Here is a 114802-nt window from a genome sequence, read left to right on the forward strand (position 1 = left end):
GACTACGGCCTTCGCGCGGCGGGGCGAGAAATCGCCCCCGACCAGGGACCGGCCCATCGCCAACGCTGCCTGGAGGCATTGGCGCTGTGCTGAGCACCCCGCTCCTCGCGCTGCGGTCGCCGACGGCATTGCCGCGCGACGCCCGCGACACGCTGTTCCTGCTGGCGGTCATTGCCTGGGTGGTGGCACTGCAGGCGGCACACATCCCGGTGTGGACCACCGCGCTCACCGCCGGCGTGCTGCTGTGGCGGGCCTGGCTGGCATTGAAGGCGAGCCCCCTGCCCGGCTGGCCCTGGCGCGCCGCGGTGCTGGCCCTCGCGCTGGTGGCCACCTGGGTCAGCCATGGCACGCTGGTGGGGCAGGACGCGGGCGTCACGCTGGTGGTGGTGCTGCTCGCGCTCAAGACGCTGGAGCTGCGCGCCCGCCGCGACGCCTTCGTGGTGTTCTTTCTGGGCTTCTTCACGCTGCTCACGCACTTCTTCTATTCGCAGTCGCTGGTCACGGCGGCGGGCATTCTCGTGGCGCTGCTCGGCCTGTTGACCGCCGTGGTCAACGCCCACATGCCGGTGGGTCGGCCACCGCTGGCGCAGGCCGCGCGCATCGCCGGTGGCATGGCCTTGCTGGGCGCGCCCATCATGCTGGTGCTGTTCCTGTTGTTCCCGCGGCTGTCGCCGTTGTGGGGCGTGCCCAACAACAACCCCAGCGGCACCAGCGGCCTGTCCGAAGAGATGCGGGTGGGCGACATCGCCTCGCTCGCGCTGGACGACAGCATCGCCTTTCGCGTGCGCTTCGATGGTCCGCCGCCACCCGCCGGCCTGAGCTACTTCCGTGGCCCGGTGCTCAGCCGCTTCGACGGTCGCCAGTGGCAGCCCCTGGCATCCGACTTCCCTTCGCGCCTGCAGCTGGCGGCCGACCTGCGACCGCAGGGCGAAGCCATCAGCTACGAGGTCACGCTGGAGCCACACCGCCGCCGCTGGCTGTTTGTATTGGAGGCCGCCACCCAGGCGCCCGTGCTGCCCAACAACCGCGTGCGCATGACGCCCGAGCTGCAATGGATCGCTCAGCGTCCCATCGCCTCGCTGGTGCGCTACCGGGCGCAGAGCCACCTCAGCTTCGAGCACGGGCCGCTGAACACCAGCCTGGGCCTGCAGGACTACCTGCAGCTGCCGCCAGGCTTCAACCCGCGCACCCTGCAACTTGCCCACGACCTGCGCAAGCAGTTCGGCCCGGGCCCGCAGAATGCGCCGGCCCTGGTCGACGCCGCACTGCAGCGGCTGCGCACCGGCGGCTACAGCTACACACTGGAGCCCGGCGTGTACGGCCAACACACGGCCGATGAGTTCTGGTTCGACCGCAAGGCGGGTTTCTGCGAGCACATTGCCAGCGCATTTGCCGTGCTCATGCGCGCCATGGACATTCCGGCGCGTGTGGTCACCGGCTACCAGGGCGGCGAGCTCAACGGCGTCGACGGCTACTGGGTGGTGCGCCAGCGCGACGCCCACGCCTGGACCGAGGTCTGGCTGCAGGGCCGCGGCTGGGTGCGCGTGGACCCCACCGGCTCGGTCTTCCCGGGCCGCGTGGGTTCGGTGCAGCGCCTGCGCGCACCCACCGGCGCGTTGGCCGGCGCCATCGAGGCCGCCATCAGCCCCAACCTCATCGCCCTGCTGCGCGCCAACTGGGAAGCGCTCAACAACAGCTGGAACCAGTGGGTGCTCAACTACACGCAAGACAGCCAGTTCGAGCTGCTGCGCTCGCTGGGCGTGGACGCGCCCACCTGGGAAGACCTGGCTTACCTGTTGCTGGCCTTGGTGGTCGTGGCCAGCTCGGCCGGCGCCCTTTGGACCCAATGGGAGCGCCACCGACAGGACCCCTGGTTGCGCCTGCTCGGCGATGCACGGCGCCAGCTGACCAAGCGGGGTGTGAGTTCGACTGACGCCACCCCCGCGCGCGAACTGGCCCAACGCGCCCGCGCCCAATGGGGCGACGAGCCGGCCCGGGCGGTGAGCGAATGGCTGCTTCGGCTGGAGGCCTTGCGCTACGCGCCACAGTCCACCGATTCGCTGGGCGAGCTGCGCCGTCAATGGCGCCAGATGACGTGGCCCGCCCGCGCGTCGTCGTGATGAAATCGGGGCCATGAATCGCCGCGATCTGTTTGCCGCCCTGCTCAGCGCACCCGCCCTGTCAGCCGCCCCGGTCTGGTCACAGACCGACATCCCCGCCAAACGCCGCGCCGGTGCACCTGTGGCCGACGCCGGCCCGCTGTACCGCGATGTCCCTGCGGCCATGGCCTTCGCCGATGACCTTGCCCAGCGCCGCGGCCTGGACGCCACCTGGGTGCGCGAGCAGATCGGCCGCGCCCGCAAGCTCGATGCCGCCATCCGCGGCGTCACCCCGCCGCCCACCGGCGTGCCCAAGAACTGGGCCGCCTACCGCGCGCGCTTCATCGAACCCATCCGCCTCGCCGCCGGCCAGCGCTTCTGGCAAGACAACCGCGACACCCTGGCGCGCGCCGAAGCCCAGTTCGGCGTGCCCGCCTCGCTCGTGGTGGGCGTGATCGGTGTCGAAACGCTCTATGGCCGCCACACCGGCACCCACAAGGTGATGGACGCCATCACCACCCTGGCGTTCGACTTCCCGAGCGTGCACCCGCGCGCGGCCACGCGCAGCGCCTTCTTTCGCGACGAGCTGGAGCAACTGCTGGCTCTGTGCCAGCGCAGCGACATCGACCCGCACAGCCTGCTCGGCAGTTTTGCCGGCGCCATGGGCTGGCCGCAGTTCATGCCCAGCAGCTGGGCCAACTACGCCATCGACTTCGACGGCGATGGCAAGGTCGACCTGTTCAACAGCCAGGCCGACGTGATCGGCTCTGTGGCCAACTACTTCAAGACCTTCGGCTGGCAAACCGGCATGCCCACGCACTACCCGGTGCGCTTCGACGACAACAAGCTCGACCTCGAAACCCTGCTGGCCCCCGACATCCTGCCCAGCTTCAGCGTCGAGGCCTTCACCGCCAAAGGCGCCGTGCTCGACGGCCCCGCCCTGCAACACCCCGGCAAGCTGGCGTTGGTGGAGCTGCAAAACGCCGACGCACCGCCCAGCTACGTGGCCGGCACCGACAACTTCTATGTGGTGACGCGCTACAACTGGAGCAGTTATTACGCGATGGCGGTGATTGAGTTGGGGGAGGCGGTGAAGGCGGGGGCCGGCCGCTGACGGCGCCCGAGCGGGCGTTCAAACCTTGAACGCAAACGGTGCGGCGTCGCTTTCTACGGTCACTTCACCGGGAACACCCATGACCACTTGCCGCCATGCCTGGACCATGGATCTGAAGCCAGTCAACACGCTGAGCAATGTCTGCGTCGTCAGGCCCGTCGCAGGCAACTCGACCATCAATGCCAGATCGCCATCGGCATCGACCATGGCGATGCGCGCGTTGCCTTGATGCCGCCATGATCCGTTGAAGGCAAGAGCGGCCCGGTATGCCGCCAACTGGGCGTGCTCGGGCGGATTGCCCAGCAAGGCCTGCACCATCAGGCAATCAAGATCGGCATCCCATTCGAGCAGCAAGGCGTCGTCGTCGAACGCCAGCGTCCAAGCGGTGGCCTCGGGGTCGAATGACACACGCACCAAGTCATCCATTGCCGGCCCCAAAGCCTCGAGCAGGCTGTTCATTTCCTTCGATGGCTCACTCATGGTGTATTCCGCAAAACGTGCTACCGGAGACATTCGTTGGTATCGACTCAGTGACCTGCCCGTGTCAGCAGTTCGTTTCTGAGATCGGATTCGTTGGCCTGCAAGCCCTGAAAGATTTCCAGTTGGGCCAGCTGCTCTGCCGAGGCGCGCTGCGCGGGGTCGGGGCACAAAGTCATATTGAAGAAGTTCTGCCATTCCTTGGGAATTTCGACGTCGGTGTCCTGTTTATACCAATCCGAGAACGTGAGATTCAGATCCGAATTGGCATACGAAATCACCCTGTCAACGTAATGCGCCGTGTGGACCGTACTAGACCAAATCTCGGGAGGACCTTCAAATGGCAGTCTTCCACCGGTCAAGTGCCGAAAGACTGCCACGCCCAGCGAAAACACATCAGCTTTGTGCCCGACCTCGTAGTAGCCGGATCCTTGCTTGCTCTCGCTGACCAACCACTCGGGGGCCTTTTGCCAATCATTGCCATTGCCGGTCGCGTATGGAGTAATTTCTTCCGCCGCCGAGTAAAACCGCGAGTTCTCAGCACCTGCCACCCCGAAATCGGTGAGTTGCCACACGCCTTTTGAAGATAGCAGGTAGTTCTCTGGCTTGATGTCTCGATGAGCAATACCCGCCAAATGAATCTGGCGCAAACCATTGGTCCAATCAAGCACACTCAGCTTGGAGGTGGGGTCTGCACAGTGTGCGGCAAACACGTCAAAGCCTGGCTTTACACCGGCTTCCTTGATTCTTCGCCTACCTGCTTCGTCCAAGACATCCTCACCCCGCTGAACCAAGGACGCGTTGGTCCTATTTATCTCGCTGTTCAGCGCAGCCATTTTGTCTTTATTGATGCCCATATCTCCACTCGCCAGACCTAAACTCATTACTTGGTATGTGTCGCCAGTAGGAACATAATTGACCAGCCCTTGGGTGTCGACAACATAGGAGACTTCGCATCCAGGTATACGAGTTCTGGCGGCAATTTGGTGAGCAACCACCTCTCGGCGCTGGACTTCAAGACGCTTCTCTTTTAAACCAGGGGCGTCACATTTATTTTCCAACACCTCCTTCAACGCGTAGGTTTGGCCATCATTGTGAAACCGTGCACGCTTAACCCGGCCAGCCCCCCCCTTACCAATGACATCTCCTATCTCAATCACCCGGTTATCGGAAAGCTGCGTGAATCTGTCCAACGCCTTGGAAATGTGATCGGCCTTGAGGTCACCTTTGCCAGATTCGACCCGAGCCCATGCGTCTTTACCCAAGCCGTCTTTCATGGCAGCGTCGAAGTTCACACCCTGTCGGGCGCAGATTGACTGCATCGCCGTCAACAAGACCTGCCGCTTGGTGGTCGTCAAACCCACCAAGGATTCGACCGCACGATTCACCAGGTTCCCGCTGCGATGCGGGCGCACATACAACTCGTTATTCTTGAGGCGGATTCGTCCCGCCTTCATGGCAAGAGATTGCAGATCGCCTACCGTGGCGGAGTAGATGTTGATGCGTTGCATGACGGTCTGTACCAGAGACAAAGCAGCCTGAACGCTGCGAACAGCCGTGCATGGCGACGGCTTCGGGTACGACCTGTGTGGCAGGTGCTTGTTGATGGTTCCCTGATGGGCGAGCGAAAGCGCACATTCGCGGGCCAACCTGGCCGGACCCGCTTGCCTGCGAGATGACCTACCCCGCCGGCACCAGAAAGTCCTGGCTGATGCGCCAGCCCAGCTCGTTCACGCGGTCGAGGAACTGGGTGAGGAAGGCGTGCAGGCCGGTGGCCAGGATTTCGTCGATGCGGCCGTATTGCAACTCGGCCTTGAGCTTGCCGGCGCGGCGCAGGGTTTCGTTGCTGTGGTCGTTGGCCACCACGGCCAGGTTGTTGACCACCTCGTTCAAGCTGGCGGCCAGGCTGCGCGGCATGTCGGCGCGCAGGATCATGAGCTCGGCCACGCGCTCGGGCGTGATGACGTCGCGGTAAACCTTGCGGTAGACCTCGAAGCCGCTGACGCTGCGCAGGATGGCGCTCCAGTGGTAGAAGTCGTACTCCTGATCGAGCTCGCTGGCCGCGCCGAAGAAGTCGCTGTGGATGGCGTGGAACTTCACGTCGAGCAATCGCGCGGTGTTGTCGGAGCGCTCCAGGAAGGTGCCCATGCGGTAGAAGTGGAAGGCCTCGTCCTGCAGCATGGTGCCAATGGCCACGCCGCGCGAGAGGTGCGAGCGGAACTTCACCCATTCAAAGAACTGGCCCGGGTCGCGCTCGAAGGTCTTGCCGTGCAGCTGGCGCGTGAGTTCAAGCCAGGTCTGGTTCTGCATCTCCCACAGCTCGGTGGTCAGCGCACCGCGCACCGCCCGGGCGTTTTCGCGCGCCGCGCGCAGGCAGGCCACGATGCTGGACGGGTTGTTCTCGTCGCGCACCATGAAGTCGAGCACGTTGCGCGGGGTGATGGCGTTGTCGCCGTACTTGGCGCGAAACGCCGGCATCAGCTCGCTGATGGTGAGCAGGCCTTCCCAGCCCACTTGCGCCACAGCGGCCGACTGCGGCAGCAGCGAGGTCTGGTAGTTGACGTCGAGCATGCGTGCGGTGTTTTCCGCGCGCTCGATGTAGCGCGACATCCAGAACAGGTGATCGGCGGTGCGAGACAGCATGTATTTCTCCCGTTCAGTCTTCCAGCACCCAGGTGTCCTTGGTGCCACCGCCTTGCGACGAGTTCACCACCAGTGACCCTTCCTTGAGCGCCACGCGCGTGAGGCCGCCGGGCACCATCTGCACCTCCTTGCCCGACAGCACGAACGGCCGCAGGTCGATGTGACGCGGCGCGACACCGCTTTGCACGAAGGTCGGGCAGGTCGACAGCGACAGCGTGGGCTGTGCGATGTAGCCGTCCGGCTTGGCGATCACCGCCTTCTTGAAGTCCTCGATCTCGGCCTTGGTGGAGGCCGGCCCCACCAGCATGCCGTAGCCGCCCGCGCCGTGCACCTCTTTGACCACCAGGTCCTTGATGTTGGCCAGGATGTACTTGAGGTCTTCGGGGTTGCGGCCCATGTAGGTGGGCACGTTGTTGAGGATGGGCTTTTGCCCCAGGTAGAACTCGATCATCTTGGGCACGTAGGCGTAGATCGACTTGTCGTCGGCCACGCCGGTGCCCACCGCGTTGCAGATGGCCACATTGCCCATGCGGTAGACGCCCAGCAGCCCGGCGCAACCCAGCGTGGAGGTGGGGCGGAACACCAGCGGGTCGAGGAAGTCGTCGTCCACGCGGCGGTAGATCACGTCCACCCGCTTGGGGCCACGCGTGGTGCGCATGTAGACGAAGTTGTCCTTGACGAACAGGTCCTGGCCTTCGACCAGTTCCACGCCCATCTGCTGTGCCAGGAAGGCGTGCTCGAAGTAGGCGCTGTTGTACATGCCGGGGGTGAGCACCACCACGGTCGGCTCGGCGGTGGTGGCCGGGCTCACGGCGCGCAACGTCTCGAGCAGCAAGTCGGGGTAATGCGCCACCGGGGCCACGCGGTTCTCGCCAAACAGCTCGGGGAACAGCCGCATCATCATCTTGCGGTTCTCGAGCATGTAGCTCACGCCGCTGGGCACACGCAGATTGTCTTCGAGCACGTAATACTCGCCCTCGCCCTGCGCGTTGGGTGCACGCACGATGTCGATGCCCGAGATGTGCGAATAGATCTGATGCGGCACGTCCACGCCCATCATCTCGGGGCGGAACTGTGCGTTCTGGAACACCTGGTCGGCCGGCACGACGCCCGCCTTGATGATTTCCTGCTCGTGGTAGACGTCGTGGATGAAGCGGTTGAGCGCCGTCACGCGCTGCACCAGCCCCTCCTCCATCGAGTGCCACTCGTGGGCCGGGATGATGCGCGGTATCAGGTCAAAGGGAATCAGGCGCTCGGTACCGGCGCCGTCTTCGTCCTTGGCGCCGTAGACCGCGAAGGTGATGCCCACACGGCGGAAGATCATCTCCGCCTCTTCGCGCTGGGCGGCCATCACATCGTCGGGTTGCTCGGCCAGCCATCGCGCGTATTGCATGTAGTGCTCACGCACTTCGGTCGGCGTGGCGTTCATTTCGTCGAACTTCGGGCGACTGCTCATGGCGGTTTTTCTCCTGCCCGGCAGGATAGCAAGCTCCGGGCCAGGCGTGGCTGATATTGGTCAATCCCGCCAATGCCAGTACCGCCGCCCCACCTCCCGCTCGCACCGCACACGGTCTGGTTGATCGCTGCGCCAGGTGGCCGCCCCGCACTGCGGCGTGGCCACCCAGTTGATGCCACGCGCCTCGTAGCGCGCCACCACCACCTCGGCCGGATGGCCAAAGCGGTTGCGGTAGCCGGACTGCACGATCACCTGCTGTGGCCGCAGGGTGTTGAGCAGCACCGGGCTGGACGAGCTGGCGCTGCCGTGGTGGGGCGCCAGCAGCAGCGTGGCGCGCCAGTCGGGGCGGGCCAGCGCCAGCGGCACCTCCTGCGCGGCGGGGATGTCGCCGGTGAGCCAGGCGCTGTGCTCGCCCGCCGTCACCCGCAGCACGCAGGACATGGCGTTGGTCGACATGCCAGGGCGTGCGTAGTCCGACGGGCTGGGGTGCAGCACGTCGAAGCGCACGCCGTCCCATGTCCATTGCTGGCCAGCCAGGCAGTGGTGCTCGGCATCGTCGTCGTAGGACGACCGCCACTGTGCCTCGGGGAAGGCGTCGCGCAAGGCCTGGGCGCCGCCGGCGTGGTCGCTGTCGCGGTGGCTGATCATGATCAGGTCCGGGCGCACACCCAGCGACCGCAGCAGGGGCAGCACGATGCGGTCTCCGGCGTCGGCCTCGGGGTTCCAGCGCGGGCCGGCGTCGAACACCAGGGCGTGGTGCGCGGTGCGCACCAGCACCGCACTGCCCTGCCCCACATCGAGCGCCATTACCTCGACCTGGCCAGGATCGGGCCGCCAGGGGGTCTGCACCAGCGCGGGCACCAGCAGCAGCGCGCCGGCAGCGCGCCACAACGGTGGCAGGCGCAACGCCAGCAAGGCGCCACCCACCACCGCTGCCAAGGCCAGGGGCATGGGCGCCACCGGGCGCGTCCACACGGCCCAGGGCCAGGACGCCAGCCACTGCAGGCCCGCGCCCAGAGCGTCCACCGCCCCCGCAGCCCAGTGCCAGACCCAGGGCACCACCACCCCACCAATTGCCAGCGGCGTCACCACCAGCGTGACCCAGGGAATGGCCACCAGGTTGGCCACCAGGCCCACCACTGACACCTGCCCGAATAGCACCAGGCTCAGCGGCGCCAGCGCCAGGGTCATGAGCCACTGCTCGCGCAGCAAACCCATCAGTGGCGCCAGCCAGCGGCGAAAGGCCGAGTACCTGCCCTCGCCTGCGGCCTGACCCGGATCGCCCGCAAACAGGATGGCGACCGCCACGAAGCTGAGCCAGAACCCTGCCGACAGCCACGCCCAGGGGTCCAGCGCCAGCACCACCGCCATCACCGTCAACCACAGGGCCGGCCAGGGCCAACGCCGCAAACCCAGGCGCAGGCCCACCACCAGCGCCAGCATCAGCACCGTGCGTTGGGCCGGCACGCCCCAGCCGGCCAGCACGGCGTAGGCCGCGGCCAGGCCGACGCCGCCCCAGGCTGTGGCGCGGCTGCGTGGCCAATGCCGCGCCAGCGCCGGCCAGCGCCGGGCCACCTGGCGCCACAACACACCCACCAATGCCGTGGCCAGCCAGGCAAAGCCGGTGATGTGCAGGCCGCTGATGGCCATCAGGTGGGCCACCCCGGTGGCGCGAAACAGGTCCCAGTCCGGCCGGTCGATGGCCGACTGGTCGCCCACCGCCAGCGCTGCGAGCACGCCGGCGGCCGGCCGCTCGCCCAGCTCGTGGTCGATGCGCTGCACGATGCGCTGGCGCCAGCGGTCCACCGTCCACCACGGCGCGCCCGACACACGCTCAGGCACCGGGTCGCGCACGCCGGCTCGCACGTAGCCGGTGGCGCCGATGCCGTGCTGCCACAACCAGGCCTCGCGATCGAAACCGTGGGGGTTGAGGCTGCCGTGTGGGCGCTTGAGACGCACGGTGAACGCCCACGTTTCCCCCGCCTGTACGCTCCCGCCATTGGTTGTCGGGGCCCCGTCTCCGCGTGCGTCATCGGCCGCACGCTCCTGGCGGTACCAGCTCAGCTGCAACCGGGCCGGCAAGGCACGTGGCGCGCCGTCCTGCGACGCCCGTTCCACCGCGAACTGAAACACCTCACCCAGTGGGCTGCGGCTCGGCAAGGACGCAATGCGCCCGACCACCGCAATGTCCACGCCTTCAAGCTGCGGGTCCAGCCGATCGGCCAGCCGGTGCTGGGCGCGCCAGCCGCACGTGCCCACAGCCAGGGCCAGCCCGGCCAGCAACCAGGCCAGGCGCACGCGCAGGCACAAACCCAGCAGCCCCACGGCGACGAGCGATGCGTACACCGCGAGGGGCCACACTTCGGGCTGCTGCAACTGCCAGGCCACGCCAGCCACCCAGCCCAGCATGGCCCAGCCGGATCGCCAGTGCGATGTCCGCTGGACCACGCTGTCATGGCGTTGTGGCGCAGCTCTTGCTAGCATGCCCGCCAGGCGCGCGCGGGCGCGCCCTACCGCCGATTGGCTCATTGTTGTCGTCCTCCCTGAAAGCCCTGTCGCATGGCCATCCACGTCGCCCTGAGCCACATCACCCACTACCAATACGACCGCCTCGTGCGACTGGGTCCGCAAGTGGTCCGCCTGCGCCCGGCGCCGCATTCGCGCACCAAGGTGCTGTCGTATTCGCAGCGCATCGAACCCGCCAACCACTTCATCAACTGGCAGCAGGATCCATTCGCCAACTACCAGGCGCGGCTGGTGTTTCCCGAGCCGACCACCGAGTTCAAGATCACCATCGATCTCGTGGTCGAGATGGCGGTCCACAACCCGTTCGACTTCTTCCTCGAGCCCAGCGCCGAGCAGGTGCCGTTCCAGTATGACAAGGCGCAGAAGGCCGAACTGGCACCGTATCTGGTGGCCGAGCCACCCACCCCGCTGGTCAAGGCCTTCCTCGACAGCGTCGACCGCACGCCCATGCGCACGATCGACTTCCTGGTGCAGCTCAACCAGCGCCTGCAGCGCGACATCGCCTACACCATCCGCATGGAGCCCGGCGTGCAGACGCCGGAGCAGACGCTGCAGCGCAAGCTCGGCTCCTGCCGCGACACCGGCTGGCTGCTGGTGCAGCTGCTGCGCCACCTCGGTCTGGCGGCGCGCTTTGTCTCGGGCTACCTGATTCAGCTCACACCCGACGTCAAGGCCATCGACGGCCCGAGCGGCCCCGAGGCCGACTTCACCGATCTGCACGCCTGGTGCGAGGTGTTCCTGCCGGGCGCCGGCTGGATCGGCCTGGACCCGACCTCGGGCCTGTTGGCCGGCGAAGGCCACATTCCGCTGGCCTGCACGCCGCAGCCCGGCAGCGCGGCGCCGGTGGAAGGCGGGGTGGACGAGTCGGAGGTCGACTTCCAGCACCACATGAAGGTCACGCGCATCTACGAATCGCCGCGCGTGACCAAGCCCTACACCGACGACCAGTGGGCCGCGGTGCTGGCCCTGGGCGAGCAGGTCGATGCCGACCTGGAGCGCCACGACGTGCGCCTGACGCAGGGTGGCGAGCCCACCTACGTGGCCACCAGCGACCGCGACGCGGCCGAATGGAACACCGACGCACTCGGCCCCACCAAGCGCGGCTACGCCACCGAACTGGTGGATCGCCTGCGCGAGCGCTATGGCGCTGGCGGCTTTGTGCACATGGGCCAGGGCAAGTGGTACCCGGGCGAGCAGTTGCCGCGCTGGGCGCTGTCGGTGTTCTGGCGCACCGACGGCCACACCTGCTGGCACAACCCCTCGCTGCTGGCCGACGAGCGCGACGAGGCCCACTACACCAGCGACGATGCGCGCCGTTTCACCCAGGCGCTGGCGCGCCGCCTCGGCCTCACCACCCGCTTCATCACGCCCGGCCACGAAGACACCTGGTACTACCTGTGGCGCGAACGCCGCCTGCCGGTCAACGTCGACCCTTTCGACAGCAAGCTCGACGACGAGCTGGAACGCGCGCGCTTGCGCCGTGTGTTCGGCCAGGGGCTGGAGGCGGTGGTGGGCTATGTGCTGCCGCTGCAGGCCAACGCCGGCAACCCGGGGCTGGCCGGCACCATCTGGTCGACCGGGCCCTGGTTCTTCCGCGACGAGCGCATGTACCTGGTGCCGGGCGACTCGCCCATGGGCTATCGCCTGCCGCTGGATTCGCTGCCCTGGGTGTCCTCGGGCGAGTACCCCTTCCACATCGAGCAGGACCCGTTCGCGCCACGCGAGCCCTTGCCCACCGGCAGCACGCTGCGCACCCAGATCGCCCCGCACACCATGGGCGGCGGCTTCGCCGAGGGCGGCACCGTGGCGCTGCAAGGCACCACGCTGGCCGGCAGCGGCGTGCCGGGTGGCGCGGGCACCGGCAAAAGCGGTGAAAGCGGCGACAGTGGCGGCAGTGGCGAGGGCGCGCTCGCCAGCGGCCCGCAGACCCTGTCATCGCGCTTTCCGCAGCGTGGCGAATCGGGTGGCTGGCTCACCCGCACCGCGCTGTGCATCGAGGCGCGCGACCCGCAGCGCGCCAACGGCCCCAAGGCCGAAAAGCTCAAGGGCGGCAAGAGCCAGCACCTCTATGTGTTCATGCCGCCGCTGTCGCGCCTGGACGACTACCTCGACCTGCTCGCCGCCATCGAAGACACCGCCGAGCGCCTGAACGTGCGGGTGGTGCTCGAGGGCTACCCGCCACCGCGCGATCCGCGTCTGAAGATGCTGCAGGTCACGCCCGACCCCGGCGTCATCGAGGTCAACATCCACCCGGCGCACAACTGGGGCGAGCTGGTCGAGCACACCGAGTTCCTGTACGAGGCCGCGCACCAGACGCGCCTGTGCGCCGAGAAGTTCATGACCGATGGCCGCCACACCGGCACCGGGGGTGGCAACCACTTCGTGCTGGGCGGCGCCACGCCGGCCGATTCGCCCTTCCTGCGCCGGCCCGACCTGCTCGGCAGCCTGATCGCCTTCTGGCACAACCACCCCTCGCTGTCGTACCTGTTCAGCGGCCTGTTCATCGGTCCGACCAGCCAGGCCCCGCGCGTGGACGAGGCGCGCAACGACCAGCTCTATGAACTCGAGATCGCCCTGTCGCAGATCGAGAACGCGCGCGCCGTCTACGGCAACAACGTGCCGCCCTGGTTCGTCGACCGCACGCTGCGCAACATCCTCATCGACGTCACCGGCAACACGCACCGCAGCGAGTTCTGCATCGACAAGCTGTACTCGCCCGACGGCCCGACCGGGCGCCTCGGCCTGCTGGAGCTGCGCGCCTTCGAGATGCCGCCGCATGCCCACATGAGCGTGGCGCAGCAACTGCTGCTGCGCGCCCTGGTGGCGCGCTTCTGGCAAGCGCCCTACAAGGTACCGCTGGCGCGCTGGGGCACCGAGCTGCACGACCGCTGGCTGCTGCCCACCTACCTGCGCATGGACTTCGAGGACGTGATCGACGAGCTGCGCCAGTTCGGCTACGGCTTCGACATGGCCTGGTTTGCGCCGCACTTCGAGTTCCGCTTCCCGCTGATCGGGCAGGTGTCCGCACGTGGCATCGAAGTCACGTTGCGCAGCGCCCTGGAGCCCTGGCACGTGATGGGCGAAGAAGGCGCCCCGGGCGGCACCGTGCGCTACGTCGACTCCTCGCTGGAGCGGCTGGAGGTGCACGTGCGCGGCTGGACCGACCGCCGCCACAGCATCACCTGCAACGGCCGCGTGCTGCCGCTGCACAACACCGGCGTGGCCGGCGAGTTCGTGGCCGGTGTGCGCTACAAGGCCTGGGCGCCACCGTCGGCCCTGCACCCTGGCATCGGCGTGCACGCACCGCTCACCTTCGACATCGTGGACACCTGGATGGAGCGCTCCCTGGGCGGCTGCCAGTACCACGTGTCGCACCCGGGCGGGCGCAACTACGACACCTTCCCCATCAACGCGTTCGAAGCCGAAAGCCGGCGTCTGGCGCGCTTTTTCCAGATGGGCCACACCCCCGGCCGCATGCAGGTCCGCGCCGAAGGCGTCAACCGTGAATTCCCATGCACGCTCGACCTTCGGGCGTGACATCACGATGACATCTCGCAGGCATACTGCGCGCCGTGAACACCGACCCCAGCGACTCCCTCTTTGGCGAACTCATCCCCGAACACCCGGGTGAGTGGGCCATGTCCATGGCTGTCCCGGCCGACCCGGGGCACCTGGACGAGTTGCGCGGCGACGGCCCCCATGGCCTGGCACCGGACTGGGCCGCCTTCTTCGACCACATCGGGCAGGAGGGCCTGGCCGATCTGAACCGTCGCGCCGACAACCTGCAACGCCAGGTGCGCGACAACGGGGTCACCTACAACGTCTATGCCGACGCCCGCGGTCTGCAGCGCCCCTGGGCGCTCGATCTGTTCCCCATGATCCTCAGTCCCCAGGACTGGGCACAGATCGAGGTCGGCGTGCTGCAGCGGGCGCGCTTGCTCAACGCCATGCTGGGCGACCTGTACGGCGAGCGCGAACTGCTCAAGCGCGCCCTGCTGCCGGCCGCACTCGTGCAGGGCCACCCCGGCTACCTGCGCGCCATGCAGGGTGTGCGCCCGCTGGGTGACACCTGGCTGCACATCATCGGCTTCGACCTGGCCCACGGGCCTGACGGGCGCTGGTGGGTGGTGGGCCAGCGCACGCAGGCGCCATCCGGTCTGGGCTACCTGCTCGAGAACCGCATCACCGTATCGCGCCAGTTCCCCAAGGCGTTCGCGGCCATGCGGGTGCAACGCCTGGCGGCCAGCTACCGCGCGCTGATGGAGGGCATCAAGGCCATGGCGCCCGAAGGCGCCAACGCCCGCATCGCGCTGCTCACGCCCGGCCCCTACAACGAAACCTACTTCGAGCACGCCTACCTGGCGCGCTACCTCGGCCTCACGCTGGTCGAGGGCAACGACCTCACCGTGCGCGATCAGCGCGTCTACCTCAAGACGCTGGGCGGCCTGGAGCCGGTGCACGCGCTCATCAAGCGCCTGGACGACGAGTGGCTCGACCCGCTGGAGCTGCGCACCGACTCCACCCTGGGCGTGCCTGGGCTGTTGCAGGCCATCCGCGCCGGCAACCTGTTGCTGGCCAACGCGCCCGGCTCGGCGCCGCTCGAATCGAGCGCGCTGCTGGGCTTCCTGCCCGCCATCAGCGAGCACCTGCTGGGCGAGTCGCTGGCGCTGCCATCGCTGGCCACCTGGTGGTGCGGCGAGGACGCGGCGCTGCGCAGCGTGCTGCCGCTGTTGCGCGAGAGCGTGATCCGCCCCACCTACCCGCGCTCCGGCCTGGACACCGCCATCGGCCAGAGCCTGAGCGCGCGCGAGCTGGACGAGTGGAGCGGGCGCATGGCGCGCCGCCCCGAAGACCACACGGTGCAGTCCTGGCTGCCCTTGTCGCAGACGCCCACCTGGTCGGACGAACGCATCCTGCCGCGCTCGACCATGCTGCGCGTGTTCGCACTGGCCGACGGCGCAGGGTCGTGGCGCGTGCTGCCCGGCGGCCTGGTGCGCCTGGCGCCGCGCGGCCAGATGGTGGCCGCCATGCAGCGCGGTGGCAGCAGCGCCGATTGCTGGGTGCTGACCGACGGCCCGGTGGACCACACCACCTTGCTGCACGCCCAGCACAGCTCACTGGCCATCGCACAGCAGAAGCACCCCGTCACCAGCCGCGCCGCCGAGAACCTGTTCTGGCTCGGCCGCTACACCGAACGCGCCGAAAACACCGTGCGGCTTGCGCAGATCGTGCTCGACCAGCTCGACGGCGAGGAAACGGGCACGCCCGCGCTGCTGGCCTGGTTGTCGGCGGTGGCACGTGAAAACGCCCTGGTGGTGGCCGACACACCCGAGGCAGGCCAGTCGTCGCGCGTGTTTGCGCGTTGCCTGATGGCCAACCTGGCGCCCGGCCCGCACAACGCCCAGACCGAGGCCTCCTTCAGCGTGGGCTTCAACCTGGGGTCCATCAAGGCCGCTGCCTCGCAGGTGCGTGAGCGCCTGTCGCGCGAGCACTGGAACCTGATCGAAATCACCCATGCGGGCTTCGTCAAGTCGGCGGCGCAACTGGCCGACGACGGCGAGTACGCCACTGGCGAAGCGCAATCCATGCTGCAGGAAGCCAGCGAAATGCTGGCCGCCATCACCGGCTCGCAGACCGATCGCATGGTGCGTGACGACGGGTGGCGCCTGCTGTCCATCGGGCGCCACATCGAACGCCTGGTCACGCTCTCGCGCGCACTGACCGTGGGCCTGGAGACCGGCAGCATCCACGAGCCCGGCGGTTTCGAGGCCATGGTGGCCTTGTTCGACTCCACCATCACCTTCCACGCCCAGTACCAGCAGCGCCGCGACATGGTGGCGCTGATCGATCTGCTGGTGCTCGACCGCGACAACCCGCGCTCGCTGGCCTGGGTGGTGCAGACCTTGCGCGCGCGGCTGGCCCGCCTGGGCACCAGCGTCGCGCCGCAGGACGCCGAGTTCGCACGCGAGCTGCCCGATCCGTCCCAATGGCAGCTCACCGAGCTAAGCAACTGGCAACGCGGCGCCGACGGGCGCCGCCACTGGGCAGCGCTGGAGCGTCTGCTCGACGACTGCGAGAATGCCGCGGTCCAGCTATCCAACGGCATCGCGCGGCTGCACTTCAGCCACGCCGACCGGCGCAGCCAGACCTTCGCCATCTGAGCGAGGTCACCCGATCGATACGGAGGCCCCATGGAGCTTCGCGTCCGCCACCGCACCACCTACCACTATCAAAGTCCGGTCGACATGGCGCAGCACATGCTGCACCTGTCACCGCGCGGCACCGACAGCCAGCAGGTGCTGACCCACCAGTTGCGCATCGAGCCCGAACCCGCAGCCATGCACCAGTCCGGTGACGCCTTTGGCAACCTGCGGACCTTCTTTGCCCAGCAAGCGCCGCACGAGGCCCTGAGCGTGCTGGCCGACAGCACCGTGCTCACGCAGGCGCCACAGCCCTTGCCCGAGGGTGCGCCCTGGAAGGCCATGACCTGGGAGCGCGTGCGCGAGCATTTCCGTTACCGCGTCAACGCCCCCTACGAGCCGACCGCCGAGTTCGTGTTCGCGTCGCCCCTGGTGCCGCGCGATGCGGCCTTCAGCGAATGGGCCCGCCCGGCCTTCGCGTCGGGCCGCCCGGTGCTGCAGGCCACGCGCGCGCTGATGGAGAAGATCCATGGCGAGCTGGTCTACGAAACCGACAGCACCGAAGTCACCACGCCGCCACTGGAGGCGCTGGCCCAAGGCAAAGGCGTGTGCCAGGACTTCGCCCACATCATGATCGGCTGCCTGCGCAGCCTGGGGCTGCCCGCCCGCTACGTCAGTGGCTACCTGCTCACGCAGCCGCCACCGGGCAAGCCGCGGCTCATCGGCGCCGATGCCTCGCATGCCTGGGTGTCGCTCTTCGTCCCTGGCGCCGACGGCCAGGACGGGCAGTGGTTCGACTTCGACCCTACCAACAACCGCTGCGGCTGGGGCAGCCCCGGCGAGGACTACGTGACCCTGGCCATCGGCCGCGACTTCAGCGACGTCTCACCCATGCGCGGCGTGATCCAGGGCGGCGCCCAGCACACGCTGGACGTGGCGGTGACGGTTGCACCGCCGGCGGAGCTGGAGGGGCGCGACCTCGATCTGCCGAGCAAAAAACCGTCGATAGAATGAGCCGCTCCCTGACGATCCAACGGAGCCATTCATGAGCGCCATCGCCAAGCTCAAACAACTGGGCATCACCCTGCCCCCCGTGTCCACCCCCGCCGCGGCCTATGTGCCCTTCGTGCAGACCGGCAACCTGGTCTTCATCAGCGGCCATATCGCGCGCAAGGACGGCAAGCCCTGGGTGGGCCAGCTGGGCCTGACCCTGGAGACCGCCGAAGGCAAGGAAGCGGCTCGCGCCATCGCCATCGACCTCATGGGCACGCTGCAGGCAGCCTGCGCCGCCGCAGGCAAGACGCTCGACGACGTGAAACGCATCGTCAAGCTCATGAGCCTGGTCAACAGCACGCCCACCTTTACCGAGCAGCACCTCGTCACCAACGGTTGCAGCGAACTGTTTGGCGAGGTGTTTGGTCCGGTGGGCGCGCACGCGCGCAGCGCGTTTGGTGTTGCGCAGATCCCGATGGGGGCCTGCGTCGAGATCGAGCTGATCGCTGAGCTGGGCTGAGCCTCAGCGCTGGCGCCTAGCGTTTTCGGCGCGCATTGGCGCGCCGCACCTGACGGCTTTGCGGCGCGTCGGCCTCCGCCTTGTGCTGCTGCTGGCGTTGCGCACGCCGTTGGGCGAAGTGCCTCGTCGCGAAACGGGACACGGCGAACGCCACCACTCCGACCACGACCACGATCACCACACCGGTGATGTCTGCCTGCTCCACGCTCACGCCTCCTCGGTGGCGCTCGCCGAGCGCCCATAACCGGCCAGAAAAGTCTCGAAGCGCGCCAGCGCTTCGTCCAGCCCGCGCCGAAACGCCGGGTCGCGCGGCGCGCGCCCGTCTACAAAACCCAGGTCGCGCCGCAAGCGACCGCGCTCCAGCCGCAGGTTGATCCAACCAGGCACCTGCTCGCCCCACAACACGGGCAAGGCGTAGTGCCCCATGGTGCGTTTGGGCGCCGGTACATAGGCCTCGAAGCGGTAGGCCCAGCCCCAGAGCATTTCAAAGCGCCGCCGGTCCCACACCACGGGGTCGAAGGGGGCCAGCAGCCGCACGCTGTCGTCCGGCCGGTATCGGCGCGAGGCGGGGTTTTCGTCCGCGGGCCAGAACCAGGTGGTGCCATCGACCACGGCATGGCCGTAGCGCGTGCGCGCGGCCTTCACCACCGCGCGGGTCTCCTCGCTCAGGTGCGGCGCCCCATAACGCAACAGCGTGACGAGGTAGCCCAGGCTGGGCGCAGGCAAGGGCGCGTACAGGTTGACGATGGCATCCACCAGCGCCTCGGCACGCCCGCGTCGGGCGCTGGGGCCATCGTCTTGGCGCTCATGCACCTTGGCTTCGTACACGCGCGTGCCACCCTCGCGCCGGCGCACGCGCAACCAGCCGTGGTAGTGCATGTGGTCGAGCAAACGCGTGCTGGCGTTGAGGTCGCCGCCCCAGTACCCGGCCACGCGGCCGTGGTGGGCAAAGGCCTCGCCCACCTCGCGCGGGTGTGCCACGCCACGCTCACTGACGAAAGCCAGCACATCGCGTGCGCGGCGCGTGGTGGCTGTGTCCCAGCCCTGGCGCGGGGTGCGCGGGTGCAGCAGGGCCAGCATGTCGCGCGGCACGAAGCCGTAGTTGACGAAGGCGTCTTCTTCCAGACCGAGGCGCTCGTAGCGGCGCTCCAGGTCGCCCGCGCGGTAGTCGCGCACCCGCTGGTGAAGGATGAGGTCTTGCGCGCGCGCCGGGGCGCGCATCGGGTCGGCCTGCACAAAGCCCAAGCGGCGCACCGCGGCCGGCAGGCTCAACGGCTTGAACAGGCTGCGTGCGATGGCGTGGCGGCGCAGCGCGTCGAGCGTGAGCGCGCTGGCGGCCATGCGCTTATTCAGCCCGCGCGTCGACCCGCGTGACGCGATTGGGCTTGAAGCCCAGGTCGGCCGCCTTGCCTTTGCGACCGCGCGCGGCGCGCGCGTTGTTCAGGCTGCGGATCTCCAGCGTCTCGTCGCGTTCCTTGCCACCGCGGCCGATGCCCTCGATCTTGACGCTGCGGGTGTAGGCGGCGGCGCCGGCCAGCGTGTCCTTGGCTTCGAGGTCGATCAGCATCAGACCGCGCCCGCCCTTGTCCATCTGCTTGAGCTCGCCGATCTCGAAGGTAAGGATGCGCCCGCCGGTGGAGGCGCAGCACACGTGCGTGGCCGGGGGCAACGCTTGCGCGCCCGACGAGAAGGCCGCGTGCGACGGTGCACACGGCGTCTCGCCTTCGCCCAGGCTGAGGAAGGTTTTGCCGCCTTTCTGGCGCGAGATCATCGACTCGACCGTGGCGATGAAGCCGTAGCCGCCGCTGCTGGAGAGCAGCAGCGCCGCGTTGGCCGGGCCAGCGAAGTAATGCAACGGCTGCGTGCCGCTTTCCAGGTCGATCAGCGTGGTGATGGGCTGGCCGTCGCCGCGCGCGCCCGGCAGGCTGGCCACGGGCACCGAGTACACGCGCCCGTTGCTGCCCATCACGATCAGGGTGTCCACCGTGCGGCATTCGAAGGTGCCATAGAGACCATCGCCGGCCTTGAAAGCAAAGCCCGAGGCCTCGTGCCCGTGGCCGCTGCGCGCGCGCACCCAACCCTTGCTGGACACCACCACGGTCACCGGCTCGTCCACCACCTTGATCTCGGCCACGGCCTTCTTCTCGGCCTGGATCAGCGTGCGGCGCGCATCGGCAAAGGTCTTGGCATCGCCTTCGATCTCTTTGACCATGAGGCGGCGCAGGCTGGCCGGGTTGGCCAGGATGTCTTCGAGCTTGCCCTGCTCCTCGCGCAGCTCCTTGAGTTCCTGCTCGATCTTGATGGCCTCGAGTCTGGCCAACTGGCGCAGGCGGATTTCAAGGATGTCCTCGGCCTGACGGTCGCTCAGGCGGAAGCGCTCGATCAGCGCGGCCTTGGGCTCGTCGCTGTGGCGGATGATGCGGATCACCTCGTCGATGTTGAGCAGCACCAGCTGCCGCCCCTCGAGGATGTGGATGCGATCCATCACCTTGTTCAGGCGGTGCTGTGAGCGCCGGGTGATGGTGGTCTGGCGGAACTCAATCCACTCGACCAGCATCTGCCGCAGCGACTTCTGCACCGGCCGGCCGTCGATGCCGATGACCGTGAGGTTGATCGGTGCGGACGTTTCCAGGCTGGTGTGGGCCAGCAACTGGGTGATGAGCTCGGACTGCTCGATGCGGCTGCTCTTGGGCTCGAACACCAGCCGCACCGGCGCGTCCTTGCTCGACTCGTCACGCACGCCGTCCAACACAGCCAGCACGCTGGCCTTGAGCTGGTTCTGCTCCTGCGTGAGCGCCTTCTTGCCGGTCTTGACCTTGGGGTTGGTGAGTTCTTCGATCTCTTCGAGCACCTTCTGCGAGCTGGTGCCGGGCGGCAGCTCGGTCACCACGAGTTGCCACTGGCCGCGCGCCAGGTCTTCGATCTTCCAGCGCGCACGCACCTTGAGGCTGCCGCGGCCGCTGCGGTAGGCATCGGCGATGTCACCGGCCGGGCTGATGATCTGCCCGCCGCCCGGGTAGTCGGGGCCGGGAACCAGCGCCAACAGCTCGTCGTCGCCCAGCCTGGGGTTCTTCACCAGCGCCACGCAGGCGTCGGCCACCTCGCGCAGGTTGTGGCTGGGCACCTCGGTGGCCAGACCCACCGCAATGCCGCTGGCGCCATTGAGCAGGTTGAAGGGCAGGCGCGCGGGCAACTGCCTGGGCTCCGTCGTCGAACCGTCGTAGTTGGGCACGAAGTCCACCGTGCCCTGGTCGATCTCGTCGAGCAGCAGCGTGCTGATCTTCGCCAGGCGCGCTTCGGTGTAGCGCATGGCCGCGGCACCGTCGCCATCGCGCGAGCCGAAGTTGCCCTGGCCGTCGATCAGCGGGTAGCGCTGCGAAAAGTCCTGCGCCATGCGCACCAGCGCGTCGTATGCGGCCTGATCGCCGTGCGGGTGAAAGCGGCCCAGCACGTCGCCCACCACGCGCGCGCTTTTGACCGGGCGCGCCGCTGTGTTGTTGTTGGGCCCGCCAAAGCTCAGGCCCATGCGGTCCATGCTGTAGAGGATGCGCCGCTGCACCGGCTTCTGGCCGTCGCACACATCGGGCAGCGCGCGGCCCTTCACGACGGACAGCGCGTATTCGAGGTAGGCGCGCTGGGCGTAGCTGGCAAGGCTGTCGTCGGGTTCGGCAACAGGCGGATCGCTGGGGGGAGAGAACAGATCAGAGCTCATGGATTCGCATCGAAAGTCGGGGCGTCGGGTGGGGCACGCAGACGGGTGATGGCGTCAGTTGCGCCAGGGCAGCAGCGCGTGGCCGTTGCCTTTGAGCACGGGTTGCGTGGCATTGAGCGATTCGCCGTCGAGCACGCGCTGGTATTGCTCGACATAGCCGCGCGCCATGCGCAGGTGGTTGAAGTGAAGGCGTGCGCGCTCCTGGCAGGCCTCGGCGGAGAAGCCACCTTGGCGCACCGCGTTGGCCAGCACGTGCGCGTCGGCGGCGAGCACGCCACACTCGGGCGACACCAGCTCCGGCAAGGCGCCATAGGGCGTGGCGAACACGGGGCAACCAAAGTACAGGCTTTCAATGACGGCCAGGCCGAACGGCTCGTGCCAACGCACCGGCAGGATCAGCCCGCGCGACTGGTTGAGCAAGCGGAACTTCGTCTCGCCGCCGACCATGCCGTGAAAGCGGATGGAGGGCCAGGGCGTGAAGCGCCAGGTGCGAGACAGGTTCAGCCGCCGCCCGCCGAGCACCGCCAGCGGTGTGCCTGCCAGGCGGGCTACGCGAATGGCCCCGCGCAGGTTCTTGACCGGCCAGGCGCCCTTGCCGAGAAAGTGGTGGTGCACGCGCGGCAGGTCCGGGTCGACCGGGCCGTAGGCGTCCCAGTCCAGGCCGTTGTGCACAAAGGTCTGCGCCCCGTAGCGCTGCGCGTGGTTGCGCGACAGAAACACGGTGTTCAGCGGAAACGGCGTTTCGCGCTTGGTGTTGCCGTGCTCGGTCACCACAAAGGGCATGTCGGGGGTTTCGTCGGGGCGGAACTGGAAATGCGCAATGTCGAACTCGCCGCGCGGCATTTGCGACAGCAGGGGTCGGTTGGCATCGACCTCGATCACGCGCGCGAACGGGCAGCTCGAGCCGGGCGACACCATCAGGGTCACCTCGTGTCCGAGCGCCACCAAGCCCTTGGCCAGGTCCCAGATCACGCGCTCGGTGCCGCCATAGGCGAACACCGGCACGCGCGTGGGATAAATCAGCAATACCCGCATGGTCCGCCCGATGTGGCGATCAGATGTCGACCTCCACGGCGTCGCCGTGCAGCTCCATCAGCTCGCGCCGCGCGGCCGCCTCGCCCTTGCCCATCAGCTGGGTGATGCGCGCCTCGGTGGTGGCGAAGTCGTGTGCGCCCAGCACCACCGGCAGCAGGCGCCGCGTGTCGGGGTTGAGGGTGGTGTCCCAGAGCTGCTCGGCGCTCATTTCGCCCAGGCCCTTGAAGCGGCTCACCTGACACTTCTCGGCGGCCACGCCTTCCTTGGCCGCCTTGTCGAGCGTGGCGTGCAGTTCGCCCTCGTCAAGCGCATAGACCTTGGCCGCGGGCTTTTTGCCGCGCGCCGGGATGTCCACCCGAAACAGCGGCGGACGGGCGACGTACACGTGGCCGGCCTCGATGAGCTTGGGAAAGTGGCGAAAGAACAGCGTGAGCAGCAGCACCTGGATGTGCGAGCCGTCGACGTCGGCGTCGGACAGGATGCAGACCTTGCCGTAGCGCAGGCCGCTGAGGTCGGGTGTGTCGTTGGGGCCATGTGGGTCAACACCGATGGCCACCGCGATGTCGTGGATCTCGTTGTTGGCAAACAGCCGGTCGCGCTCGACCTCCCAGGTGTTGAGCACCTTGCCGCGCAGTGGCAGGATGGCCTGGCACTCCTTGTCGCGGCCCATCTTGGCGCTGCCGCCAGCCGAGTCACCCTCGACCAGGAAGATCTCGTTGTGGCTCAGGTCGCGGCTCTCGCAGTCGGTGAGCTTGCCGGGCAACACGGCCACGCCGCTGCCCTTGCGCTTTTCGACCTTCTGGCCCGCGCGCTGGCGCGTCTGCGCGGCCTTGATGGCCAGCTCGGCGAGCTTCTTGCCGTAGTCGACGTGGTGGTTGAGCCAGAGCTCCAGCGCAGGGCGCACGTAGCTGGACACCAGCCGCACCGCGTCGCGCGAGTTCAGGCGCTCCTTGATCTGACCCTGGAACTGCGGATCGAGCACCTTGGCGCTGAGCACATACGAGGCGCGAGCGAACACATCCTCGGGCAGCAGCTTCACGCCCTTGGGCAACAAGGCATGCAATTCGATGAAGCTCTTGACAGCCTGGAACAGGCCGTCGCGCAGACCGCTGTCGTGTGTGCCACCAGCGCTGGTGGGAATGAGGTTGACGTAGCTCTCGCGCACCGGTGAGCCGTCTTCGGTGAAGGCCACGCACCAGCTGGCGCCCTCGCCTTCGGCGAAGCTGTCGTGGCCGACCTCGGCAAAGCCTTCGCCCTCGAACATGGGAATCACCGGGTCGGCGGTGAGGGTCTGCTGCAGGTAATCGCGCAGGCCGCCCTTGTACTGCCAGGTCTGGGTGTCTTTGGTCTTTTCGACCACGAGCTGCATGCTCACGCCGGGCATGAGCACAGCCTTGCTGCGCAGCAGATGCACCAGCTCGTTCATCGGCAGGGCCGAAGACTCGAAGTACTTGGCGTCGGGCCACGCGCGCACCGTGGTGCCCTGCTTGCGATCGCCCTCGCCGCGCGCTGCGACCACCAGCGGCTCGGTCACGTCGCCACCCGAGAACGCCAGGCGCGCCACCTGGCCGTCGCGGTGGCTGGTCACTTCGAGTCGCTTCGAGAGCGCGTTGGTCACGCTCACGCCCACACCGTGCAGGCCCCCCGAGAAGCTGTAGGCGCCACCCTTGCCCTTGTCGAACTTGCCGCCCGCGTGCAGCCGCGTGAACACCAGCTCGACCACGGGCGCGTTTTCTTCGGGATGCATGCCGAACGGAATGCCGCGGCCTTCGTCCTCCACGCTCACCGATCCGTCCGTGTGCAAGGTGACGCGGATCTTCTTGCCGAACCCCGCCAACGCCTCGTCGGCGGCGTTGTCCAGCACCTCCTGGATGATGTGCAGCGGGTTGTCGGTGCGGGTGTACATGCCCGGCCGCTGCTTGACAGGCTCCAGCCCCTTGAGGACGCGGATGGAGCCTTCGGAATACGAGGAAGGGTTGCTTGCCATGGGCGCGGATTGTAGGCGCGCGCAGGCCAAACCACTGGACAAAATCACAGCCATGGTGGCAATGCGCCGCGCGCAATAAAAACGGGCACAAATATCAAGGGTGCAATCCGCCCGGGCGACATCGCGCAGGCAGGCCCCCGGGCACAATCCGCGCATGACCACCCCGACCCCTGGCGCGCCGCGCCTGTCCGCCACGCAGGTGCTGCTCTGCGGCGCCCTGATCGTCACGCTCTCCATGGGCATTCGCCACGGCTTTGGCCTGTGGCTGCAGCCCATCACCCAGGCCCAGGGCTGGACGCGCGAGAACTTCGCATTCGCGCTGGCCATCCAGAACCTGGCCTGGGGCCTGTTCGGCATCTTTGCCGGCATGGCTGCCGACCGGTTCGGCGCATTCAAGGTGTTGATCGTGGGCGCCGTGCTGTACGGGCTGGGCTTGAGTGGCATGGCGCTGACCACCACGCCGTTCACATTTGCATTGACCACCGGTGTGCTCATTGGTGCGGCGCAGGCGGGCACGACCTACGCGGTCATTTACGGCGTCATCGGCCGCCAGATTCCGGCCGAGAAGCGATCCTGGGCCATGGGCGTGGCGGCGGCCGCCGGCTCGTTCGGGCAGTTCCTGATGGTGCCGGTCGAAGGCTGGCTGATCCAGGCGCTGGGCTGGCAATCGGCACTGCTGGTGGCGGCCGTGCTGGTACTGCTGATCGCACCACTGGCCATTGGCCTGCGTGAGCCCGGTTTTGGTGGCAGCGCCGCAGCGCATCGCGAGCAGACCATTGGGCAGGCACTGCGCGAGGCTTTCAAGTACCGCAGCTTCCAGCTGCTGATGGCGGGCTACTTCGTGTGCGGCTTCCAGGTGGTGTTCATCGGCGTGCACATGCCGAGCTACCTCAAGGACCATGGCCTCTCGCCCCAGGTGGCCAGCTACGCGCTGGCGCTCATCGGGCTGTTCAACGTGATCGGCACCTACGCCGCGGGCACGCTGGGCCAGCGCATGGCCAAGCGTCACATCCTGGCCTTCATCTACTTCGCGCGGGCGGTGGCCATTGCGATCTTTCTGTGGGCGCCGCTCACGCCGACCAGCGTGTACGTCTTCTCTGCCGTGATGGGGGTGCTGTGGCTGTCGACCGTGCCACCCACCAACGCCACCGTGGCGCAGATCTTTGGTGTGGCGCACCTGTCCATGCTGGGTGGCTTCGTGTTCTTCAGCCACCAGATCGGCAGCTTCATGGGCGTGTGGCTGGGCGGCCTGCTCTACGACCAGACCGGCAGCTACGACATCGTCTGGTACATCGCGATTGCCCTGGGCGTATTTGCCGGCCTGGTCAACCTTCCGGTGCGCGAAACGCCCATCGAACGCGGGCCGCAACGCGTGGTGGCGGCAGCATGACGACGCGCCGGCGTGCGCTGGTGTGGGCCGCCGTGACGGCGGGCCTGCTGGCCACGTTTGCCCTGTACCAGCGCCCCGCCTTTCTGGTGAACCTGGCCGATCAGCTCTGGAGCTGCTTCTGATGCACGGCACCGAAACCCCGTCGGCGTGGGTGATGCGCTGGTCGCACCTGGTGCCGGCGCAAGGCACGGTGCTGGACGTGGCCTGCGGCCACGGGCGGCACTTGAAATGGTTCGCGCAACATGGTCACTCGGTGTGTGGGGTGGACCGCGACCCCGAAGCCATCGCGGCGGTGCGGTCCGTGGGCCGCGCACTGCAGGCCGACATCGAGAACGGCCCCTGGCCATTGGCCGGCGAGCGCTTTGCCGGCGTGGTGGTCACCAACTACCTGTGGCGCCCCTTGATGCCGGCCATTCTGGACAGCGTGGCGCCCGGTGGCGCGCTGATCTACGAAACCTTTGCGATCGACCACGCCAGCGTGGGCCGTCCGTCGCGCGCCGACTTCCTGCTGCGCCCAGGGGAACTGCTCACCCTGGCCCAGGGTCTGCGGGTGGTGGCCTACGAGGACGGCTTCTGCGAAGGCCCCGATCGCTTCGTGCAGCGCTTGGCGGCGGTGCGCGAGATCCGTTCCGACGGTGCTGCACCGCCGCGTCATCGACTGGATGCCGCTGGGTAGAATGCGCCGTTACCTCGCCCGACAAGGGCACCCAGCGCAGGCGGTGGCGCCACGCTGACACAACGATATGCCCAGCACATGATCACCGGCAGCATCGTGGCCCTGGCCACACCCATGAACCCCGACGGCAGCGTCGACTACGCGGGGTTGCGCAAACTCATCGACTGGCACATTGCCGAAGGCACCGACTGCATCGGCGTCGTGGGCACCACGGGTGAATCGCCCACGGTCTCGGTCGACGAGCACTGCGAAATCATTCGCGTGTCCGTCGAGCAAGCCAACAAGCGCGTGCCCATCATGGCCGGCTGCGGCGCCAACTCCACGGCCGAGGCCATCAACCTGGCCCGCTTTGCGCGCGAGGTCGGTGCCGACTGCCAGCTGCAGGTCGTGCCCTACTACAACAAGCCCACGCAAGAAGGCCAGTTCCAGCACTTCAAGGCCATTGCTGAGGCCACGGGCGATCTGCCCATCGTGCTCTACAACGTGCCCGGCCGCTCGGTGGCCGACATGCAGGTTGACACCATGCTGCGCCTGGCCACCGTGCCCGGCATCGTCGGCGTCAAGGAAGCCACCGGCAACATCGAGCGCGCCCAGTGGCTCATTCGCGAAGCACCCGAAGGGTTCGCCATCTACTCAGGCGATGACCCGACCGCCGTGGCGCTCATGCTTTGTGGTGGTCACGGCAACATCAGCGTGACCGCCAACGTCGCACCGCGGGCCATGCACGAGTTGTGCGTGGCGGCCGTGGCCGGCGACGCCAAGACGGCGATGGCCATCCAGTTGCGCCTGATGCCGGTGCACAAGCAGTTGTTTTGCGAGTCCAACCCGATTCCGCTCAAATGGGCCATGGCCCGCATGGGCTTGTGCGGCGAGACCATGCGCCTGCCGCTCACGCCCATGTCCCGGCAATTTGTACCGCAGGTCGAGGCCGCCTTGCGCGACGCCGGCCTGCTGGGCTGACCCTCCCCCTACCCATTCCTCTGCCATGCCGAAGCGCCCTTCCGCCATGCCCGTTCGCACCTTTTACCGCCTGGGCCTTGTGGCCTGCGCCGCCTTGCTGGTCACGGGCTGCTCGATCCTCAAGGAAGACAAGATCGACTACAAGAGCGCGGAGCGCGGCAGCACGTTGGACGTCCCGCCGGATCTGACCCAGCTCAACCGCGACTCTCGCTACGTGGTGCCCGGCGCGGCGGTGACCGCCAGCGGCTACCAGACCAGCCAGACCGCGGGCGCCAATGCACCTGGCGCAGGCACGGCGCCGGTCCAGGTCGGCGATGTGCGCATCGAACGCGCCGGCTCGCAACGCTGGCTGGTGGTCGACCGCCCACCGGCCCAGTTGTGGGGCCCCATTCGCGACTTCTGGCAGGAGAACGGCTTCCTGATCGACGTCGATCAGGAGACGCTGGGCATCATGGAAACCGACTGGGCGGAAAACCGCGCCAAGATTCCGCAGGACATCATCCGCTCAACGATCGGCAAACTCTTCGACAGCCTGTACTCGACTGGCGAGCGCGACAAGTTCCGCACCCGTCTGGAGCGCAATACCAATGGCGGCACCGAAATCTACGTGACCCACCGCGGCATGGCCGAGGTCTACACCAACCGCGAGAAGGACTCGACGGTGTGGCAGCCCCGCCCGGCCGACCCTGAGCTCGAGGCCGAATTCCTTCGCCGACTCATGGTCAAGCTGGGCGTGAGTGAAGCCCAGGCACAGTCGGTGGCGGCCACAGCGCCCACCCGCTCGAACGCGCGCGTGGTGACGGTGGACAACCAGCCCGCGGTGCAGTTCAACGACAACTTCGACCGTGCCTGGCGTCGCGTCGGCCTGTCGCTCGACCGCAGCGGCTTCACCGTCGAAGACCGCAACCGCAGCGAAGGCACCTACTTCGTGCGCTATGTCGAGCCGGTCACCGGCGAGAAGCCAGGCTTCTTCAGCCGCATGTTCGGCGCCGAAGCCAAGGAAGCCAAGCCGCAGCGTTACCGCATCGTCGTCAAGACGGCGGGCGAGCTCACCACGGTGAAGGTGCTGGACGGTCAGGGCAACACCGACGCCACGGGCACGGCCCAGCGCATCGCCCAGTTGCTGGCCGCCGACCTCAACTGAGGTCCGTTGCGCCAGTGGCGCATCGGCACAGCAGATCACTTCGACCGCTGCGGCCGCTACAGCCCCAGCGTCGACGCGGCAAAACCGGGTCGACCCTTGGCCCACCAGTCGTCCAGGCGCTCGTGCAGTGCCACGCGACGTTCGGCGCTGCGCTCGGCCACCACGACGCCATGCACGGGGTCCAGGCGCTCCATCGTCCAGCCCGGCGTCCAGATGGCACTGGGCAGCTCGTGCGCAGACGCATGGGGCACCGCGTGGGCTTCGATGAGGTGCGACCACGTCGTTCGCCATTGCACAAAGCGCGGATGCTTGCGCGCCATGACCTGAAAATCGCGCGCCATCAGGCGCATGCGGCGCCCCTGGTGCGCCCAGGCGTTCAGACCATCGATCACGCTGCGCTCGCCCAGAGGCCAGTCCGCGAAATCGTCATCGGCCAGGATGATCAGGTTCCAGGCCTGCCCACCTGCCGCCGCCATCGCATCGCGCACCACACCCTCAAATGCCAGGCGCCCGACCAGCCGCCCCTCGGGCAGCTCCGGTATCGCGGGTGGCACCTTCTCAAGGTCTGAATCGGCCATCGGCTTTCCTCCATCAGGGGCCATCAACGCTCGTCCGGCGCCAGTCTCACCCACCCTGCATCGAACCAGTCTTTCAGGAGTGCCTGAGCGCCCTCGCTCGACCGCAGAACATCTCGCCCGGACAGGGCCCGCTGGTCTGCCAGCTTGCGCATCAGGCGCGCATCCGCACCACCTGCGCGAAACCCTTCACCGTTGATGAACACGTGGCGATCGTCGTACATCATGCGGGTGCGACGGTCCAGGTGCAAGCCGCCAGGCACCCACGCCGTTGAAGGCTCATCAAACCAGGTGGATGGCTTGGGCTCCGTCAACACCTCGCCCAATGCCAGGTCCAGAGACTGCGGCTGGGCCAGCGCGCGCTGCAGGGCATCCATGGCGAATTGCCGCAAACCGGGCGGCATGCGCGCCGGTGATTCGGTCGCGGGCTGAGAGGGGTCGACGTAGAGGCGACCGTCCTCGATGTCGTCGGCCAGGCGCTGCAACAGTTCTTCGGCCAGTCCACCCGCGTTCGGCGCACGAAAACCGATGGAGCAGGTCATGCAGTCCCCGCCGATGGCGTCGCCGTCGTGCGCCCAGCGTGGCGGCAGGTACAGCATGTCGCCGGGCTCCAGCACAAACTCCTGCTCGGGCACGAAATGGCTGAGGATCTTCAGCGGCACGCCCTCGCGCAGGCTCAGATCGGTCTGGCGTCCGATGCGCCACCGTCGCCTGCCCGTCGCCTGCAGCAGAAACACGTCGTAGCTGTCGAAGTGCGGGCCCACGCCCCCCCCATCGCTCGCCCAGGAGATCATGAGGTCGTCCAGACGGGCATCGGGGACGAAGCGAAACCGCTGCAGCAGCGCATGTGCCGCGTCCACGTGCAAATCGACGCCCTGCACCAGCAGCGTCCAAGCGGGGCGCGATCGCGGAGGCAGCGCCCGCGCGCCGAATGGACCGTGGCGCACCTTCCAGCTTTCGCCAGACCTGGCAATCAGGCGCGACTCCACGCCCTCTCGCGATGCCAGCTCGAACAATGCGCGCTGGTCAACCGGGGGCTTGAATCCGGCAATGGCCTGGCGGATCAGCAATGGCTTCTTTTGCCAGTGGCGGCGCATGAAGGCGGAGGGGGTCAGGCCGTTCAGCAAATCCAGCGGTGCGTCGATGCGTGTGCTCATGGGAGAATTGTCGGATGAAATCCAAGGATCAAAATCGCATGGCGGTCTCGCCCCAATGCGTGGTGGCACTCACCTGGACACTCAAGGACACCCTGGGTGAAGTGCTCGACGAACTCGACGAGCCGGTGGAGTTTCTGGTCGGTGGCACCGATCTGCTGGCCAAGATCGAGGACGCACTGCAGGGCCACGAGGCCGGTGACCTGATCGATCTGCACCTGGAGCCCATTGATGCTTTTGGCGACTACGACGATCGCCTGCTGTTTCTGGAGCCGCGCGACCGATTTCCCGAGCAGCTCGAAGAAGGCATGGGGTTCGAGGGGCTGCCGCCAGGCTGCAATCCGAGCGCACCGCGCGATCGGCTGTACTTCGTGAGCGATATCTACCCGGACCACGTGGTGCTGGATGGCAACCACCCCTTGGCGGGCATTGCCATCCGCATCCATATCAAGGTGCATGCGGTGCGTGAAGCCACCATGGACGAGATCGGCGAGGGCTCCCTGGGCGCAGGCTTCTTCCGCACCCAGCTCGACGTGGACGACCCGTCGTCGACACCTCCGGTGCCCCCCACCTTGCACTGAGTCTGGGAATGCAGGCGCCAGACAAGGCGCCTGCGTCAACCTCGACCGGTAGAGCCGTAGCCGCCGGCGCCGCGTTCGCTTGAGCTTGAGAACTCGTCGACGAGATTGAACCGGGCTTGCACCACCGGCACGATCACCATCTGGGCGATGCGCTCCATGGGCTCGATGGTGAACGCAACCCCGCTTCGGTTCCACGCGCTCACCATCAGCTGCCCCTGGTAATCGCTGTCGATCAAGCCGACCAGGTTGCCCAGCACGATGCCATGTTTGTGCCCCAGGCCAGACCGAGGGAGGATCATGGCCGCGTAACCGGGATCGGCCAGGTGGATCGCCAGGCCAGTCGGCACCAATTGCCACGCGTTGGGCTGCAATGTCAGCGGCCCGTCCAGGCAGGCGCGCAGGTCCAGGCCCGCGCTGCCCGCCGTGGCGTACTGGGGGAGTTGATCCGCCATGCGCGGATCGAGAACCTTGACGTCAATGTTCACGGCAACACGGTCACTTGTTTTCGTTCTTGATGGCGTCCTGCATCGCCTTCATCGGGTCTTCTTCCTTGCCCGCATCGTCTTTGGGTGGTTCCAGTCCTGGCGTTGCACTTTCACCTTCGGCCGGCGCATCGCCACCCAGCGTCGGGGCCCCCATGCCCTCGTAGCCGCCCTCCGAAGGAGGCGCCATGTCGAGCAATAGATCGCGAACCTCTTCGTTGTTGAGCTTGACCTGCTTGGTCAGGCTGCCCGTCACGAGTTCAGGGTTGAACAGGATGACTGCCACCATGATCAGTTGCAGCACGATGAAGGCGATGGAGCCTTTGTAGATCTGCGTCGTTGTTACCGCAGGAATCAGCTTGCCCGTGACCTTGTCGGTGTAGTCCTGACGCGCGGCCACGCTGCGCAAGTAGAACAGCGCAAACCCGAACGGTGGCGTCAGGAAGGATGTCTGCATGTTCATGGCCAACAGCACACCGAACCAGATCAGGTTGATGTCCAGACGTTCGGCCACGGGCGCCAGCAGCGGAATCACGATGAACGCGATTTCGAAGAAGTCGATGAACATGCCCAGCACGAACACCAGGAAGTTCACCACCAGCAAGAAGCCCAGCTGACCACCGGGCAGCTTGTCGAACAGGTGCTCGACCCAGACGTGACCGTCGGCTGCGTTGAATGTGAAGCTGAAGACCGTCGAGCCGATCAGGATGAACAGCACGAAGATCGACAAACGCGTGCTGTTCTCCAGGGCTTCGCGCATCACCTTCATGGTCAGCGTACGACGTGCGCCGGCCATGATGAAGGCGCCCAGCGCGCCCATGGCGCCGCCCTCGGTCGGCGTTGCCAAACCCAGGAAGATGGTGCCCAGCACCAGGAAGATGAGCACCAGCGGCGGGATCAGAACGAAGGTCACCTGCTCGGCCAGGCGCGAAAGCAGACCCAGCCTGAACAGCTTGTTGATCAGCGCCAGTCCCAGCGCGAGGAACGAGCCCACGGTGATCGACATGATCACCACCTCGTCGCCACCAGGTGCAATTTCGCGCCCGATCAACGGGTTGATGATGGCCTCGTGGTTCTGACTCCAGAGCCAGCTGGCAGCGCCGCAGATCAGGAAGAGAAGCAGCAAAGACACATGACCCGACGCGCCGTTGGATTCGGTGTAGATGCGCGCCTCCTTGGGCAAGGCGGGCACCCATTTGGGCAGCACGACGGCCACGATGGCGATGAACACCAGGTACAGGCCCACGAGCATGAGGCCTGGCAACAGTGCGCCGGCATACATGTCACCCACGGAACGACCCAACTGGTCGGCCAACACAATCAACACCAGCGAAGGCGGGATGGCCTGCGCCAGGGTGCCCGATGCCGTGATCGTGCCCGTGGCGATGGTGCGGTTGTAGCCATAGCGAAGCATGATGGGCAGGGAAATCAGCCCCATCGAAATCACGGCCGCCGCCACAACGCCCGTGGTGGCAGCCAGCAAGGCACCCACCAATACGACCGCAACCGCCAAGCCACCGCGTACCGGCCCGAAGACCTGGGCCACCGTGGCCAGGAGGTCTTCTGCCATGCGACTTCGCTCTAGGATGATCCCCATCAGGGTAAAGAAGGGAATGGCCAGCAGCGTTTCGTTCTGCATGATGCCGAACACGCGCAATGGCAGGGCCTGGAACAGTCCCGGCGGGAAGAGGCCGATCTCCATGCCAATGAAGCCGAAGAACAATCCGGTGGCAGCCAACGAAAAGGCAACCGGAAAGCCGGACAACAGGAATATCAACAGCCCCGCGAACAGCAGCGGGACAAACTGGTGGGTGATGAGTTCAATCATGGCGCGCTCGCTCAGGCCTTGTTGTGAATGCCGACGGCTTCGGCCTGTGCGATGTCTTCCATCAATTGCTCGGCTTCATCCGGCTCCTTGTGAGCCAGAGGATCAGGCGCGCTTCCGGTCAGGAAGGCCACCCGCTTGATGAGCTCGCTCAAACCTTGAACCATGAGCACGGCGAACCCCACCGGAATGAGCAGGTAAACGGGCCAACGGATCAGGCCGCCCGCGTTCGAAGACACCTCGCCCGACTCCCAGCCCCGCATGAAGACGGGCCAACCTTCGCGGAACATCAGTACGCAAAGAGGGAACAGAAACACCAGGATGCCGATGATGTCGATCCAGTTGCGCGTGCGCGCGCTGAACTTGGAAGACAGGAAGTCAATGCGAACGTGGACATTGCGCAGAAACGCATAGCCGCCGCCCAGCATGAACACTGCAGCAAACAGGTACCACTGGACCTCAAGCCAGGCGTTGGAACTGACGCCAAACAGCTTGCGCACGATGGCGTTGCCTGCGCTGATGAGCGTCGCGGCCAGCACGAACCACATCATGAGACGACCGACCAGCTCGTTGAGGCGATCGATAAGGGCGGAGAGTGAGAGGAGGGCTTTCATGGAGACCCCAGGTAGTGGGAGCGCCGGGTGGCAAACCCGGCAGTCTAGCCGGCCAAAGGTTTGGTCAGCTGTTGGCTGACTGACGCCTTTGACAACGGACATGCCTCAGAAAAAAACCCCGCCGAGGCGGGGCGAGATGCGATCGACCGGGGCTTAGAGCTTGGCCGACTGCATGTAGCGGTCGAACTGCGCTTCGGTGAAGCGGAACCAGAGGTTCTGGTCGCGACGGAAGGCCGAGTAGTCGGCGTAAATCTTCTTCCAGTTCGGGTTGGTGTCGTTGAGTTCGGCATACACCGCCATCGACTCCTTGAAGGCCAGATCCATCACCGATTTCGGGAAGGCCAGCACTTTGGCGCCGTTGGCCACTAGGCGCTTGAGGGCCGCCGGGTTGCGTGCGTCGTAGCGAGCCTGCATGACCACGTGGGCGTGCGAAGCAGCGGCTTCAACGATGGCCTTGTTGTCGGGCGACAGGCCGTTGTAGGCCGCCTTGTTGACGTAGAACTCGAGCTGAGCGCCACCTTCCCACCAGCCGGGGTAGTAGTAGTTCTTGGCCACTTTGTAGAAGCCCAGCTTCTCGTCGTCGTACGGTCCGACCCATTCCGTCGCGTCGATGGTGCCCTTCTCGAGCGCTTGATAGATTTCGCCGCCGGGGATGTTTTGCGGCACGCCGCCCATGCGCGTGAGCACCTTGCCGGCGAAGCCACCAATGCGCATCTTCAGGCCCTTGATGTCGGCCGCGCTCTTGATTTCCTTGCGGTACCAGCCGCCCATCTGGGCACCGGTGTTGCCACCCGGGAAGTTGACGATGTTGTACTGGTCGTAGAACTCGCGGAACAGCTTCATGCCATTGCCGTCGTACATCCAGGCGGTGAGCTGGCGGCTGTTGAGACCGAACGGAATGGCGGTGGCCATGGCGAACGTGGGGTCCTTGCCGAAGAAGTAGTACGGCGCGGTGTGGCCCATTTCAACGGTGCCGGCCTGAACCGCGTCCACGATACCGAATGCGGGCACCAGTTCGCCAGGTGCATGCACGGTCACGTCGAACTTGCCGCCGGACATCGTCTTCACGGCGGTGGCGAACACCTCTGCGGCGCCGTGGATGGTGTCCAGTGCCTTGGGGAAGCTGGAGGTCAGGCGCCAGCGGATGGCAGCCTGCGCATGTACGGCAGGGGCCGCGCCTGCGGCGAGCACGCCCGCGATGCCCGCGTGCTTGATGAGGGAACGACGATCCATGTTGGTTTGACTCCGTGGTTGTGTTGCTTGTCCCGCTGCGAGGCAGCGGTTGCCAAAGCGGCCTGGGCATTCTAGGAAGGGGCTTTCGCCCCCCCTTGCGGGTTTTCCCTTGAAGCACGGGCTAACCCGCACCACCGTTCAGGCTTCTGTCAGCCAGCAGACCATCCAAACACGCTCAGGCCACGGCCTTCAACCCCGATGCACCATCAAGCAGCGCGCCAAAGCGCTCGCGCACCGAGCGCTCGATGCCCTCCGCGTCGAGTCCTTGCAGGCTCAGCAGCTGGGCCGGGTCACCGTGCTCGATGAACACGTCGGGCAGTCCGAGCGACAGCACCGGCAAGGTCAGTCCTTCGGCTTGCAGGGCCTCCATCACGGCACTGCCGGCGCCACCCATGACACAGCCCTCTTCGACGGTGACGATGGCAGCATGGCTGGCCGCCATCTCGCGCAGCAGTTCGATGTCGAGTGGCTTTGCCCAACGCATGTTGGCCACGCTCACACCCAGCCGTTCTGCGGCGGCCAGGCTGGGATACAGCAGCGTGCCAAAAGCCAGAATGGCCACGCCGCGCCCTTTGCGTCTCAGCTCGCCTTTGCCAAAGGGCAGACCTTCCAGCGCTGTGGGCGGAACCACACCTTCGCCGGCCCCGCGCGGGTAGCGCACGGCGACCGGGTGATCCTGGGCGAACGCGGTGGACAGCAACTGCCGGCATTCGCCTTCGTCTGCCGGACAAGCCACCGACACATGGGGGATGCACCGCAGGTACGCGATGTCATAGGCACCCGCATGGGTAGCGCCATCCGCGCCCACCAGTCCCGCGCGATCCAGTGCAAACACTACCGGCAGCTTTTGCAGTGCCACGTCGTGAATCAATTGATCGTACGCACGCTGCAGGAAAGTGGAGTAGATGGCCACCACCGGTTTGAGCCCTTCGCAGGCGAGCCCGCCGGCAAAGGTCACCGCGTGCTGCTCGGCGATGCCGACGTCGAAATAGCGATCGGGAAAGCGGCGCTCGAACTCCACCATGCCGGAGCCTTCACGCATTGCGGGCGTGATGCCGACCAGGCGCTGATCTGCCGCTGCCATGTCGCACAACCACTGCCCGAACACCTGGGTGAAGGTGGTCTTGGGCGGCTTCGCCGGTTTGGTCAGCCCCACCGCAGGGTCGAATTTGCCAGGGCCGTGATAAGCCACCGGATCGGCTTCTGCAAGCTTGTAGCCCTGCCCTTTCTTGGTGACCACATGCAGAAACTGCGGCCCCTCGTCGTTGTCGAGCAGGTTGCGGATGTTCTCCAGCGTCGGAACCAGCGAGTCCAGGTCGTGACCGTCGATGGGGCCGATGTAGTTGAACCCGAATTTTTCGAACAGCGTGGCCGGCACGACCATGCCCTTGGCATGTTCTTCAAACCGTTTGGCCAGCTCGAACAAGGGCGGCGCTCCTTTGAGCACTTGTTTGCCCACGTGCTTCGCGGCGGCATAGAACTGTCCGCTCATGAGCTGCGCCAGGTAGCGGTTGAGCGCACCCACCGGCGGCGAAATCGACATGTCGTTGTCGTTGAGCACGACCAGCAGGCGCGCGTTCGACACACCAGCATTGTTGAGCGCCTCGAAGGCCATCCCAGCAGTCATGGCGCCATCGCCAATGATCGCCACGCTGCGTCTGGCTTCGCCTTTGGCCTTGGCGGCCATGGCCATGCCCAGCGCGGCCGAGATGCTGGTGGACGAATGCGCCGTGCCGAAGGTGTCGTACTCACTCTCGTCTCGCCGCGGGAAGCCGCTGATGCCGCCCAACTGCCGCAGGCTCGCCATACCGGCACGACGCCCGGTCAGGATCTTGTGCGGGTACGTCTGATGGCCAACGTCCCAGACCAGGCGGTCGTCGGGCGTGTTGAACACATAGTGCAGTGCGATCGTGAGCTCAACCGTACCGAGATTGGAGCTGAGGTGTCCACCCGTTTGGGCCACGCTGTGCAACAGGAACTGCCTCAACTCGTTGGCCAGCGGCCCCAATTGCGCACGCGGCAGTCGGCGCAGATCGGCCGGCAGCCCGATGGACTCCAGCAGCGTGGTCGACTCGGGTTGCTGTGACGGGTTCTTCTTCGGATCCATGTGACGGTTCTCCACCTCAGGAGCTTCGCTGCCCGACCCAATCGGCCAAGGCGTGCAGGGTGCCCGGTTCGGCCAGGCCCGAGCGATCCAGCGCGTCGTGGGCGCGGCACAGCACCGTGTCCGCGTATTGCTGTGCCGGCGCGAGCCCCATGAGAGAAACAAAGGTGGGCTTGTCGGCCGCCGCATCCTTGCCCGCGGTCTTGCCCAGCGTGGCGGAATCGGCGGTCACATCCAGGATGTCGTCCACCACCTGAAAAGCCAGACCGAGGCAGGCACCGAATTCGGCCAGGGCCGCCTGCGCAGCTTCGGACGGCTGGCCCGTGGCGGCGCCCATGGTCACGCTGGCCTGCAGCAGCGCCCCCGTCTTGCGACGGTGCATGGCCTCAAGCTCGGCAAGCCCCAAGGCCAGGCCGACGCTGGCCAGGTCGACGGCCTGGCCTCCAGCCATGCCGTCAGCGCCTGCGGCGCGCGCCAGGAGCCTGCACAGGCGCGCTCCCAGCGCGTCGGGCATCTCGGGGTCGCCGGGCACCAGAATCTCGAACGCCAGGGCCTGCAGGGCATCACCCGCCAGCAGCGCCTGCGCCTGACCGAACTTCACGTGCACCGTGGGTTTGCCACGTCGGAGTACGTCGTCGTCCATGCATGGCATGTCGTCGTGCACCAACGAGTAGGCGTGGATCAGTTCCAGTGCGCAGGCGGCGCGCATCGCCGCCGGCCGATGGCCCTGCACGGCCTCGCAGGTGGCCAATGCCAGCAAGGGGCGCAAGCGCTTGCCCCCATCGAGCACGGCATAGCGCATGGCATCGCCCAGACCCGCCGGTGTGTCCTGGGGTACCCAGGCCGACAAGGCCGATTCCACCAAGGCCTGCTGCGCCGCGCGCCAGGCCACGAACGAGGTCATGTCGGGCGCGTTCATGCGCCGTCCCACGGCTTGGTCTGCCCTGCCTCGAAAACCTGAATCTGCTGTTCAACCGCCTGAAGGCGCTCGCGGCAAAAGGCCAGCAACTCGGCACCTCGTTGGTAACGTTGCAGCAACTGATCCAGTGGCAATTGGCCGGCATCGAGCTGGGCCACCAGGGCTTCGAGCTCCTGCAATGCGGCTTCGTAGCTGTCGGCCACCGGGACGGTGGCTGCCTTGGAAGTGCGTGCGGACGAGGTGGACATGGGCGCAAGGTGCCGGGCCCGTCAAGCGGGGCCCGTGACAAACCGGTCATTCTAGCGGGGTACCCCCACCACACCACCCTGCAGTGCTTCCCCCCGCGGGTACAATCCGGCCTCTTTTTTTTCGAAACGACGGACCTTTCGGGTCCGGAGGGACGCACCACTTCACCCATCCCGCGCGAATTCGTCTGACGAGCACAGCGCTGGGGGCTGGCAACAGCCCCACCTGCCCCTTCATAGGGGGAGTCTTCAGGTCCAGGACGCCATGTCTGATTTGAGTCTTCAACTGCAGCAGGCCAAAAGCCAGTTTTCCGTGTCGAGCTACTTCGACGAGGCGCTGTTCCAGCGCGAGCTGGAGTTGATCTTCCAGCGCGGGCCCCGCTACGTGGGGCATGCACTATCGGTTCCCGAACTGGGCGACTATTACGCCCTGCCCCAGGAAGGCGAAGGCCGCGCCCTGGTGCGCACCCGCTCGGGCATCGAGCTGGTGTCCAACGTGTGCCGCCACCGCCAGGCCATCATGCTCAAGGGTCGCGGCAACCTCGGTATCGAGCGCCCGGGTCACGCCGGCGGCAACATCGTCTGCCCCTTGCACCGCTGGACCTACAGCGGCATGAACGCCCCCCAAGGCGCCAAGGCTGGCGAGCTGCTGGGTGCGCCGCACTTTGACCATGACCCTTGCCTGAACCTCAACAACTACCGCCTGCGCGAGTGGAACGGGCTGCTGTTCGAGGACAACGGCCGCGACATCGAGGCCGACCTGGCCCACATGGGTCCACGCCAGGCGCTCAGCTTCGAGGGCATGGTGCTGGACCACGTTGAACTGCACGAGTGCAACTACAACTGGAAGACCTTCATCGAGGTCTACCTCGAGGACTACCACGTTGGCCCGTTCCATCCGGGGCTGGGCAACTTCGTTACCTGCGACGACCTGCGCTGGGAATTCAAGCCCGAGTACTCGGTGCAGACGGTGGGCGCGCAGAACCTGGGCAGCAAGGCCGGCAGCGCCACCTACCAGCGCTGGCACGAGGTGCTGATGAACTACCGCCAGGGCAAGCTGCCCGAGCACGGCGCCATCTGGCTCACCTACTACCCGCACATCATGGTCGAGTGGTACCCGCATGTGCTCACCGTCTCGACGCTGCACCCGATCAGCGTCGACAAGACGCTGAACATGGTGGAGTTCTACTACCCCGAGGACATCGCCGCTTTCGAGCGCGAATTCGTCGAGGCGCAACGCGCGGCGTACATGGAAACCTGCATCGAGGACGACGAGATCGCCGAGCGCATGGACGCGGGCCGCAAGGCGCTGCTGGCGCGAGGTGACAACGAAGTCGGCCCGTACCAGAGCCCGATGGAAGACGGCATGCAGCACTTCCACGAGTGGTATCGCCAGAAGATGGGCAAGGCCTTTTCAGGCTGAACGGAGCACGATCTTCTTTCCGCCCGCCACCAGTTCTCGACCAGCCGGGGCCTGATCCATGCAGGCCCTGTGGATGCTGCTCGCGTCCTTCTTCTTTGCCAGCATGGGCGTGTGCATCAAGTACGCGTCGGCCCACTTCAACAGCTTCGAGGTGGTGGCCTACCGCGGCCTCGTGGGCATGCTCTTTCTCTGGGGCCTGACGCGCTGGCAAGGGGTGACGCTGGGCACGCGCGTGCCGATGATGCACGTCTGGCGCAGCATCGTTGGCACGGTTTCGCTGACGGCCTGGTTCTTTGCGATTGGCGTGCTGCCGCTGGCCACCGCGATGACGCTCAACTACATGAGCAGCGTCTGGATCGCCACCTTCTTGCTGGGCGGTGCGGTGCTGGTGCAAGGGCGCGGCAGCCCCATTCGCCAGCAGGCGCCACTGTTCCTCACCGTGCTGGCCGGCTTTGCCGGCGTGGCCATGCTGCTTCGCCCCAGCTTCAACCCCGAGCAGGCCACCGGCGCGCTGGTCGGCCTGATGTCGGGCCTCTTCGCCGCCCTGGCCTACCTGCAGGTCGCGGCGTTGGCCAAAGCGGGTGAGCCGGAATCGCGCACCGTGTTTTATTTCTCGCTGGGCGCTTTGGTGGCGGGTGCCATTGGCATGCTTTTTGTCGGCATGAGCCCGCTGCGCTGGCCGACCGCCCTTTGGCTGTTGCCCATTGGCTTGCTGGCCGTGTTCGGCCAGATCTGCATGACCCGCGCCTATTCGAGTGGCGCCACCATGGTCGTGGCCAACCTGCAGTATTCGGGCATCGTGTTTGCAGCCCTTTACAGCGTCACCTTGTTTGGCGATCAACTGCCCCTGATTGGTTGGGCGGGCATGGCCCTGATCGTGGTCAGCGGCATCACCGCCACGGTGCTGCGCGCACGCAGCATGCCGCAAAGTCCGCCCGAGGAGCCTTGAGAACTGCAGACATTGACAGGTAGCGCGCCAACGGTGTGTACAGATGTGCGACACAATGCCGCGATGTACTCGACCCTGATCCAGCCATCCGAGCTGATGGCCCTGCGCAACGCCGGCACCCCGGTGCTGGTGCTTGACAGCAGCTTCGATCTCAGTGACCCGGGCGCCGGTCGCGCGCAGTTCGAGCGCGAACACCTGCCGGGCTCTCTGTACGTACACCTTGACCACGACCTGAGCGACAAGTCCCGCCCGGCCAGCGAGGGGCGCCACCCGCTGCCGGATGTTCAGGTCTTCGCAGGTACGCTGGCCAGACTGGGTTTGAATCAAGGCACGCAGGTCGTGGTGCTGGATCGCCAGGGCGCGAACTACTGCGGACGACTGTGGTGGATGCTGCGCTGGGCGGGGCACGACGCGGTGGCCGTGCTCGATGGTGGCCTGCCCGCCTGGAAGGCGGCCGGCGGCGCCATTGAATCCGGTCCGACGGCCCTGCCGGCACCGGGTAACTTCCAGTTCAAACCCGCGTTGACCTCACCGGTGGACACCGCCTCTTTGCTGGCGCGCCTCGGGCGTGCCGACACGACGGTGATCGACGCACGCGCGGCAGCCCGATTTTGCGGCGAGGTCGAACCGCTGGACCCCGTGGCCGGCCACATCCCTGGCGCCCTGAATCGCCCCTTCGGCGACAACCTGCAGGCCGATGGCCGTTTCAAAACCGCCGAGCAGTTGCGCGCCGAGTTCCTGCGCCTGCTGGGCGGGCGCGACCCCGCCACGGTGGTGCACCACTGCGGCAGCGGTGTCAGCGCCTTGCCGAACGTGCTGGCCATGGAAATCGCTGGCCTGAGCGGCTCGCAGCTCTATCCAGGCAGCTGGAGCGCCTGGTGCAATACCGAGGGCACGCCGCGTGCAAGAGGCTGAGCCGGCGGGCACGCCGGTGCATGTCGAAGTTCCGGCATCGGTCGAATTGAGAAACACCATGATGGCGGTGTGCGCCGCCATCGGTGTGGCATCGCTCGTCGTGCTGTTTCTCGACCTGTTTCTGGCGCCAGCCGGCAGCAGCGAGGCGCCAGTCGCCACCTTGCTGACCGTCATTGCCTGGTCGAGCTGGCTCGCGCTGCGTCTTCGCAAACTGATGCCGGAGGTTGTGGCCCTGATCGTGGTGCTGGGCGTGATCGCCACCGCCACCTTCTCGGTCATCTCCTACGGGTCGGTGCGCACCGCCGTGAACTTCCTGTTCGTGGGCGCCGTCGTGGGCGCCGGCATCTTCCTCGGTCGCCGCGCCATGGTGGCGGTGGTACTGGGGTTGATCCTGCTGCTGGGCGTGTTGATCGCGATCGAAACGCACGGTGGCTTCGGGCAGACACCCGACTTCTCTGTGACATGGCGGGTGTGGGTCACGCAAAGTGCCGCACTGGTGGTCGTCGGGCTCATCGTGATGCACAGCCGCGCAGTGAACCAGCGCGCGCTGGACCGCGTTCGTGCCGAGCTGGAACGGCGCCGCCTGACCGAGCAGGAACGCGACCGCAGCCTTGCGCGCTTCACCCGCATCTTCCAGTCCAGCCCCAGCCCGATGATTGCGCAGTCGGCGCGCACCGGCGCCATTCTGGACGTGAACCCGGCGTTCGAGCGCTGCTACGGCTACCGCCGCTTTCAGGTGCTGGGGCGCGAGGACACTTTCCTCTGGGCCGACCCGCTGGAGCGCGAACGCTACGTCGAGCGCCTCGCGCAAACCCGCCACATCGACCAGCACCGCTGCCGGGCCCGCCGTGCCAATGGCACGGTGTTCGAGGCGCTGATCTCCAGCACCATGGACAGCGAGGTCGACGACCGTCTGGTCATCTCCACCGTGACCGACGTCACCAGCCGCGAGGAACTGCTGGGCAAACTGCGCCGCTCGGAGGCTTTGTTTTCCACTGCTTTCAACTTCGCCCCCCTGAACCTCACCATCACGCGGCTGTCGGACGGCACATTCCTTGAGGTCAACCGGGCCGAAGACCGCGTGCAAGGGCTGCGCCCCGACGACCTCAAGGGTCGCACCTCGGTCGAGGTGGGCGCGTGGCTGTCGCTGGAAGAACGCGCGCAATTCGTGGCCCAGCTGAAGGCCGACGGGCATGTCGACGCCTACGAGACGCGCATGCGCCACAAGGACGGCACGCTGGTCGATGCGCGCCTGTGGGCCGAGGTGATCGAGATCGACGGCGAGCCGTGCGTGCTGGCCAGCAGCATCAACATCACCGACGAAAAGCGCCGCGAAGCGCTGCTGCTGGAGGTCGCCAAAGGCGTCGCCGCCGAAACGGGCGAGGCCTTCTTCAGCGCCTTGGCGCGCCACCTGAGTGACGCCATCCAGGCCGAGCTGGTGATGGTGGCCGAAGTGCGAGAAGGCACTTCACTGGACACCCTGGCCGTCTGGCGCGATGGCCGGCTCAGCCGCAACTTCACCTTCAGCGTCATTGGCACGCCTTGCGCCGATACCCTGCAGCAAGACGGCCTGATGACCTGCCCCGTCGGCCTGGCCAACGCCTACCCCAATGCGCCGCAACTGCGCGCCCAGGGCTACCAGGCCTACCTTGGACAAGCGCTGCGCGATGCCGATGGCCAGACCGTCGGCCTGCTCATGACCATGTGGCGCGAGCCGGTGGACATCCGCCCCGACACCGAGGCCTTGCTGTCCATCTTTGCCAGCCGCGCGCAGGCCGAGCTGGTGCGTCTGCGCCGCGAGCGCGAGATCGTCAGCCTCAACGAGTCGCTGGAGCACCGTGTGCGCGAGCGCACCGCCGAGCTGCAAAAGCTCAATGCCGAACTGGACGCCTTCGCCTACTCCGTCTCGCACGACCTCAAGTCGCCTCTGCGCGCCATCGACGGCTTCACACGGCTGCTGCAGGAGCAGCTCGACGACCGCCTCGACGACGACTCTCGCGACCTGCTCAACCGCGTGATTGGTTCTTCGCAGCGCATGGCGTCCATCATCAACGACCTGCTCGCGCTGGCCCGCGTCAGCCAGGGCGTGCTCAAGCGCACCGAGATCGACATCAGCGAAATGGCACGCCACGTGACGGACATGGAGCTGTCACGGCATCCCGCGCGCCAGGTGAAGGTCGACATCCAGCCCGGCCTGCTGGCCAACGTCGACCCAGATCTGGCCCGCATCGCGTTCGAGAACCTGATCAGCAACGCACTCAAGTACACGCGCCAGCGCGAGCTGGCAGAGGTGTCGCTGGGCGTGGTGGTGGATGACCAGGGCGACGCGCCGCCCCGCTTCTTCCTGCGCGACAACGGCACCGGTTTCGACATGGCCTTCGTCGGGCAGTTGTTCAAGCCCTTCCAGCGCCTGCACCGGGCCACCGAGTTCGAAGGCACCGGCATCGGCCTGGCCACCGTGCGCCGCATCATCGAGCGCCACGGCGGGCGCATCGAGGCCGAGGGCCACCCGGGTCAGGGCGCCACGTTCTGGTTCAGCTTCGGCGAGCCCGTCGCCGACTAGGGCAGGTCCACAAAGCTCAGTGACCGTGGGCCACGCCACTGACCACGGTCACCAGGGCAATGCCCGCCGCCAGCCAGGCCACCTGCGCCACCGTCTCGCGCAGGCTCAGGCGCTTCTGCAACTGCGGAATCAGGTCGGCCAGCGCCACATACACAAAGCTGCTGGAGGCCGCCACCAGGAAGTACGGCAGCCAGTCGTCGAGCTGCACCAGCAGGAAGTAGCCCACCAGCCCGCCCAGCGCGGTCACCGTGCCCGCCAGCGACACCTTCACCAGCGCCGCGCGGTTGTTGCCCGAGGTCTGGCGCAGCACCACCAGGTCGCCCATGTGGTGGGGCACCTCGTGGGCCAGCACCGCCAGCGCGGCCACGGCGCCCAGGCGCATGTCGGCCAGAAAGGCCGAAGCGATCAGGATGCCGTCGCCAAAGGCGTGGACGCTGTCGCCCAGCAACACGGCCCAGCCACCGGCGCGCGGTTCGTGGTGGTGATGGTCGTGGTGGGCGTGTGCATGGTGGGCATGCCCATGACCGTGTTCACCCTGGTGGTGTTCGTGCCCGTGGTGCCACAGCTCGGCCTTGTCGAGCAGAAAAAAGAACACCAGACCCGCCAGCAGCAGCGCGAACAGCTCGTGCGCGCCAGCGGCGCTTTCAAACGCCTCCGGCAGCAGGTGCATGAAGGCGGTCGCCATGAGCGCGCCCGCAGCCAGGCTCAGCATGTGCTGGGTAAAGCGCGCCAGCATGGCGTAGCTCAGCAGCGCTGCCACCCACACGCTGCCCACACCGGCGGCGACGGTACCGATCAAGATTGCCAACAAGGTCATGTGGCTCACCAAGCAAAAAGAAGGCCGCCTTTTGCAGGCGACAAAAAAAGGCCGCCCGAGGGCGGCCTTCGTTGGGGGTGTCGCCCGATCAGGCGACGCCGTGCTGTTTGAACCAGGCCAGTGCCCGCTTCCAGCCGTCCTCGGCCGCCTCCTTGCGGTAGCTGGGGCGGTAGTCGGCGTGGAAGGCGTGCGGAGCGTCCGGGTACACCACGAAGGTCGAGGCCTTGGCGGCCGCGTTGTTCGAGGCGGCCAAGGCGGTTTTCATCTTATCAACCGTGTCAAGCGGTATTCCGGTGTCGGCGCCGCCGTACAAGCCCAGCACCGGGCCGTTCAACAGGCCGGCGATGTCGATCGGGTTCTTGGGCGTCAGGTCGTTGTTCTGGCCGACGATGCGACCGTACCAGGCCACCGCTGCCTTCACTTGTGGGTTGTGGGCGGTGTAGAGCCAGGTCTGGCGCCCGCCCCAGCAGAACCCCGTGACGGCCAGCTTGCTGGTGTCGCCGCCGTTGGCGGCCGCCCACTTCACGGTGGCGTCCAGGTCGCCCATCACCTGGGCATCGGGCACCTTGCTGATGACCTCCTGGATGAGTTTGGCGATTTCACCGTAGCTCTGGGCGTCGCCCTGGCGGATGAACAGCTCGGGCGCGATGGCCAGGTAGCCCGCCTTGGCAAAGCGGCGCGCGGTGTCGGCGACGTACTCGTGCACGCCAAAGATCTCGGACAGCACCAGCACCACCGGCAGGCCGGTCTTGCCGGCGGGCGCGGCGCGGTAGGCCGGCATCTTGAAGCCGTTGACGTCGATCATCACCTCGCCCACCGTCAGCCCGTCGGCCGGCGTGCGGATCGCCGTCTGGGCCATCAGCGGCACGGCGGCGGCGGCATAGCCCACGCCCAGGGCGGTCTTGAGGGCGGTGCGCCGGGTGGCGCCGCGTTCGCTGGACTCGCCAGGCAGCAAGGCCTCGGCGTCGCGGGTCAGATCCTGATCATGCATGCGGGTCTCCTGTGGTGGTGGTGGGCAAACCAGCAGCAGAGTCTGCCCGCGCGGCAAAGGTTCCGCCGTTCGACGGCGGTTTGTCCATGGGTCGTCCACGGGTTCAGTGGGCCTTGTCCCAGTTGGGGCCTACGCCCACCTCGGCCAGCAGCGGCACCTTGAGCTCGGCCACGCCGGCCATCAGGCGCGGCACCTCGGTGCGCACCCAGTCGGCTTCGGCCTCGGGCACCTCGAACACCAGTTCATCGTGCACCTGCATGATCATCTTCGTGCCCTTGCCCTGCGCATCCAGCGCGGCCTGCACCGCCACCATGCTGAGCTTGATCAGGTCGGCCGCGGTGCCCTGCATGGGCGCGTTGATGGCCGCTCGCTCGGCGCCGCCGCGGCGCGGACCGTTGGGGCTGTTGATCTCGGGCAGGTACAGCCGGCGGCCAAACACGGTTTCCACATAGCCACGCGCCTTGGCGCTCTGGCGGGTTTCGTCCATGTAGCGCTTCACGCCCTCGAAGCGCTCGAAGTAGCGCTGGATGTAGTTCTTGGCCGCCGTGTTGTCGATGCCCAGGGCCTTGGCCAGGCCGAAGGCGCTCATGCCGTAGATGAGGCCGAAGTTGATGACCTTGGCGTAGCGCCGCTGCTCGCTGCTGACCTGCCCCAGCTCGACCCCGAACACCTCGGCCGCGGTGGCGCGGTGCACGTCCTGGCCTTCGTGAAAGGCGCGCAGCAGCGCCGCGTCCTCACTGATGTGCGCCATGATGCGCAGCTCGATCTGCGAATAGTCGGCGCTGGCGATCACGCTGCCGGCGGGCGCCACGAAGGCCTCGCGCACGCGCCGGCCTTCGGGCGTGCGGATCGGGATGTTCTGCAGGTTCGGGTCATTGCTGGAGAGCCGCCCGGTCACCGCAACCGCCTGCGCATAGTGGGTGTGCACACGGCCCGTGCGCGGGTTGGCCATCTGGGCCAGCTTGTCGGTGTAGGTGCCCTTGAGCTTGGACAGGCTGCGGTGCTCCAGGATCTTGGCGGGCAGTGGGTAGTCCTCGGCCAGTTTTTCCAGCACCTCTTCGTCGGTGCTGCGCGCGCCGGTGGCGGTTTTCTTGATGACGGGCAGGCCGAGCTTGTCGAAGAAGATTTCGCCCAGCTGCTTGGGACTGCCCAGGTTGAAGGGCTGGCCGGCGATGGCGTAGGCCTCCTGTTCCAGCGCCACGATGCGCTGGCCCAGCTCGTGGCTTTGCGCCGCCAGCGTGGGCGCGTCGATCAGCACGCCGTTGCGCTCGATGCGGTAGAGCGTCTCACTGCTCTGCATCTCGAGTTCGTAGATGAACCTGAGCTTGTCGTCCGCCTGCAGGCGCGGCCACAGCACACGGTGCACGTCCAGCGTCTGGTCGCTGTCCTCGCACGAGTACTCGGCCGCCTTGGGCACATCGACCTGCGCGAATGGAATCTGGTGCGCGCCCTTGCCGCACAGTGACTCATAGCTGATGCCCTTGCGGCCGGTGTGGCGCTCGGCCAGGCTTTCCAGGCTGTGCGGCTTGTGCACCTCCAGCACATAGCTCTGCAGCATGGTGTCGTGCCGGTAACCCTGCACCTCGATGCCATGGTTGGCAAACACATGCCGGTCGTACTTGATGTGCTGCCCCAGCTTGGCCTTGACCGGGTCTTCCAGCCAGGGCTTGAGCCTGGCCAGCACCTCGTCGAACGGCAGTTGTTCGGGCGCGTCGGGGCCCGAATGGCGCAGGGGGATGTAGGCCGCCTCACCCGGGGTCACGCTGAACGAGATGCCCACGATCTCGGCCACCATCTCGTCAAGCGAAGTCGTCTCGGTGTCCAGCGCCACCAGCTCGGCCGCGCACACGCGCGCGAGCCAATCGTCGAACTGCGCCCAGCTCAGGATGGTGTCGTACTTGAGCTCGCCCCGCGGCACGGCCTCGACCGGCTCATCGTCGAACAGGCCTTCGGTGGCACCGTGCGGCACGGCGGTGCTGCCCGCCTGCACCGGTGCGTCCTTGCCAGAAGCCGCCTTGGCCGCCAGCGACTTGAAGCCGTACTGCTCGTAGAAGGTCTTGAGCGCGTCGTGCGCGGGCTCGCTGACCCGGATGGCATCCAGCGCGGGCAGCCCCGGCACAAAGCCATTGAGGTCGCAATCGGTCTTGATGGTGAGCAGCTGGCGGCCGGTGGGCAGCCAGTCCAGCGCCTTGCGCAGGTTCTCGCCCGCCACGCCCTTGATCTCGCCGGCGCGCGCCACCAGCGCGTCGAGCGAGCCGTATTCCATCAGCCACTTGGCGGCCGTCTTGGGGCCCACCTTCTCGACACCCGGCACGTTGTCGACCGCATCGCCGACCAGCGTCTGGTAGTCGATCATCAGAGTCGCCGGCACGCCGAACTCGGCCTGCACGCCAGCTTGGTCGCGGCGCTTGCCGCTCATGGTGTCGATGATGGCGATGTGCTCGTTGACCAGTTGCGCCAGGTCCTTGTCGCCACTGCTGATGATCACGTCGTAGCCCTGGCTGGCGGCCGTGCTGGCCAGCGTGCCGATCACGTCGTCGGCCTCGACGCCGGGCACGTCAAGCACCGGCAGCCCCAGCAGGCGCACCACCTCGTGGATCGGCGGGATCTGCGCCCGCAGGTCGGGCGGCATCGGGCTGCGGTTGGCCTTGTATTCGGGGTAGATGTCGTCGCGAAACGTGGGGCCCGAAGCGTCAAACACACAGGCCGCGTACAGCGTGGGCACCTCCTTGCGCAAGCTCTGGATCATGTTGATCATGCCGCGGATGGCACCCGTGGCCGGGCTGTTGGGGTCGCCGGGCACCGCCCGCAGGTCGGGCATGGCATGAAAGGCGCGGTACAGGTAGCTCGATCCGTCGATCAGCAGCAGCGTGCGGTCAGGGTCTTGGGTCATGGCGCGATTGTGGGGGAACCGCCAGGGTCGGATGCCCCTGCCTACAATGCCGCCATGGTCCGCCCACCCTTGCCCGCCCTCCTCCTGTTCGCCGCCCTGATCAACGCTCTGATCGGCACCGCGCAGGCCCAGACGCCACCACCGCCCGACGCCGCGCCTGTGCAGCGCACGCCGGGCGATCGCGTGGAGCGCATCACCAACGAAGACGCGCTCACCCGCATCGACGAGGTGCGCGTGGACGGCCAGACGCAGTCCATCCAGGTGCAGCCCAAGAACGGCGCCCCTGCGTACCAGATTCAGCCCCTGTCGCCCGGCAACGCACCCGGCGACACCAACGGCCGCTCGTCGGGCAATGCCGGGCGCAGCAGCTGGCGCGTCCTCAATTTCTGATTCTTCATGGCCGTCTACACCGAGGTGCCGTTCGGCGAAGCCGCCGCCCTGATCGACCGCCTGAACCTGGGCACGCTGACCGACTTGCGCGGCATCCAGGGCGGCATTGAGAACACCAACTACTTCGTCACCTGCGAGCGCGAAGGTCAGACCGAAGAGCACGTGCTCACCGTGTTCGAGCGCCTGAGCGCCGAACAACTGCCCTTCTACCTGCACCTGATGAAGCACCTGGCTACGCACGGCATCCCTGTGCCGGAGCCAGCGGTCGACGCCAGGGGAGAGATCCTGCACGAGCTGCAGGGCAAACCCGCCGCGGTGGTGGACAAGCTGCGCGGGCGCAGCGAGCTGGCACCGACCGAACACCACTGCGCCGCGGTGGGGGCCATGCTGGCGCGCATGCACGCCGTGGGACGCGACTTCGAGCGCCGCCAACCGAATCTGCGCGGCCTGTCCTGGTGGAACGACACCGTGCCGGTGGTGCTGCCTTATGTGAGCGACGCACAGGCCGCCCTGCTGCGCGCCGAGCTCGCGTACCAGAACCACGTGGCCGCCAGCAGCGCCTTTAAGGCCCTGCCCCGCGGCCCCATCCACGCCGACCTGTTCCGCGACAACGTCATGTTCGAAGACGGTGCGCTCACCGGTTTCTTCGATTTCTACTTCGCCGGCATCGACACCTGGCTGTTCGACATCGCGGTCTGCCTCAACGACTGGTGCGTGCGCCACGGCGGCGCGGCCGACGGCACCCCGGTGCCTGAGCTGCAACAGGCCTTTCTGGCCGCCTACGAAAGCGAGCGCAGCCTCACCGCCGCCGAACGCAGCCTGCTGCCGGCCATGCTGCGCGCTGGCGCGCTGCGCTTCTGGCTGTCGCGCCTGTGGGATCTGCACCTGCCCCGCGAAGCTGCCATGCTGCAAGCGCACGACCCGGCGCACTTCGAGCGCGTGCTGCGCGCGCGCTTGCCCAACCGGGTGCGACAGGTCGATGCCGAGGCGGTGGTGGCATGAGGGTACGCGTCAACAAGGCCGCCGTTGGCTGGCAATGGGTCCGCCAGGGTGTGCTCACCTTCTTTCGGCAGCCCCTGGCCATGTCCGGCCTGTTCTTCATGTTCATGGCCATCGCCACGGTGCTGTCCTTTGTGCCACAGCTGGGCACGGTGGTGTCGCTGGCCCTGGTGCCCGCCGCCACACTGGGTCTGATGGCCGCCACGCGCGTGGCCGGCGAAGGGCACTTCCCCATGCCGGTGCTGCTGTTCACCGCCTTCCGGGGCGGCAAGCCGCGCACGCAGGCCATGCTGATGCTGGGCGCGCTGTACGCGGTGAGCCTGATGGTGGTGCTGGGCATCTCCCGGCTGTTTGCCGGCGACGCCCCGGTACCCACCCCCGACGTGGACATGTCGCCCGAGGCTGTGAGCGCCGCGATCATCACCCCCGTCACCTGGGTGGCCATGCTGCTCTACGTGCCGGTGCTCATGGCCTTCTGGCACGCGCCGGCACTGGTCTTCTGGCACGGCGTCAAGCCACTCAAGAGCCTGTTCTTCAGCCTGATCGCCTGCTGGAGCAACAAGGGCGCGCTGTTCCTGTTCACCCTGGGTTGGGTGGGCGTGTTCATGGTGGTGGGCCTCGCACTCGGGCTGCTGGGCTCGGTGCTTGGGGGCGCGCAGGCGCTGAGCATCGTGGTCTACCCCATGGTGCTGCTCATGGCGTCCATGTACCACACGTCGCTGTGGTTCACCTTCCGAGCCAGTTTCGAGTTCGACGAGCCAGACACCGCGCCAAACTGACAAGCCTAGGAGGTCAGTCATGAGCCAACACACCCTGCAAGGTCGCACCGAGTCCGAGGTGACCTGGTACCAGCGCCGCGAGACGCTCAAAGCCGCGGCGGCCTGGATCGCCATGGGCGGCATGCCCGCGGCCATGGCGCAATCGCGCAGCAACATCGTCGACCTGGTGGGTGATGTGCTGGTCAACGGCGAGCGCCTGGTGCGCGAACAGATCATCCAGACCGGCGACCAGATCGTCAGCGGGCCCGCCTCACGGCTGGTCTTCATGCTGGGCAACGCCGCTTTCCACGTGCGGCAGAACTCGCAACTGACCGTCGAACGCGGCCGCTCCATCAACACCATGAGCCTGCTGCGTCTGCTGGGTGGCGCCGTGGTCAGCGTGTTCGGCCCCTCCAGCTACCGGGCCATCAGCACCCCCACCCTCACCGCCGGCATCCGCGGCACCGGTGTCTACACCGAGGTCATGGCCGCGCAGGGCGGGCGCACCTACTTCTGCAACTGCTACGGCCGGGTCGAGCTCGAACGCGCCGGGCAGAACGTGCTGTCGCAATCGGTCTACCACCAGTCGTTCTGGGGCGAGGCCGAACCCAAGGGCGGGCGCTACATCACCCCCGCTGGCGCCATCAACCACACCGACGAAGAACTCGAATTCCTCGCCCAGCTCATCGACCAACGCACGGCCTGGCAGATCATGGGCAAGAAGGGCATCAAGGACGGGCGTGGCTTCATGGAGCCGCAGGGTGAAGGCATGCACCCGGCGTATCCGAGGTAGAGCTGTCGCAGCACCCGTAGCGTACGTCGACCACCCGCTCGCGCGAGGGATGGGCAATGGCTGACGGATTCGATCCGATGTGAGGGTGTCTTTGGTCCCCGCTGACACCCAACACGCGCCACCCACTTCAACGATCTCGACGCGCCCTCAAGTGGCACCAAGTCCTTCAGACACCGTGCTGGCGAATTGACTGCGGATCGCGACGTGGGCTAGGGCCTGTTCACACTATTTTTCCAAGATGCGTTGCGGATCAAAAAGGCCATGCGCAAGACGCGAAACGCAGACGGGCCGGTGGCCCGGCGAGGCTTCGCAACGCGGCGCATGGCCTTTTTGGCCGCAACCCGCAGGGAACGGGGTGAAAACAGCGCCACTCGTCGTTGCACTCCTAGGCCAGGTGGCCAGCCTGGCCGTCGTCCCGCGCCTAGATTGGCGCTGTGTTCACCCCGTTCGCACTTGGAAAAATAGTGTGAACAGGCCCTAGCGATCTGCGGCACGGAGCCGGGACGCCGACACGCGCAGCTCGCCAAGGAAGCGCTCGACGGCCTGCTCCCTGGTGAACTCACCTGCGGGAAGACTCACATTGAGCGCGGCGATCGTTGCCCCGCTGCGATCGCGCACGGCCACCGCCAACCCACAAATCGACTCGTCGAGCTCACCCTCGACCCATGCCCATCCCTTGTCTCGAACGGATCGCACCTCCTCGCGCAAGAGCTCGACGTCGGTCAAGGTGGCACCAGTGAAGCGCGTCAGTTTTGCGATTCGCAGATAGCGGTCGAGTTCTTCGTCGGAGAGTCCCGCAAGCAGGACCCGCCCCATCGAGACGGCGTGCGCGGGGAGCCGGCTGCCCAACGTCGGGCTCATCGGCAGGATGCGTTTGGCATGTTGCCGGTGCACATAGACAAGCTCTTCGCCGTCAAGGACCGACAGCGCACACGACTGCTGGGCACGGGCGCACAGCTCTTCCAACGTCGGTTGCGCATCGCGCCAATAGGGAAGCGTTGACAAGTAGGAAAGCCCGAGGCGCAGCACCCTGGGAGTCAACCAATATCTCTTGCCATCTGTGCGAACGAACGACAGATCGATGAGGGTCAGCAGAAACCGCCTCACCGCGGTGCGCGGGAGTTCAACGCCCTCGGCCACTTCCGCAAGCGTCATGCCGCCGGGACCTCGCCCGAGGACCTCAATGACTTTCAGACCCCGCGCAAAGGTGCGGACAAACGATTCACTTTCTGGAGTTGCCATGACGAACGTGTGTTGACAGTCAAAGTATGACCGCCCAATAATGACCTTCAGGCGGTTATCAATAACCGCTTAGCGGACATTCTAACCGATGTCCTGTCGTTTCAACCTGACTGGCGCCGCCAATGACCGAACAAGCTTTCGAAACCGACTTCTGGAAGGACAACACACTGCGAAAGACCTGGGAGGAGATCGTCCCAGGCGAACCCCGCAAGACCATTCCCTACACGCTAACGCTGGAAGCCATCCAGAAGTACTGCCGCGTTGTGGGCGACATGCACCCCCTCTATTTCGATGAGGCCTACGCCAAGTCAACGCCCTACAAGGGACTCATTGCGCCACCGGCGATTCACATCCTGCTGATGTTCTCCTGCACGCCTGCGGACGACTGGATGAGAAGCCCGGGCACGGTCAACGCGGGTCAATCGTGGAGCTACAACGTGCCAGCCCGGCCTGGCGACACGATTCGCCTGGAAGCGCGCGCACTCGACAAATTCATCAAACGCGATCGCTTGTTCGTGGTGCACGACAACGTGTTCTTCAACCAGCACAACCAAGTCATCTGCGCCGGCCGAGGCTGGACGATTCGGCCCCAATGAAGGATCCCAACATGAGCACAACTGCTTCGACCATCAAGACGGGCCACCAGATCGGCGGCACACCCTTCTCGCCTACCCGTGAGTCAATTCGCGCGTTCTGTGAAGCATCGCTGGACTTCAACCCGCTTCACCTCGATGACGACTACATGAAAGGCAATTTCGGCCGCACCAACTTCGGCGGAATCATCATGCACGGCATGAACAACTTCGGCGTGATCACGAAGATGCTCACTGACTGGACGCATGAGCTCGGTGGCGTCCAGCGCAGACTGGAAACTCGCTGGAAGGCCCCCGTGAAGCCCGGCGACACCATCACACCCAGTGCGGTGGTCACCTCAAGCAAGGACACACAAGGCAGTCGCTGGCTCACCCTGGACGTGCAGGTGCAAAACCAGCGCGGCGAAACGGTCGCATTGGGCGAAGCAATGGTCGAGGTTCCGCTGAACCGCTGATCGAGAAGACACCGAAGGCATAACTCAACACGGAGACAAACATGACGAACTTCCAGACCTGCTTTCACATGAAGGCGCGAATTGCGGCCGCATTCCTCGGCGCCCTGACCCTGGTCGGCCTTCCGGCTACTGCACTGGCGCAGGCATTCCCCACTCAGCCGGTCAAGCTCGTTGTGCCATTCCCTCCCGGCGGCACCACCGACATCCTGGCGCGCCACTTGGCCAAGGAACTCCAAGACCAATGGGGTCAGCCAGTGGTCGTTGAAAACCGGGCTGGCGCCAGCGGCACCATCTTCTCGGATCAGCTCGCACGCATGCCGGCAGATGGCTACACGCTGATGCTGACTGCAACCCATCACGTCATCAATCCGGCGCTCTACAAGAACCTCAAATACAACGCGCGCACGGATTTCACGCCGCTGGCCCAGGTGGCTTCGGTTCCGAACGTGCTCGTCGTGCACCCGTCCTTCCCGGCCAAGAACGTTGCCGAACTGATTGCCTATGCCAAAGCCAATCCGGGAAAGGTCAATTTCGGTTCGTCCGGCACCGGTGGCGCCAATCACCTCTCCGGCGAACTGTTCAAGGCAATGGCCGGCATCGAAATGCTGCACGTTCCCTACAAGGGCGCGGCCCCTGCGTTGAACGATCTGCTGGGTGGGCAGATTCCAGTGATGTTCGACTCTGTTCCCGGTGTCCTGCAACACATCCAGGGTGGTCGACTGCGCGCCCTTGGCGTTACCACCTTGAAGCGGTCGTCCGCCCTGCCTGACGTTCCCACCATCGACGAAGCCGGACTGAAAGGCTTCGAAGCCACTGCGTGGTTTGGGCTCTACGCACCGGGCCATATGGCGCCACCACTTCGCGACAAGCTGTCCAAGGACGTGTTGGGTGCACTGCAAAGCCCAGCCATCCGGGCGCAGTTCTCAAGCCTTGGCGCCGAACCCGGCACGATGCCCCAGGAAGCCTTCGCCACATTCGTCGACACCGAACTCACGAAGTGGGCCAAAGTCATCGCTGACGCCAAAGTCAAGATCGACTAGGAGTGATCCTTGCTCGACAGCACGCAAAACGAGCTCGCAGGGGCTGGCGCTCTCTCACACATCAGGGTCCTGGACCTTTCACGCATCCTGGCAGGTCCCTGGTGCACACAGAACCTTGCCGACATGGGGGCAGAGGTCATCAAGGTTGAACGTCCGGGCGTTGGTGACGACACCCGCTCCTGGGGGCCACCCTGGGTGCGTGACAACGAGGATGGCGAGCGACGCGATTCCACCTATTTCGCTGCGGCCAACCGAAACAAGAGGTCCATCACGCTCGACATCTCAACGCCGCAGGGCCAGGACATCGTGCGGCAGCTGGCCGCACTGAGCGACGTGGTCGTCGAGAACTACAAGATCGGAGACCTGCGTCGCTACGGTCTGGACTACGAAACCTTGGCGAAGGTCAACCCGAAACTGGTGTACTGCTCGATCACGGGCTACGGCCAGGACGGTCCAAGTTCGCACAAGCCGGGGTACGACTTCGTCTTTCAGGCCATCGGCGGCTTGATGAGCATCACGGGCGAGAGAGACGACCTTGCCGGTGGCGGGCCCCAGAAGGCCGGCATCGCCATTGCCGACGTCATCACAGGCATGTACGCCACCATCGCCATCCTCTCTGCGCTGCATGGCCGAACCGTGTCTGGGCGAGGGCAGTACATCGACATGGCACTACTTGACTGCATCGTTGCGCTGGGTGGCAACCAAGTGACGGGATACTTTGCAACGGGCAAGGCGCCCGGTCGCTATGGCAACGCCCACGCCAGTCTGGTGCCTTACCAGGTCTTCGCCGCCAGCGACGGCGAAATCGTTGTGGCGGTCGGCAACGATAGCCAATGGCAGCAGTACTGCATCGCCATCGAGCGACAGGATCTGGCCGATGACCTGCGCTGGTCCAAGGTGACAGGTCGCATCGTGGGCAGGCAGCAGCTGGTGCCGGACCTGGCGCGCACGATGCTCACGCGAACCTGTGCCGACTGGATGACCCGACTCGAGGCACGAGGCGTCCCTTGCGGGTCCATCAACAACTACGAACAGGTATTTGAAGACGAGCAAGTCCGCCATCGAAACATGCGGGTGGACATGAACCGGCCCGATGGCAGTACCGTGTCCACGATCGCCAGCCCCCTGCGACTGTCGGACACGCCGCCCGTCTATGACCGGGCGCCACCATCTCTTGGAGATTCCACGGACGCTGTGCTTGCCGAGCTGCTGAAGCTTTCCGCAGAGGATATTGCAAGGCATCGCCTCGAAAAGATCATCTGACGCGCTTCGCTGACGCCACCCTCACCTGACCTCGGCGATCACCTGTCCCAGCGCGTTGTCCACCACCAGCGGGGTCTCGAAGTAGGTCAAGGTGGGTTCACTCCCGTAGCTCGCCCGGATGCGTTGGCGCCAGGCTTCGTTGTGCGCGGCCTCGGCAGCGGCACGGTTCTTCCAGAGATAGAAGGCCCCGGCAATGCCGTTGGCCGGGTCGTAGATGAAGGTTTTGCGGATCAGGTCGGCCTCGCGCTGCCAGCGCGGCGCGACCTCGTGCATGCCGGCCACCACGGCTTCGCGCGTGATGCCGGGCGGGAGGGCGAACTGGACGAACTCGGTGATCATGCGGTGGCCTTGAACAACAGCGGGACGGCCATCATACGAACCCGATTCGTTACGTGCACCAAGCAAAAGGCCCGCACCATCGCCGGTGCGGGCCTTCTGTCTCAGCGCCGATCGATCAGGTACCGATCACGCCGCCGTCGTTCTTGGTGATGACGATGGTGGCCGAACGCGGGCGCGCAGCACCGCCTTCGGGCCAATGGCTGTTGCCACCTTCACCCGGGTGCTGGATGTTGATGAACATCGTCTTGCTGTCGGGCGTGAACGTCATGCCAGTCACCTCGCATTCGACCGGGCCCACGAAGAAGCGGCGAATCTCCTTGGTGGTGGGGTTGGCACACAGCATCTGGTTGTTGCCCTGGTTGGCGTAGTTGCCGGCGTTGCTGTAGTTGCCGTCGGTCTGGATCCACAGGCGACCGGCGCTGTCGAAGCCCAGGCCGTCGGGGCTGTTGAAGGTGTTGTTGGCGTTGACGTTGGACGAGCCGTTGTTGAGCGAGTTGGCCTGCGTGATGGTGGGGTTGCCCGCCAGCACGAACAGGTCCCACTCGAAGGTCAGCGCAGTCGGGTCACCGCCAGCTTCGCGCCAGCGGAGGATCTGGCCGTAGATGTTGGCGGTGCGCGGGTTGGCGTCGTTGGTGGTTGAGCGACCCGAGTTGTTGGTCAGCGTGACGTACACCTCCTTGGTGGTGGGGTGCACAGCCACCCACTCGGGGCGGTCCATGGGCGTGGCGCCCATGGCGTCGGCGGCCAGACGGGTGTTGACCAGGATTTCGGCCTGCGACGCGTACGCGGCCAGCGCGGGGTTGGTGGTGGTCATGGGCATCCATTCGCCGGTGCCCATCATGTCGCCGGTGGTTGCGCCGTCGTTGAACTTGGCCACGTACAGCGTGCCGCTGTCGAGCAGGTCGCGGTTGTTGGCGATGTTGCCTTCGATGTAGGTGCCGGTGCTGACGAACTTGTAGATGTAGTCGTTGGCCTGGTCGTCACCCATGTAGACCACCACGCGGCCATTGGCGGCAATCGCGTAGGCGGCGTTCTCGTGCTTGATGCGGCCCAGCGCGGTGCGCTTCTTGGGCGTGGAAGCGGCGTCGAAGGGGTCGATCTCGACGATCCAACCGAAGCGGTTGGCTTCCTTGGGTTCCTTCTGCCAGTCGAAGCGGTCGAAGTACTGCTCGTACTTGCGCGAGGTGGTGCCGCTGCTCAGGCCGTAGCGCGTCTGGTTGGTGTCGCGCGTGGTGCCGGGGCTGGCGGTGTTGGTGGTACCGAAGTACTGGTTGAAGTTCTCTTCGCAGGTCAGGTAGGTGCCCCAGGGTGTCCAGCCGTTGCCGCAGTTGTTGAGCGTGCCGTACACCTGCGTGCCGGTGGTGTCGGCGGTGGTCTGCAGCAAGGCATCGGCCGCGGCCGGACCGGTCAGCTGCATCAGCGTGTTGCCAGTGATACGGCGGTTGTAGCTGGAGTCGACGACGATGTTCCACACACCCGCGGTGCGCTTGATGTGCACCACGGCCACGCCATGGGCGTTGAGGTCCTTGTTGGCGTCGTCAAGGCTGTCGACCACGCCGTTGGTGAACAGGTAGCCCACGTTGGTGTATTCGTGGTTCATCACCAGCAGGCCTTCGTCGCTTTTGCCGTTGATGGCGAAGTAGTGAATGCCGTCGTGGTTGTCGCCCATCTGGCGGGCCTGGGCAGCGGCGTCTTCGCTGGCGTCGCCGGCCCAGGTCGAACCCGCACCGGTCGAGAACAGCGGCGTGCCCCAGGGGGCCAGCACGCTGGCGCTGTAGCCCGCAGCGATCTTGACCTCGTCGGTGGTCGAGACGGGGATCGCAGTGAAGCCGAGCAGATCGGTGGCGGGCGCTGGTGCGGGCGCAGCAGCATCGCCGCCACCACCGCAGCCACTCAAGCCGGCGGAGAGGAACGCCACGGCAGCGGCGCCCACACCGGTCTTGAGCATGAAGCCGCGGCGGTTCACGGCACGTTCAACCAGGCGCTGGAAGTGCTCGTTGGCGCTCGGGTTGGTGGGCAGGTCTTCGCTGTCGACAAGGTGAGTCATGGATTTCTTTCGGTGGGGTTGATGGAATGAACCGCCGCGAAGGCTAGGCAGCCTGCGTGAAAGAAACGTGAAACCCCGCCGTCGAAACGGCCCACTGCGCCGCACAGCGCCGCTGTCACACGCACGCCATGAACACCTGTGCTCAGATCGCGAGCGAGGGACGCCAACCGTCCGTGGCGGCACCGCTCCAGCCGGTCGTGCGCAGAAAGATGTCTTCGACCTGCCGCGCGATCTGCTGCCAGTCGAGTTGCGCCACCTGTGCGCGCGAGCGCGCCGCCGCCGCACGCACCAGCGCTGGCTCATGCGCCAGGGCCGCGGCCTGTTGCGCGAAGCCCTGCGCATCGTCCACCGGCAGCAACCAGCCGTTGTGTCCGTTGTGCACCCAGTCGCCGGCGGCGGCGGTGTCGAATGCCAGCACCGGCAGTCCGCTGGCCAGTGCTTCGATGGTCACGTTGCCGAAGGTCTCGGTCAGGCTGGCAAAGGCAAACAGATCGGCGCTCGCGAAGTGTGCGGCCAGGTCTTCATCGCGGCGCATGCCGGCAAACAAGGCCTGAGGGCAGCGCTGCGGCAAAGCGCTGCGTTGCGGTCCATCACCCACGAAGACCAGCTTCACATTGGTGCGCACCGAACGCATGGCCTCGTAGGCACGGATCACAACCTCGAGATTCTTCTCGGGTGCGAGCCTGCCCACCGCCAGCATCACCAGCGTGTCGCCGTCGGCGCCCCAGCTGGCGCGCAGCGCGTCGTTGCGTCGATCGGGGTTGAAGCGTTGCGTATCGACCCCACGCGCCACCACCTGCACGTTCTGAAAGCCAATGGCCTGCAGTTCGCCGCGCAAGGCCTGCGTGGGCACCATGGTGCAGCGCGTGAGGTTGTGGAACTTGCGCAGGTAGGCCACGATGGGCGTCTTGAGCCAGCCCACGCCGTAGTGCTGGCTGTAGGCGTGGAAGTTGGTTCTGAAGTCCGACGTCACCGGCAAACGCAAGCGCCGTGCGGCCTGCAGCGCCGACCAACCCAAGGGGCCCTCGGTAGCGATGTGCACCAGGTCGGGCCGGTGCAATGTCCACGCACGAATCAATGAACGCTTGCCCGGCAGCCCCAGCTTGAGTTCCGGATAGCGCGGAATGGGCATGCCACGCATGAGCAGTTCATGAAAGCCCACGTCCGCGCGCGCAGCGTCGTCGCGCTTCTGGCGCGGTCGGATCAGTTGCACCTCGTGGTTGCGCGCACACAAACCCTGCACCAGACGCGACAGCGTGAGCGACACCCCATTGATCTCGGGTGGCCAGGTCTCGGTCACCACCGCCAGCCGCAACGAAGGGCGGGCCGCGGGAAAGGCTTCGACAAGGATGGCATCGGCATTGACGTCGCTCATGCGCGCATGGTCGGCGCGCTTCGCGGCAACTTCGTGACAACAAGTCGGGCTTGTGACGATCGAATGCCGCGGTGGTGACAGCGCCACGATGTCACCGCGTTTTCACACATCGCTTTCAACAATGCGCGAGCCCGATCCCATCGGCCAGCGCCGGCGGCCATCGCCCCGGCTCCCATTGAAGACGGAGAGCTGCCTTGAACGACTTTCTCAAGACCCTGGAAACCCAGCGCTGGGACGACCACCGCTACTACCACCACAGCCGCATCAACCAGTCGCTGCACCTGCTCAGCGCGGTCAGCTTCCTGGTGGCCTATGTGATGCTGTGGTTCGACCCCGTGATCTCGGCGCTGATTGCCTGGCTGGTGTCCATGACCTCGCGCCAGGCCGGTCACTTCTTCTTCGAGCCCAAGGGCTACGACCACGTGAACCAGGCCACCCACGAATACAAGGAAGAGATCAAGGTGGGCTACAACCTGCGCCGCAAGGTGGTGCTGATGAGCCTGTGGGCGCTGGCACCGGCCCTGGTGTGGATCGACCCGACCGTGCTCGGCCTGTTCGACGCCCACCACGACAACCTGGGCTACATCCGCAAGGTCGGCACGCTGTGGCTGGGCCTGGGCGTTGGCGGCCTGCTGTTTCGCACCATCCACCTGTTCTTCCTGCAGGACGTGAAGACCGGCCTGGTATGGGCGACCAAGATCCTCACCGACCCGTTCCACGACATCAAGCTGTACCACAAGGCGCCGCTGTTCCTGCTCAAGGGTCAGTTGATTGATCCCGGGGTCGGTCACCGCTGATCCGTTGTTCGCTGGTTGCGCCTCGCGCACGCTCGCGAGTTCGAGGTACACCACTCCGCGACTGTCCCCCGGCCCTGCTGCGCAGGGCCTCCTCCTTTATGTCGCTGCGTGGCGCACCCCGCACTCGCGAGCTGAAGTGACCAATGGGCGAACACCCTGCACCGAATGCCAACGAGTGGTGCGGTGATCGGGGTGTCTGATGTAGCGAAGTAAAGGAGGAGGATCGGGCTGCAAGCCCGATCCGGGGGACATGAGCGGAATCAGATGCCCCGGTCGCCGTGCCACGGATCAGCCGGAGAAGAAGGCCCGCAGCGTCTCCATCCGCAACTGCTTGCCAATGACTTCTGCATCCACTCCCGCAGGCAGCGACCACCACCCCGCGGCCTGCATCTCCTGACCGGCAGCCACACACCGCTGCACCACCTCATCGAATGCCGCGTCGTCGAAGTTCAGCGAGAAGATGAACCGCCCCGTGCCCACCCAGCTCAAGGCCAGGCCATGCCAGCGCAGGTAGTACTGGTACATCCAGTGATAGCGCCCGGGCTGCGTGTAGCCCAGCGTCCAGATGCTGTGCAGATTGGACGCGCGCACAGGCAGACCGGCGTCGGCCATCGCCGCGTTGAAGCGTTCGCAACGTGCGTTCCAGCGATCGTCGCTGCCCGCGTAGGCGGCTTGCACCTCGGGGGTTTCCAGCCGGTTGAAGAAGGCATGCATGCCGCCCATGACGTGCGGGTGCGCGTTGAAGGTGCCGCGCGCAAAGCACAGGTCGGCGGGACGTTCCGGCCGGAAGCGCTGCATCAGGTCGGCCCGGCCACAGACCACACCCACCGGGTAGCCGCCGGCCACCGTCTTGCCGTAGGTCACCATGTCGGCCTTCACGCCGAAGTATTCCTGCGCGCCACCCGGCGCCAGCCGGAATCCCAGGAACACCTCGTCAAAGATCAGCACGATGCCGCGCTCGGTGCACACCTCGCGCAATCGCTTGAGCCACTGGGTGTAGGCGGCGCGGTCGTAACCCGCGCTGCGCATGCCGTTCAGCAGGGTCGAGTCGCCCGGGGCGTTGCGGTTGGGGTGCAGGGCCTGCAGCGGGTTCACCAGCACGCAGGCGATGTCGCGACGGTGGCGCAGCACTTGCAGGCAGCGCTCGTCCATATCTTTGAGCGTGTAGGTCTCGCGCGGCGGCAGTGGGTTACCCGGGCCGGGCTGCACGTCTTCCCACCAGCCGTGGTACGCGCCACAAAAGCGCACCAGGTTCTTCTTGCGCGTGTGGTACCGCGCCAGTCGCACCGCCTGCATCACCGCTTCGGTGCCGCTCATGTGGAAGGACACCTGGTCCTGGCCCGAGATGGCGCGCAGGCGCTCAATGTTGCTGGCCACCACCGGGTGGTAGGCACCCAGCACCGGACCGAGCTCGAGCCCGATCTTCGCGCCTTCGTCCATGCAGGCCTTGTAGAAGTCGACGCCGAACACGTTGACGCCGTACGAACCAGTGAGATCGAGGAAGCGGTTGCCGTCCAGGTCTTCCACCGTCACGCCCTGCGCGCTGCGCACAAAGGCGCCCACCTTGAGGCGCTCGCGCAGGTAGGGGCTGAAAGGGAATGGCACCCGGTAGGCGCCGGTGAACTGCAGATCGGCCAGGCCTTCGCGTGCCTGCGCGCTCAGGGCCAGCGACTGCGCGTAGCGCTCGGCGTAGCCCGCACACAGCAGGTCAAAGGCTGCTTTGCGCTGCGCCGCCAGCGCGTCGTCGGCACCGTCGGCGCGGAAGAACTGCTGTTCATCGAAGGCGTAGCCCGGCAGCCAGCGCGCCAGGCGCTTGGCCATGCGCGAATGCCCGGCCAGCGAGCGGTGCTTGGCGCGCGAGAGTTCGACGCGTTGCATCAGGTAGGGCAGCGCCAGCAGCAAGGAGCCGGCCGGCACGGCGTAAGGCAGCAGAGACATTCAGGGACATCCCGAAGTGGTGATGTCCGCACTTGTATGGCCATTGCATGACTCCCCCATGAAAGTCCAGCGACAAAACACCCTCACCCCACCATCCGTCGACACGCCGAACACCGGCTTCTGGCAGCGCCAGTTGCGCCGGTTCGCGCTCAACGAGGACCTGAACTTCCTGCTCACCAACCGGGTGCCGCGCATCGCGCTCACGCGCTTCACGGGCTGGTTCAGCGGCATTCGCCAGCCGCTGGTGCGCGACGCATCGATGGCGGTGTGGAAGGCCTTCACCGACCTGGACCTCAGCGACGCGAAGAAGACCCGCTTCGACAGCCTGCACGACTGCTTCACACGCGAACTGCGCGACGGCGCCCGAGCGCTGGACCCCGACCCGACCGCGCTGCTGAGCCCTTGCGACGCCATCGTCGGCGCCTGCGGTCGCATTGCCGACTCGCCAGAGGCCCAGGTGTTTCAGGCCAAAGGCTTTCCCTACGCGCTGCATGAGCTCATTGGCGATTCACCACGCGCACGCGAGGCCATCGAGGCCGTGCGCGGCGGCACCTACGTCACCTTGCGGCTGACCTCGGCGATGTACCACCGCTTCCACGCGCCCGATGCCCTCACGCTCGATCACGTCACGCACTTCAGTGGCGACACCTGGAACGTCAACCCGATCGCACTCGCGCGGGTGGAGAAACTGTTCTGCCGCAACGAGCGGGCCGCGCTGTACACACGGCTGGCCGACGGCACACCGCTGCTGATGGTGCCGGTGGCCGCCATCCTGGTGGCCAGCCTGCGCCTGCGCGCCTTGCCACTGGCCTTGAACACGCGCTACCGTGGCGCCGATGAACTGAGCTGTGACGCCAGGTATTCGCGCGGCGAGGAGATGGGGCACTTCGAGCACGGCTCCACCATCCTGGTGTTTGCGCCGCCCGGCGTGGCGCTCGCCGACGGCATACAGAGCGGGCGGGTGATGCGCATGGGCCAGGTGCTGCTGCAACGCACGCCCCGCCCGGACACATGAACGTCACGCGAATGTCATCGGCACACCCGAGCATTCGCCACGCTTTTCACCAACCCCACGCGACATGCACCACGACGATCTGCGCCCCGGCGCCCTGTTCAACGACGAAGACTCCAACACCAGCGCCAACCTGCCCTTCGAGCAGGTGCTGGCCACGCGGCTGAGCCGCCGCAGCCTGTTGCGCGGTGGTGCTGCCGCCACCGCGGCCGCAGGCGCTGCCCTGACCGGTTGCGCCACCCCCATGGCCAGCGGCGAAGGCCCGGCACCCGTTGCCAAACTGGGCTTTCAGCCGGTGCCCCACAGCCTGGCCGACAGCGTCATCGTGCCGCCGGGCTACACCGCGCAGGTGATCTACGCGCTGGGCGACCCGCTGGGCGCCGACGTGCCGGCCTTCAAGAACGATGGCACCGACGAACGTTGGGACCTGCGTGCCGGCGATCACCACGACGGCATGGAATGGTTCGGCCTCGATGCACAGGGCAAGCCCTCTGACACCTTTGCGTCGCGCGGCCTGCTGGCCATGAACCACGAGGCCACCACCGACGAGAAGCGCTCGTCCTTCTTCATCCACGCCGACGGCGGCACCGCCAACCTTCCGCGCCCGGGCGCCGAGATCGACAAGGAACTGATGATCCACGGCCTGTCGGTGGTGGAGATCCAGCGCAACCCCAAAGGTTGGTCCTACCAGCCGGCCTCGGCCTTCAACCGCCGCGTCACCACGCTGAGCGAGGCCGTGATCACCGGCCCGGCCGCCGGCAGTGCCCACCTCGTGACCCCGTTCAGCCCGGGCGGCACCAAGGCGCGCGGCACCCTCAACAACTGCGGCGCCGGTCGCACGCCCTGGGGCACCTATGTGTCGGGCGAAGAGAACTGGTACGGCTACTTCTTCCGTGACGCACAGGACGACACGCGCCGCAACGACCCCCAGATGACGGCCGCGCTCAACCGCTATGGCCGCAAGGCCGGCGCCGCCAGCCGCCACGGCTGGGAGAGCGGTGGCACCGATGACCGCTACAGCCGCTGGAACATCAGCGCCACCGGCGCGTCGGCCCGCGACGACTGGCGCAACGAGTTCCACACCTTCGGCTGGGTGGTCGAGCTCGACCCTTACAGCCCCAACACGCTCATCACCAAACGCACCGCGCTGGGCCGCTTCGCGCACGAGAACGTGACCTTCGCCAAGGCCACCGCCGGTGAACCGGTGGTGGCCTACATGGGCTGCGACGCGCGCGGCGAGTACATCTACAAGTTCGTCTCCAGCGAGAAATGGGACCCGGCCGACGCCCACGCGCGCAACCGCCTGGTGGCCGGTGACAAGTACCTCGACCGCGGCACCCTGTACGTGGCGCGCTTCAACGCCGACGGCAGCGGCGACTGGCTCGAGCTCTCGCTCAAGAACCCCGCCGTCAAGGACTTCAAGGGCTTCGACTTCAAGAACGCCGCCGACATCTGCGTGTTCACCCGCCTGGCCGCCGACGCCGCTGGCGCGACCAAGATGGACCGCCCCGAGTGGGCCGGGGTGAACCCGAAGAACGGCGAGGTCTACATCACGCTGACCAACAACAGCCAGCGCAGCAGCGCCACGGTGGACGCGGCCAACCCGCGCGCCTACACCGATATGAAGGGCAGCAAGACGCAAAAGGGCAACGTCAACGGCCACATCGTGCGCCTGGCCGAAGCCAGACCGGCCGACGCCAGCTTCCGCTGGGACATCTTCCTGTTCGCCTCACAGGCCGATGGCGACAAGACCAACGTGAACCTGTCGAACCTAACCGACGAGAACGACCTGTCGTCGCCCGACGGTCTGGTGTTCAGCAAGGCCACCGGCGTGTGCTGGATCGAAACCGACGACGGCGCCTACACCGACGTCACCAACTGCATGCTGCTGGCTGCCCTGCCGGGCAAAGTGGGCGACGGCGGCGCGCGCCAGGTCACCTCCGGCGACAAGACCGTCACCACCCAGGCCGGCAAGCCGCAGACGCCGGCCACGCTGCGCCGGTTCCTGGTGGGTCCCAAGGGCGCCGAGATCACCGGCATCACCGAAACGCCCGACGGCCGCGCGCTGTTCATCAACATCCAGCACGCGGGTGAGAACACCAAGATGGCCGACGTGAACGACCCGGACAAGTACGAAAGCCAGTGGCCCGCGAACGCCGGCTACGGCGCCGGCAAGCGGCCACGCTCGGCCACGATCGTCATCACCAGGAACGATGGCGGGGTGATCGGGACCTGAGCACGGGTCAAGGCAGGCTGCGGGGCGACGCCTGAAGACGGCGCGCCGCAGCCGTCAGCAGGATGCGTGAGTACAGCTTGTGAAAGCCCAGCAGCGCACCGAACGCCCAACCCATGCCACCACGCTTGCGCTGCACCACGGCCGAACCGAAGCGCAGCCGCGTGCCTGAGCCGTCAGGCAGCGGCGCCACCATGAACCACGAACGCGTGCGGCCCGCGGCCAACACAGCCTGATCGGCCATTCGCGACTCGACCTGCCAGGCGGCGAACTGCGAGCGCTCGCCCCGCGCCAACGCATGCGCCTGTTCGTCGGTGGAAGGAAAGTGGGACAGGTGGGCAAGCAGCCAGCGCTCCAGCTTGAAGGCGGGCGAGGTGTAGAACGCCGCCATGAAACCGGCCAAGGTCACGGCCTGTGGCACCGTGACTTCGTAGCAGTCAGCATGGTCGCCGCGGGTGCGGTACGCCATGAGCAAGGCGTTGTCAGGCAAAGCAGCCGGCTGAACGCGGTTCATTCGATCGGCGTGAGCTTGGCCACGCTCAGCGCCAGCCACTTGGTGCCATGGCGCGCGAAGTTCACCTGGGCGCGCGCGTCGTCGCCCGCGCCTTCAACCGAAAGCACCTTGCCCTCGCCGAACTTGTTGTGAAACACCGCCATGCCGGCCTTGATTGGCGTGCCCCGGTCGGGCTCGGGCGCGGGGGCGCTCGCCGCCTTCCAGCCCGGTGTCCAGGCCGGTTGCGGCGCCTGCTGGGCCATGGCGCGGTGCCCACCCCACCCGGCGCTGCCCATGCCACCCCAGCCCGAGGGTTGGGGTGGCGTGAGCCACTTCAGGCAGGCCTCCGGCAGCTCATCGAAGAAGCGGCTCTTGAGGTTGTAGCGGGTCTGCCCGTGCAGCAAGCGCGTCTGTGAATGGCTGAGGTACAGGCGCTTGCGCGCACGGGTGATGGCCACGTACATCAGGCGGCGTTCTTCCTCCAGGCCATCTCGGTCGCTCATGGCGTTTTCGTGCGGGAACAGGCCTTCCTCCAGACCGGTGATGAACACGCAGTCGAATTCAAGCCCCTTGGCCGCGTGCACCGTCATCAATTGCACGGCCGATTGGCCGGCCTGCGCCTGGTGATCGCCGGATTCGAGTGCGGCATGCGACAGGAAAGCGGCCAGTGGGCTGAGCGTTTCGCCGGTGTCGGTATCGGGAGTGGGCAAGGCGTCGGCAATGGGAGTTGTCAGGTCCAGCCCCTGGCTGGCCGGGCTTTGCGTGAGCGCCACCGCCTCGCGCCCGAAGCCTTCCTGCATCACGAAGCTCTCGGCGGCGTTGACCAGTTCCTCCAGGTTTTCCACCCGCTCCTGGCCCTCGCGCTCCTGGCGGTAGTGGTCGAGCAGGCCGCTGTGCTCCAGCACCAGCTCCACGATGTCCTTGAGGTTGCTGCCCTCGCTTTGCTCACGCACCACATCGAGCTTGGCGACAAAGCCGGCAATGGCGGTGCCGGCACGCCCGGTGACACCGCTGACGGCGTCGTGCAACGAACAACCCGCGGCGCGTGCCACGTCCTGCAACTGCTCGACACTGCGCGCGCCGATGCCGCGCGGCGGGAAGTTCACCACGCGCAGAAAGCTGGTGTCGTCGCGCGGGTTCTCGATCAGGCGCAGGTAGGCCAGTGCGTGCTTGATCTCGGCGCGCTCGAAGAACCGCAAACCACCGTACACGCGGTACGGCAGGCCGGCATTGAACAGCGCGGTCTCGACCACCCGGCTCTGCGCATTGCTGCGGTAGAGCACGGCCACCTCGTCGTTGGGTGTGCCTTCGCGGGTGAGCGCCTTGATCTCGTCGACCATCCACTGCGCCTCGGCGAAGTCGCTGGGTGCCTCGTACACCCGCACCGGTTCGCCGGCACCGGCGTCGGTGCGCAGGTTCTTGCCCAGGCGGCGCTGGTTGTGGCCGATGAGGTGGTTCGCCGCGTCGAGGATGTTGCTCACGCTGCGGTAGTTCTGCTCCAGCTTGATCTGGTGCATCACGCGGTACTCACGCACGAAGTCGGCCATGTTGCCGACGCGCGCACCCCGAAAGGCGTAGATGCTCTGGTCGTCGTCGCCCACCGCAAAGATGGCATTGCCCGGCCCGGGAAGACCTTCGATCGGCGGCGGCGCGAACAGTTTGAGCCAGGCGTACTGCAGCTTGTTGGTGTCCTGGAACTCGTCAATCAGCAGATGCCGGAAGCGACGCTGGTAGTGCACGCGGATCACATCGTTGTCGCGCAGCAGCTCGTAGCTGCGCAGCATGAGCTCACCGAAGTCGACCACGCCCTCGCGCTGGCATTGCTCGTCGTACAGCGCATACAGCTCGACCTTGCGCCGTGTCTCCTCGTCGCGCGCGGGCACGTCGCGCGCACGCAGTCCTTCTTCTTTGCAGCCGGCGATGAACCACTGCACCTGCCTGGGCGGAAAGCGCTCGTCGTCCACGTTGTGCTGTTTGCACAGGCGCTTGATGGCCGAGAGCTGGTCCTGGGTGTCGAGGATCTGGAAAGTGGCCGGCAGCGCCGCGGCCTGGTGGTGCGCGCGCAGCAAGCGGTTGCACAGGCCGTGGAAGGTGCCGATCCACATGCCGCGCACATTGACCGGCAGCATGGCCGTCAGCCGCGTGGTCATCTCGCGCGCGGCCTTGTTGGTGAAGGTGACCGCCATCACGCCACCCGGGCCGATCTGCCCGGTCTGCAGCAGCCATGCAATGCGCGTGGTCAGCACCCGCGTCTTGCCCGATCCGGCCCCGGCCAGGATGAGCGCGTGCTCGGCGGGCAAGGTGACGGCGGCGGCCTGTTCGGGGTTGAGGCCAGCGATCAGCGGCGAGGGTTGCGCGGGGGTATCGAACAGCATCGCGGGATTGTAGAAAGGCCCCGATGAGCCAGACAGACCATACGGACCGCCATACGCACCGCCATATGGGTTTCATACAGCGCACGTTCGGGCACATCGGCCTAGAATCGCGCACCGGGCCCAAGATTCTTGCGCCCGGTTTCTTTTTGCCCGTTGGCGGCACAAAGACCGGCCAGGCCAAGCGCTCATCTGTTCAACAACAGTTCTCCGGAGCCTGGTCCATGGAAATCTTCGACTACGACAACATCCTGTTGCTGCCGCGCAAGTGCCGCGTGCAAAGCCGCGCCGAGTGCGACGCCGGTGTGGAACTTGGCGGGCGCCGCTTTCGCCTGCCGGTGGTGCCGGCCAACATGAAGACGGTGGTCGACGAGACCATCTGCGTCTGGCTGGCGCGCAACGGCTATTTCTATGTAATGCACCGCTTCGACCTGGACAACCTCAAGTTCGTGCGGGACATGCACGCCCAGGGTGTGTTCGCTTCGATTTCCCTGGGCGTGAAAGCGCCCGACTACGCAACGGTGGATGCGCTGGTGGCCGAAGGCCTGAGCCCCGAGTACGTCACGATCGACATTGCGCACGGGCACGCCGACAGCGTCAAGGAGATGATTGCGCACCTCAAGGCGCGGCTGCCCAAGACCTTCGTGATCGCGGGCAACGTGGCCACCCCCGAGGCGGTGATCGATCTGGAGAACTGGGGCGCCGACGCCACCAAGGTCGGCGTCGGCCCCGGCAAGGTCTGCATCACCAAGCTCAAAACCGGTTTCGGCACCGGCGGCTGGCAACTCAGCGCGCTCAAGTGGTGCGCGCGCGTGGCGACCAAACCCATCATTGCCGACGGCGGCATCCGCAGCCACGGCGACATTGCCAAGAGTGTGCGCTTTGGCGCCAGCATGGTGATGATCGGCTCGCTGTTTGCCGGGCACGAGGAGTCGCCCGGGCAGACGGTGGAAGTCGACGGCGTGCTCTACAAGGAGTACTACGGCTCGGCGAGCGACTTCAACAAGGGCGAGTACAAGCACGTCGAAGGCAAACGCATCCTTGAGCCCATCAAGGGCAGGTTGGCCGACACGCTGACCGAAATGGAGCAGGACGTACAGAGCTCGATCAGCTACGCCGGTGGCACGAAGCTGCTCGACATCCGCAAGGTGAACTATGTGATCCTGGGCGGCGACAACGCCGGCGAGCACCTGCTGATGTGAGCGCCCGGCCGGCTCACACGCCGAGCAGCTCGCGCGCCAGGGCGTGCAGTCGGTGCTTCGGTGTCACCAGCGCTTCCAGCACGCTGAAGTGATTGAGCCCGGGCAGGTCTTCGCTGACCGGCACCACCTCGCGACCCCAGGCGGCCTGCAACAGGCCGTTCTGTCGGCGGAATTCGCTGCTCTCGTCGCCGCCAGCCACCGCATACAGGCGGCCGCGACCGGCGCGCAGCCCCGGTGACGGCAAACGGGCCGGGCTGGCCTTCTTCACCTGCGCCAGGGTGAGCTTGAGCGATGGCTGCACGAAGGGCGCATGCCGCAGTGGCTCCAGATCGAACACACCCGAGATCGACAGGGCGTTGTTCACCAGCGCGGCCGGCAGGTCGGCACCCACCTGCGCCCACTGGCAGGCCAGCATCATGGCGGCGAGGTGCCCACCGGCGGAATGCCCCGCCACCGTGATGCGGGTGGCGTCACCCCCATGAGCGCCGATGTGGCGGTGCGTCCAGGCCAGCGCCTTGACCATCTGCAAGGCGATGTCGGGAATCGTGACCGCCGGGCACAGCGCGTAATTGACCACCACCACGCACACACCCAGGCGCTGGAACACGGGGGCGATGAACGAGTGGTCGGACTTGTCCAGGCTTCGCCAGTAGCCGCCGTGGATGAAGAACAGCACCGGCGCCGAGCCACCCCCTGCGGGCACCAGCGCCGGGAAGATGTCGAGCAACTCCCCCGCGCCGTGGCCGTATCGCAGGTCGGTCAGTGCGGGACCGGTCTGGCGCGCCTCGGCCGACGTATCGGCCCAGTGTGCGAAGTGCCGGGCATGGTCTGGCACCAGGGCCCGGTTGTTGTATTCGCTGTCCAGCCACAGGGGATCGGGGTTGAAGCGCAGGTTCATGGCCGGCGATTGTGTCATGGGGGTGGGGGTACGCGACCGTCGGTCGCCCCAGGCCGAAACACCTGGGGTATGCTGCGCGAATTCCGTATACAGAATTCGTAACCCCTTGTTGACCCACGCATGAGCGCCCAGTTGCACCAGATCGAGACCTCGCCCGACCTCGTCGAGCGGGTGTACCGCGCATTGCTCGACGCCATCTGCACGGGCGCACTGCGGCCCGGGCAGCGGGTGATGCAGGAAGAGTTGGCCGAGCAACTGGCGGTGTCGCGCCAGCCCGTGATGCAGGCACTGCGGCTGCTGCGCAAGGACGGTTTTGTGCGGGACGCCCCGCTGATCAGCGGCCCGAGCGCCCGTACGCGCGGGCTGCAGGTGTGCCCGCTCGATGCCGACCTGATCGCGCAGGTTTACCAGGTGCGTGGAGCACTGGATCTGCTCGCGGTGCGCCTGGCCGCCGCCCAAAGGGTGCGCATCGACCCCGCCATCTTCGAGGCCGGCCGGCTCGCGGTCGAGCGCGCCGAGATCAAGGCCATGATCGACGCCGACGCCGCCTTTCACACCGCCATCTATGCCGCCGCCGGCAATCCGCTGATTGCGCAGACCGCGCAGTTGCACTGGCAGCACATTCGGCGCGCGATGGGCGTGGCCCTGCAGTCGTATCAGATCCGCAAGCCCGTGTGGGAAGAGCACGAGGCGATCGCCGCAGCCATTGCCGACGGCGACGCGATGCGCGCCACACAGCTCATGAGCGAGCACACCGGCAAGGCCGCCTCGGCGCTGACCGCTCTGATGACCCAACCTGAGTCCGCGGCGGCGACTGCCGCAACCGATCAACTCCGTGGTCGTCGACAGCTTCTGTAGTCGATCCACTTGCACGCGGTCCCGGCAATGGCCGGTGACCGCGCTTTTTTTGATACCCCCTCTAGAATCGTCCGCTTTGCCCCGACGCCCATCCCCGTGAGCCAGAACACCACTCCCTCCTCGCCTTCCGACAAGCCTCGCGTTGCCGTGCTGGGCATCGGCATGATGGGCTTTCCCATGGCCCGTCGTCTGTGCGAGGCCGGCTACACGCTGAGCGCCTGGAACCGCTCGCGCACCAAGGCTGAGCGCCTGCAGCCGTTCGGCGCCCGCGTGGCCGATACACCGGCCGACGCGGTGCGGGGCGCCGACATCGTGATCACGCTGCTCGAGAACGGCGATGTCGTTGAGGACGTGCTGTTTCGCCAGGGCATGACGGACGGTCTGTCCGCGGGCGCCCTGGTGATCGACATGTCGTCGATCCAGCCGCGCCAGGCACGCGACCACGCTGCGCGCCTGGCCGCGCTGGGGGCACAGCACCTGGACGCGCCTGTCTCCGGTGGTACGGTGGGCGCCGAGGCCGGCACGCTGGCCATCATGATCGGCGGCAAGGCGGCAGACGTGGAACGCGCGCGCGCCGTGTTCGAGGTGCTGGGGCGCGCCACGCACGTCGGCTCGCACGGCGCCGGACAATTGGCCAAACTGGCCAACCAGATGATCGTGGGCATCACCATCGGCGCGGTCGCCGAGGCGCTGCTGTTGTGCGAGAAAGGCGGCGCCGACATGGCCAAGGTCAAGCAGGCCATCACCGGTGGTTTTGCCGACAGCCGCATTCTTCAAGTGCACGGCCAACGCATGATCGAGCGCGACTTCACCAAGCGCGGCGCGATGTCGGTGCAGCTCAAGGACATGCGCAACGCGCTCACCACCGCCGCCGAAGTCGGCTTCGAAGCCCCCATCACCAGCCTGTTCGAAAAGCTGTTCGCCGAGGCCGTCGACCATGGCTTGTCCGAGCTCGACCATTCGGCCCTGTTCGTCGAACTGGCCAGCCGAAACGGCATGGCCTGACGCACGGGTTTCGCTAGAATCCGCACCCAGTGGGGACGTAGCTCAGCTGGGAGAGCGTCGCGTTCGCAATGCGAAGGTCGGGAGTTCGATCCTCCTCGTCTCCACCAAGAATTCTGAAAGGCCTTGTTTCACAAGGCCTTTTTCTTTCCTCTGGCCCATTCGCCACGGTGACGCGCCTGCAAGCAGACTGGCCGTGTCGCCGCAACGGGGTCGCCCAGGCCACGCAATGCACATGAACGAGACACCCGACGCTTCAACCGCCCACTCGGGCGCACCCGCACCGGTTGACCCCCTGTTCCTCGCTACGGTCAGCATCTCGACCTTCGAGGGAGCGCAAGCGTTGACCAACGCCAGCGGCTTCTTCTTCGAGCGCGATCAACGCCTGTTCCTGGTGACCAGCCGCCACGTGGTGATCGACGAGCCCAGCCAGCATCACCCCGATCGCATCGAGATCACGCTGCACCTGGACGCGCAGGACCTGACGCAATGCACCGGCTTTTCAATGCTGCTGTACGCAGACGGCGTGGCGGTCTGGCGCCAGGGCGCTGACGGTGGTGGCGAGATCGACGTGGCCACGCTGGAAATCGATCGCACAGCCCTGCCGCCGGAGGCCATCGTGCATGCGTTCTCACCTGAGCATCTGCTGGACGATTTCGACCGTGTGGCCCCGGACGCCGCGCTGTGCATCGCGGGTTTTCCGCTGGGGTTTGGCGATGCTGTGCACCAGTTGCCGGTGCTGCGGCATGGCGGCCTGGCGTCGCCCTTCGGCATCCGCTTCCAGGGCAAGGGTTACTTCCTCACCGACGCGCGCACTCACCGCGGCTGCAGCGGGGCGCCGGTGGTCATGCGCATGGCGCAGGCCGACGCACAGAACATCGGTGCCCTGCCCTGGGTCTTGCTGGGGGTGCACTCGGCACGCCTGGACATGGGCAACCGCGATCTGCAGCAGGATGAGTCGCTGGGTCTCAATTGCGCCTGGTACGCCGACATCCTGCTGACGCTGACGCAAGCGCCAGATGACGCGACGCACAACGCGACGGATGACGCCGCGGCCGGCGAAGACTGACGCCTTCAGTACAGCGTGGCGGCCTGCCGGGCGGGCAGCTCACCGTCGTAGCGCTGGCCGTCGATGCCGCCAGCAGACAGCTCGGCCAGCATCTGCCCTGGCGTTGGCACCTCGCCCGCAGAGGCGTGATCGGCCGACCACAAGGATGCGCGCTGCACCGCACGCGCACACTGGAAGAACACCGAGTCGATGGCGATCTCGAGCACGCACTTCGGCGCCTGGCCCTGCATGGCCAGCGCGGCCAGCAGCGCGGGGTCGGTGCCGATGCGCGCTCGGCCATTGACCCTCAGCGTCTCGCGCACACCGGGCACGAAGAAGATGAGCGCCATGCGCGGGTCGTGCAGCAGGTTGCGCAGGCTGTCGACGCGGTTGTTGCCACGGCGTTCCGGCAGCAGCAAGGTCTGGTCGTCGACGATGCGCACCAGCGGCGCCGGGTCGCCCCGGGGTGAGGCATCCAGCCCGCCCGGGCCCACGGTTGCCAGCACCGCAAAGGGCGAGCGCTGGATCCATTGCCGATAGGCCGCACTCAGGCGCGGCGTCTCTTTGACGCGCGAAGCCTCGCCCACAGGGCCAAACAGCGCGTCGAGTTCCGATTCGGTGCTCAGGTAGGTCATGTCGTCGAAAGGTGTGTTGTCAACCGCAGCTGCCCAGGTAGCCGCAGGACGTGCAATGGTCGCAGCCATCCTTGCGGATGAGGGCGCGCGCGCCGCATTCGGGGCATTTGCGCCCACCCATGAGTCCGTTGGCGACTGACGCCACCGCGGTGGCGGCCGATGTTGCGGCCGGCGCTACCGCCGCCAGCACGGGTGCCGACGGCGCACCACTGCGGCGCTCCAGAATGGTCTGCACCGCGAAGGCGATGGCCGCGACCTCGGAGTCGTGCCACATGGGCACTTGCGCACCGTCCTCGCGCACACGGTGTCCCAGGCGCACAGGACCGCGGTCCCACACCACCTTGCGCATGTCGCTCAGCGCCCGGTCCAGAAAACCGCCACGCGCGGCCAGCGACAGCAGCCGCATGCTGGCGGTGATCCATTGCTGCGACTCGGCGCGCTGCCCCACCGGCATGAAGAACTCGATCGCTCGCTCGCCGGCAGGGTGACCATCGGCCGACGTCACCGGCAGGAACGACACCACGATGTAGGTGGTCTGCTCACCCTCATGGGTCCAGTAGCTGATCTTCTCCACCACGGCATTGAGCCCACCTGGCGGACGCCGCTCGATCACCCGACGCATGGGATCGGGCGGCGGGGGTGATTCGCTCGCAGCGGGCGTGTCTTCGGTCTGCAGCACCGCGCCCAGGATGTCGTTCGGTCGGTAAGTGGCGAGCCCCTTGAGGCCCGAGCGCCACGCCTTGAGGTACAGGTCCTTGAAGGCGTCGTAGGAAAAGTCGGCGGGCACATTCACCGTCTTGCTGATGGCCGTGTCCACATAGGGTTGCACCGCCGCCATCATGTTCAGGTGACCATCAACGCCCATCTGCAGCGCCGAGACAAACGCGGGCGGCAGCTGCGAGACATCGCGCCCCAGCGCCTGCCACACCCGCCAGGCGTGGTCTTGCACCTCGTACTCGCGCATGCTGCCGTCGGGCTCACGTTTGCGACGGGTGTAAGTCCAGGAGAACGCGGGCTCGATGCCATTGGAGGCGTTGTCGGCAAAGGCGAGGCTCACCGTGCCCGTGGGGGCGATCGACAGCAGATGGCTGTTGCGAATGCCATAGGTCCGGATGTCCGCCTGCAGCGACGCTGGCAGGCGGCTGGCAAACGTGCCCTCGGCCAGATAGGTATCTGCGTCGAAGCGCGGGAAGGCGCCTTTCTCGCGTGCCAGCGCCACCGAGGCAGCGTAGGCCGCATCGCGAAGGCGCTCGGCGATCTGCCGTGCCATCGCCACCCCATCCGGGGCGTCGTAGCGCAGCCCCATCAGGATGAGCGCATCGCCCAGGCCGGTGAACCCGACGCCGATGCGCCGCTTGGCCACGGCCTCGGCCTGTTGCTGCGGCAGTGGCCAATGGGTGAGGTCGAGCACGTTGTCGAGCGCACGCACCTGCACCGAGACCACCTCGGCGAAAGCCTCGAAATCAAATGAAGCTGGTCCGCCGACGTCGAACGGATGGCGCACGAAACGCGGCAGGATCACCGGGCCGAGGTCGCAGCAGCCATAGGGCGGTAGCGGCTGTTCGCCGCAAGGATTGGTGGCCGAGATGTGCTCGATGGCGCGCAGGTTGTTGTCGCGGTCAATGGCGTCGAGAAACAGGATGCCGGGCTCGGCGAAGTCGTAGGCAGAGCGCATCACCGTGTCCCACAGCTCGCGCGCGTTCACTGTTTCGTAGACCCACTGGCCGTCTTCCCGCTGGAACGCGCCGGCATCCAGCTGAGCCTGGCCAGGGTGGGCGGCGTGCACCAGTTGCCATTCGGCGCCGTTGACCACCGCCTGCAGGAAGCTGTCGGGCACGCCGATCGACACGTTGAAATTGTTCCAGCGACCTGGCGTGCGCTTGGCGGTGATGAACTCTCGCACGTCGGGGTGATCGATGCGCAGCACACCCATCTGGGCACCGCGGCGTGCTCCGGCGCTCTCGACCGTCGCACAGGACTGATCAAACACATTGATGTAGCTGCAGGGGCCCGAGGCCACCGATGCCGTGCCCCTCACGCGCGCGCCGCGCGGGCGGATGCGCGAGAAGTCATAGCCGACCCCGCCGCCCCGCCGCATGGTTTCGGCGGCTTCGCGCAAGGCCTCATAAATGCCCGGGAAGCCGGCTTCGTCGACACCCTGAATGCTGTCGCCCACAGGCTGTACGAAGCAGTTGATGAGCGTGGCCTGGATGCCGGCGCCCGCCGCGCTCATGATGCGCCCGGCGCCGATGCCACCGCGATCGAGCTGTTCGCGAAAGCGCGCGGTCCAGGTGTCGCGCAAAGCCGGCGCCTCGACCGAGGCCAGCGCGCGGGCCACGCGGTCGAACAAGGCGTCGCGGGTGCGCTCGTCGCCCTTGAGGTACTTCTCGCGCAGCACGTCCTCGCTGATGGGCTGTGGTTCGAGCGCGGGCAGCAAATCGATGGCGGCAACGGGGCGGTTCATGGGCCCCATTCTGCGGCGATTCACCATGGCGGACGTCGTCTGGCCGACGAAGACCGCAAGGTCGTCAGTGCCGCCTGTCAGGGCGACACCGACCCGGGGGACATCAGCCGTTGGTCACCCGGAAGACGGCCACGGCTTCCACCAGGCGCTGGGCCTGCTGGCGCAGGCTCGAGGCCGCGGCGGCACTTTCTTCCACCAGCGCTGCGTTCTGCTGGGTCGCCTGGTCCATTTGCGTGACGGCGTCGCCCACCTGGTTGACGCCATCGCTTTGCTCGGTCGAAGCGGCACTAATTTCGGCGACCAGATCGGTCACGCGGCGGATCGAGGACACGATCTCGGTCATGCGGCCACCGGCCTGGTCAACCAGCGTCGAGCCTTGTGCCACCTGATCGACACTGTTGCCGATCAGGTCCTTGATTTCCTTGGCGGCCTGGGCGCTGCGTTGCGCCAGGTTGCGCACTTCGCCGGCCACCACCGCAAAGCCGCGGCCTTGCTCGCCGGCGCGGGCGGCTTCGACCGCCGCGTTCAAGGCCAGGATGTTGGTCTGGAAGGCGATGCCGTCGATGACGCCGATGATGTCGGCGATCTTCTGGCTGCTGTGCTGGATGCCCTGCATGGTGGAGACCACCTCGCCGACCACTTCGCCACCGGCCACGGCCAGATCGCGCGCGGTCACCGCCAGCTGGTTGGCCTGACGCGCGTTGTCGGCGTTCATGCGCACGGTGGAACCCAGTTGTTCCATCGAAGCAGCTGTTTCTTCGAGGGCAGAGGCCTGCTGCTCGGTGCGCTGGCTCAGATCCTGGTTGCCCTGTGCAATCTGAGCGCTGGCCGAGGCCACGCTCTCGGCGTTGTGGCGAACCTCACCCACCACCTGCGACAGCTTGGCCTGCATGGCAGCCAGCGCCTTGAGCATGTCTGCAATTTCGTCGCTGCCCTGCGCCTGCACCCGCACGCTCAGGTCACCCGCGGCCACCCGATCGGCCACGTCGACGGCCTGGTCCACCCGGCGCGTGATCGCGCGGCTGAACACCACGCCGGCCACGGCACCACCGATGCAGACCACCGCCATGAGCGCCAGGCTCCAGACGGTCGCCTGGCGGGCACCGGCCTGGGCCTGCTCGGCCACCGCGGCGCTGTCTTCGCCGATGCGCTTGACCGCAGCGTCGAGCAGGCGAGCCGGTTCGCGGTCCATGCCATGCACGGCCTTGTCGCCCACGCTGGCGTCCATGCCCGCGGCCTTGAACTGCTCGAAGGCGGCGCGGTAGTTGCCGCTCATCGTGGCGTGGGCCTGGCCGAACTGTTGGACCAGGTCGCGCGCTTCGCCGGGTGCCAGGTCGGCGGCGAGGCCTTTGGCCTCGGCCGCCAGGGCGACATCGGCCTTTTGAAAAGCGCCCCAGTATTTGTCGAGTTGCGCCGGGTCCTTGCCGCGCAGCAGGGTGTTCTTCCACTCCTGGACCTGGGTCTTGAACTGGCTGAGCATGCCGCCCACGCGGATCGCGTTGCGGTGGCTGTTGGCCACATCCACCTGATAGGTCTGGATGGAGCCATTGAGGCGGTAAATGCCGAACAAGGCGGCGGCGGTCACCAGCGCCAGCGAGGCGACGATGGCCAGAGGGAGTTTCAACGAGAGCTTCACGATGCAAACCAAAAGACAAGGTTTCCCCACAGGGTAGAACCCCAACTATCGGCATTCGGGCGGGCTTTACGAATGTGAAAAGCAGGCAATCGACCCGGCATTTCCCCGGCGGTGACGACAGACGGTCTTGCCTTGGCGAGAACGTAGAACTAAAGAAATCGGGCGGTCTGCCGATCAGTGCAGACAACGCCGCCTTTGCGGCCGCTTACCTTGCATGCCCATCAGGAGTTGCACATGACCACCAACCCGGTGCCCCAACGCCACAGGGTGCTGATCGTCGATGACGATCCCGGCATGGTCCACCTGCTCGCGCGCACCTTGCTGGACCTGACCCAGTTGCACTTTGCCGTGCGCGGCGACGATGCCCTGCGCAAGCTGGGACAGCACAAACCCGATCTGCTGGTGATCGACGCCGAGCTGCCCGATCTGAACGGCTACGAAGTCATCGCCCGCATGCGCGAGAACCCTGAACTGGCACACACCGCGGTGGTGATGGTCACCTCGCACGACGACGCATCCCACCGCCAGCGCGCGCTCGACGCCGGTGTGCTCGACTTCTTCACCAAGCCCATCGACCGCGATCTCATTCGTGTGCGGGTGCAGCAGATCCTCAGCGGCGAGGCCATGGAGGTGATCGAGCTCGACGAGCGCCCGCTGCCCTTTCGGGACAAACCGACGGCAGTGGCGGCCCCGGCCGGCCCCGCCTTTGCGGTGACCGAACCCCTGGTTCACACGCCCGCAGCGCCAGCGTCCACGGCGCCGCCCGACGGCGTGCCGATCGACGTGCACGCCATCACGTCCGAGCTGTTCGAGCGCATGTCGGCCATCCTGTCGCAAGCCGAGACACTGCGCGAGCAAAAGCCCGACAACGCCCCGGCCAACGAGATCTACCCGATCCAGCGCATCCAGGAAGAATGTGCCGAGGTGATCCAGTTGCTGGTCACCATCAGCGGTGAGGACTGAGTCGGCTCGCCACGCCCGGGCGGCGTGGCTCGCCCGGCACGGGAGGCCTTCACCCCATTCACAATTTGCGCCGTTTCAGTTCGCAAGAACGATTCAGGCGCCGTGGTGATCAGCCCGGGACGGGGCCAGTGTGAACTCGGCCACCGTGCCCACGTCGGGCTGGCTGCGCAGGTGCACATCCCCACCGTGGTGGCGCACGATGCGCAGCACCATGCTCAGACCCACGCCTGTGCCCTCGAACTGCCCCTTGGCGTGCATGCGCCTGAAGGGCTGGAACAGCCCGCGCGCGCGGTTCATGTCGAAGCCGGCGCCGTTGTCCGTTACCCGGTACCAGACCCTTCCATCCAGCTCAAAACTGTCCACCCGGACTCGGGCATGGGGCGAACGGGCGGTGTATTTCCAGGCGTTGTGCAACAGGTTCTGCCACACCTGCGCCACCAGATCGGCGTCGCCCCGGGCGGGCGGCAATGGGTCGTGGCGCATCTCGACCTGGCGTGAGCGGTCGGACGCGCTGACCAGGCGCCAGGTCTCTTCGACCAGGGCGTCCATGTCGATCGGGTCGCGACGCTGGACGCGTTGGTCGATCTGGGCCAGTTCGCACAGCGCGTCGATCATGCTGTTCATGCGCCGAGTGGCCTTCTCAACCTGGTCGCTGTATTCGATCGCCTCTTCGGTATGGCCTTGGGTGAGGCGTTCGCGCAGCAGGCTCACGAATCCCTGGATCGCCAGCAGCGGCGCGCGCAGATCGTGGGCCACGGCGCGGGTGAATTCGCGCACACGCTGGTCTGCCACATCGGGTGAAGGCTCGGTGTCCGGCTCGCTCGGCACATCGATGCGCAGTTGCTCATAGGCCATGCGAAACACCGCGTCGCGGGCCAGGCGTTCGCTGACGTCGTGCACGATGCACAGCACCACGCGCTGGTCACCCACGTTCATGAGCTCGGCGCTGATCAGGCAAGGCCGCGGATCACCGCTCACAGGGGTGACGGAGGCCGGCAGACCATCGATTTCGCCGCGCACGTCGATGGCGCGCGCCATGCGCTTCAAGTTGTCCAGCCCGACGTGGTGAGCCAGCAACCGCAGCGGCTGTCCCACGACATTGGCCTCGACCTCGCCCAGCAGCTCGATCAATGCCGGGTTGGCGTCGCGCACCACACCGCTGGCGTGGTCGATCACCAGCATGGGCTCCGTGTTGCGTGCAAAGGTGCGCTCCAGCAGGTCGTGCGCCTGCTGGAGCGATTGCTCGGCCCGACGCCGCCGCTCGCGCTCGCGCGCATGGGCCCGCGCGCGATACCGCAACGCCCAAGCCGCGCCCAACAGCAATGCCAGCGCGGCGCCTGCAAGCACCCAGATCCAGCGCTGCTGCTCGCGCAGATCGCGCTCAAAGGCCACGCGCATGGCCACATCGGGTGACTGGCCGAGCCAGCGCTCGCGCAGCGCTGGCAAGGTGCCGTTGGCCTCCAGGCGCGCCAGCGCGCCTTGCAACTCATTGAACAGGGCCTCGTTGTCGTAGGCCACCGCCAACGCATAAGTCTGCAGGCTCAGACTGCCTGGCGCGGCCTCCACGCCGGCCACCTTTCCACTGGCCACCAAGGGGTCGGCATAGGCGCGCAACAGCAAGGCCATGTCGGCCTCGCCCCGCTGCACCGCCTGCAATGCGCTCAGGGTATCGGGCGTGCGAACGAAGGGGCCACGAATGCCCGACATCCAGCGCGAGAGCGTCTCGCGCATGGGTTCGCGGTCCAGCACCGCAATGCGATGACCATCCAGGTCCTGCAAGGTTGCGGGCGCGGTGCGTCCACTGGGCAGATAGACCGCGAAATCAAGCGCCGCATGGCCCGGCAAAAAGCGTGAGTACGCGCGGCGTTCGATGGTCTGCACCATGGCCACCACGTCCACCCGGCCAGCGCGGAACGCCTCGACCGTGGCGGCCCAGGGCTGCAACTGGATATCAGCCTCGGCATTGAGCTCGCGCGCAACCGCGCGCATCAGGTCGATCTGGAACCCGACTGGCTGGCCTTGCGCATCGAGCGACTCGAATGGGGCAAACGCCTCATCGCCCCCGTAATGGAGCACGCGCGCCTGCACGGTGGTGAGCGCGCAAACCAGCGTCAGGGCCAGGCTCACCCAACGGACATGTCGACGCAGGGCCCCGTTGGCGCGTGAGGAATCGGTCGGGGTACCCGGCGACAAGGTCGGCATGCGGTCTCGCGTGGATGGCGCAACCGGGGCCCCGGTCACATCCGCTTACGGTGCCACAAGGTGCCCCACTTCCGCGACCGCCCGGCACCGATTACCGGGGTATCCGTCGGATTTGCGCCACGCCTCAGGGTTTGAGCGCGAAGCCGGCGATCTGCTTGTAGTTATCGGAGATGGCGCGCAACTCGTCCTGGCTGATGAGGTCGTCGATGCTGGCAAAGGGTTGCCCTCCGCTCAGCTCATCGGCTTTCATGATGATGAAGTCCGGTGGCAACGTGCGGTTGGTCTGCACCACCCGCGCGGTGGCGGCGATGCGCGCTGCTTCGTAGCGCCGCAAGGCTTGCTCGGGCTCATCCGGCGCGGCGGCCAATTCATCGGCCAGGGTGCGCGCGTCGATCAGCGCCTGCGCCGACCCGTTGGAGCCGCGCGGGTACATCGGGTGCGCGGCGTCGCCCATCAGGGTGATCGGGCCATCGCCCCAACGGTTCAGCGGGTCCTTGTCGACCATGGGGTACTCGAAGATCTGCTGCGCGCCGGCGATCAGCGCCGGCACGTCCAGCCAGTCGTATCGCCAGCCGTCAAAAATGGGCAGGATGTCGTCGGCTCGCCCGGGCCTGTTCCAGTCGTTCATGGGCTTGGCAGGGTCGCGCAGTTCGGCCACCCAGTTGATCAGCTGGTTGCCCTGGCCGTCGACGTTGTCGACGATGGGATAGATCACCATCTTGCCGGTGTCGATGCTGCCAATGCGGATGTAGCTTTGGCCGGTCAGGATCGGCTTGTGCACTGTCACGCCCCGCCAGGTGTTGATGCCCGCGTAGCAGACGCGATCGTCGGGCACCAGTTGGCGGCGAATCAGCGAGTTCACGCCATCGCAGGCGACAACGATGTCGGCCTGAACCTCTTGGCCATTGTCAAACTGCAACCGCACGCCGCTCGCACCACGCGAAATGCCGACACAACGGTGCGCGGTGTGCAGCCGATGTGCGCCCAGACGCTGCATGGCCGCCTGCCATAGCACCCCGTGCAACTTGCCACGGTGGATACCCAACTCGGGCAGGTCATAGCCCGCATGCCGCCCACGCGGCTCGCTGAAGACGTACTGGCCCCAGCGGTTGAAGAAGACGCTCTCGCGGTTTTCGATCGCCAGCGCCAGCAACGAATCGGTCAGCCCCAGGGCATCGAGCTCACGCATGGCGTGCGGCAGCAAGGTGATGCCCACGCCCAGCTCCTTCACCTCGGGCGCCGCTTCAAACACATCGCAGGTCAGTCCACGTTTGTGCAGCGCCAGCGCAAACGCCAGACCGGCGATGCCTCCCCCCACCACGGCAATCTTCATGTGCCCGCTCCCGATCATTCGGCCTTGATGCCCTGCGCCTTGATCAAGGCAGCCCAGCGGTCGGCGTCGCGCGCCACCAGTTGGGCAAAACCGTCCGGCGAATCCGTCGCCGGGTCCATGCCTTGTCCTTCAAATGCCTTCTTCACGTCGTCGCTTCGCAGGATGTCGTTGATCTCGCGATTGAGCGCGTTCACCTGCGGGGCCGGCATGCCCTTGGGTGCAAACACGCCGTACCACATGTCCACGTTCACCTTGCCGATGCCACTCTCGCTCAAGGTAGGCACATCCGGCAGCAAGGGGTGCCGTTTGTCGCTGCCGATGGCCAGGGCCACCAAACGCCCATTGCGCACCTGCGGCAAGGCCACATGAATCGGCAGGAACATGGCTTCGATCTGCCCTCCCAGCAGATCGGTGAGGGCCGGTCCGGTGCCCCGGTAAGGAATGTGTGTGAGGAACACCTTGGCGGTGTTCTTGAGCAGCTCCATCGACAGGTGGTGCGGCGTGCCCACCCCGGGCGAGGCGTAGTTGAGCTTTCCCGGCGCCTTGCGCGCTGCGGCAAGCAGATCCGCCGCGGTTTTGAAGCCGGTGCGCGGGTGCGTGACCAGAATCAGTTGCCCCCAGCTGGTCAGGCTCACGGGCTGCAGGTCGCGCAAGGGGTCGAACGGCAGTTGCGGATAGAGGCTGCGGTTCATGACCAGGGTGCTCACGCTCACCAGCAAGGTGTTGCCGTCCGGCGCTGAACGCACCACCGCTTCGGTGCCGATATTCCCCGATGCTCCGGCGCGGTTGTCCACGATCACCGGGCGCTTGAGCCGCTCCGACAGCCTGGGGCCGATGGAGCGCGCGATCAGGTCAATGCCGGTGCCGGGCGTGAAGGGCACGATCAGCCGCAGCGGTGCGTCCTGCGCCGTGGCCACACCGGTGGCACCCAGCAGCGACGTCGCCAGCAGGGCGCGACGCGAGATCGGGAAAGCGGAATGCATGACCTTGTCTCCTATTGTTAGCATGCTACCTATTGTCGCGCAAACGGACCATCTGCGCATCCGTAGAATCCCGGTCGCCCGATCCAATCCGCCCATGCTCGCCGACCTCTACCAACGCCCAGGATTCCTGCTGCGGCGCACACACCAGATTTCCGCTGCCGTTTTCGAGTCGGCATGCGCCGAGGTCGGTCTGACGCCTGCGCAATATGGGGTGCTGACGGTGCTGGCGACCGAGCCCGGATTGGACCAGACGCGCCTGGCGCGAGCGCTCGCCTTCGACAAAGTCACTGTGATGCGCGTGCTCAAGGGCCTGGAAGAACGCGGGCTGGTTTCCCGGGAGCGCTCCAGCGTCAGCCGGCGGCAGATGACGGTCGCACTCACACCGCAAGGGGTCTCACTGCTCGACGCCGCTCGAGCGCCAGCAGAAGAGGCCTACCAGCGCCTGTTGTCGCCCCTCACGCCGGTGCAGCGAAGGCAGCTCATCGAGCTGTTGCAAACACTTACCGAAGGGCTGGCCGACGAGGCACGTGCGCCCTTTGTGCCCCTGCAGCCGCAGGACGAAGTCCCCTCAAAGCGTCCATCTCGCGCCCGCCGCCCGACCTGAAGCAGAGCGGTTGGCCCGGCGATTGCTAAGGCTGTGCCGTGGCGGAGCACGGTGCTCCACCGCACCGATTCGGACTCGCGCGGACGGAGGCAAGGACGTGCACATGATGGACAACCCGCAGTCGCTGTCGATGCAAGCCGACGGGTCGCCCGCCACCATTTCGTGGGCGTCACCCGCCTATCAGGGCGTGTGGGCCCGCACCCTGCTGGAAACGCCGGGCGGGCGAGACACCGGCGCCAATGTGCGGTGGTTTCAGACCGCGCGCTGGCAGGGCGCCATCGACGCGGACGGTCATGTGATCACGGGTTTGATCGAAGGCCCCGCAGTGGCCCACAGCGTGTTCCAGACACCGGACCGCATCGTGCAAACAGGTCTGCGCGACAGGCACCTGGCCATCTGGGAGCGGATGCCGCAATCACTGGGCCGACGCATCACGCTGGCGCGGCGCGGCAGCGACGGTGCACCGACCGAGGAACGATTGCTCGTTTGTGGTGACTTTCTGCTGCACGTTGCACCCACGGCCAATCAACAGGTTGCACTCAGGTTCGGCCGGATCAGCGAGGACGGGCAAACCTGGCAAGTCGAGCTGGACAGCCATCACGCATCCGCCGGCAGCGCGCTGCCCTGGCGGCTGCAACGGCTTGGCATGGACCTCGCCGTGGTCAGCGCAGACAGCCTGCTGACCGGCGCATGGGAGGTAATGGAATGGATGGAAGGGTGACGAGCCAAGGCGGAGAGCGCCACGCAGAGCGCACCTGATGGAACGACCGATGGCCTGCCGACACTCAGGCGGCTCATTCGTCGATTTTCCGAAGGACTCTCAATGCAACGCCTTTCCAGCCAACGGTTCGTTTCCAGCGTCAAGCCATCCCAGAATGCAAGCACACTGCCCCCCGCCATTGCCCGGCCGCAGGCCAGAACGCTGGTCACCATGACCGTACTCGGCGCGCTGATCGACAGTCCAGTAGGGGCAGCGGGTGTCGAACGGTTCACGTTCCAGCGCACGTCCGACTGCGTCAGCCATAGCCGAAACTTGAAGCACAACATTGCCGCCGACTTGAAGCAGCAAGGTGTGGTCATCGAAGTTCCGCCAAAGTCTGGGTTGAGAGCGTTCGTCAAACGGGTGACCCAGATCGACCTGTCGGCTTCTCGGCCCGCAACCAGCGCTCAGCAATTGGCCGAGCTGTGCGACACGCACGGACCCGTTTCGTTGATCCTGCAGGGACTGATCGCCCCCGGCCAAGGCGACGACGTCTACCAGCTCCACCACAGCGTCGTCATGTTGGGTAGCTTCGTCGAAGGTGGGCGCACGATTGGGGTGCTGATGGATCCCAACAATCTGCAAACCAACAAGGTAATGAGCACCATCAAGCAATGGCGCGAGGATCAAGGTCTTCTGGCGCCACTGCACGAAATGACCAAAGATCAGATGTCGGCTCTCGACAAATGGCTCGGCGACCAGCAACCGCCCATGGCGTTCGGGCAGGTGGCGTTTGGCCTCGTCGATTTGCAGGCCGCCGTCGAACGATCGGACGCTCTGTATGTCGAACGATCACGCTTCAACGACCACGAGGCTGGCATGGCCATCCAACCCAACCGTGTCGAGTTCGACCCGGACGCACGCGTGGTTCAGCCGTTGCTGACGCATGAGACCGTGGAGCGACTCCGCCAGGAAATCAGACACGACCCCACCATCGTGACGACGTCCTGGGATGACGCGGTACCCATGCGCAGCGACGAGCTGTGAGTGCTGCGACGCCCGTCGCGGTATCAGCGGGGGCGATGTGTGCCGAACGGGCGGGCGCCTGAGCCCGCCGCACGGGCACCGCGATCGCTGGACGGACGGCGATCGCCGCCGCGCCCAGCCTCACCTCGCTGCCCGCCAAACCGGTTGTCGCCACGGGGGGCAAAGCGCTCGTCGCCACGGGGGGCAAAGCGCTCGTCGCCGCGAGGCGCGAATCGCTCGTCACCTCGACGCGCGAAACGATCGCCTGCGGGAGGCGCGAACCTGTCTTGCGCGGCTGGTGCAAAGCGGTCACCACCACGCCCACCGCGCCGATCTCCCGGGCGACCACGGCTTTCGCGCGCGGGCTGAGGCGGGCGCTCACGCGGCTCCAGCCCGGGAACGACTTCGGCCTTGAAGCGCTGCTTGGTGTAGGCCTCGATGTCAAAAATGCGGCGGCGGTCGCGGAACTCGGCGAAGGTCACGGCCAGGCCGTCACGACCGGCACGACCCGTGCGACCAATGCGGTGCGTGTAGTCCTCGGCCTTCATCGGCAGGCCGAAGTTGAACACGTGGGTGATGGTGGGCACGTCGATGCCCCGTGCCGCCACGTCGGTGGCCACCAGGATCTGCACCTGGCCATTGCGCAGCGCCATCAGGCGACGGTTGCGCAGACCCTGGCTCAGCGCGCCATGCAAGGCCACCGCGGCAAAGCCGGCCTGTTGCAGTTCCTCCGCCAGCCCGTCGCACTCGATCTGCGTGCTGGCGAACACGATGGCCTGGTCAATGCTGGCGTCACGCAGCCAGTGGTCGAGCAACTTGCGCTTGTGGACCGGGCTGTCAGCCCAGAACAGCACCTGTTTGATGTTGGCGTGCTTTTCCTGCGGGGTGTCGATCTGCACGCGCTGCACGTGGCTGCCGTTGTCGTGCATGACGCGCAGACCCAGTTGCTGGATGCGCGGTGCGAAAGTGGCGCTGAACATCAGCGTGCGCTGGCGACTGGCGGTCAGCGCGTGAATTTCGGCCAGGTCGTCGGCAAAGCCCAGGTCGAGCATGCGGTCGGCTTCGTCGACCACCAGGCACTGCACCTCGTCGAGCTTGAGCTGCATCGAGCGCTGCAGGTCGAGCAGGCGACCCGGGGTGGCAACAACCACGTCGGCGTTCTGCAGGCGCTGGATCTGCATCTGGTAGGGCATGCCCCCCACCACGGTGGCGATGCGCAGGCCACGGCAGTGGCGCACCAGATCGATGGCGTCATGCGCCACCTGCTGCGCCAGTTCACGCGTGGGGCACAGCACCAGGGCCAGCGGCGTGGCCGCCTTGAAATGGCGAGCCAGCATGGGGTTCTTGCGCTTGGGCGCCTTGGGCGCCGATTCGCCGCGGGCGGCGGCATCGGCAGCCTGGCGCTCGCGTTCGGCCCGTTCGGCTTGCGCGCGCTCGGCCTTTTCGCCAATCACGGCGTTCAGCACGGGCAGCAGAAACGCAGCCGTCTTGCCGCTGCCGGTCTGGCTGGAGACCATCAGGTCGGCGTACCGGCCGCCATCGGTTCGGGGCAAGGCCAGGGGAACCACCCGGGCTTGCACAGCGGTCGGCTGGGTGTAGCCCAGGTCGGCCACCGCGGCCACCAGTTCAGGGGCCAGGCCGAGTGCCGCAAAGGCGCTCGCGTCAACGGGGGTAGAGGTTTGCACAGGCGCGTCGTCGCCCTGCGCTTCAAAAGCGTCGCTCATGTCGTTTCCTGCGCCCATTCAAGAGGCGCATGCAACGGAGGACCGAACAGGGGAATTGATTGCCCCGGGGTGTCGGTTCCGTTTGTGGTTACACAACATCAACCACAAACGGTCCGCCCGGTGGCGGTGGCCCTGAACGCTGACGCCGTGATGGCGGGCGGTGTGGAGGGCCGGGTGTGTGAGGCCAATGCACGAAAAACCCGCCAGCTTTGGCGGGTGCCGCGATTGTCGCACAGATTCGGGAAAACCCGAAGCGGAAATCTCAATCAACCGCGCGGGATCACCCCAGAACCGCAGCCACCATATGAAACAACAAGGCGGCAAGCACCGCGGTGGCGGGCACCGTCACGATCCAGGCGGCGACGATACGCATCACCACCGACCGCTTGACGATCTCCTTCTTGTAGGCCTTCTTGAACGCCCGGCGCTCGGGCTTGGCGAACACGGCACCGTCCACACCTCGCAGCTTGGCGCGCTGCTTCATGTCGGCCAGCATCTGTTTCTTCTCGGTCACTTCGGCGGCCTCGAAGCGCAGCATGTAGGCCTCGACCTCTTCACGGTCGGCACCCTGGTGCGCAGCGCGCACGGCCGCTTCCATCTTGGCGTAGTTGACTTTGAGCAGTTCGCGCAGGAAGCCCACCCCAAACACCGCACCAATGGAGATGTGCGTCGTGGAAACCGGCATGCCCAGCTGCGACGCCAGGATCACAGTGATGGTGGCCGCCATGGCGATGGCATAGGCGCGCATCTGGTCCAGTTCGGTAATCTCTTTGCCCACCGTCCGGATCAGTTTGGCGCCGTACAACGCCAGCCCGACCGACAGGCCCAGGGCACCCAGCACCATGATCCACAGCGGCGTGCCGGCCTTGGTGGCGATGGCGCCGGCCTTGACCGCTTCAAAAATGGCGGCCAGCGGACCGATGGCGTTGGCCACGTCGTTCGCGCCATGGGCAAAGCTCAGCAAGGCGGCCGAGCACACCAGCGGCCAGGTGAACAGGTGGTTCACGCCGTCCTTGCTGTTGTCCTGACGCAGAGCCTGGCGTGCGATCGGGGCGCGAATCAGCAACCACACCACCACAGCCAATCCAGCTCCCCCAAACACGGCGACGGGAAAGCCGACCTTGACCACCTGGCTGACACCCTTGAGCAGCATGTAGGTGCCATAGGCCCACACCATCAGGGCGATCAGCACCGGCACGACGCGTGCCGCGGCCTCCGTCTTCTCGGCCCGATAGGTCACGCTGCGCTTGATGAGGTAGAGAAATCCCGCCGCGATCAGACCACCCAGCACGGGAGAGATCACCCAACTGGCGACGATGGCACCGATGGTCGGCCAGTTGACCAGCCCCCAGCCGCCAGCCGCAATGCCCGCTCCCATCACCGCACCGATGATGGAGTGCGTGGTGGACACGGGTGCCCCCAGCGCCGTGGCCAGGTTCAGCCACAGCGCGCCCGCCAGCAAGGCCGCAAACATCACCCAGGCAAACAGCGTCGGGTCGGCAATGTCGCGTGGGTCGATGATGGCGCCCTTGATGGTGCCCACCACGTCACCGCCAGCGACGATGGCGCCCAGGGCTTCGAACACCGCCGCCACGATGATGGCCCACCCCATGGTGAGCGCGCCCGACCCGACCGCCGGGCCCATGTTGTTGGCGACGTCGTTGGCACCGATGTTCATCGCCATGTAAGCGCCCACCGCTGCAGACAGGATGAGCAGCCACACGGCCGTGCGCCCAAGCCCGGTGTCAGCGGCCCCAGTCAAGGAGGCGTAGACACCCACCAGAAACAGAAAGGCCACCGCGGTGGCCAACTGGATCGCCTCGAAATGGCGGCTGAAGACGGAGCGGGACTTCTTGGTCATGTGCAGGCTTTGTGAATGTCACCGTATTGTCATGCAAGCCGCGCGCGATACCCCCGCCCGCGAGGCGGCCTGTCAGCGCAGGAAGTTGGCGCGGTAGTGCTCCAGCTCGTCGATCGATTCGTGCACATCCGCCAGTGCAGTGTGCATCTGGCGCTTCTTGAAGGCGTCGACCACGGCCGGCTGCCAGCGCTTGGCCAGCTCTTTGAGCGTGCTGACGTCGATGTTGCGGTAGTGAAACCAGGCTTCCAGTCGCGGCATGTACTTCACCAGAAAGCGCCGGTCCTGCCCGATCGTGTTGCCACACATGGGCGACGCCTGCTTAGGGGCGTAGCGGGCGATGAAATCCAGCAACTGCTGTTCGGCGTCGGCTTCGCTGACGGTGCTGGCGCGCACCTTGTCGATCAGGCCGCTGCGCCCATGCGTGCCCTTGTTCCAGGCATCCATGCCATCGAGCACTGCGTCGGGCTGGTGCACCACGATGACAGGCCCCTCGACGCGCGGCGTCAGCTGGGGCCCGGTGATCACCACCGCGATTTCCAGCAGACGCTCCTTCTCCGGGTCGAGCCCGCTCATCTCGCAATCGATCCAGACCAGGTTCTGGTCGTTCTTGCTCAGTGTGGGTTGGGGCGTGGACGTGTCGGTTGCGGGCTCGGTCATGGCCGCCATTGTCCCCGATGTGCCGGGATGGGCATGCGCCCACCAGGGCGGGACCTGCGCAGCCGGGCGGATAGACTTCCCGCCCCATGGATGCCTCAGCGCTCGCCTTCACCACCGTTTTCTGCGCCCTGCTCGTCGCCGGCCTGTTGGTTCGCGCCTACCTGGCGGGCCGCCAGATGCGCCACGTCGCGCGGCACCGAGACCAGGTGCCCGCCCCCTTCAACCACACCATCGGCCTCGACGCCCACCGCAAGGCCGCCGACTACACCATCGCCAAGACGCGCTTCGGCCTGCTGGAAACCGCGTTCGAGGCGGCCGTGCTGGTGGGCTGGACCTTGATGGGCGGCCTGGACTGGCTCAATCAAACGCTGCTCGTCAGCATGGGGCCGGGCTTGTGGCAGCAACTGACCCTGGTGGCGTGCTTCGCCGTCATCGGTGGCCTCGTTGGACTGCCCTTCGCCTGGTACGCGACTTTCCGGCTGGAGGCGCGGTTCGGCTTCAACAAGATGGGGCTCAGCCTGTGGCTGGTCGACGGTCTCAAAGGCGCTGTCATCGGCGCGGTCATCGGCCTGCCGGTGTTGGCACTGGTCCTGTGGCTCATGGGCACGGCCGGGCCCACCTGGTGGCTCTGGGCCTGGGGGGTCTGGATGGGTTTCAACCTGCTGGCCCTGGTGCTCTACCCCACCCTCATCGCGCCCTTGTTCAACAAGTTCGAGCCGCTGACGGACGACACGATCAGAGCGCGCGTGAACGCCCTCATGGCCCGTTGCGGGTTCTCGGCACAAGGCTTGTTCGTGATGGACGGCAGCAAACGCAGCGCGCACGCCAATGCCTATTTCACGGGCTTCGGCGCCGCCAAGCGCGTGGTGTTCTTCGACACCCTGCTGAATCAGCTCTCGCCCGATGAAATCGATGCGGTGCTCGCGCACGAGCTGGGGCACTATCGTCGCCGTCATATCCTCAAACGCATCGTCATGCTGTTCGGCTTGAGCCTGCTGGGCTTTGCCGCACTGGGCTGGGCGTCATCCCAGGCCTGGTTCTTCATCGGGCTGGGCGTGCAGCCTTCCCTGCAGGCCCCCAACGATGCGTTGGCGCTCATTCTCTTCGTGCTGACGGTGCCGTTGCTGACGTACTTTCTGTCGCCACTGATGGCGCAGATCTCACGACGCCACGAGTTCGAAGCCGACGCCTTCGCCATGGAAAAGACCCGGGGCAGTGATCTGGCCAGTGCATTGCTCAAGCTGTACCAGGACAACGCCAGCACGGTCACCCCCGACCCCCTCTACGCCAGCTTCTACTATTCACACCCGCCGGCCAGCGAGCGGCTGGCGCGCCTGCAGACCGCATGACCATGAACCCCATTCACCAGAACCGACGCGCACTGAGCGCCACCGAGATCGTCACCCAGCTCACCCAGCTCAATGGCGCCACGCCAGATGGCTGGAAGCTCATCGACGGCGCGCTGGAGCGCACGTTCGCCTTTGCCAACTACCACGAGACCATGGCGTTCGTGAACGCGGTCGCCTGGATCGCGCACCGCGAAGACCACCACCCGGACATCGCGTTTGGCTACAACCGCTGCACGTTGCGATTCAACACACACGATGTCAACGGCATCTCGGCGAGCGATTTCTTCTGCGCCAGCGCCGTCAACGCCTTGCAGGGCAACGGATGAGTGAACGTCGCACCGGCCGGGTGGTGACGGCCCATGGCCGCCATTGCCTGGTCGAGAGCGACAACGGTCAGCGCGTGCTGTGCCACCCGCGCGGCAAGAAGAACGCGGTGGTGGTTGGCGACACGGTGCAATGGACGCGCAGCGGAGATGAAGGCCTCATTGAACAGGTCGATCCGCGGCGCAATCTGCTCTACAGGCAAGACGAGCTGAGGACCAAGTCGTTTGCCGCCAATGTTGATCAGGTGCTGGTGCTGCTGGCTGCCGACCCTGTGTACTCGGACATGCAGCTTGCGCGCGCCCTGATCGCGGCCGAAGCAGCGCAGATCGACGCGGTCGTGGCGCTGAACAAGCACGACCTGCGCGAGGCCTTTGACAGCGCGTGGTCCCGCCTGGCACCCCTGCGGCGCATGGGGCTGAGCGTACTGGCGGTGGGGCTGCGCGACGGCCATGGGCTCGACGAGCTCGTGGCCCGGTTGCGGGGGCGCAGCACCCTGGTGCTGGGCCCGTCGGGCGTTGGCAAGAGTACGCTGGTGAACCAACTGGTGCCTGATGCGGGCGCTCAAACCGGCGAAGTGTCCCAGGCGTTGAACTCCGGCCGTCACACGACCACATCGACCACCTGGTACTGGACAGACCCATCCCGAACCACGGCCTTGATCGATTCGCCAGGCTTTCAGTCGTTTGGCCTGTTTCACATTGACGCGACCGAGCTCGCCGGCCTCATGCCCGACCTGCGCGCTGCGCTGGGGCAGTGCCGCTTCTACAACTGCACCCACCGACACGAGCCTGGCTGCGGTGTGCGCACGCACGTGGGCGCGGACCCTGCCGATGACCCGCTGGCCATCGACGAAACGCGCTACCGCCTGTACACGGAACTCTTCGACGAGCTCGCTGCCAAGCCCGCCTACTGATCGCCCAACAGTGCCGGCCACCCCGTCAGAAGCGGGCCAGTGTCAACAGTGCGAGCAAGAGCATCCAGAGCACGACCGCTCGCCAGACCAGGCCCACCACACTGCCGAGATGCGCCAGCTGTGGGTCGGGACGCAAGCCAGGTTCCGAATCATCCGAAGGGTCTGAATCGGTCGCCTGGGGTGTCAGGTTCACGTTCAATGCGCCCGATGTGGCCGCCAACACGACTCCGTCGCTGCCCGGCGCAAACCGGTCGGCATCTGCACGCCAGCTGCCAACCGCCTCCTCGAAATTTCCCACAACGGCAAATCCCAGGGCGGTGGCGCGCGCCGGCCAGTGATCGACCCAGCGCCACGCAGTGGCGGCCGCGTCCCGCAACGACTGGCTGGGCGTCCCATCGGGGCGCGCGCGCCAGTTGCGAGACAGGTACTCGGCCAGCCGGTAGAGCACGGCCCCCGCCGGGCCCAGACCGATCACCCACAAGACGATGAAACAGAAAAACACCCCGAACACGTGACGGTGCGCGGCCAGAACGGAATGCTCAATGACCTGGCGCAGCAGTTCCGTGCGCGGAAGGCTGGCCGCGTCCACGCGCAGCCATTGGGCGAGCTGCTCGCGCGCCGCTCGCTCGTCGCCCTCCTCCAGGCTGCGCCGGATCTGGCTGAAGTGGTGACTGAACTGGCGAAACCCCAGGGTCACATAGAGCACCGCCACGCTCCACATGAAGGCGAAGATCGCGCCGATCTGCCACAGCGCGTGGTACACGAGCGCGGCCACCGCAGAGGGAAACACCACCGCCAGCGCCCAGGCCACCCAGCCGTGCCCATGACCACCAGCGTCCAGGTTGCGGCGCACGCTGCGGCTCCAGCCACGCAGCATGGCGTGCACCGGGTTGTTGAATGCGAGGGGACGGGCCTGCTCGATGAGCAAAGCCAGGAGGACGGCCAGGAAACCCATGCGCCGATGATAGTGGCCGGGCGCGGCGGGGCCAGCGAATCAAGCCGCCAGGAACCGATAGAGGTTGCGCAGCATGCCCGCGGTCGCGCCCCAGATGAAGCGTTCGCGGCTGCCGTCGTGCCAGGGCATGGAGTACCACTCGCGCACCGCACCGTCGAACTCAAAGGCGTGGCGACGGTGGTGCCTCGGGTCCATAAGGAAGGTCAGCGGCACCTCGAAGACATCGTCCACCTCGTGTGGATTCGGCCGCAGTTCGAAGTCAGGCTGGACCAGCGCCACCACGGGCGTGATGTGAAAGGCGGTGCCGGTGATGTACTCCGGCAAGGTACCGACCACCTCGACATGCCCGGCAGGCAAACCGATCTCTTCGTCCGCCTCCCGCAACGCAGCCGCCACGGCGTCGGCGTCGGTGGGATCGACCTTGCCACCCGGAAAAGCAATCTGGCCTGAATGGGTGGACAGATGGGGTGTGCGCTGGGTCAGCAACAGGCGCAGGTCCTCGCGCATCACCAGCGGCAGCAACACCGCTGCATCGGCCGGCTCGCGGTCGGCAAAACGGCGCTCTCGAACAAGCTCCGGCGTCCACACGGGCGGCCGCTCGAACTGGGCCCTCAGGCCGTCTGGGGTCAAGCGGTGCGCAGGTGCAGGCGCCAGACCCTCACTGGCACCCGTGGCCACCACAGGCACAGTGCGTGGATCGAAAGGGGGCAGTCGCTGGACCATGGTGGTGCGGTGGGCAGAAACAAAAAGGCCGCTCCGGAGAGCGGCCTTGGCGCGGATGCCGGATCAGGCGCCCAGCTTTTCCTTGATGCGGGCCGACTTGCCGCTGCGTTCGCGCAGGTAGTACAGCTTGGCACGGCGGACATCGCCGCGGCGCTTGACTTCAATCTTGGCGATCAGCGGGCTGTACAGCGGGAACGTACGCTCCACGCCTTCGCCGCTGGAGATCTTGCGCACGATGAAGCTGGAATTGAGGCCACGGTTACGGCGGGCAATCACCACGCCTTCGTAGGCCTGCACGCGCTTGCGGCTGCCTTCAATCACGTTGACGCTGACGATGACGGTATCGCCGGGGGCGAAAGGAGGAATCGTCTTGCCCAGACGGGTGATCTCTTCCTGCTCGAGGGTCTGAATGAGGTTCATTGCAAAGTTCCAACGATCATGGCCGCGCTGCACTAAAGGCCGCGAATCCGGTGCGTCGTTCACCTGTGGGGTGAACGGCTGTTCAGTCACCCAGACCTGGGTGGAACAGCAGCGATCCCGGTCGCGGCGGCCGGCCAGAGGATCGAAAAGCCCGCCATTATAGCGTGCGGTTTTGTTGCAGGAAAGCCTCGTCCTGGTCGTCCAGCCATCCCTTTTGCCGGGCCTGCGTCAGCAGCTCCGGGCGGTGACACGCCGAGAGGGTCAGACTCGCCTCTCGCCGGTGCCGGGCGATGCGCTCGTGGTGACCACCCAGCAACACGGCCGGGACGGCAACCGGACCGCCCGGACCCGCCCACACCTCAGGACGGGTGTAGTGGGGGCTGTCCAGAAGTCCATCGATCGCATCGTTGAAGCTGTCCTGCTGGTGGCTGCCTTCATCGCCCAGCACACCCGGCTGCAGCCTCGCCACCGCGTCCAGCAGGGCCATGGCAGCCACCTCGCCACCGGACAAGACGAAGTCCCCCAGACTGATCTGTTGATCCACACAGGCGTCGATGAAGCGCTGATCAACACCTTCATAGCGCCCGCAGATCAGGATTGCGCCAGAACTGGCCGACCATCGAACCACGCTGGCGTGATCCAGCCGATCGCCAATGGGCGAGAACAAGACCACCGGCGCACGCGCGTCGTCTGCCTCGGCGCGATCAGCCCGGATGGCCTGCAGGCAGCGCCACAGCGGCTCGGCCATCATCACCATGCCTGGCCCACCCCCGAACGGTCGATCGTCCACTCGCCGATAGTTGCCCTCGGCGAAGTCACGCGGCTGCCAGAGTCGCACATCCACCCGGTGCGATTCGAACGCGCGGCGCGTGATGCCATGCGCCAGAAACGGCGCAAACAGCTCGGGAAACAGGGTGACGACGTCGAAGCGCATGGCGCGCATTGTGGCGGCGAGTGTGCCCGGGCGTCAGTAGTCGGGCTGCCAGTCCACCGTGACACGCCGCGCCGCACGGTCGACTTTGTCGACATAGGCGTCCACAAAAGGGATCAGGCGCTCGGCCGTGCGCGTCTCGCCGTCTACGACTTCGTCATAGGCCAGCACCAGCACGTCGGTAGGACCCGTGCTCAGCAGGTCACGAACCGTGCCCAGAGCGACACCTTCGCGGTTCACGACCGAAAGACCGATCAGATCGACCCAGTAGTACTCGCCTTCGGCGGGCTCCGGAAACGCACTGCGCGGCAGGCTGATGCGGCAACCCTTGAGCGCTTCGGCCGACGTACGGTCTTCGACACCCTCGATCTGCGCAACAAGGCCATCTGCGTGCGCCTTGAGCGTCTTGATGTGAACCTGAACGCAGCCCTGAAAAGCAGAAAAGCCGCGCGCGAAACGGGCTTCGGGCGGCTGCAGGAACCAGTCGGTGCTGGCAGACAGCGCCTCGGTATCGGCGCTGTGGGGGTGGATGCGAACCCACCCCTTGATGCCCCAGGCATCGAGAACGCGCCCCAGTTCGACGGCGTCGGCCGGCAGGACCGACGCGACCAGGGCCGCGTTCATGCCGGCGCTCAGGCGGCGGCTTTGGTGGCGGCCTGTTTGATCAGGCGCGACACGGTCTCGGACGGGGTGGCACCCACGCCGGTCCAGTAGGTCAGGCGGTCCTGTGCGATACGCAGGGGCTCTTCGCCGCCCTTGGCCAGGGGGTTGTAGAAGCCGATGCGCTCGATGAAGCGACCATCGCGACGGGCACGCTTGTCGGCCACGACGATGTTGTAGAACGGACGGGCCTTGGCGCCGCCGCGGGCAAGTCGAATGACGACCATGATTTATCCTTCGGGTGGTTGCAGCCGGTCAGATTGAACCGGCCACCGCCGGGCTTTCAACCCGGACATTCCTGCAACGCCTGAGACACACGACTGACCACCCGGCCAGCGAAACGCTGCAAAGCCCGCGATTATAGCCCGGCAGTCGATTCATCCAAGCCCACCGCCCAATATGCCGCTCATCCGACCCAGCCGCGACGAGGATCTCCCCGCAATCACCCGCATCTACGCCCATCACGTGCTGCACGGCACCGGCACCTTCGAAACCACCCCCCCCACCGAGGCAGAGATGGCGCAACGCCGGGCCGACGTGCTGGGCAAACAACTGCCCTGGCTGGTCATCGAGGGCGAGGACGAGGTGGTGCTGGGCTATGCCTATGGCAACTGGTTCAAGCCGCGCCCGGCCTACCGGTTCTCGGTCGAAGACTCGATCTACCTGGCCCCGGAAGCGGGCGGCAAGGGGCTGGGTCGCCTGCTGTTGGCCGAACTGGTCGCGGCGCTGGAGCGCCGCGGCGTGCGAAAGGTGATGGCGGTCATTGGCGATTCGGCGAACGCCGGCTCCATCGGCGTGCACAAGGCGCTGGGCTTCAGCCACGCCGGGGCCATCAAGGCCTGCGGCTGGAAGTTCGGCCGCTGGCTCGACATCGTCTTGATGGAAAAAGCCATCGGCGAGGGCGATACGTCCGCCCCCAAGGAGGATTGAGGGTGCGCCTGAAGAACAAGACGATGGCCGTGTGGCTTGCCCTGGTGGGTGGAGCCTTGGGCCTGCACCGCTTTTACCTGCGTGGCCTGGGTGACTGGATTGGCTGGCTGCACCCGGTACCCACCGCCCTGGGCCTGTACGGCATCGAACGGGTCCGTGCGCTGGGGCAGGACGACCAATTATCCTGGGTGCTTATTCCGTTGCTGGGCGTGAGCATTGCGGCGGCCTGCCTGACTGGCATCGTCTATGCGTTGGCCGACGAAGCGAAATGGAACCGCTGGTTCAATTCACCCGAGGCCTCGGCAACGGCCGCAGGCCGCACCAACTGGTTGACCATCGTTGCCCTGGTGATGCTGCTGCTGGTGGGTACCATTGCCTTCATGGGCAGTCTGGCCTTCGGCATCCAGCGCTACTTCGAGTACCAGGTCGAAGAAGCCAGAAAGATCAGCCAGTAGCGCCGTCGCCAGCTGGACGCCTGCAGGCCGGAGTGGTCAGTTGAGCCACCCCATCACGGCCATCACCAGGCTCAGCGTGAACAAGGCCGCCACCGTCGACAGCCCCATGCTGGCGGTGGTCAGTTCCTGGGCGGTCTGGTAGCGCTGCGCGAACAGGAACACATTGGCGCCGATGGGCAGCGCGGCGGCCACGACGATCACGGTCAATGGCAGACCCTCGATGCCCACCGCCCAGGCGCTCAGCCCGACCACGACCGGCATCAGCAGGTTCTTCACAAAAACGATCTGCACCGCGGCGCGCCAGTGTCCGGCCAGCGGGGTGGCCGCCAGGTTCACACCCACCAGCACCAGCGCAATCGGCCCGAACGCATTCCCCAGCAGTTGCAAGGGCTTGTCGATCACGGTGGGCAACACCCAGCCCGTCTGCGCAAACAGCAGGCCACTGATGATGGGCAGCGGGATGGGGTGGATCAGCGTGCCTTTGACGACCGACGCGAGCGATGCCCACAAGTGCGGAGGCGGTCCACCATCCTCACGAGCCTCGCGTGCCACCACCCCCTCCAGCACGATGGAGCCCGCGCTGAGCAGGATAAGGGCATGCACCGACACCAGCGTCAGCAGGGTGACCAACGCCGCCTTGCCATAGGCCAGTTCGACCAGCGTGATGCCGATCATCACCATGTTGGAGAACACGCCAGCCAAGCCGATCACCACACTGCGCCGGTTGGCGCCACGCCAGGATACCGAAGCAGCGAGCAACACCAAGGCCGCCGGAAAGTAAGCCAGCACGGGCCGCAGATCCAGCGCCTCGACATGCACCGTGCTCATGGTGCGAAACAGCAGCGCCGGAATCAGCACCAGAAACACGAGGTTGGACAAGTCGCGCACTGCGGCGTCGCGAATCCACTGCATGTGACCCGCCAGGTACCCCAGCCCGATCAGCAGAAAGACCGGCGTGAGCGAAACGAAGACGGGGTGGGTGGCGAAGTTCACCGCCGGATGGTATCGCCGGGGCGGCGACGCGTTGGCCGAGGGTCAATGCGCATGGCGCAGGCCACAGAACTTGCCCAGTGCCAGGCCCTTGCAGGTCACCGTGAGCTCGGCATAACACTGCTTCTCGCCCTTGCCGGCCTCAAGGCAGCGCGCCGCCGCCTCGTGTGCCACGGCCATGGCGCGGTGGCGCGCAATGTCTTCCTTGAGTTCGGCGTCGCTGTGCTGCGCCTGGGCCAACCCTACCAGCGAGCAGCTAGCCAGCCATGTCAACAACGGGCGTTTCATCGGGAGGTCCTTTCAATGGTGGTTGATCCTGATTCGTCCCGGCGCGCGCAGTCGGCGCAGCGTCCGTGCAGGTGCAGTTGGACTTGTTCAACGGCATGGCCTTCGCGCGCGAGCGCCAGCAGAAGACCATTGAACGCCGCGTGCACCGCCGCTTCATCGGTGGACACCGGCAGGTCGCGTCGACACACCCGGCAGTGCAGCTGCGGCGAAGCCGATCGCGGAGCGTCGGGCAAGCCGCGCACGCCCTCCGCCACCAGAGTGAAGCGCCATTGGCGCTCATCGTCGGTGTGGCGCGCCAGCACATCCGCCGACACGAAGCGGTCCAACAGGCGGTAGACGGTGACGCGGTCAACGTGGCACCCACGCGCCTTCAACAACGCCGCCACCTGGCTGTGCGTGAGCGCCAGGGTCGGTCTGGCCAGAAAGACGCCCAGCACCGCGCGCGTGGCCAGCGTGCGCCGCAACCCGGCGGCACTGAGCCGCCCCAGCAACTGCGCAATCAGGGCATCGTCCTGCGCAGGGGAGTGGATAGGGAGATGGGCGCGGGTCATGGTGGCCGCCACTTTAACGCAACTTTGTTGCATTAAAGTGGCCACACTTCCCGCCAGGTGACTGCAAGCTCAGGGCACGGTGCCTACACTGGCGCCCTTTGGCCTCAGGGGCTCCCTTGCCTGTCTCACACCTGCTGCTTGCGCTTTCGGTCGTTGCCATCTGGGGCACCAACTTCGTGGTGATCCGCTGGGGATTGGACGGGCTACCACCCTTCTTGTTCGCCACCCTGCGCTTTGCGCTGTCGGCCCTGCCATGGGTGTTGTTCGTGCCTCGCCCGGCGGCTTCGTGGCGGGCCATGGCGGCCTTCGGGGTGTTTCTGGGTGCGGGGCAGTTTGGTCTGCTGTTCTTTGCCATTGACGGCTGGATCTCGCCCGGCCTGGCCTCGCTGGTGGTGCAGGTGCAGGTGTTCTTCACCATCGGCCTGTCGCTGTGGTTGATGCGCGAGCGCGTGTGCGGCTTTCACCTCATCGGGCTGGCCCTGGCCCTGTGCGGTCTGGGCGTGATCGTGGCCAACCTCGATGCCACGGTCACCATCACCGGACTGGCCCTGATCCTCGGTGCGGCCTTCTTCTGGGCGTCGGCCAACCTGGTGGTCAAGTCGGTGGGTCAGGTGAACATGCTGCACTTCATGGTCTGGAGCTGCCTGTTCGCCGTGCCGCCATTGCTGGCGATTTCGCTGGCGGTCGAGGGCCCTGATCGCATCCTGCACGCACTGCAGACAGCCGACGCGACCGCCTGGGCGAGCGTGGCCTGGCAGGTCGTCGGCAATTCGCTGTTCGGCTTTGGCGCCTGGAACTGGCTGCTGTCGCGCCACCCGGCGGCCACCGTCACGCCCATGGCCCTGCTGGTGCCCGTGTTCGGCATGGCGGCGTCGGCCTTCACGCTGGGCGAGGCCATGCCCGCCTGGAAGCTGGGTGCCTGTGCGCTGGTGCTGGGCGGCCTGACGGTGATTGTGTTCTGGCCGCGCTGGCGGCCCGGGCGCTGAGCTGGGGCCAGTTCACACTACTTCGCCAGCCGCGCGAAGGTCTTGCGGAACTTGGCCACCTTGGGTGCCGCCACCGCCATGCAGTAACCCTGGTGCGGGTTGCGCTCGAAGAAGTCCTGGTGGTAGGCCTCGGCGGGCCAGTAGTTGTCCAGTGGAAGCACCTCGGTCACCACGGGGCGGCCGAATGCCTTGTCGGCTTCAAGTTCGGCCAGGATGGCTTTGGCCTCGGCGGCCTGCTCGGGCGTGGTGAAGTAGATGCCGCTGCGGTACTGCGTGCCCACGTCATTGCCCTGCCGGTTGAGTGTGGTCGGGTCGTGCACCACGAAAAAGATCTCGAGAAGTTCACGCGTACTCACCACGGCCGGGTCGTACTCGAGCCGCACCACTTCGTTGTGGCCGGTGGTACCGGTGCAGACCTGCTCGTAGCTAGGCTGCTTGACGTGGCCATTGGCGTAGCCCGATTCGACGTCGGTCACGCCCTGCACTTCCTTGTAGACCGCTTCGGTGCACCAGAAGCAGCCACCACCCAGCACCAGAACCTGCTTGTCGCTCATTGCCATCTCCTTGGGCTTCACGGCGCCCAACTGCGTGTGAGTCGCAGCCGGCGGCCAGACCTTTCAGGTCGCCGATTCTGCGGGTTGCGCAAAGTCCCGCACCGCGTCGAGGAATGCGCGCAAGGCGGCACCCTCGGCGTCGGCCCGCCACAGACAACGGGTTTCGTAGGGCGGCGATTCGCCCTGCAAGGGCACAAAAGCCGCGCCTGGCAAACCCGCCTGCTGCAAGGCCGCAGGCACCATCGACACGCCCAGGCCCTGCGCCACGAGCGACACCACACTCAACCAATGACGCAGTTCGAAGCGCACGTCGGGCTCGAAGCCGTGGTCGGCGCACAGGGCCAGCAAACGGTCGTGGTAGTCGGGCGAGACGGCACGCGCAATCGAAACGAAGGGCTCGCCCGCCAAGGCCGACGGCAGCACACGCCGCTTCGTCGCCAGGGGATGGCCCGCCGGCACGCAGGCCACGAAGGCCTGACGCGAGACCAGCACCTGCGCACAGCCGGGCGGCACCCGCGTGGTGTGCACAAAGCCGGCATCCAGGCGGTTGTGCTGCAACTCGATGAGTTGGTCGCTGGAGCTCATCTCGCGCAACACCAGCTTCAGACGCGGATGGCGCTGCGCAAACGCACGCAGCACCTGCGGTAGCCCCCGGTACAGCACCGTGCCGGCAAAACCGACGCGCAATTGCCCACTGACCCCCTGCGCCACCTCGCGAGCCTCGCGGGCGGCCGCGCCAGCCGCGTCGACCAGCGCCCGCGCGCGCGGCACCAGGGCCTGCCCCGCCGGCGTCAGCGCCACGCCGCGGCTGTTGCGCACGAACAGCGGCGCGCCGACCGAGGCTTCGAGCTGCTGGATCGTCAGCGACAGCGGCGGTTGTGTCATGGACAGGCGCGCCGCGGCGCGCCCGAAGTGCAACTCCTCGGCCAGCACCAGAAAGCAGCGCAGGTGGCGGAACTCCATCAATTCACCATTTGAATCGCCGAATACAGGAGCGATATTAGACAGCTATGGCAACCCGGCGGACAATCGCGCGATTTCCACCGCATCCGGAGACAAGCCATGCTCGCGCCCGTTAAGAACAAAGCCCGCTTCAGCTGGGAAGACCCGTTCCAGCTCGATTCCCAGCTCAGCGACGACGAGCGCGCGGTGCGCGACGCCGCCCACACCTACTGCCAGGAGCGCCTGGCCCCGCGCGTGACCGAGGCCTTCCGTCACGAAAAGACCGACCCGGCCATCTTTCGCGAAATGGGCGAGCTCGGCCTGCTGGGTGTGACCATCCCCGAGCAATACGGCGGTGCCGGCCTCAACTACGTCTGCTACGGCCTGGTGGCGCGCGAGGTCGAGCGCATCGACTCGGGCTACCGCTCGATGATGAGCGTGCAGAGCTCGCTGGTGATGGTGCCGATCAACGAGTTCGGCACCGAAGCGCAGAAGCAGAAATACCTGCCCAAGCTGGCCAGCGGCGAGTGGATCGGCTGCTTTGGCCTGACCGAACCCAATCACGGCTCCGACCCCGGCAGCATGGTCACGCGCGCCAAAAAGGTTGACGGCGGCTACAGCCTGTCCGGCGCCAAGATGTGGATCACCAACAGCCCGATCGCCGACGTGTTCGTGGTCTGGGCCAAGGACGACGAAGGCGCCATCCGCGGCTTCATTCTGGAGAAGGGCTGGAAAGGCCTGTCCGCACCCGCCATCCACAGCAAGGTCGGCCTGCGCGCCTCCATCACCGGCGAAATCGTCATGGACGGCGTGTTCGTGCCGGAGGAAAACGCCTTCCCCGAGGTGCGCGGCCTCAAAGGCCCGTTCACCTGCCTCAACAGCGCACGCTACGGCATCGCCTGGGGCGCGCTGGGCGCGGCCGAAGACTGCTATTTCCGCGCCCGCCAGTACGTGATGGACCGCCAGCAGTTCGGCCGCCCGCTGGCCGCCAACCAGCTGGTGCAGAAAAAGCTGGCCGACATGCTGACCGAGATCAGCCTGGGCCTGCAGGGTTGCCTGCGCCTGGGGCGCATGAAGGACGAAGGCACGGCGGCGGTGGAGGTGACCTCCATCCTCAAGCGCAACAGCTGCGGCAAGGCCCTGGACATTGCGCGCCTGGCGCGCGACATGATGGGCGGCAACGGCATCAGCGACGAGTTCGGCGTGGCGCGTCACTTGGTCAACCTCGAGGTGGTCAACACTTACGAGGGCACGCACGACATCCACGCCCTGATCCTGGGTCGCGCGATCACGGGCATCGCTGCGTTCAACTGATCCGGACGTCTCGCCCTGTCAGAAGCCGGCACGGTTTCTGATAGGTTCGGCGGGTGATCCTCTCGCTCGACTTTCTTGCTCTGCCACTGCTGGCGGGTGCCGCGCTGGTCTTCTTCAGCGTGCTGGCCGGCGTCGTGTCTGCGCGCGCCGGCTTCTCCTTTCTGCTGGTGTTTCTGGTCGTCGGCATGCTGGCCGGCGAAGACGGGCCCGGCGGCTTGCGCTTCGACGACTTCCGGCTGAGTTTCTGGGTCGGCAACGTGGCGCTTGCGGTGATCCTGCTTGATGGCGGGCTGCGCACCGAACTCACCACCTTTCGCACCGGGCTGCGCCCTGCCCTGGTGCTGGCCACACTTGGGGTGCTGGTCAGCGCCGGCATCACCGGCGCCGCAGCGCACTGGCTGCTGCACCTGGACTGGCCCATGGCCTTGCTGGTGGGCGCCATCGTCGGCTCCACCGACGCCGCAGCGGTGTTCTCGCTGCTCAAGTCGTCCGGCGTGAAGCTCAACGAACGCGTGGCCGCCACGCTGGAGATCGAGTCGGGCCTGAACGACCCGATGGCTGTTTTCCTCACGCTCACCTTCATCGGCATCGCCCTGATCTACGGCGCCGGTGGCAATGCACCGGGTGTGTCGGCGCTCGACATCGTGTGGTCGCTGGCCCAGCAATTCGGCTGGGGCACGGCGGCGGGCCTGGGCAGCGGCTGGGGCATGGCCGAGCTGCTCAAACGGCTGGGGCGCGGCGTTGATGGTGGCGGCGGCATCCGCGCGCTGCTCATCGTCTCGGGTGGTCTGGCGGTGTTTGCGGCCACCACCTGGCTGGGCGGTTCGGGCTTTCTGGCCGTCTACGTAATGGGCGTGGTGGCAGGCAACCGCGCACGCCGACTGGTGCGCTCCTCGCTCTCGGCCATGGACGGCTACGCCTGGCTGGCGCAGGCCGGCATGTTCCTGCTGCTCGGTCTGCTGGTCACGCCCAGCGCCATGCTGGGCATGGTGCTGCCCGCGGTGGGCGTGTCGCTGGTACTCATGGTGATCGCCCGCCCGGTCTCGGTGTGGTTGTGCCTCAAGCCATTCCGGTTTGCCAGCAACGAGATTCACTACATCTCGTGGGTGGGCCTGCGCGGGGCCGTGCCCATCGTGCTGGCGGTGTTTCCGGTGATGGCGGCGGTGCCCGGGGCGCAGGCCTACCTCAATGTGGCGCTGGTGGTCGTGCTGACCTCGCTGCTATTGCAGGGTTCGACCATCGCCTGGGCCGCTCACCGCACCGGCGTCGTGCTGCCCGACCTGGACGACACCGAGCAGGCGCGTCTGGTGTTCGGTGACTTCGTGATGGACGCCAAGACACCCCTCGAAGAGCTCTGCGCCTTCTACGGCCTGCCGGTGCCGGCAGAGTCGAACCAGTCGGTCGGTCAGTGGCTGCGTGGCGAGCTGCTGCGCCCACCCGTGGTGGGCGACGCCGCCCAGCTGGGCAAGGCCGAGATCAGCGTGCGCGAGATGGCCGCCGATCGCATCACCCGCGTCGGCATCAAGCTGGGCTGAGTCAGCGCCACCGGCGCGGCTTGCGTCACACCCGGTCATGACTTTCTTTACCTGGGCGACACGCGACGGCCAGAGGGCTCGGGTATATTACTAACCCGTCGGTCATTAACTACCTGCCCATGCCCCGCTCCCAACCCGCCCCGCTTGCCGATCCGGCCTCCGCGCCGGGTGCGCGCCGCGCGCGGCGCAAGGAGGCCCGCCCGGGCGAGCTCATCGACGCCGCCCTGGCCCTGTTCGTGGAAAAGGGTTTCGCCGCCACCCGGGTGGAAGAAGTCGCGGCGCGCGCCGGCGTCTCCAAAGGCACGCTGTTCCTCTACTTTCCGAGCAAGGAAGACCTGTTCAAGGCCGTGGTGCGCGAGACGCTGGCTGGGCGCTTTACCGAGTGGAACGCCGAGTTCGACGTGTTTGAAGGCGACAGCGTGGCGCTGGTGCAGTACGCCATGCGCTCCTGGTGGGAGCGCATCGGCATGACGCCGGCGTCGGGCATCACCAAGCTGGTGATGAGCGAGGCCGGCACCTTTCCCGAGATCGCCAGCTTCTACCAGCAGGAGGTGATCAACCCGGGCCTGGACCTGGTGCGCCGCATCCTGCAGCGTGGTGTGGATCGGGGAGAGTTCCGCCCACTCGACCTCGACCACGCGGTCTACAGCCTGATCGCCCCGATGATCTTTCTGCTGATGTGGAAACACTCGATGGCACCTTGCTGCCCATCGTCGCAACAGCTCGACCCGGTCACCTTCATCGACACCCAGGTCGACCTCATCCTGCACGGCATGCTCAAGCCGTCGACACCCCGCCGCTGAGAACCTCCATGACCGTCTCCCGCACACGTCGTCTCATCTACTGGCTGCTGCCGGTGCTGCTGGTGGTGGCCCTGGGCCTGGGTGTGGTGCGCGCGCTGGGCAAGCGCGCCAACCAGGCCGAACAGGCCAAGACGGCGGCTCAGGCCCTGCAGACCGCGCCGGTCTACGAAATGAGCGAACGCGACATGGTGCGCGTTCGCAAGCTGAGCCTGCAACGTGCCATCCCGGTCTCGGGCTCGATTGAGGCGCTGCAAACCGCAGTCATCAAGGCCCGCGTGGCAGGTGAGGTTCAGGGTCTGCGCAAACGCGAAGGCGACAGCGTTGCCGAAGGCGAAGTCGTGGCGCGCATCGACCCCACCGACGCCCAGGCCCGGGTGCGCCAGGCGGCGCAACAGGCCGAGTCGGCACAGGCGCAGGTGCGCATCGCCCAGCGCAGCCTGAGCAACAACCAGGCACTGGTTCAACAAGGGTTCATCTCGGCCACCGCACTGGAAACGTCACAGGCCAACCTGGCGGCCGCCGAGGCCACACACCGGGCGGCCGTTGCCGCGCTCGACATCGCCCGCAAAGGCCTGGCCGACACCACCTTGCGCGCGCCCATCGCAGGCCAGGTCTCAGCCCGCGCAGTGCAGAACGGCGAGCGCGTCGGCGTGGACGCGCGCGTGCTGGAGATCGTGGACCTGTCGGCCTTCGAGATGGAGGCCGCGCTTAGCCCGGCCGACGCAGCTTCGGTGCAGGTGGGCCAATCGGCGCGGCTGCAGGTGGAAGGCTTGAGCACCCCGCTGCAGGCTACGGTGGCGCGCATCAACCCCAGCGTGCAGGCGGGCAGCCGCAGCGTGCTGGTGTACCTGCATGTGCCGGCACAGACCGGGTTGCGCCAGGGCTTGTTTGCGCGCGGCGACATCGTGGCCGATACCGTCGAGGCCATGGCCGTGCCAGTCTCGGCGGTGCGCAACGACCGCCCGGATGCCTACGTGCAGGTGGTGCGCGACGGTGTGGTGCGCCACGTCACGCTGGTGGCCGCACCCCTCGGCCAGGTGGAGGGTGTGCCCTATCAGGCCGTGCCGATGCTGGCTGAGGGTGACGTGGTGCTCGCGGGCACGGCCGGCGCCATTCGCGACGGCACCCAGGTGAAGCTGCCCGGCGCGACCGCACCCGCCGCCGGCAACTGAGCGGACGACACGCACCATGTGGTTCACCCAGGTCTCGCTGCGCAACCCGGTGTTCGCCACCATGGTGATGCTCGCCTTTGTGGTGCTGGGCGTGTTCTCCTACCAGCGGCTGCAGGTCGATCAGTTCCCCAACATCGACTTTCCGGTGGTGGTGGTCACCACCGCCTACCCGGGCGCGTCACCGGAGATCGTTGAATCCGAGGTGACCAAGAAAGTCGAAGAGGCCGTCAACGCCATCGCCGGCGTCAACACGCTCACCTCGCGCAGCTACGAGGGCAGCTCGGTGGTGATCATCGAGTTCCAGCTCACGGTCGACGGCCGCAAGGCCGCCGACGACGTGCGCGAGCGCATCGGCATCCTTCGACCGCAGTTGCGCGACGAGGTGGAAGAGCCGCGCGTGCTGCGCTTCGACCCGGCCAGCCGCGCCATCTGGTCGGTCGCGGTGGTGCCCAAGGCGGTCGACGGCAAGGCGCCCTCGGCTGTCGAGCTCACCACCTGGGCGGAGCAGGTGCTCAAGAAGCGGCTGGAGAACGTGCGTGGCGTGGGTGCGGTCAACCTGGTGGGCGGCACCAGTCGCGCCATCAACATCGAACTCGACCCGGTGGCCATGCAGGCCCTGGGCGTCACCACCGACCAGGTCAACGCCGCCGTGCGCAGTGAAAACCAGGACCTGCCGGTGGGCACGCTCAAGACCCGCGATGCCGAGCGCGTGGTGCAGGTGCTCTCGCGCCTGACCAACCCGCGCGACTTCGGCAACATCATCGTGGCGCGACGCAACGGCACGCCGGTGCGGCTGAGCCAGGTGGCCCGGGTGAGCGACGGCACCGAAGAGGTGGAAAGCCTGGCGCTCTACAACGGCCAGCGCACCCTGCTGCTGCAGGTGCAGAAATCGCAGGACGAAAACACCATCGCGGTGGTCGACGGCCTCAACGCCGCGATCCAGGCGGTGCAGGCCGAATTGCCGGCCGGCGTCACGCTCGAGCCCATCGCCGACGGCTCGCGCCCGATCCGCGTGTCGGTGCAGAACGTGCGGCAGACGCTGATCGAGGGCGCCATCCTCACGGTGCTGATCGTCTTCCTGTTCCTGAACTCATGGCGCTCGACCGTCATCACCGGCCTGACGCTGCCGATTGCCGTCATCGGCACCTTCTTCGTGATGAACCTGCTGGGCTTCACCATCAACATGATCACGCTGATGGCGCTCACGCTCTCGGTCGGTCTGTTGATCGACGACGCCATCGTGGTGCGCGAGAACATCGTGCGTCACGTGCAGATGGGCAAGAAGCCCTTCCAGGCCGCCATGGACGGCACGCAGGAGATCGGTCTGGCGGTGCTGGCCACCACACTGTCCATCGTGGCGGTGTTCCTGCCCATCGGGTTCATGGGCGGCATCATCGGCAAGTTCTTCCACCAGTTCGGCATCACCATGGTGGCGGCGGTGCTGATCTCCATGTTCGTGAGCTTCACGCTCGACCCGATGCTGTCCTCGGTCTGGCACGACCCGGCCATCGACGCGCACGGCAAGCCGCCGGGCAACAGCTTCTACGACCGCACCATCGGCCGCCTGTTGCACTGGTTCGACCGCTTCCAGGAGGATTTGTCCGATGGCTATCAGGCGGCGCTGCGCTGGTCGCTGCGTCATCGCCTGGCCACGCTGGCCCTGGCGGTGGGGGTGTTCATCGCCAGCATCGCCATGCTGCCCCTGCTGGGCAGCGAGTTCGTGCCCAAGGCCGACTACTCCGAGACCTCGGTGAGCTTCAACACGCCGGTGGGCTCGTCCATCCAGGCCACCGAAGCCAAGGCCCGCGAGGTCGAGGCCATCCTGCGCGAGTTCCCCGAGGTTCGCTACACGCTCACCACCATCAACACCGGCAACGCACAAGGGCCGATGTATGCCAGCGTCTACGTGCGACTGGTCGACCGCAAGGAGCGCACGCGCAATGCCGATGCCATGTCGGCCGTGCTGCGCGAGCGGCTGCGCAGCGTGCCCGGCATCACCGTCACACACGTCGGCCTGCTCGACGCAGTGGGGGGCAACAAGCAGATCGAGTTCTCGCTGCAGGGCGACGACCTCGGCGAACTGGAACGCATCAGCCGGCTGGTGACCGAGAAATTGCGCCCGATCGTTGGCCTCGTCGACCTGGACGCCAGCGTCAAGCCCGACAAGCCCACGGTGGACGTGGTGCTCAACCGCGATCTCGCCTCCGACCTCGGCCTCAGCACCAGCGGCGTCGGCAACAGCCTGCGCACCCTGGTGGCCGGCACCACCGTGGGCAACTGGCGCGCACAGAACGGCGAAACCTACGACGTGATCGTGCGCTTGTCGCCCGAGGCCCGGCAGCGCACCACCGACCTGGCGCAGGTCCCCTTGCTGGTGGGCACCGCCAGTGACGGCACCGCGCGCACGGTGGCGCTGTCGCAGGTCGCGCAGATCGTCGACACCACCGGCCCCAACCAGATCAACCGACGCAACCTCAACCGCGAGGTCTCGTTCAATGCCAACGTGTTCGGCCGCTCGGCCGGCGACGTGACCGCCGACATGCGCCGCGAGCTCGACAGCATCGCCCTGCCCCCCGGCTACCGATACGAGTTCGGTGGCTCGACCAAGAACATGCAGGAGTCGTTTGCCTATGCGCTGTCGGCGCTGGCGCTGGCCATCGTGTTCATCTACATGATCCTGGCCAGCCAGTTCCAGAGTTTCCTGCAACCGCTCTCGCTCATGACTTCGCTGCCGCTGACCCTCATCGGCGTGGTGCTGGCGCTGATGATGTTCGGTTCGACCATGAGCATGTTCTCGGTGATCGGCATCGTGCTGCTGATGGGCCTGGTCACCAAGAACGCCATCTTGCTGGTGGACTTCGCCATCCGCGCCCGCGAGGGCAAGGCCGGCGGCCCGCCGCTGCCGCGCGACGAAGCCCTGCTGCTGGCCGCCAAGGTGCGTTTGCGCCCCATCCTGATGACCACGCTGGCCATGGTCTTCGGCATGGTGCCGCTGGCCTTCGCCCTGTCTGAAGGTTCCGAGCAGCGTGCCCCCATGGGCCAGGCCGTGATCGGCGGCGTCATCACTTCCTCGCTACTGACGCTGGTGGTGGTGCCGGTGGTGTACGGCTACCTCGACGACCTCACCAACTGGCTGCGCCGTCTGGTCGGCCTGCCCCCTGCCATTGCCGCCCCTGACGAGGCGACCTCCTAAAATTTCCCGGTTTTGCCGAACCCCGACTGGAGAACCCCATGACCCCCGCGATGAGCCTGGACCAAGCGCGTTTCAACATGATCGAGCAACAGATCCGACCCTGGGAGGTGCTCGACGCCCGTGTGCTCGACTTGCTGTCGCGCGTGCGGCGCGAAGACTTTGTGCCCGCCGCGCAGCGCGCGCTGGCATTTGCTGACCTCGAACTGCCCCTGACCCACCCGGCGCAAGACGGTGTCTGCATGCTGGCACCCAGGGTGCAGGCCCGCCTGGTGCAGGACCTCGCCCTCAAGCCGACCGACAAGGTGCTCGAGATCGGCACCGGCAGCGGCTACACCGCGGCGCTGATGGCCAGCCTCGCGCAGCGCGTGGTGTCGATCGAAATCGACGCGGCCATTGCACAAGGCGCCCGCGACAACCTGCAGCGTGCCGGCATCACCAACGTCGACGTACGCACGGCCGACGCCGCCGCCAGCGACTTTGCCACCTGCAAGGCGGATGCGCCGTTCGACGCCATCGTGCTTGGCGGCTCAGTGGCCGAGGTGCCGTCTGCCCTGCTGGCGCTGCTGGCGCCGGGCGGCCGCCTGGCGGCCATCACCGGCGACGAACCCATGATGCGCGCCACCTTCATCACCCACGCGGGCACCGGCCACTTCGTGACCGCACAACCCTGGGACACGGTGGCGGCGCGCCTGCAGCACTTCCCGGCGCCCTCGCGCTTCCGCTTCTGAGCCCCCGCCATGCACGCGATCACACCCGCCCATCTGGACGACTGGCTGCGCCAGCACACTGTCCCCGGCCGCCCGGCGCCCATCGTGCTCGATGTGCGCGAGCCGGCCGAACTGCAAACGGCCTGCGTCAGCGCCGACGGCTTCGAGCTGCGCCACATGCCGATGCGCAGCGTGCCCGCGCGCCTGCACGAGCTCGAGCGCGACCACCCCATCGCCTGCCTGTGCCACCACGGTGGTCGCAGCGCGCAGGTCACGCAATTCCTGCTGAACCAAGGCTTCACGCAGGTAGTCAACATCCACGGCGGCATCGACGCCTGGGCGCTGCAGCGCGACCCGTCGATCCCCCGCTACTGATCCACTCCCCTTCCATCCCTCCCTGCCAAGGAACCGCCCATGCCTGCCCAGCTTCTCCGACCCTTTGCTCGACTGAGCCCGCTGATGCTGGCCGCCAGCCTGGCCCTGGGCGGTGCATCGGCGGCGCAGGCACAGAGCCTGTCGCAACTCTTCGACGCGGCGCGCGGGTTCGACGCCACCTACCTGGCCGCGCGCTCGCAGTACGACGCCAACCTGGCACAGGCCGCCCAAGCGCGCGCTGGCCTGCTGCCCGAGGTCGGCCTGGGCGCCGGCGCCAACTGGACGCGCCGCGACAGCAGCGTCAGCCAGCTTGACGGCACCAGCAACAGCCAGAACGTGACGTTGTCGGCCAGCCAGCCGCTGTACCGCCCCGCCAACAAGCTCGCCTACGACCAGGCGCAGCGCTCCATCGACATCGCCCAGGCGCAGCTGACCCAGGCCGAACAGGACCTGATCCTGCGCACCTCGCAGGCCTACTTCGATGTGCTCGCCGCACAGGACACCCTCACCTTCGTGCAGGCGCAAAAGAAGGCGGTGGCCGAGCAACTGGCCGCCGCCAAACGCAACTTCGAGGTGGGCACGGCCACCGTCACCGACGCACGCGAAGCGCAGGCCAGCTATGACCTCGTCATCGCCCAGGAGCTGGCGGCCGAGAACGATCTGCGCGTCAAGAAGCTCACGCTCGACCAGCTCGTGGGCCGCAGCAGCGTGGTGCCGCAGCCGCTGGCCACGCCGGTCAACCTGCCCCCGCTGCAACCGGCCGAACCCCAGGCCTGGCTGGACCGCGCCGGCGCCAATCACCCCTCAGTGCTGCAGGCCCAGCGCAACCTTGAGATCGCACAGCTGGAAACCCAGCGCGCCGAAGCAGGCCACAAGCCCACCCTGGATCTTGTCGGTCAATACCAGGTCAGCCGTTCGCCGTCGAGCACGCAAGGCATTTCGGGCAATGTGCGCACCAACAACGCCACGGTGGGCCTGCAGTTCAACCTGCCGCTGTTCGCTGGCTATGCCATCCAGAACCGGGTGAAGCAAACACTGGCGCTGGAAGAGAAGGCCCGCGTCGATCTGGAGTCGGCCCGCCGCGGCGTCGACCTTGCCACGCGCAGCGCCTTCCTCGGCGTGGTCTCTGGCCAGAGCCAGGTCAAGGCACTGGAAGCCGCCGAAGCCTCCAGCCAGAGCGCCCTCGAAGCCAACCAGCTGGGCTACCAGGTCGGCGTGCGCATCAACATCGACGTGCTCAACGCGCAGAGCCAGCTCTACCAGACCAAGCGCGACCTCGCACAGGCCCGCTACAACGTGCTGCTGGGCACCCTGCGCCTCAAGCAGGCCAGCGGCGAACTCACGCCCTCCGATCTGCAACCGATCGACGCGCTGCTGACCCGCTGATGCCCCTTCGCGGCGGGAGTGGCCTGCGCGCGCTCTCCACCGGTCGACAGGTCCCCCATTGCGCTGAAGCACAATGCCGGCTCTTGTCGACCCACGCCCCCGAGCCTCCAATCAATGACCCTTGGTGATGGCCTTCACCGCGCAGCGCAATGGGCGCTGGTGATCGTTTTCCTGGCATTCCCCCTGTCGCTGGCCGTGGCCAACCTGGCGCTGGTACTGACCCTGGCACTGTGGCTGGCCTCGTTGGTGAGCCCCGTTGCCCGGGCGCAATGCCTGGCGGCCCTGCGCAATCCGATGGCAGCACCCGCTCTGGCGCTGTTTGGCTGGGTGTTGCTGGCCACGGCCTGGTCGCCCGTGCCCGCCACAGGCGCGCTCGCCATGGCCCTCAAGTACCTCAAGCTGGGCCTGGTGCCCATGTTCCTGGCGCTGCTGCAAACGCCCTGGGTGCGCCGGCGTTGTTGGCAGGCGTTCGGGCTGGCGTTGATGTTCACACTGGTGGTCACCTGGTTGAACGTGTGGTTCGACTTTTCGTGGACGCGCACGCACAACCAGGGGTTCGGCGTCGACCACACAGTGGTCAAGGACTACATCTCGCAGGGCGTGATGATGTGCGTCTTCGCCTCGATGTGCGCGTTTGTCGCCGTCACTCATGTGCGGCGCCGCGTCCGTATCGCGGCGTTGGTCGTCTGGCTGCTGGCCAGCGTCAGCGTGCTGGCGCTGCTGCAGGGTCGCACGGGTTACCTGGCGTGGGCGGTATCGACGGCCGCGTTTCTGATCAGCCTCGGACTGGCGCGCTCACTGGGTCGCGGCCTGCTGGCCGCAGTGGGCGTGGCGGCCCTGTTCGCCCTGGTGGTAACGGCGTCGCCGCTGCTGCAGGAACGCGCCACAACCGCGTTGAGCGAGGCCAACACCGCAGACGGAACCACCATCACCTCGATCGGCGCCCGACTGTCCATGGCCAGGCTGGTGCTGGAACTGGCCCCGGACGCGCTCTGGTTGGGCCATGGGACCGGCGCGTACCCGGTACAAGCCGAGAAGGTCTTCACCGACAAGGATTTTTGCGACGTGGCGTGCCCGCACCCGCACAACCAGTTCCTGTTCTTCCTGTTCGATCAGGGCCTGGTCGGGCTGGTGCTCTTTCTGTGGTTCATTGCCGCGATGGCGAGGTCATCGTGGCGCGCGTCGCCCCAACGCCGTGCCCTGGGGCTGGCGTTCACCGGCACCCTGTGCGCGGCATGCGTGTCGCACAGTTCGCT

The 114802-nt window shown here is 66.5% G+C and carries 100 protein-coding genes and 1 tRNA gene (1 of these 101 cut by a window edge); 51 read left to right on the top strand and 50 right to left on the bottom strand.

Annotated features, from left to right (window positions below; all coding sequences use genetic code 11):
- The first annotated feature begins 86 nt into the window (after positions 1 to 86).
- Positions 87 to 2120, top strand: a complete 2034-nt coding sequence (locus KF871_RS08625) for a DUF3488 and transglutaminase-like domain-containing protein (RefSeq protein ID WP_291140750.1) — start codon at positions 87 to 89, stop codon at positions 2118 to 2120.
- Between the two features lie 13 nt (positions 2121 to 2133).
- Positions 2134 to 3213 (top strand): lytic murein transglycosylase B, encoded by a 1080-nt coding sequence (gene mltB, locus KF871_RS08630; RefSeq protein ID WP_291140753.1) that lies wholly within the window; start codon positions 2134 to 2136, stop codon positions 3211 to 3213.
- Between the two features lie 18 nt (positions 3214 to 3231).
- Here mltB and KF871_RS08635 read toward each other — a convergent pair whose 3' ends face one another.
- From KF871_RS08635 to KF871_RS08655, 5 genes are all read right to left on the bottom strand, one after another.
- Positions 3232 to 3726, bottom strand: a complete 495-nt coding sequence (locus tag KF871_RS08635) for a type III secretion system chaperone (protein WP_291140756.1) — start codon at positions 3724 to 3726, stop codon at positions 3232 to 3234.
- A 14-nt stretch (positions 3727 to 3740) separates the two neighbouring features.
- Entirely contained in the window at positions 3741 to 5201 is a 1461-nt protein-coding gene (locus KF871_RS08640) for a protein kinase (protein ID WP_291140760.1), read from the bottom strand.
- A 169-nt stretch (positions 5202 to 5370) separates the two neighbouring features.
- Positions 5371 to 6333, bottom strand: a complete 963-nt coding sequence (locus KF871_RS08645; RefSeq protein WP_291140763.1) for an alpha-E domain-containing protein — start codon at positions 6331 to 6333, stop codon at positions 5371 to 5373.
- A 13-nt stretch (positions 6334 to 6346) separates the two neighbouring features.
- Positions 6347 to 7789: a circularly permuted type 2 ATP-grasp protein gene (locus KF871_RS08650; protein ID WP_291140766.1), complete on the bottom strand. Its 1443-nt coding sequence runs from the start codon at positions 7787 to 7789 to the stop codon at positions 6347 to 6349.
- 60 nt (positions 7790 to 7849) lie between these two features.
- Positions 7850 to 10237 (bottom strand): DNA internalization-related competence protein ComEC/Rec2, encoded by a 2388-nt coding sequence (locus tag KF871_RS08655; protein ID WP_367172041.1) that lies wholly within the window; start codon positions 10235 to 10237, stop codon positions 7850 to 7852.
- A gap of 111 nt (positions 10238 to 10348) precedes the next feature.
- Here KF871_RS08655 and KF871_RS08660 point away from each other — a divergent pair, with 111 nt between their 5' ends.
- The 4 genes from KF871_RS08660 to KF871_RS08675 all read left to right on the top strand — a co-directional run bounded on the left by KF871_RS08660 (position 10349) and on the right by KF871_RS08675 (position 17968).
- On the top strand, positions 10349 to 13852 hold the full coding sequence (locus tag KF871_RS08660; RefSeq protein WP_291140769.1) for a DUF2126 domain-containing protein: 3504 nt from the start codon (positions 10349 to 10351) through the stop codon (positions 13850 to 13852).
- A 107-nt stretch (positions 13853 to 13959) separates the two neighbouring features.
- Positions 13960 to 16476: a circularly permuted type 2 ATP-grasp protein gene (locus tag KF871_RS08665; protein WP_291141276.1), complete on the top strand. Its 2517-nt coding sequence runs from the start codon at positions 13960 to 13962 to the stop codon at positions 16474 to 16476.
- 30 nt (positions 16477 to 16506) lie between these two features.
- Positions 16507 to 17469, top strand: coding sequence for a transglutaminase family protein (locus KF871_RS08670; RefSeq protein WP_291140771.1), 963 nt, complete (start codon positions 16507 to 16509; stop codon positions 17467 to 17469).
- Between the two features lie 31 nt (positions 17470 to 17500).
- Positions 17501 to 17968, top strand: a complete 468-nt coding sequence (locus KF871_RS08675) for a RidA family protein (RefSeq protein ID WP_291140773.1) — start codon at positions 17501 to 17503, stop codon at positions 17966 to 17968.
- Between the two features lie 16 nt (positions 17969 to 17984).
- On the opposite strand, the gene KF871_RS08680 is transcribed toward KF871_RS08675, so the two are convergent.
- Genes KF871_RS08680 through KF871_RS08700 form a run of 5 tightly spaced genes read right to left on the bottom strand, consistent with a single transcriptional unit; the run spans position 17985 to position 24702 of the window.
- A complete protein-coding gene (locus KF871_RS08680) occupies positions 17985 to 18173 on the bottom strand; it encodes a hypothetical protein (protein WP_291140775.1) in 189 nt (62 codons plus the stop codon).
- Positions 18174 to 18175: 2 nt separating this feature from the next.
- Entirely contained in the window at positions 18176 to 19309 is a 1134-nt protein-coding gene (locus KF871_RS08685; protein ID WP_291140778.1) for a crosslink repair DNA glycosylase YcaQ family protein, read from the bottom strand.
- Between the two features lie 4 nt (positions 19310 to 19313).
- Positions 19314 to 21680 (bottom strand): DNA topoisomerase IV subunit A, encoded by a 2367-nt coding sequence (gene parC / locus KF871_RS08690; RefSeq protein WP_291140782.1) that lies wholly within the window; start codon positions 21678 to 21680, stop codon positions 19314 to 19316.
- Positions 21681 to 21734: 54 nt separating this feature from the next.
- The gene (locus tag KF871_RS08695) at positions 21735 to 22715 is read right to left on the bottom strand and encodes a glycosyltransferase (protein WP_291140785.1); all 981 of its coding nucleotides are present in this window, start codon (positions 22713 to 22715) and stop codon (positions 21735 to 21737) included.
- 19 nt (positions 22716 to 22734) lie between these two features.
- Positions 22735 to 24702 (bottom strand): DNA topoisomerase IV subunit B, encoded by a 1968-nt coding sequence (locus KF871_RS08700; RefSeq protein ID WP_291140788.1) that lies wholly within the window; start codon positions 24700 to 24702, stop codon positions 22735 to 22737.
- 154 nt (positions 24703 to 24856) lie between these two features.
- Here KF871_RS08700 and KF871_RS08705 point away from each other — a divergent pair, with 154 nt between their 5' ends.
- The 5 genes from KF871_RS08705 to bamC all read left to right on the top strand — a co-directional run bounded on the left by KF871_RS08705 (position 24857) and on the right by bamC (position 28872).
- A complete protein-coding gene (locus KF871_RS08705) occupies positions 24857 to 26092 on the top strand; it encodes an MFS transporter (protein WP_291140791.1) in 1236 nt (411 codons plus the stop codon).
- Complete coding sequence (locus KF871_RS08710) at positions 26089 to 26214, top strand: hypothetical protein (RefSeq protein ID WP_291140793.1); 126 nt, start codon at positions 26089 to 26091, stop codon at positions 26212 to 26214. The genes KF871_RS08705 and KF871_RS08710 overlap by 4 nt, the downstream gene beginning before the upstream one ends.
- Positions 26214 to 26768, top strand: coding sequence for a bifunctional 2-polyprenyl-6-hydroxyphenol methylase/3-demethylubiquinol 3-O-methyltransferase UbiG (locus KF871_RS08715; protein WP_291140795.1), 555 nt, complete (start codon positions 26214 to 26216; stop codon positions 26766 to 26768). Before KF871_RS08710 ends, KF871_RS08715 begins: the two co-directional genes overlap by 1 nt.
- 78 nt (positions 26769 to 26846) lie before the next feature.
- Positions 26847 to 27728 carry a 4-hydroxy-tetrahydrodipicolinate synthase gene (gene dapA / locus KF871_RS08720; RefSeq protein WP_291140797.1) on the top strand — a complete coding sequence of 294 codons (882 nt, stop codon included), beginning with the start codon at positions 26847 to 26849 and terminating at the stop codon, positions 27726 to 27728.
- Between the two features lie 46 nt (positions 27729 to 27774).
- Positions 27775 to 28872 carry an outer membrane protein assembly factor BamC gene (gene bamC, locus KF871_RS08725; RefSeq protein ID WP_291140800.1) on the top strand — a complete coding sequence of 366 codons (1098 nt, stop codon included), beginning with the start codon at positions 27775 to 27777 and terminating at the stop codon, positions 28870 to 28872.
- Positions 28873 to 28928: 56 nt separating this feature from the next.
- Here the strand turns inward: bamC and KF871_RS08730 are convergent, their stop codons facing one another.
- Complete coding sequence (locus KF871_RS08730; protein WP_291140803.1) at positions 28929 to 29450, bottom strand: hypothetical protein; 522 nt, start codon at positions 29448 to 29450, stop codon at positions 28929 to 28931.
- A gap of 23 nt (positions 29451 to 29473) precedes the next feature.
- Positions 29474 to 30604 (bottom strand): cupin domain-containing protein, encoded by a 1131-nt coding sequence (locus tag KF871_RS08735; RefSeq protein ID WP_291140806.1) that lies wholly within the window; start codon positions 30602 to 30604, stop codon positions 29474 to 29476.
- Between the two features lie 38 nt (positions 30605 to 30642).
- Here KF871_RS08735 and KF871_RS08740 point away from each other — a divergent pair, with 38 nt between their 5' ends.
- On the top strand, positions 30643 to 31182 hold the full coding sequence (locus KF871_RS08740; protein WP_291140809.1) for a peptidylprolyl isomerase: 540 nt from the start codon (positions 30643 to 30645) through the stop codon (positions 31180 to 31182).
- A gap of 35 nt (positions 31183 to 31217) precedes the next feature.
- On the opposite strand, the gene dut is transcribed toward KF871_RS08740, so the two are convergent.
- From dut to xseB, 7 genes are all read right to left on the bottom strand, one after another.
- Entirely contained in the window at positions 31218 to 31667 is a 450-nt protein-coding gene (gene dut / locus KF871_RS08745; protein ID WP_291140812.1) for a dUTP diphosphatase, read from the bottom strand.
- Between the two features lie 10 nt (positions 31668 to 31677).
- Entirely contained in the window at positions 31678 to 33492 is a 1815-nt protein-coding gene (locus KF871_RS08750) for a TRAP transporter large permease subunit (protein ID WP_291140815.1), read from the bottom strand.
- Between the two features lie 11 nt (positions 33493 to 33503).
- Positions 33504 to 34103 carry a TRAP transporter small permease subunit gene (locus KF871_RS08755; RefSeq protein WP_291140817.1) on the bottom strand — a complete coding sequence of 200 codons (600 nt, stop codon included), beginning with the start codon at positions 34101 to 34103 and terminating at the stop codon, positions 33504 to 33506.
- A gap of 153 nt (positions 34104 to 34256) precedes the next feature.
- Positions 34257 to 35336: a TRAP transporter substrate-binding protein gene (locus tag KF871_RS08760; protein WP_291140819.1), complete on the bottom strand. Its 1080-nt coding sequence runs from the start codon at positions 35334 to 35336 to the stop codon at positions 34257 to 34259.
- Between the two features lie 175 nt (positions 35337 to 35511).
- Complete coding sequence (gene dxs / locus KF871_RS08765) at positions 35512 to 37443, bottom strand: 1-deoxy-D-xylulose-5-phosphate synthase (protein ID WP_291140822.1); 1932 nt, start codon at positions 37441 to 37443, stop codon at positions 35512 to 35514.
- A 16-nt stretch (positions 37444 to 37459) separates the two neighbouring features.
- The gene (locus KF871_RS08770) at positions 37460 to 38359 is read right to left on the bottom strand and encodes a polyprenyl synthetase family protein (protein WP_291140825.1); all 900 of its coding nucleotides are present in this window, start codon (positions 38357 to 38359) and stop codon (positions 37460 to 37462) included.
- A complete protein-coding gene (gene xseB / locus KF871_RS08775) occupies positions 38356 to 38607 on the bottom strand; it encodes an exodeoxyribonuclease VII small subunit (RefSeq protein ID WP_291140828.1) in 252 nt (83 codons plus the stop codon). Before xseB ends, KF871_RS08770 begins: the two co-directional genes overlap by 4 nt.
- Before the next feature lie 262 nt (positions 38608 to 38869).
- Between xseB and KF871_RS08780 the strand changes: the two genes are divergently transcribed.
- The 4 genes from KF871_RS08780 to KF871_RS08795 all read left to right on the top strand — a co-directional run bounded on the left by KF871_RS08780 (position 38870) and on the right by KF871_RS08795 (position 44454).
- On the top strand, positions 38870 to 40027 hold the full coding sequence (locus KF871_RS08780; protein WP_291140831.1) for an aromatic ring-hydroxylating dioxygenase subunit alpha: 1158 nt from the start codon (positions 38870 to 38872) through the stop codon (positions 40025 to 40027).
- Between the two features lie 58 nt (positions 40028 to 40085).
- Entirely contained in the window at positions 40086 to 40976 is an 891-nt protein-coding gene (locus tag KF871_RS08785; RefSeq protein WP_291140834.1) for a DMT family transporter, read from the top strand.
- 63 nt (positions 40977 to 41039) lie between these two features.
- Positions 41040 to 41891, top strand: coding sequence for a sulfurtransferase (locus KF871_RS08790; protein WP_291140837.1), 852 nt, complete (start codon positions 41040 to 41042; stop codon positions 41889 to 41891).
- A 58-nt stretch (positions 41892 to 41949) separates the two neighbouring features.
- Positions 41950 to 44454 (top strand): PAS domain S-box protein, encoded by a 2505-nt coding sequence (locus KF871_RS08795; protein ID WP_291140840.1) that lies wholly within the window; start codon positions 41950 to 41952, stop codon positions 44452 to 44454.
- A gap of 16 nt (positions 44455 to 44470) precedes the next feature.
- On the opposite strand, the gene KF871_RS08800 is transcribed toward KF871_RS08795, so the two are convergent.
- The 3 genes from KF871_RS08800 to polA all read right to left on the bottom strand — a co-directional run bounded on the left by KF871_RS08800 (position 44471) and on the right by polA (position 49155).
- Positions 44471 to 45271 (bottom strand): ZIP family metal transporter, encoded by an 801-nt coding sequence (locus KF871_RS08800; RefSeq protein WP_291140843.1) that lies wholly within the window; start codon positions 45269 to 45271, stop codon positions 44471 to 44473.
- 88 nt (positions 45272 to 45359) lie between these two features.
- A complete protein-coding gene (locus tag KF871_RS08805) occupies positions 45360 to 46262 on the bottom strand; it encodes a dienelactone hydrolase family protein (RefSeq protein WP_291140846.1) in 903 nt (300 codons plus the stop codon).
- 103 nt (positions 46263 to 46365) lie between these two features.
- The gene (gene polA / locus KF871_RS08810; RefSeq protein WP_291140849.1) at positions 46366 to 49155 is read right to left on the bottom strand and encodes a DNA polymerase I; all 2790 of its coding nucleotides are present in this window, start codon (positions 49153 to 49155) and stop codon (positions 46366 to 46368) included.
- Between the two features lie 54 nt (positions 49156 to 49209).
- On the opposite strand from polA, the gene KF871_RS08815 reads away from it, so the two are divergent.
- From KF871_RS08815 to KF871_RS08830, 4 genes are read left to right on the top strand one after another with little or no spacing between them, the layout of a single operon-like run.
- Positions 49210 to 49545 carry a hypothetical protein gene (locus tag KF871_RS08815; RefSeq protein ID WP_291140851.1) on the top strand — a complete coding sequence of 112 codons (336 nt, stop codon included), beginning with the start codon at positions 49210 to 49212 and terminating at the stop codon, positions 49543 to 49545.
- Between the two features lie 6 nt (positions 49546 to 49551).
- A complete protein-coding gene (locus tag KF871_RS08820) occupies positions 49552 to 50547 on the top strand; it encodes a homoserine kinase (RefSeq protein ID WP_291140854.1) in 996 nt (331 codons plus the stop codon).
- The gene (locus KF871_RS08825) at positions 50544 to 51323 is read left to right on the top strand and encodes a BPSS1780 family membrane protein (RefSeq protein WP_291140857.1); all 780 of its coding nucleotides are present in this window, start codon (positions 50544 to 50546) and stop codon (positions 51321 to 51323) included. The genes KF871_RS08820 and KF871_RS08825 overlap by 4 nt, the downstream gene beginning before the upstream one ends.
- A gap of 19 nt (positions 51324 to 51342) precedes the next feature.
- A complete protein-coding gene (locus KF871_RS08830) occupies positions 51343 to 52095 on the top strand; it encodes an iron dicitrate transport regulator FecR (protein WP_291140860.1) in 753 nt (250 codons plus the stop codon).
- Positions 52096 to 52572: 477 nt separating this feature from the next.
- Here the strand turns inward: KF871_RS08830 and KF871_RS08835 are convergent, their stop codons facing one another.
- Positions 52573 to 53337, bottom strand: coding sequence for an IclR family transcriptional regulator C-terminal domain-containing protein (locus KF871_RS08835; RefSeq protein ID WP_291140864.1), 765 nt, complete (start codon positions 53335 to 53337; stop codon positions 52573 to 52575).
- Positions 53338 to 53459: 122 nt separating this feature from the next.
- On the opposite strand from KF871_RS08835, the gene KF871_RS08840 reads away from it, so the two are divergent.
- Genes KF871_RS08840 through KF871_RS08855 form a run of 4 tightly spaced genes read left to right on the top strand, consistent with a single transcriptional unit; the run spans position 53460 to position 56688 of the window.
- Positions 53460 to 53933: a MaoC family dehydratase gene (locus KF871_RS08840; protein WP_291140893.1), complete on the top strand. Its 474-nt coding sequence runs from the start codon at positions 53460 to 53462 to the stop codon at positions 53931 to 53933.
- Positions 53934 to 53944: 11 nt separating this feature from the next.
- Positions 53945 to 54385 carry a MaoC family dehydratase gene (locus KF871_RS08845; RefSeq protein WP_291140896.1) on the top strand — a complete coding sequence of 147 codons (441 nt, stop codon included), beginning with the start codon at positions 53945 to 53947 and terminating at the stop codon, positions 54383 to 54385.
- A gap of 41 nt (positions 54386 to 54426) precedes the next feature.
- Positions 54427 to 55425, top strand: a complete 999-nt coding sequence (locus KF871_RS08850) for a tripartite tricarboxylate transporter substrate binding protein (RefSeq protein WP_291140899.1) — start codon at positions 54427 to 54429, stop codon at positions 55423 to 55425.
- A gap of 9 nt (positions 55426 to 55434) precedes the next feature.
- Positions 55435 to 56688 (top strand): CaiB/BaiF CoA-transferase family protein, encoded by a 1254-nt coding sequence (locus KF871_RS08855; protein ID WP_291140902.1) that lies wholly within the window; start codon positions 55435 to 55437, stop codon positions 56686 to 56688.
- A 21-nt stretch (positions 56689 to 56709) separates the two neighbouring features.
- Here KF871_RS08855 and KF871_RS08860 read toward each other — a convergent pair whose 3' ends face one another.
- The 3 genes from KF871_RS08860 to KF871_RS08870 all read right to left on the bottom strand — a co-directional run bounded on the left by KF871_RS08860 (position 56710) and on the right by KF871_RS08870 (position 60449).
- Entirely contained in the window at positions 56710 to 57027 is a 318-nt protein-coding gene (locus KF871_RS08860; RefSeq protein WP_291140905.1) for a YdhR family protein, read from the bottom strand.
- Positions 57028 to 57142: 115 nt separating this feature from the next.
- Positions 57143 to 59074 (bottom strand): PhoX family phosphatase, encoded by a 1932-nt coding sequence (locus KF871_RS08865; protein WP_291140908.1) that lies wholly within the window; start codon positions 59072 to 59074, stop codon positions 57143 to 57145.
- Positions 59075 to 59216: 142 nt separating this feature from the next.
- Positions 59217 to 60449, bottom strand: coding sequence for a glycosyltransferase family 1 protein (locus tag KF871_RS08870; protein ID WP_291140911.1), 1233 nt, complete (start codon positions 60447 to 60449; stop codon positions 59217 to 59219).
- Between the two features lie 194 nt (positions 60450 to 60643).
- On the opposite strand from KF871_RS08870, the gene KF871_RS08875 reads away from it, so the two are divergent.
- Positions 60644 to 61246: a hypothetical protein gene (locus KF871_RS08875; RefSeq protein ID WP_291140914.1), complete on the top strand. Its 603-nt coding sequence runs from the start codon at positions 60644 to 60646 to the stop codon at positions 61244 to 61246.
- Between the two features lie 288 nt (positions 61247 to 61534).
- Here KF871_RS08875 and KF871_RS08880 read toward each other — a convergent pair whose 3' ends face one another.
- A complete protein-coding gene (locus KF871_RS08880) occupies positions 61535 to 63184 on the bottom strand; it encodes an aminotransferase class III-fold pyridoxal phosphate-dependent enzyme (RefSeq protein WP_291140916.1) in 1650 nt (549 codons plus the stop codon).
- A 58-nt stretch (positions 63185 to 63242) separates the two neighbouring features.
- On the opposite strand from KF871_RS08880, the gene asd reads away from it, so the two are divergent.
- Positions 63243 to 64199 carry an archaetidylserine decarboxylase gene (gene asd / locus KF871_RS08885; RefSeq protein WP_291140919.1) on the top strand — a complete coding sequence of 319 codons (957 nt, stop codon included), beginning with the start codon at positions 63243 to 63245 and terminating at the stop codon, positions 64197 to 64199.
- 64 nt (positions 64200 to 64263) lie between these two features.
- Positions 64264 to 66432, top strand: coding sequence for a PhoX family phosphatase (locus tag KF871_RS08890; RefSeq protein ID WP_291140921.1), 2169 nt, complete (start codon positions 64264 to 64266; stop codon positions 66430 to 66432).
- Between the two features lie 7 nt (positions 66433 to 66439).
- Here the strand turns inward: KF871_RS08890 and KF871_RS08895 are convergent, their stop codons facing one another.
- Both KF871_RS08895 and KF871_RS08900 read right to left on the bottom strand, forming a co-directional pair.
- Complete coding sequence (locus tag KF871_RS08895; RefSeq protein ID WP_291140924.1) at positions 66440 to 66943, bottom strand: hypothetical protein; 504 nt, start codon at positions 66941 to 66943, stop codon at positions 66440 to 66442.
- Positions 66940 to 69297: a UvrD-helicase domain-containing protein gene (locus tag KF871_RS08900; protein WP_291140926.1), complete on the bottom strand. Its 2358-nt coding sequence runs from the start codon at positions 69295 to 69297 to the stop codon at positions 66940 to 66942. Before KF871_RS08900 ends, KF871_RS08895 begins: the two co-directional genes overlap by 4 nt.
- A 221-nt stretch (positions 69298 to 69518) precedes the next feature.
- Here KF871_RS08900 and KF871_RS08905 point away from each other — a divergent pair, with 221 nt between their 5' ends.
- Positions 69519 to 70496 carry a GMP reductase gene (locus KF871_RS08905; protein ID WP_291140928.1) on the top strand — a complete coding sequence of 326 codons (978 nt, stop codon included), beginning with the start codon at positions 69519 to 69521 and terminating at the stop codon, positions 70494 to 70496.
- Between the two features lie 13 nt (positions 70497 to 70509).
- Here KF871_RS08905 and KF871_RS08910 read toward each other — a convergent pair whose 3' ends face one another.
- Entirely contained in the window at positions 70510 to 71412 is a 903-nt protein-coding gene (locus KF871_RS08910; RefSeq protein ID WP_291140930.1) for an alpha/beta hydrolase, read from the bottom strand.
- Positions 71413 to 71514: 102 nt separating this feature from the next.
- Here KF871_RS08910 and KF871_RS08915 point away from each other — a divergent pair, with 102 nt between their 5' ends.
- From KF871_RS08915 to KF871_RS08930, 4 genes are all read left to right on the top strand, one after another.
- On the top strand, positions 71515 to 72252 hold the full coding sequence (locus tag KF871_RS08915; RefSeq protein WP_291140933.1) for a GntR family transcriptional regulator: 738 nt from the start codon (positions 71515 to 71517) through the stop codon (positions 72250 to 72252).
- Between the two features lie 96 nt (positions 72253 to 72348).
- Positions 72349 to 73257 (top strand): NAD(P)-dependent oxidoreductase, encoded by a 909-nt coding sequence (locus KF871_RS08920; RefSeq protein WP_291140936.1) that lies wholly within the window; start codon positions 72349 to 72351, stop codon positions 73255 to 73257.
- Between the two features lie 31 nt (positions 73258 to 73288).
- Positions 73289 to 73364, top strand: a tRNA-Ala gene (locus KF871_RS08925).
- 125 nt (positions 73365 to 73489) lie between these two features.
- Positions 73490 to 74323 carry a trypsin-like peptidase domain-containing protein gene (locus tag KF871_RS08930; protein ID WP_291140939.1) on the top strand — a complete coding sequence of 278 codons (834 nt, stop codon included), beginning with the start codon at positions 73490 to 73492 and terminating at the stop codon, positions 74321 to 74323.
- A 5-nt stretch (positions 74324 to 74328) separates the two neighbouring features.
- On the opposite strand, the gene KF871_RS08935 is transcribed toward KF871_RS08930, so the two are convergent.
- From KF871_RS08935 to KF871_RS08945, 3 genes are all read right to left on the bottom strand, one after another.
- Positions 74329 to 74937: a pyridoxamine 5'-phosphate oxidase family protein gene (locus KF871_RS08935; protein WP_291140942.1), complete on the bottom strand. Its 609-nt coding sequence runs from the start codon at positions 74935 to 74937 to the stop codon at positions 74329 to 74331.
- A 19-nt stretch (positions 74938 to 74956) separates the two neighbouring features.
- A complete protein-coding gene (locus KF871_RS08940) occupies positions 74957 to 77401 on the bottom strand; it encodes an adenosylcobalamin-dependent ribonucleoside-diphosphate reductase (RefSeq protein WP_291140945.1) in 2445 nt (814 codons plus the stop codon).
- 103 nt (positions 77402 to 77504) lie between these two features.
- A complete protein-coding gene (locus KF871_RS08945) occupies positions 77505 to 79037 on the bottom strand; it encodes a methyl-accepting chemotaxis protein (protein ID WP_291140948.1) in 1533 nt (510 codons plus the stop codon).
- A gap of 234 nt (positions 79038 to 79271) precedes the next feature.
- Between KF871_RS08945 and KF871_RS08950 the strand changes: the two genes are divergently transcribed.
- Positions 79272 to 80000 (top strand): response regulator, encoded by a 729-nt coding sequence (locus KF871_RS08950; RefSeq protein WP_291140951.1) that lies wholly within the window; start codon positions 79272 to 79274, stop codon positions 79998 to 80000.
- Positions 80001 to 80093: 93 nt separating this feature from the next.
- Here the strand turns inward: KF871_RS08950 and KF871_RS08955 are convergent, their stop codons facing one another.
- The 3 genes from KF871_RS08955 to KF871_RS08965 all read right to left on the bottom strand — a co-directional run bounded on the left by KF871_RS08955 (position 80094) and on the right by KF871_RS08965 (position 84518).
- A complete protein-coding gene (locus KF871_RS08955; RefSeq protein WP_291140954.1) occupies positions 80094 to 82202 on the bottom strand; it encodes a transporter substrate-binding domain-containing protein in 2109 nt (702 codons plus the stop codon).
- A 124-nt stretch (positions 82203 to 82326) separates the two neighbouring features.
- The gene (locus tag KF871_RS08960) at positions 82327 to 83535 is read right to left on the bottom strand and encodes a flavin-dependent oxidoreductase (RefSeq protein WP_291140958.1); all 1209 of its coding nucleotides are present in this window, start codon (positions 83533 to 83535) and stop codon (positions 82327 to 82329) included.
- A 14-nt stretch (positions 83536 to 83549) separates the two neighbouring features.
- A complete protein-coding gene (locus KF871_RS08965; RefSeq protein WP_291140961.1) occupies positions 83550 to 84518 on the bottom strand; it encodes a tripartite tricarboxylate transporter substrate binding protein in 969 nt (322 codons plus the stop codon).
- A 94-nt stretch (positions 84519 to 84612) separates the two neighbouring features.
- On the opposite strand from KF871_RS08965, the gene KF871_RS08970 reads away from it, so the two are divergent.
- From KF871_RS08970 to KF871_RS08980, 3 genes are all read left to right on the top strand, one after another.
- Entirely contained in the window at positions 84613 to 85122 is a 510-nt protein-coding gene (locus tag KF871_RS08970; RefSeq protein WP_291140963.1) for a MarR family transcriptional regulator, read from the top strand.
- Positions 85123 to 85225: 103 nt separating this feature from the next.
- Positions 85226 to 85843, top strand: a complete 618-nt coding sequence (locus KF871_RS08975) for a hypothetical protein (protein WP_291140966.1) — start codon at positions 85226 to 85228, stop codon at positions 85841 to 85843.
- Positions 85844 to 85945: 102 nt separating this feature from the next.
- On the top strand, positions 85946 to 86869 hold the full coding sequence (locus KF871_RS08980) for a hypothetical protein (protein ID WP_291140969.1): 924 nt from the start codon (positions 85946 to 85948) through the stop codon (positions 86867 to 86869).
- Positions 86870 to 86892: 23 nt separating this feature from the next.
- Here KF871_RS08980 and KF871_RS08985 read toward each other — a convergent pair whose 3' ends face one another.
- The 3 genes from KF871_RS08985 to orn form a co-directional block, all read right to left on the bottom strand.
- Positions 86893 to 88572, bottom strand: a complete 1680-nt coding sequence (locus KF871_RS08985) for a DEAD/DEAH box helicase (protein WP_291140971.1) — start codon at positions 88570 to 88572, stop codon at positions 86893 to 86895.
- 280 nt (positions 88573 to 88852) lie between these two features.
- The gene (locus tag KF871_RS08990) at positions 88853 to 90433 is read right to left on the bottom strand and encodes an inorganic phosphate transporter (RefSeq protein ID WP_291140974.1); all 1581 of its coding nucleotides are present in this window, start codon (positions 90431 to 90433) and stop codon (positions 88853 to 88855) included.
- Between the two features lie 72 nt (positions 90434 to 90505).
- Positions 90506 to 91090, bottom strand: coding sequence for an oligoribonuclease (orn, locus tag KF871_RS08995; protein ID WP_291140978.1), 585 nt, complete (start codon positions 91088 to 91090; stop codon positions 90506 to 90508).
- A gap of 86 nt (positions 91091 to 91176) precedes the next feature.
- Between orn and KF871_RS09000 the strand changes: the two genes are divergently transcribed.
- The 3 genes from KF871_RS09000 to rsgA are packed head-to-tail and all read left to right on the top strand — an operon-like array spanning position 91177 to position 93676.
- Entirely contained in the window at positions 91177 to 92439 is a 1263-nt protein-coding gene (locus KF871_RS09000; protein WP_291140981.1) for a M48 family metallopeptidase, read from the top strand.
- 2 nt (positions 92440 to 92441) lie between these two features.
- Positions 92442 to 92765: a 4a-hydroxytetrahydrobiopterin dehydratase gene (locus KF871_RS09005; RefSeq protein ID WP_291140983.1), complete on the top strand. Its 324-nt coding sequence runs from the start codon at positions 92442 to 92444 to the stop codon at positions 92763 to 92765.
- Positions 92762 to 93676 (top strand): ribosome small subunit-dependent GTPase A, encoded by a 915-nt coding sequence (rsgA, locus tag KF871_RS09010; RefSeq protein WP_291140985.1) that lies wholly within the window; start codon positions 92762 to 92764, stop codon positions 93674 to 93676. Before KF871_RS09005 ends, rsgA begins: the two co-directional genes overlap by 4 nt.
- A gap of 25 nt (positions 93677 to 93701) precedes the next feature.
- Here the strand turns inward: rsgA and KF871_RS09015 are convergent, their stop codons facing one another.
- The 6 genes from KF871_RS09015 to rpsP form a co-directional block, all read right to left on the bottom strand.
- Positions 93702 to 94631: a CobD/CbiB family protein gene (locus tag KF871_RS09015; RefSeq protein WP_291140988.1), complete on the bottom strand. Its 930-nt coding sequence runs from the start codon at positions 94629 to 94631 to the stop codon at positions 93702 to 93704.
- A gap of 39 nt (positions 94632 to 94670) precedes the next feature.
- Positions 94671 to 95354, bottom strand: a complete 684-nt coding sequence (locus KF871_RS09020) for a CoA pyrophosphatase (RefSeq protein ID WP_291140990.1) — start codon at positions 95352 to 95354, stop codon at positions 94671 to 94673.
- Between the two features lie 63 nt (positions 95355 to 95417).
- Positions 95418 to 95774, bottom strand: a complete 357-nt coding sequence (gene rplS, locus KF871_RS09025; RefSeq protein ID WP_291141278.1) for a 50S ribosomal protein L19 — start codon at positions 95772 to 95774, stop codon at positions 95418 to 95420.
- Between the two features lie 157 nt (positions 95775 to 95931).
- Positions 95932 to 96708, bottom strand: a complete 777-nt coding sequence (trmD, locus tag KF871_RS09030; protein WP_291140993.1) for a tRNA (guanosine(37)-N1)-methyltransferase TrmD — start codon at positions 96706 to 96708, stop codon at positions 95932 to 95934.
- Positions 96709 to 96741: 33 nt separating this feature from the next.
- Positions 96742 to 97329, bottom strand: a complete 588-nt coding sequence (gene rimM, locus KF871_RS09035; protein WP_291140996.1) for a ribosome maturation factor RimM — start codon at positions 97327 to 97329, stop codon at positions 96742 to 96744.
- Positions 97330 to 97337: 8 nt separating this feature from the next.
- The gene (rpsP, locus tag KF871_RS09040) at positions 97338 to 97592 is read right to left on the bottom strand and encodes a 30S ribosomal protein S16 (RefSeq protein ID WP_291140999.1); all 255 of its coding nucleotides are present in this window, start codon (positions 97590 to 97592) and stop codon (positions 97338 to 97340) included.
- A gap of 172 nt (positions 97593 to 97764) precedes the next feature.
- On the opposite strand from rpsP, the gene KF871_RS09045 reads away from it, so the two are divergent.
- Positions 97765 to 98295 carry a GNAT family N-acetyltransferase gene (locus KF871_RS09045; RefSeq protein WP_291141001.1) on the top strand — a complete coding sequence of 177 codons (531 nt, stop codon included), beginning with the start codon at positions 97765 to 97767 and terminating at the stop codon, positions 98293 to 98295.
- Positions 98296 to 98303: 8 nt separating this feature from the next.
- On the top strand, positions 98304 to 98750 hold the full coding sequence (locus KF871_RS09050; RefSeq protein WP_291141280.1) for an NINE protein: 447 nt from the start codon (positions 98304 to 98306) through the stop codon (positions 98748 to 98750).
- 36 nt (positions 98751 to 98786) lie between these two features.
- Here KF871_RS09050 and KF871_RS09055 read toward each other — a convergent pair whose 3' ends face one another.
- The 3 genes from KF871_RS09055 to KF871_RS09065 are packed head-to-tail and all read right to left on the bottom strand — an operon-like array spanning position 98787 to position 100579.
- The gene (locus tag KF871_RS09055; RefSeq protein WP_291141004.1) at positions 98787 to 99743 is read right to left on the bottom strand and encodes an AEC family transporter; all 957 of its coding nucleotides are present in this window, start codon (positions 99741 to 99743) and stop codon (positions 98787 to 98789) included.
- A gap of 42 nt (positions 99744 to 99785) precedes the next feature.
- Entirely contained in the window at positions 99786 to 100028 is a 243-nt protein-coding gene (locus KF871_RS09060) for a hypothetical protein (RefSeq protein WP_291141007.1), read from the bottom strand.
- Positions 100025 to 100579 (bottom strand): Fur family transcriptional regulator, encoded by a 555-nt coding sequence (locus tag KF871_RS09065; protein WP_291141010.1) that lies wholly within the window; start codon positions 100577 to 100579, stop codon positions 100025 to 100027. Before KF871_RS09065 ends, KF871_RS09060 begins: the two co-directional genes overlap by 4 nt.
- 116 nt (positions 100580 to 100695) lie before the next feature.
- Between KF871_RS09065 and KF871_RS09070 the strand changes: the two genes are divergently transcribed.
- Entirely contained in the window at positions 100696 to 101565 is an 870-nt protein-coding gene (locus KF871_RS09070; protein WP_291141013.1) for an EamA family transporter, read from the top strand.
- Positions 101566 to 101582: 17 nt separating this feature from the next.
- Here KF871_RS09070 and msrA read toward each other — a convergent pair whose 3' ends face one another.
- Entirely contained in the window at positions 101583 to 102119 is a 537-nt protein-coding gene (gene msrA / locus KF871_RS09075) for a peptide-methionine (S)-S-oxide reductase MsrA (protein ID WP_291141016.1), read from the bottom strand.
- Positions 102120 to 102182: 63 nt separating this feature from the next.
- Positions 102183 to 103082, bottom strand: a complete 900-nt coding sequence (locus tag KF871_RS09080) for a LysR family transcriptional regulator (RefSeq protein ID WP_291141019.1) — start codon at positions 103080 to 103082, stop codon at positions 102183 to 102185.
- Positions 103083 to 103181: 99 nt separating this feature from the next.
- On the opposite strand from KF871_RS09080, the gene KF871_RS09085 reads away from it, so the two are divergent.
- The 9 genes from KF871_RS09085 to KF871_RS09125 all read left to right on the top strand — a co-directional run.
- A complete protein-coding gene (locus tag KF871_RS09085; protein ID WP_291141022.1) occupies positions 103182 to 104375 on the top strand; it encodes an acyl-CoA dehydrogenase in 1194 nt (397 codons plus the stop codon).
- A 53-nt stretch (positions 104376 to 104428) separates the two neighbouring features.
- A complete protein-coding gene (locus tag KF871_RS09090; protein ID WP_291141025.1) occupies positions 104429 to 105910 on the top strand; it encodes a potassium/proton antiporter in 1482 nt (493 codons plus the stop codon).
- Positions 105911 to 106029: 119 nt separating this feature from the next.
- The gene (locus KF871_RS09095; protein ID WP_291141027.1) at positions 106030 to 106713 is read left to right on the top strand and encodes a TetR/AcrR family transcriptional regulator; all 684 of its coding nucleotides are present in this window, start codon (positions 106030 to 106032) and stop codon (positions 106711 to 106713) included.
- Between the two features lie 8 nt (positions 106714 to 106721).
- On the top strand, positions 106722 to 107885 hold the full coding sequence (locus tag KF871_RS09100; protein WP_291141030.1) for an efflux RND transporter periplasmic adaptor subunit: 1164 nt from the start codon (positions 106722 to 106724) through the stop codon (positions 107883 to 107885).
- A 16-nt stretch (positions 107886 to 107901) separates the two neighbouring features.
- Positions 107902 to 111078 carry an efflux RND transporter permease subunit gene (locus tag KF871_RS09105; protein WP_291141033.1) on the top strand — a complete coding sequence of 1059 codons (3177 nt, stop codon included), beginning with the start codon at positions 107902 to 107904 and terminating at the stop codon, positions 111076 to 111078.
- Positions 111079 to 111116: 38 nt separating this feature from the next.
- Positions 111117 to 111806, top strand: coding sequence for a protein-L-isoaspartate O-methyltransferase (locus KF871_RS09110; protein WP_291141036.1), 690 nt, complete (start codon positions 111117 to 111119; stop codon positions 111804 to 111806).
- A 9-nt stretch (positions 111807 to 111815) separates the two neighbouring features.
- On the top strand, positions 111816 to 112160 hold the full coding sequence (locus KF871_RS09115) for a rhodanese-like domain-containing protein (protein ID WP_291141039.1): 345 nt from the start codon (positions 111816 to 111818) through the stop codon (positions 112158 to 112160).
- Between the two features lie 39 nt (positions 112161 to 112199).
- A complete protein-coding gene (locus KF871_RS09120; protein ID WP_291141042.1) occupies positions 112200 to 113546 on the top strand; it encodes a TolC family outer membrane protein in 1347 nt (448 codons plus the stop codon).
- A 114-nt stretch (positions 113547 to 113660) separates the two neighbouring features.
- A protein-coding gene (locus KF871_RS09125; RefSeq protein WP_291141045.1) for an O-antigen ligase family protein crosses the window boundary here: on the top strand, positions 113661 to 114802 show its 5' portion. The gene runs 106 nt beyond the window's last position; 1142 of the gene's 1248 nt are visible here — the first part of the coding sequence; it begins with the start codon at positions 113661 to 113663; the stop codon falls past the right edge of the window.

Source organism: Hydrogenophaga sp. (genome assembly GCF_019635465.1).
In the GTDB taxonomy this organism is placed as follows: domain Bacteria; phylum Pseudomonadota; class Gammaproteobacteria; order Burkholderiales; family Burkholderiaceae_C; genus Hydrogenophaga.

Bases quoted from the DNA above. Each gene is read 5' to 3' on its own strand.
- KF871_RS08635 (WP_291140756.1), bottom strand. From the start codon at position 3,726: ATGTCTCCGGTAGCACGTTTTGCGGAATACACCATGAGTGAGCCATCG.
- KF871_RS08660 (WP_291140769.1), top strand. From the start codon at position 10,349: ATGGCCATCCACGTCGCCCTGAGCCACATCACCCACTACCAATACGAC.
- rimM (WP_291140996.1), bottom strand. From the start codon at position 97,329: ATGAACGCGGCCCTGGTCGCGTCGGTCCTGCCGGCCGACGCCGTCGAA.
- asd (WP_291140919.1), top strand. From the start codon at position 63,243: ATGAAAGTCCAGCGACAAAACACCCTCACCCCACCATCCGTCGACACG.
- KF871_RS08710 (WP_291140793.1), top strand. From the start codon at position 26,089: ATGACGACGCGCCGGCGTGCGCTGGTGTGGGCCGCCGTGACGGCGGGC.
- KF871_RS09100 (WP_291141030.1), top strand. From the start codon at position 106,722: ATGACCGTCTCCCGCACACGTCGTCTCATCTACTGGCTGCTGCCGGTG.
- KF871_RS08785 (WP_291140834.1), top strand. From the start codon at position 40,086: ATGCAGGCCCTGTGGATGCTGCTCGCGTCCTTCTTCTTTGCCAGCATG.
- KF871_RS08845 (WP_291140896.1), top strand. From the start codon at position 53,945: ATGAGCACAACTGCTTCGACCATCAAGACGGGCCACCAGATCGGCGGC.
- rplS (WP_291141278.1), bottom strand. From the start codon at position 95,774: ATGAACCTCATTCAGACCCTCGAGCAGGAAGAGATCACCCGTCTGGGC.
- KF871_RS08940 (WP_291140945.1), bottom strand. From the start codon at position 77,401: ATGAACCGCCCCGTTGCCGCCATCGATTTGCTGCCCGCGCTCGAACCA.
- orn (WP_291140978.1), bottom strand. From the start codon at position 91,090: ATGACCGAGCCCGCAACCGACACGTCCACGCCCCAACCCACACTGAGC.
- KF871_RS08985 (WP_291140971.1), bottom strand. From the start codon at position 88,572: ATGAGCGACGCTTTTGAAGCGCAGGGCGACGACGCGCCTGTGCAAACC.
- KF871_RS08800 (WP_291140843.1), bottom strand. From the start codon at position 45,271: ATGACCTTGTTGGCAATCTTGATCGGTACCGTCGCCGCCGGTGTGGGC.
- KF871_RS08695 (WP_291140785.1), bottom strand. From the start codon at position 22,715: ATGCGGGTATTGCTGATTTATCCCACGCGCGTGCCGGTGTTCGCCTAT.
- KF871_RS08685 (WP_291140778.1), bottom strand. From the start codon at position 19,309: ATGGCCGCCAGCGCGCTCACGCTCGACGCGCTGCGCCGCCACGCCATC.
- KF871_RS08760 (WP_291140819.1), bottom strand. From the start codon at position 35,336: ATGGATCGTCGTTCCCTCATCAAGCACGCGGGCATCGCGGGCGTGCTC.
- KF871_RS08865 (WP_291140908.1), bottom strand. From the start codon at position 59,074: ATGACTCACCTTGTCGACAGCGAAGACCTGCCCACCAACCCGAGCGCC.
- KF871_RS08705 (WP_291140791.1), top strand. From the start codon at position 24,857: ATGACCACCCCGACCCCTGGCGCGCCGCGCCTGTCCGCCACGCAGGTG.
- KF871_RS08880 (WP_291140916.1), bottom strand. From the start codon at position 63,184: ATGTCTCTGCTGCCTTACGCCGTGCCGGCCGGCTCCTTGCTGCTGGCG.
- KF871_RS08815 (WP_291140851.1), top strand. From the start codon at position 49,210: ATGGTCCGCCCACCCTTGCCCGCCCTCCTCCTGTTCGCCGCCCTGATC.
- msrA (WP_291141016.1), bottom strand. From the start codon at position 102,119: ATGAGCGACAAGCAGGTTCTGGTGCTGGGTGGTGGCTGCTTCTGGTGC.
- KF871_RS08950 (WP_291140951.1), top strand. From the start codon at position 79,272: ATGACCACCAACCCGGTGCCCCAACGCCACAGGGTGCTGATCGTCGAT.
- bamC (WP_291140800.1), top strand. From the start codon at position 27,775: ATGCCCGTTCGCACCTTTTACCGCCTGGGCCTTGTGGCCTGCGCCGCC.
- parC (WP_291140782.1), bottom strand. From the start codon at position 21,680: ATGAGCTCTGATCTGTTCTCTCCCCCCAGCGATCCGCCTGTTGCCGAA.
- KF871_RS08970 (WP_291140963.1), top strand. From the start codon at position 84,613: ATGCTCGCCGACCTCTACCAACGCCCAGGATTCCTGCTGCGGCGCACA.
- trmD (WP_291140993.1), bottom strand. From the start codon at position 96,708: ATGCGCTTCGACGTCGTCACCCTGTTTCCCGAGCTGTTTGCGCCGTTT.
- KF871_RS08755 (WP_291140817.1), bottom strand. From the start codon at position 34,103: ATGAAAGCCCTCCTCTCACTCTCCGCCCTTATCGATCGCCTCAACGAG.
- KF871_RS08900 (WP_291140926.1), bottom strand. From the start codon at position 69,297: ATGCTGTTCGATACCCCCGCGCAACCCTCGCCGCTGATCGCTGGCCTC.
- KF871_RS08650 (WP_291140766.1), bottom strand. From the start codon at position 7,789: ATGAGCAGTCGCCCGAAGTTCGACGAAATGAACGCCACGCCGACCGAA.
- KF871_RS08960 (WP_291140958.1), bottom strand. From the start codon at position 83,535: ATGAAGATTGCCGTGGTGGGGGGAGGCATCGCCGGTCTGGCGTTTGCG.
- KF871_RS08905 (WP_291140928.1), top strand. From the start codon at position 69,519: ATGGAAATCTTCGACTACGACAACATCCTGTTGCTGCCGCGCAAGTGC.
- xseB (WP_291140828.1), bottom strand. From the start codon at position 38,607: ATGTCCACCTCGTCCGCACGCACTTCCAAGGCAGCCACCGTCCCGGTG.
- KF871_RS09060 (WP_291141007.1), bottom strand. From the start codon at position 100,028: ATGAAACGCCCGTTGTTGACATGGCTGGCTAGCTGCTCGCTGGTAGGG.
- KF871_RS09105 (WP_291141033.1), top strand. From the start codon at position 107,902: ATGTGGTTCACCCAGGTCTCGCTGCGCAACCCGGTGTTCGCCACCATG.
- KF871_RS08990 (WP_291140974.1), bottom strand. From the start codon at position 90,433: ATGACCAAGAAGTCCCGCTCCGTCTTCAGCCGCCATTTCGAGGCGATC.
- KF871_RS08965 (WP_291140961.1), bottom strand. From the start codon at position 84,518: ATGCATTCCGCTTTCCCGATCTCGCGTCGCGCCCTGCTGGCGACGTCG.
- KF871_RS08730 (WP_291140803.1), bottom strand. From the start codon at position 29,450: ATGGCCGATTCAGACCTTGAGAAGGTGCCACCCGCGATACCGGAGCTG.
- KF871_RS09095 (WP_291141027.1), top strand. From the start codon at position 106,030: ATGCCCCGCTCCCAACCCGCCCCGCTTGCCGATCCGGCCTCCGCGCCG.
- KF871_RS08860 (WP_291140905.1), bottom strand. From the start codon at position 57,027: ATGATCACCGAGTTCGTCCAGTTCGCCCTCCCGCCCGGCATCACGCGC.
- KF871_RS09085 (WP_291141022.1), top strand. From the start codon at position 103,182: ATGCTCGCGCCCGTTAAGAACAAAGCCCGCTTCAGCTGGGAAGACCCG.
- KF871_RS09065 (WP_291141010.1), bottom strand. From the start codon at position 100,579: ATGACCCGCGCCCATCTCCCTATCCACTCCCCTGCGCAGGACGATGCC.
- KF871_RS08955 (WP_291140954.1), bottom strand. From the start codon at position 82,202: ATGCCGACCTTGTCGCCGGGTACCCCGACCGATTCCTCACGCGCCAAC.
- mltB (WP_291140753.1), top strand. From the start codon at position 2,134: ATGAATCGCCGCGATCTGTTTGCCGCCCTGCTCAGCGCACCCGCCCTG.
- KF871_RS09020 (WP_291140990.1), bottom strand. From the start codon at position 95,354: ATGGTCCAGCGACTGCCCCCTTTCGATCCACGCACTGTGCCTGTGGTG.
- KF871_RS08895 (WP_291140924.1), bottom strand. From the start codon at position 66,943: ATGAACCGCGTTCAGCCGGCTGCTTTGCCTGACAACGCCTTGCTCATG.
- KF871_RS09005 (WP_291140983.1), top strand. From the start codon at position 92,442: ATGAACCCCATTCACCAGAACCGACGCGCACTGAGCGCCACCGAGATC.
- KF871_RS08665 (WP_291141276.1), top strand. From the start codon at position 13,960: ATGGCTGTCCCGGCCGACCCGGGGCACCTGGACGAGTTGCGCGGCGAC.
- KF871_RS08640 (WP_291140760.1), bottom strand. From the start codon at position 5,201: ATGCAACGCATCAACATCTACTCCGCCACGGTAGGCGATCTGCAATCT.
- KF871_RS08820 (WP_291140854.1), top strand. From the start codon at position 49,552: ATGGCCGTCTACACCGAGGTGCCGTTCGGCGAAGCCGCCGCCCTGATC.
- KF871_RS08930 (WP_291140939.1), top strand. From the start codon at position 73,490: ATGAACGAGACACCCGACGCTTCAACCGCCCACTCGGGCGCACCCGCA.
- KF871_RS08795 (WP_291140840.1), top strand. From the start codon at position 41,950: ATGATGGCGGTGTGCGCCGCCATCGGTGTGGCATCGCTCGTCGTGCTG.
- KF871_RS09015 (WP_291140988.1), bottom strand. From the start codon at position 94,631: ATGGGTTTCCTGGCCGTCCTCCTGGCTTTGCTCATCGAGCAGGCCCGT.
- dxs (WP_291140822.1), bottom strand. From the start codon at position 37,443: ATGGATCCGAAGAAGAACCCGTCACAGCAACCCGAGTCGACCACGCTG.
- KF871_RS08670 (WP_291140771.1), top strand. From the start codon at position 16,507: ATGGAGCTTCGCGTCCGCCACCGCACCACCTACCACTATCAAAGTCCG.
- KF871_RS08870 (WP_291140911.1), bottom strand. From the start codon at position 60,449: ATGAGCGACGTCAATGCCGATGCCATCCTTGTCGAAGCCTTTCCCGCG.
- KF871_RS08825 (WP_291140857.1), top strand. From the start codon at position 50,544: ATGAGGGTACGCGTCAACAAGGCCGCCGTTGGCTGGCAATGGGTCCGC.
- KF871_RS09110 (WP_291141036.1), top strand. From the start codon at position 111,117: ATGACCCCCGCGATGAGCCTGGACCAAGCGCGTTTCAACATGATCGAG.
- KF871_RS08735 (WP_291140806.1), bottom strand. From the start codon at position 30,604: ATGAGCACACGCATCGACGCACCGCTGGATTTGCTGAACGGCCTGACC.
- dapA (WP_291140797.1), top strand. From the start codon at position 26,847: ATGATCACCGGCAGCATCGTGGCCCTGGCCACACCCATGAACCCCGAC.
- KF871_RS09045 (WP_291141001.1), top strand. From the start codon at position 97,765: ATGCCGCTCATCCGACCCAGCCGCGACGAGGATCTCCCCGCAATCACC.
- KF871_RS08910 (WP_291140930.1), bottom strand. From the start codon at position 71,412: ATGACACAATCGCCGGCCATGAACCTGCGCTTCAACCCCGATCCCCTG.
- KF871_RS08740 (WP_291140809.1), top strand. From the start codon at position 30,643: ATGGCGGTCTCGCCCCAATGCGTGGTGGCACTCACCTGGACACTCAAG.
- KF871_RS08915 (WP_291140933.1), top strand. From the start codon at position 71,515: ATGAGCGCCCAGTTGCACCAGATCGAGACCTCGCCCGACCTCGTCGAG.
- KF871_RS08850 (WP_291140899.1), top strand. From the start codon at position 54,427: ATGACGAACTTCCAGACCTGCTTTCACATGAAGGCGCGAATTGCGGCC.
- KF871_RS08675 (WP_291140773.1), top strand. From the start codon at position 17,501: ATGAGCGCCATCGCCAAGCTCAAACAACTGGGCATCACCCTGCCCCCC.
- KF871_RS09115 (WP_291141039.1), top strand. From the start codon at position 111,816: ATGCACGCGATCACACCCGCCCATCTGGACGACTGGCTGCGCCAGCAC.
- rpsP (WP_291140999.1), bottom strand. From the start codon at position 97,592: ATGGTCGTCATTCGACTTGCCCGCGGCGGCGCCAAGGCCCGTCCGTTC.
- KF871_RS08835 (WP_291140864.1), bottom strand. From the start codon at position 53,337: ATGGCAACTCCAGAAAGTGAATCGTTTGTCCGCACCTTTGCGCGGGGT.
- KF871_RS08840 (WP_291140893.1), top strand. From the start codon at position 53,460: ATGACCGAACAAGCTTTCGAAACCGACTTCTGGAAGGACAACACACTG.
- KF871_RS08790 (WP_291140837.1), top strand. From the start codon at position 41,040: ATGTACTCGACCCTGATCCAGCCATCCGAGCTGATGGCCCTGCGCAAC.
- KF871_RS09120 (WP_291141042.1), top strand. From the start codon at position 112,200: ATGCCTGCCCAGCTTCTCCGACCCTTTGCTCGACTGAGCCCGCTGATG.
- KF871_RS08715 (WP_291140795.1), top strand. From the start codon at position 26,214: ATGCACGGCACCGAAACCCCGTCGGCGTGGGTGATGCGCTGGTCGCAC.
- KF871_RS08645 (WP_291140763.1), bottom strand. From the start codon at position 6,333: ATGCTGTCTCGCACCGCCGATCACCTGTTCTGGATGTCGCGCTACATC.
- polA (WP_291140849.1), bottom strand. From the start codon at position 49,155: ATGACCCAAGACCCTGACCGCACGCTGCTGCTGATCGACGGATCGAGC.
- rsgA (WP_291140985.1), top strand. From the start codon at position 92,762: ATGAGTGAACGTCGCACCGGCCGGGTGGTGACGGCCCATGGCCGCCAT.
- KF871_RS08770 (WP_291140825.1), bottom strand. From the start codon at position 38,359: ATGAACGCGCCCGACATGACCTCGTTCGTGGCCTGGCGCGCGGCGCAG.
- KF871_RS08750 (WP_291140815.1), bottom strand. From the start codon at position 33,492: ATGATTGAACTCATCACCCACCAGTTTGTCCCGCTGCTGTTCGCGGGG.
- KF871_RS08700 (WP_291140788.1), bottom strand. From the start codon at position 24,702: ATGGCAAGCAACCCTTCCTCGTATTCCGAAGGCTCCATCCGCGTCCTC.
- KF871_RS08780 (WP_291140831.1), top strand. From the start codon at position 38,870: ATGTCTGATTTGAGTCTTCAACTGCAGCAGGCCAAAAGCCAGTTTTCC.
- KF871_RS08935 (WP_291140942.1), bottom strand. From the start codon at position 74,937: ATGACCTACCTGAGCACCGAATCGGAACTCGACGCGCTGTTTGGCCCT.
- KF871_RS09080 (WP_291141019.1), bottom strand. From the start codon at position 103,082: ATGGAGTTCCGCCACCTGCGCTGCTTTCTGGTGCTGGCCGAGGAGTTG.
- KF871_RS08975 (WP_291140966.1), top strand. From the start codon at position 85,226: ATGATGGACAACCCGCAGTCGCTGTCGATGCAAGCCGACGGGTCGCCC.
- KF871_RS08830 (WP_291140860.1), top strand. From the start codon at position 51,343: ATGAGCCAACACACCCTGCAAGGTCGCACCGAGTCCGAGGTGACCTGG.
- KF871_RS09000 (WP_291140981.1), top strand. From the start codon at position 91,177: ATGGATGCCTCAGCGCTCGCCTTCACCACCGTTTTCTGCGCCCTGCTC.
- KF871_RS08980 (WP_291140969.1), top strand. From the start codon at position 85,946: ATGCAACGCCTTTCCAGCCAACGGTTCGTTTCCAGCGTCAAGCCATCC.
- KF871_RS08890 (WP_291140921.1), top strand. From the start codon at position 64,264: ATGCACCACGACGATCTGCGCCCCGGCGCCCTGTTCAACGACGAAGAC.
- KF871_RS08805 (WP_291140846.1), bottom strand. From the start codon at position 46,262: ATGCATGATCAGGATCTGACCCGCGACGCCGAGGCCTTGCTGCCTGGC.